We start from the raw sequence: 115,343 nt of genomic DNA on the forward strand, positions 1-115,343 counted from the left end.
CGTGCGCGAGCAGGGCGCGGTCCCGGCCACGATCGCGGTCCTGGACGGCTCGGCCGTCGTCGGGCTGACCGACGCGGAGCTGCAACGCGTGTGCGACCCGGTGAACAACCTGGTCAAGCTGTCCCGGCGGGACCTGGGCCCGGCGTTCGCGCTGGGTGTGGCCGGTGCGACCACGGTCGCGAGCACCGCGGCGATCGCACACGCCGCGGGCATCGGCATGTTCGGCACGGGCGGCCTCGGCGGCGTGCACCGGGGCGCACGGGACTCCTGGGACGTCTCCGCGGACCTCGCGGTGCTGGCGGAGACACCGGTGGCGGTGGTGTGCTCCGGCGTGAAGTCGATCTTGGACATCCCGGCCACCCTGGAGCTGCTGGAGACCAGCTCGGTTCCGGTGCTCGGTTACGGAACGGACCGGTTCCCCGCCTTCTACCTGCGCGATTCCGGGCTGGACGTGCCGTGGCGGGTGGACAGCGCCAAGGACGCCGCCGCCGCGATCGACACCCACCGCGCGCACGTGCCCGGCCGCGCGGGCGTGCTGCTGGTGAACCCGATCCCGGTCGAGCACGAGATGGACCGCAACCTGCACGACCGCCTGCTCGCGGGCGGCCTGGCGAAGCTGGAGCGCGAGGACATCCGCGGCAAGGACGTCACGCCCGCGCTGCTGGAGTACTTCCACACCGCGAGCGAGGGCGTCAGCCTCACCGCCAACACCGAACTCGTGAAGTCCAACGTGCGCGTCGCCTCGGAGGTCGCCGTCGCGCTGGCGGACCGGGCATGAGACCGCGGGTGCTCGTCGTCGGCGACGCCGGGCTCGACGTGGTCGCCCGGCACCACGGGCCAGTGGTGCACGGCGGTGACGTGCGGGCCACGGTCACTCTGCAGCCGGGCGGCGCCGGGGCGAACACGTCCGCGTGGCTCGCGCACTGCGGGGCCGAGGTGGTGCTCGTCGGCCGGGTCGGCGCGGACGCGGCCGGGCGGCAGGTGACAGCCGAGCTGAACGCGGTGGGCGTGCGCTGCGCGTTCACCCTGGACCCGGTGGCGAACACGTGCTGCGTCGTGGTGCTCGTCGACGACGAGGGCCAGCGGACGATGCTGCCCGACCGCGGCGCCAACGCGCGGCTGTCGCCCGACGACCTCGACCCCGCGCTGCTCGCCGAAGTGGATCACCTGCACCTGTCCGGCTACGTGCTGCTCGACCCGTCGTCGCGGGCGGCGGGCCTGGCCGCGCTGCGCGTCGCCCGCGAGGCGGGGAAGACCACGTCGGTCGACCCCCAGGCGGCCGCGCTGATCGTCGCGGGCGGTGTTGAGTCCTTTGTGGACGACATCCGCGGGGTGGACCTGTTGCTGCCCAACACAGAAGAGCTCGTGGCGCTCACCGGTTCGAAGGAGCCGGAGGCGGCGCGCGAGCTGCTCGGCGTCGTCGGCGCGGTCGCGGTGACCGCCGGGGGCGGCGGGGCGTCGTGGGTGGACGCGGAGCGGGTCGTCTCGGTGGAGTCGCCGCGCGTGGAGTGCGTGGACTCCACCGGGGCCGGAGACGCCTTCGACGCGGGCCTGCTCAACGGCTGGCTCTCCGGACTCCCACCCGAGGAGTTCCTGCTCTCCGGCGTCCGCGCGGGAGCCACCGCCGTGCAGCACATCGGCGCCCAACCGCTCCGCCCCTGACGCGCGGTGGTCGGGGTGTCTTCAAGTACGCCCCGCCCCCTCCCCAGAGGTCTTAAACCGCCCCCAACCTCAGCGGGGTTGGGTGCGGTTAAAGACCTTCGCAAGGGGGGTCGGGGGGACTTGAAGACGCCCCAACCGACGCTGGGAGCGAGGTCAGCCGTCGATGACGGGGTGCTCGCGGGACTCGATGCGTCGGGTCGTCGACGGCGCCTGGTAGCGGTTGGCCTCCTCGGCCTTGCGCGGCGGGCGGTCGTTGGCGATGAGCACGGCCATCCACGGCAGCGGCACGGAGATCGCCACGAAGGCGAGCGCCAGCCACCACGTCTGGTAGAACACCCCGGCCAGGATCAGGCACGGGATGCGCATGGACATCATCAGCAGGTACCTGCGCTTGCGCGCGGCGAACTGATCTTCGTACGACGGAGCGGCCTCGGTGATCAGGACCGGGGTGTCGTCCCGTTGGGAACCGTTCACGTCCCACCTCCACACCCCATACTTCCACCGTCGGAGTGCGGTGAACACAACGAGGGGTCGTGATGGTCGCCTTGGATCGCCTCGTCGACGTGCTCGGCGGAGTCGGAGCGGTGTTGTGCGCGGCGCCCCGGGGCCGGGACGTCGACCTGCGCGGGGTCGCGCTGCACGACCCCACCGAGGAGTACCCCACCGCGCCCAGTGACGTGCTGCTCGGTTTGGGTACGAAAACCGTCGCGGCGGCGGTGCGGCTGATCGGCACGACCAACGCCGCGGTGCTCGTGCTGCACGGCCGCCAGCCGCTGGACGAGCGGATCTCCGCCGCCGCGCGCAAGGCCGGGGTCGCGGTACTGCTGGTGGACCCCGAGGTGCCGTGGAGCCACCTCGCGGGCGTCGTGCACACCCTCGTGCTCGGCGGGACCTCGGCGAGCCGTGAACATCCCGGCGACCTGTTCGCGGTGGCCGACGCGATCGCGGCGGTGGTCGGCGGGCCGGTGACGATCGAGGACCAGCAGTCGCGCGTGCTGGCGTACTCCGGCCGCCAGGAAGCGGTTGACGCGGCGCGGGTGCAGACGATCCTCGGCCGCAGGGTTCCGCCCGACGTCCTCAAAGCCCTGGAGGAACGGGGTGTGTTCAAGCACCTCTCGGTCTCCGATGAGCCGCTTGTGGTGCCGTCGCTGATCCCCAGCCTCGGCGCCCGGCTGGTCGTGGCGATCCGCGCCGGGCGCGAGCTGCTGGGGTCGGTGTGGGTGGAGGCGGAGCCGCCGATCTCGCCGCAGCGCTTGGCGGGGTTGGTGGACGGCGCCCGGACCGCGGCGCTGCACCTGCTGCGGGCGCGGGCCAGCTCCGACCTGGAGCGGCGCGGGGAGAGCGATCTGGTGCTGCGCCTGGTGGAGGGCGATGCCGACGCCCCCGCGGTGCTCGCCCGCCTCGGCCTGCCCACGACCGGGCTGCGGGTGATCGCGCTGCGCGCCGACGCCGGGGACGCCGAGCACGGGGCCGCCTTGCTGGCGTTCGAGCGCGCCACGGCCGGGTTCGGCTGGTCCCGTCCTGGCCGGAGTGCGTTGCTGGGCAACGTTCTCTACACCGTGCTGCCCTGTGGCGAGAACACCGATACGGCGCGGGATTGGGTGCGCGCGCTGTCCACGGAGCTGCCGTCCGAGGTCGTGCTGCACGCGGGCATCGGCGGTGCGGCAACGACCGCGGAGCTGCCTTCGAGTCGTCACGAAGCCGATGAATGCCTTGCGGTGTCAGCGGTTCTGCCATCGGCAGGCACCACGGTCTCCTACGACGAGGCGTGGTCGCAGGTGCTGTTGCTGCGCTTGGCCGCGGTGGCGGAGTCGGGGCGCCTGCCGTCGCGCGGCCCGGTCGCGGAACTGCTGCGGCAGGACGAGGAGAACGGCACCGCCTACGCGGAGACGCTGCGCGCGTGGCTGGCCGCCCAGGGTGATGTGCGGGCGGCGGCGCAGCGCCTCGCCGTGCACCCGAACACCCTGCGCTACCGGCTCCGCAAGATCGAACAGCTGACCCCGGTGCGGCTGGACGACCCCGAGCAGCGGCTCGCGCTGGCCATCGCGCTGACCGCGACGACGTTGTTCTGAGCGAACAAACCGGTCCGCGATATTTGTCCGGAACTGCCAGTGCCTTCGGTGTTTTCCCAGCTCATAGTTCCTCACATCGGACAACACGTGAGGGAGGCCACCGTGACCGCAGCTGGACAGCCGCGCACCGCCGTCGTCGTCGGCGGGGGCATCGTCGGCCTCTCCGTCGCCTGGTTCCTCCAGGAGCACGGCGTCGAGGTGACCGTGGTCGAGCGGGCCGAGATCGGCGCGGGCGCGTCGTGGGGCAACGCGGGCTGGATCTCCCCCGGCCTGGCGATCCCGCTGCCGGAGCCGAGCGTGCTCCGCTACGGCTTCCGCTCGCTGATGGACCCGGACGCGCCGCTGTACGTGCCGACCAAGCCGGACCCGAAGCTGTGGGCGTTCCTCACCCGCTTCGCCGCGCACTGCACGATGCCCCAGTGGCGCAAGGCGATGCGGCACTACCTGCCGGTCAACGCGGGCGCGCTGGACGCCTTCGACCTGCTCACCAGCAACGGTGTCTCCGCCAAGACGATCGACGCCCCGATCATGGCCGCCTTCGAGCGCGCCGAGCAGGCCGCCGACCTCCGGCACGAGCTGGAGCTGATCAACCAGGCGGGCCAGGAGATCAAGTTCACCGAGCTCTCCGGCGCCGAGGTGCGCAAGGCGGTGCCGCAGGTCAGCGGCAACGTGGAGCTGGCGCTGCGGCTGGACGGCCAGCGCTACATCGACCCGGGCGCCTTCACCCAGGCGCTGGCCGACGCGGTGCGCGAGCGCGGGGCTGAGATCCGCACCGGCTTCACCGCCCGCACCCTGCGCCACGGCCCGAAGGGCGTCACCGTGGAGGCGTTCGCCGGTGACCCCGTGCACGCCGACACCGTGGTGCTGGCCACCGGTTCCTGGCTGGACGAGCTGGCCAGGCCGCTCGGCGTGAAGATGCCGGTGCGCGCGGGCCGCGGCTACTCCTTCAGCGTGCCGGTGGCCGAGGACGTGCCGTGCCCGGTGTACTTCCCGGCCGTGCGCGTGGCGTGCACGCCGTACCAGGGGCGGCTGCGGGTGGCCGGGACCATGGAGTTCCGCCACGCCGACGCCCCGCTGGACCCGCGCCGGGTGACCTCGATCGTCAACTCCGCGCGCAAGCTGCTCACCGGCGTCGACTGGACCGAGCGCGCGGAGACCTGGGTCGGCCCGCGCCCGGTCACCCCGGACGGCCTGCCGCTGATCGGTGAGACCAAGGTGCCCGGCGTGTACGTCGCGGGTGGGCACGGCATGTGGGGCGTGACCCTGGGCCCGCTGACCGGTCAGCTGCTCGCCGAGCAGATGGTGACCGGCAAGGCCCCGGCCGCGCTGCACCCCTTCGACCCGCACCGAGGTGGCCTTCGCAACCTCGTGCGTCGTTCGGCCTGACGGCAGGGGTCAGACCGAACGGAGCGAGGTGACCGGCGGGTTCGCCGGTCACCTCTTCCGTCTCGTCACCCCGGGGGCGCTGCCTTCCCCCGGGGTGACGTTTTTCGCACCCGGGTCAGGGGCCGGTGAGCAGGCGGTCGACGGAGACGGTGACCGGAGTTCCGCCGCGCAGAGCGATCGTGACCTCGCGGGTGCTCAGGTCGGCGACGAAGGAGCACAGGGTGGCCGACTGGTCGCCGGGCACCGGGTCGCGGTAGACCCCGCGCGGCGTCGGCCGGGTGAGGACGTCGAGGAACCACTCCGCGTCGGGATCGGTCTTCGGCAGCGGAAGTCGGGTGAGTGCCTGAGCCCTGGCCACGCTCGACGCGCTGGCCCGGTCCGGCTGCTCGGTCAGGTACCTCAGGTGGTTGGTGTGCCAGGCCCACGGTTTGGTGGCGTCCGGCTCGTGCATCGCGATGTCGCCGCTGCCGCTCTCCACCTGGAGCAGCCGCCCGGTCTCCAGATCGCCCACGTTGTAGGCGAAACCACCCGCGCTCGGGTTCCGGCCCAGGAAGCGCACCACGTCCTCGACCCCGCGCACGCCGTGCAGGGCGCGGGCGACGAAGTGCCTGCCGATCCCGGGCTTCGGCCGCACCAGCGGGATGTGGTCGAGCCCCAGCACCATGCCGAGACCGGTCACCACGAACGCGTTGCCTGGCAGGAAACCCGGGTACCACAGGGCGGTGACGGCGGGCTCGTCCTCCAGGAGCAGGGTGAGCAGCACCAACTGCTCCTCCTGGCCCGCGGCGCCGTCCTCGTTGTGGGCGAGCACCGAACGCCGCCCCCGCCACAGCACGTCCGAGCACCCCGCGGTGATGACCTCGTTGGGCACATCACCGCGCAGGTTGGCCAATAAGAGGGTGCGCAGCGGTATGTCCGCGCCCTTGGCCAGCTCGGTCAGCTCCGCGTACTCCCGTGGCGTTCCGCGCTCGGTCAGCCGGATGAGCTCGCTCAGCTCCTGGGCCCCCGCCCTGGTCGCCTCGTAGCGGCGCATCCCGGCCAGTTCGGCCATGCCGAGCACGAGCGCCCGCACCCGATCCGCGAACTCCGCGCCCAGCGCCCTGAAGGCCGCATGCCGTTCGCCTCGCACCACCACCCACGGCATGCCGCCCAGCTCGTGGTGGTCGATCCGCACCGTCATGCGTGTTGCCCCCTCGTGTCGGTTGAGCCCCGTCTCCCCTGTCGTCGCGGAGGGCTCCGTTGTAACCATGAAAAGATCGGCGGAATGAGAGCTGTGGTGACCCGGGTCACTCGGGCACGCGTGACGGTAGGCGATGAGGTGGTCGGCGCGATCGACGAGCCGGGACTGCTGGTGCTACTGGGAGTCACGCACACCGACGGTGCGCGACAGGCGGCGACCATGGCGCGCAAGCTGTTCGAGCTGAGGATTCTGCGTGACGAGCAGTCGTGCGCGACCACCGGGGCGCCACTGCTGGTGGTGAGTCAGTTCACGCTCTACGGCGACACGCGCAAAGGCCGCCGTCCTTCGTGGACCGCGGCCGCGCGTCCGGAACACGCGGAACCCTTGGTACAGGCCGTAACTGAGGATCTTCTCAGCCGCGGCGCGCGCGTGGCGACCGGGCGTTTCCGCGCCGCCATGGCCGTGGAGAGCGTGAATGACGGCCCGTTCACCGTCACGGTCGAGGTCTGAGCGCGTCCTGAGAAAGGCGCGACGTTCTCTCAGACAATCCTCAGGGTCGGCTGGGCAACCGCGTGACTCCATGTGACGTCTTGCTAATTGTGAGACACGGGAACGAAAACGAGTTCGTGCTCGTTCTGAAAGTGTCCAGCCGAGACAGCGCGGATACCCCAGGGGGGACCCGACCTGCCGAGGCTCGCCGCGCAAGGGAGCGCAGGCGCTGCGTCACGCCGCGCAGTGCACAACGGCGTTTCACGCCAGCAGCCACCGACCGGGGAGGAAGCCCGATGACCGTCCCGCAGACCGTAACCGAACTGAACGCGCCCGCCGAGATCGACCTCGACGCGCAGGGACCGGCAGCCGACCTGGTCCGGGTCTACCTCAACGGTATCGGCAAGACCGCGCTGCTCACCGCCGCCGACGAGGTCGAGCTGGCCAAGCGGATCGAGGCGGGCGTCTTCGCCCAGAACCTGCTGGAGACCGCGAAGTCCCTTGCGCCGCAGCGCAAGGCGGACCTCAAGGCGCTCGTCCGGGACGGCCACCGCGCCAAGAACCACCTGCTGGAGGCCAACCTCCGCCTGGTGGTCTCGCTGGCCAAGCGCTACACCGGCCGCGGCATGCCGCTGCTGGACCTCATCCAGGAGGGCAACCTCGGGCTGATCCGCGCGGTGGAGAAGTTCGACTACACCAAGGGTTTCAAGTTCTCCACCTACGCCACGTGGTGGATCCGCCAGGCGATCACCAGGGGCATGGCGGACCAGGGCCGCACCATCCGGCTCCCGGTCCACCTGGTGGAGCAGGTGAACAAGCTCGCCAGGATCAAGCGCGACCTGCACCAGCAGCTCGGCCGGGAGGCCACGCACGAGGAGCTGGCCGCCGAGTCCGGCCTGCCGGAGGGCAAGATCTCCGACCTGCTCGACCACGCGCGCGACCCGGTGAGCCTGGACATGCCGGTGGGCACCGAGGAGGACGCCCCGCTCGGCGACTTCATCGAGGACTCCGAGGCCACCGACGCGGAGAGCGCGGTCATCTCCACGCTGCTGCAGGCCGACCTGCGCCGCGTTCTGTCCACTTTGGACGATCGCGAGCAGCACGTGATCCGGTTGCGCTACGGCCTCGACGACGGTCAGCCCAAGACCCTGGACCAGATCGGCAGGCTGTTCGGCCTGTCCCGGGAGCGGGTCCGGCAGATCGAGCGCGAGGTCATGTCGAAGCTGCGCCAGGGCGAGCGCGCCGAGAAGCTGCGCGCGTACGCCAGCTAGCCCCTCTCTTCCGCCACCTCATCGCCGACCGGGTAGGGCAGTCTTCAAGTACCCCCAACCCCGGTCCCCGCGACCGCCAACCGCCCCCAACCCGGCCCGCACGCCGAGGTTGGTGGCGGTTGGCGACGGTATTGGTGGGGGTCGGAGGTACTTGAAGACGCACCAACTCCACCCCAACGGCAGCGTTGACGTGTGATGTGAATCACGGCAAAGTCAACGATTGCCCCGACGGCAAGCTCAGCGGACGAACGCGCTGCGGTTCGGGCGTTCGCACACCCCGGGAGGTCGGACCCGTCGGGGGCGGGTCCGGCCTTCCGACTCGGCGACGCGTGCTCGCAAAAAGCGCTCACCCGCGTCGGTCGTGATGACTTCGGGGAGCGACTCCCCCGAGCCCCCTACGGTGCGAACTCCTCTCGAACCAGCCTGGTCGCGGTTCGGTGATGACCGGCGTTCGGTCGGTTTCGTGCTCTTGGTGGTCCTGCTCGGCACCTCAGCCGAGGAGGCGGGTGGTCAGGCGGGTGATGGTGATGGGGCTCAGGCCGTGCTCGTCCAGCCAGCCGCGGGCGCCGTCGGGATGTGCGTCCAAGCGGTCGAGGACCGCCTCCATGGCGCGGGCCGGGGCCTCGAAGAGATGCCTGATGGGCTCGAAGTCCACGCCCTCGGGCAGCAGCACGCCGCCGGTCATCCGCGCGATGACGCGCTCCATGTTGGCCTGCGTGCGCACGTAGTCCGCGACGATCGCCTCGCGGGTCACGCCGACCGCAGACAGGGCGAGCGCGACGGCCACGCCGGTGCGGTCCTTGCCGGCGGCGCAGTGCACGAGCGCCGGACCGTCTGCCACCGCCACCAGCCGCAGCACCTCGACGAACTCGGCCGACGACGCCTTGAGCATGCCGACGTAGACCGCCGCGAGGTCCTTGTCCGCGGGCGCGGCCGGGGTCGAGGGCTCGTTCAGCTCCGCGACGACCGCTTCGAGCAGCGGGATGCGGCGGACGACGGTGTCCGGTCCGGCAAGGGGGTGCGCGGCGCCGGAATGCTCCGCGGTAGCCCTGAGATCGATCACCAGAGCCGGTGGCCAGCTCGGCAGGTCCGGGCCCCTGTCGCCCTCGTGCGGCGCGTCGGAGCGGTAGAGCACGCCCGCTCGCGTGGTGCGTCCGTCCGCAGTCGGCAGACCACCCACGTCCCTGGCGTTCGCCAGCTCAGTCATCCACTCACCCTTTCCCGCTGGAGGCGCGGACGATCAGCTTCGCAGGGACGCGCGCCCGGCGCGGGCGCTCCCCGTGCTGATCCATGACAGCAGCGACCGGCCCGCCAGCTCCCCCGCACTTCGCCCGGCGAAGCGAGCGCGAACGGTTTCGAGGTCGCCGCAATCGCCGCCCGCGACCACACGCGTGCGCAGGACTATGCGCGAAAGCACGGAATTGCCAAGGCGCACAAGGACTACGCGGCATTGGTCGAGGACGGTTCGCTCGACCCGGTGTACATCGCACGGCCGCCCTCCGCGCACGCCGAGTGGTCCATCGCCGCACTGCGCGCAGGCCGGAACGTGTTGGTGGAGAAGCCTTTCGCCGCCAACACGGACCAAGTTGAAGCGATGGTGGCCGCGGCCGGGGACCCGTGTGCTGATCGACCTCGTCGCGGGGCTCGGCACGATCCACACCATCGAGGCCGTGTCGAACGTGCCGATCCCCGACCGCACCGACATCCGACACCTGATCCGCACGCTGACCGGTACCGAGCCGGATGTGGTGCGGGCTGAGGCGGTTCAGGAGGTGCCCGGCGTGGATCTTGCCATGGCGGCAACACTCACCCTGCCGAGTGGAACGACCGAAGTCCGGTGCTCGATGGCGGCGGGACCGGAGATCACCCTGACCGTCGTCGGCGAGCGCGGGCGGCTGCGCGTCACCAACCCGACGATGCCCCACGCAGGTGCGCTGATCAGGCTCAACGGCGCCGATCCGGAGCCGGTGGACCGGCTGCCGACGACCTTCGACCGCCAGCTCGCCGCCTTCGCCGAAACCGTGCGCGGGGGCGCCGCTTCGGTCACCGGCGGGGCCGACGCCGTGGCCAACATGCGGGTCATCGACCGGATCTACCAGGTCAGCGGGATGGCACCGCGAGGCTGAGAAGGATCACACCCCGGTCACGACGGGGCTGTCGGCCCGTAGAGGTAACGTCCCTCGCGTACCCGAAGCGCGCAAGGGAGCACGCCCACGTGAGCGCCACCGTGACCGCCACCACCACGACCGAGTTCCAGTACACCGACCTGCTGCCACTGGGGCCGGACAACACGGAGTACCGCCTGCTGACCAGCGAGGGCGTCCGTGTCGTCGAGGCTGCGGGCAGGCGGTTCCTGGAGATCGCGCCCGAGGCGCTGACCCTGCTCGCCCGCGAGGCGATCAAGGACATCCAGCACCTGCTGCGGCCGACCCACCTGGCCCAGCTGCGCGCGATCGTGGACGACCCCGAAGCCAGCGGCAACGACCGCTTCGTCGCGATGGACCTGCTGCGCAACGCCTGCATCTCCGCGGGCGGGGTGCTGCCGATGTGCCAGGACACCGGCACCGCGATCGTGATGGGCAAGCGCACCGAGAGCGTGCTCACCGGTGGCGCGGACGAGAAGGCCCTGTCCAAGGGCATCTTCGACGCCTACCAGGAGCTCAACCTGCGGTACTCGCAGCTGGCCCCGGTGACCTTCTGGGACGAACGCAACACCGGGACGAACCTGCCCGCGCAGATCGAGCTGTTCAGCAAGCCCGGAACCGACCCGTACTACGAGTTCCTGTTCATGGCCAAGGGCGGCGGCAGCGCCAACAAGACCTTCCTCTACCAGGAGACGAAGGCGCTGCTGAACCCCTCACGGCTGGCCAAGTTCCTCGACGAGAAGCTGCGCGGCCTGGGCACGGCCGCGTGTCCGCCGTACCACCTGGCGATCGTCGTCGGCGGAACCTCGGCCGAGTACAACCTGAAGGTCGCCAAGCTGGCGTCCGCGCGCTACCTGGACACGCTGCCCACCGAGGGCTCGGCGACCGGGCACGCCTTCCGCGACGTCGACCTCGAACAGCAGGTCCTGGAGATGACCAGGCAGTTCGGCATCGGCGCGCAGTTCGGCGGCAAGTACTTCTGCCACGACGTGCGGGTGATCCGGCTGCCGAGGCACGGCGCGTCCTGCCCGGTGGGTGTCGCGGTGTCCTGCTCCGCCGACCGTCAGGCAAAAGCCAAGATCACCCCGGACGGCGTCTTCTTGGAGCAGCTGGAGCGCGACCCCGCGCGGTTCCTGCCCGAGGTGGCGGGCGAGCAGCTTTCCGACGAGGTCGTGCGCATCGACCTCACGCGGCCGATGAGCGAGATCCGCGCGACCCTGTCCGCGTTGCCGGTGAAAACCCGCCTTTCGCTCACCGGGCCGCTGGTCGTTGCGCGCGACATCGCGCACGCGAAAATCAAGGAACGCCTCGACGCGGGCGAGGAAATGCCGCAGTACCTGCGTGATCACCCCGTTTACTACGCCGGTCCGGCCAAGACGCCGGAGGGCTACGCGTCCGGTTCGTTCGGGCCCACCACCGCCGGGCGGATGGACTCCTACGTCGAGCAGTTCCAGGCCGCGGGCGGCTCGCTGGTGATGCTGGCCAAGGGCAACCGATCCCAGCAGGTCACCGACGCATGCCGGTCGCACGGTGGCTTCTACCTGGGCTCCATCGGCGGTCCGGCCGCGCGGCTGGCCCAGGACTGCATCCGCAAGGTCGAGGTCCTGGAGTACCCGGAGCTCGGCATGGAAGCCGTCTGGAAGATCGAGGTGGAGGACTTCCCCGCGTTCATCGTCGTCGACGACAAGGGCGAGGACTTCTTCGCGGGCACCTCGCAGCCGACGCTGCAGATCTCCTTTCGAAAATAGGACTTTGAGGAGGCGGGTTGAGCGAGAGCGCTGATACTGATCAGCATGAGTGCTCGACCTGTTTCGTCCTGGCTGAGCTTTCCCTGGTTGCCAGGAGAAGCGGTGTTGTTGCACCACCGGCGAGTCAGTGTCCTGCCGCTGATCAGGTTCACCCTGCTGGGGATCATCGCGCTGGTGGGCGCCTTCGCCGAGCCGCGCGTCCTCGGCGTGGAGCCGCCGCGGTGGGTGCTGCCCGCGGTCGCGGTGGCGCTCGCGGTCCTGTCGGTGCTCGGCCGCCGCAACGGCCGGGTGCCCGAAGGGGTGACGTGGGCGGTCCGGGACGGGCGCCGGGTCGGCCTGCTGGCCACCGGCTACCCGGTGCCGGGCGATCCCAGGATCGGTTCGCTGACCTGGTTCGGCCCGGAGATGACCGCCGTGCTCAGCGGATCGCGCGCCCGGCCGGTCAGCGAGACGGCCGTCCGGCTGCTGCGCTGCACCGGCCGCGACGCCGAGGAGGAGCAGTTCCTGGCGCTCGCCCAGGCGCACCCCGCCGAGCTGGTGCTGGCCGATCGGGACGGCGCCGGGCAGGTGCTCGCGCCGCGGATCGGGCTCAGCGGCGGGATCACCCGGTTCAGCCGGGGTGGGCAGCGGGTCCTGAGCTGGTTCTCCGACTCCTCGCCGCAGTGGACGGGCGGGCGGATCACCCTGGAGGACGTGCGCACCATCGCCGCCACCGGGATCGCCCCCGGGCACCGGCTGGAGGAGCTGCTCGGCGGCTTCGCCGCGCCGGTGGAGACCGACGAGCGGCTGGGGCTGGGCTACCCGCGCTGCTGGCCGTCCAGAGTGGACGGACACCCGGACCTGGAGCCCTCGGTGCGGGTCAGCTCACTGCGCGCGGACCTGGCGTTGCAGGTGGAGCTGGACGAGAAGCGCGCGGCCGACGACCCGGAGGAGCAGGTGCGGGTCGAGCACTGGACGCGGCGCTGGCAGGACCGGCTGGACTCGATCGCCTACGAACGAGGACTGGACCGGGTGCCGCCCGCCGAGGTGTCCACGACGCGGCGGGAACTCTCGGACTCGGCGGCGGTGGCCGTGCGGCTGCTGGCGTCGGAGACCGATGTGAGCCCGGTTCCCTTGCGCCCCAAGCTGGTCACGATCGGCGTGCCGGAGCAGCCGTCCACGGTGGCCGTGCTGCGGCCCTCGTCGGCGCGGCACTGGCGGCTGCTGGACAACGCGCTGCTGGTGCTGACCGGAGCGCTACTCGTTGTCGCGGGCTCGGCAATCCTGCCCTGATCCGGTTCCACCACGGCAAAACAGGCGACGGATCGGGGCCACACGGCAATACTCCACGCCATGAGGGCACTGCTCGGCGCGTCGGCGGTGTGCGCGGTACTCGCGTACTTCACCCGCCGCAAGGGAATCACACCTTGAGACGACAGTTGGTTGGCACGTCACGACAACCGCGTCGGCCGCGATACGGAGCCGAGTGCGGCGGAATGGCCTCCACTGTCCACTGTGGCCAGAGCCGCGCTGCTGCTGCGCGCTTCCGGCACGGACGCGCTGGTCAACGCCCTGACGGTGCTGATCGTCATGGGCGCGCTGACCGCGCTGTTCGGCCGGTGAACGAGGTGCGGAGGGCGGCGCTTCCGGCCCCTGCTGCCATCGGCGCCGCCCTCAACGCGGGATTACCTCTTCTCGACCTTCTGCTCGACCGACACCGTGCGCTCGCCAAGCGGCTTGGTCAGCTTGACCTCGACCGGTGGGTAGCGCATGTCCATCGTGCAAGCCTGGGGTTTGGCCGGAACCTTCTCGGTCAGCACCAGTTTGATGCTCTTGTCCGTCTGCTCGACGGCCTCACCGGTGACCTTGCTGCACCCGCCCTCGCGGCCGTAGGTGCCCAGCGTGGCACCGTTGTCCTTCGTCCAGACCAGGCGCTTGTAGCCGTCCATGTCCTGGCTGGCCGGGTCCAGCTGCTTGTCCGGGACCGCGGTGCCGCCCTCGGGCGGCTTCGGGATGGCGATGTTCGGGTCGGACGTCGGCTGACCGGGCGTACTGGACGCGGGCGGGTTGTTCGACGGCTGGCCGCCGAAGCCCACCTCCGAGCCACACGCCGCCATGGCGAGCAACAGCGCTCCGGTGCCGACTACGGTTGCTATGCGTCTCATGCCCTAGAGACGGAAGCTCCCCGGCCCCGGGTTGCTCGGAACCGACATTCATTGAAATGCCAAGGAAAGCTGAACCGGGCGGGTGGTCGTGTGACCACTGTGGATAATGCCCGGCAGCGCAGGTGCCCTTCCCCCGGAGGACAGTGATGACCGGCGCAGCAGAGGCAGACCTCCCGCGCCAGCAGGGCGTGGTCAGCGTGGACCAGCTCGACCCGGAACGGTGCTGGGCGGTCCGCCCGCCCGAGCGGATGCTGCGGGTGCCGATCGGTTTCGACGGCACCGGCGTCCCGGTGACCCTGGACCTCAACCCCAGCCACCACGGCGGCAACGGGCCGCACGCGCTGCTGGTCGGCGCGGCGGGAGCGGGCAAGACGGAGCTGCTGCGCTCGCTGGTGCTCGGCCTGGCCGTGCACCACCACCCCGCGCAGCTGGAGCTGCTGCTCGTCGACCACCTCGGCGGCACGTTCCGCGGGCTGGAACGGCTGCCGCAGGTGCTCGGCGTCGTCGGCCAGTACCCGCCGCACCCCGCGCGCTTCGACATCGACCCGAGCCTGTTCGCCAGGCTGGGCCGGTTCCTGCACTGGCTGGCCGACGAGCGCCTGGGCTGGATGGGGGCGCTGGGCGCGCGCAGCATGGAGGAGTACAACCAGGCCCGCAAGGCCGCCCAGCAGCAGCCGATGCGGCCGATGGTGATCGCCGTCGACCACTACGACGTGCTGGTGGGCCAGTCACTGGAGGTGCGCGACGCGCTGCTGCGGCTGGCCGAGCAGGGCGAGGCGCTGGGCATGCACCTGCTGGTCTCCGGCGAACGGCTGGACCCCGGGGCGCTCGGCGGCCTGGAGCGCAGCCTGTCCTGCCGGATCGTGCTCGGCGCGGGTTCCCCGGCCGAATCGCGGATGCTGCTGGGCACCGAGGACGCCTACGGCCTGCCGCCCGGTGCTGGCTTCCTGACCGGCCCGGTGGGCGGGACCGTGCTGTTCCAGGCCCCTGACCAGGCCGGACTCGTGCAGCCGGTGGCCGACCGGGTGGCTTCCTGGGCCCCGCCCCGGCCGAGGGCGCTGTGGCCGCCGCCGTTGCGGCCGATGCCGCTGGCCGAGGTGCTGGGCTGGCTGTCCATCGACCCGGAGCGCGGGCTGTCCACCGACCAGTGGCAGCCGGGGCGGATGACCGTGCCGCTGGGCAGGCTGGACCACCACGTCAGCGGTCCGGACGGGGAGCTGCCCCGGCTGGAGCTGGACCTGGGCCGCGGCGGCGGGCACGTCGCCGTCTGCGGGCGGCCGGGCTCGGGCGGCACCACCGCGCTGCTGACCCTGCTGACCACGCTCGCGGTCACCCACACCCCGCGCGAGGCCGGGTTCTACTGCCTGGACTTCGACGACAGCGGCAGGCCCGGCCTGGCCGAACTGGACGGGCTGCCGCACACCGCGACCGTGTCCGGGCCCGCCGATCCCGGCCAGGTGCGCCGGGTGCTCGGCGAGCTGACCAGGATCGCCCGCGCCCGCACCGAGCTGTGCCGGGCGAACGGGGTGAGCTCGCCGACCGGGTTCCGGCAGCTGCTGGACGCCTCCGAGCCCGGCCCGCTGCCCCGCGAGGTCTTCCTGGTGGTCGACAACCTGCCGCGGCTGCTGCGCGAGCACCCGGGGGCCGAGGCGGCGTTGCTGGAGATCGCCGCGCGGGGGCCGCTGGTCGGCGTGCACCTGGTGATCACCACCGACCGCTGGGCAGCCCTGCCGCCGCAGCTGGTCGAGCTGGTGCCGACCCGCCTGGAGCTGCGCCTCGCGGAACCGCAGAGCTCCCTGGTGGAGGCGCGGTTGGCCGAGCAGGTCCCGCTGGACGTGCCGGGCCGGGGCATCCTGCTCGACCCCAGGCCGGACGGGGCGGCGGGGGTGCCGAGGCACTTCCAGCTGGCCGCGCCGGTGCTGCCGAGGACGGCGACGCCCGCCGAGGTGTCCGCGCTGATCACCCAGTTCGGCACCGGGATGGGCGTGCCGAGGCTGGAGCCGATGCCCACGATGGTGCGCCCGGAGCAGCTGCCGCCCGCGCCGGGCTCGGCGTTCCCGATCGGCGTGGACGAGGCGCTGGCCCCGGTCTCGCTTGACCCGTTCGGCACGGCGCACATGCTGATCTACGGCGAGCCGGGCAGCGGGCGGACCAACCTGTTGCGCCTGCTCCTGACGGGCATCGCGGAGAACTGCGATCCCGGGGCGGCGCGGATCGTGCTGACCGACCACCGCGGCGGGCTGGCCGACCTGCCGACGCGGCTGGGCAACCACCTGGCGGGCTTCGCGCCCAATCCGGAGTCGCTGCAGCCGATCGTCGAGGACCTGTGCACCGCGATGAGCGCCCGGCTGGCCGCCGCCGACGCCGCGGCGGCCGAGGGCACCGGGCAGGGCTGGGCCGGACCGGAGATCTTCCTGATCGTCGACGACTACGACCACCTCAGCGGCCCGACGCACGATCCCCTGCTGCCCCTGCTGCCGCTGCTGCCCGCGGGCGGGCGGATCGGCCTGCACGTGGTGCTCGCGCGGTCCACCGCCGGGGCGGCCAAGGCGCACTCCGGCCCGATCCTCATGGCCGTGCGCGCCGCGGGGGCGACCGGGGTGCTGCTGTCCGGCGACCCGCAGGAGGGACCGCTGTTCGGTCCGGTCGCGCCGAGCCCGCTGCCGCCCGGCCGTGCGGTGCTGGTCGGCCCGGACGGCAGCTCGACGCTGGTGCAGACGACGTGTCACACCGACGCGGTCTGGCAACCGCCGCTCGCGGAGGAGGACGCACTGCGATGAACCCCGAAACCGTGCCCATGGCCGACCCCGCGGGCGCTCCTCAGCACTGGGAGCCCGCCGCCGAGGCGCCCCCCGCCGCCCCGGACCTGCTGCGCCTGCTCGGCGTACCGGGGATCGAGGCGCTGCACCCGCAGCCCGCGTGGCCGCCGCGCCCCTACGACCGCAGGCTGCGCGCGCCGATCGGGCTCGACCCGGCCGGGGCGCCGGTGGTGCTGGACCTCAAGCAGGTGGAGGCCGGGGGTTTCGGCCCGCACGGCCTGATCGTCGGTGCCGACGGCAGCGGCCGCGACGAGCTGCTGCGCGACGTGCTGCTCGGGTTGGCGCTGACGCACCCGCCGGAGGCGGTGAACTTCGTGCTGCTCGGGCACCGGGACGCGCCGGAGCTGGAGGAGGTGGCCGGGCTGCCGCACGTGCTCGGCACGGCGCTGGACCTGGCGCACTGCCCGCGCCAGCGGCGCCGGATGACCGAGCAGCTGCAGGGCGAGGTGGACCGCAGGCACCAGCTCCAGCTCGACGGCGGGCACCCGAGGTTCCTGGAGTACCAGGAGGCGATCCAGTCCGGGGACAACCTGCCGCAGCTGCCCGCGATCGTCTGCGCGGTCGCGGGCTACGACGTGCTCGCGGCGGACCCGGCGCTGCGGGAGACCCTGCTGTGGGCGGCCAAGGCCGGTCCGCGCGGCGGGCTGCACCTGCTGCTGACCACCAACGAGATCGACACCGAGCAGTTCCGCGGTCTCTACAGCCACCTGGCGTGGCGGATCGCGTTGCGCACCAACGACGAGGAGACCTCGCGGATCGCGCTGGGCACCCCGGACGCGGCGCGGCTGCCGGTCCAGAACCCCGGCACCGGTTTCCTGCGCACCGGGATGACCGGGATGACCGAGTTCCAGGCGGTCACCAGCGGGAGCTCGGCCTCGCGGCTGGTCAGGACGCTGGCCGGGTGGAGCCCGCCGCCGCCGACCGCGTGGCTGCCCGCGCCGGCCCCGCACGACCTGGACACCGTGCTGTACCCGCTGGTGATCACCGACGACGGGCGGCTGCTGGCCAAGCACACGCACTTCTCCCCGCAGGAGCGGTTGTCCACGCCGATCGGCGTGCTCGACGACCCGGGGGCGCTCGCGCACTACTCGCTGCTGTTCGACTTCGCCGGGCCGCACGGGCACCTGGCCGCCTACGGCCAGCCGGGTTCGGGCACCTCGACGGCGCTGTGCACGCTGCTGGCCTCGCTGGCGCTGCGGCACCCGGCCGACCAGGTCGGCTGCCTGCTGGTGGACCTCGACCCCGGGGGCCGTCCGCTGAGCGCGCTGCGCGAGCTGGGCAACGTCCTGGGCAGCGCGGGCGCCGACGAGCCCGAGCAGATCACCGAGCTGGTGTACCGGGCAGGGCAGGTGGTCCGCTCGCGGGAGGCGCTGTTCTCCTCGCTGGGCATCGAGTCGATCGAGGTGCTGCGGCAGCGCAGGCTGCACGGTGAGCCGCTGGACGAATGGCCGTCGGACGTGTTCCTGCTCATCGACGGCTGGCCCCGGCTGCGCGAGCGGTTCCCGGACCTGGTGCCGCTGGTGGAGCACCTGGTCGACTCCGGGCCGCTCTACGGCGTGCACCTGGCGCTGGCCACCGACAGCTGGCAGGCGATCGACCGGCAGATGCGGTCCAAGCTGGGCACGACGCTGGAGCTGCACGAGGCGGGCCGGGGTGTCGAGGCGGGCGGCCACGACATCCAGGTGGCCCGGCCGCGCATCCAGGGCTGCCCGGACCTGCCGACGCTCGCGGCGACCCTGGCGCGGTTCAGCGCGGTCTCCCCGCAGCCCGCTCCCGTGCTCGAAGAGCCGGTCGCCGAGGTGCTGCCCGAGCCCGAGCCAGAGCCGGAAACCCGCGGACCGGAAATCGTTGCGCCGCAAGCACCTCCGCCTCCGCCGCAGAGCACGGTGACCTGGGACCCGGTGGCCAACCCGCACTTCGCGGTGTTCGGCGAGGCGGGCCCCGAACGGACCGGGCTGCTGCGCGCGCTGATGCGCGAGGTCACGCAGCGGCACCCGGCCACGCAGAGCAAGGTGCTGCTCTTCGACTACCGCAGCGAGCTGCGCGACGCCGCGGAGGAGCTGGGCGACCACCTGGTGGGCTACGCCGACGACCCGGAGACGGGCGCGGAGATGCTGCGCGACCTGCACGCCTTGCTGCGCAACAGGTTGCCGCCGGTGGAGGTGCCCGCCGAGGCGGTGCGCGACCGCAACTGGTGGAACGGGCCCGACCTGTACCTGGTCGTCGACGACTACGACGGCGTCAGCGCGGGTCCGATCGGCCTGTCCTGGCTGAGCCCGTTGCTGCCGATCGCCGACGACCTCGGCTTCCACCTGCTGCTCTCGTGCGCGCCGCGGGTGCCGGAGGACCTCGCCGACGATCCGCTGCTGGACCGGCTGTGCGCGCTGTACACGCCGCGCGAGGGCTGATCAGCCCGCCACGCTGAGCGGGCTCCGGGTCTCGGGCGGTAGCACCTTCGCCGCCTGGGCCCGGAGCCACAGCCCCAGCACCACCAGCGCGACGAACTCGCTGACCTCGAAGGCGATCCACGACGGCGCTCGGTAGGCGTCGGGGAGGATCTCCGCCAGCCGGACGGACTTCTCGAACGCCAACAACCCGCAGATCACGGCGACGGCCCGCAACCACGCGACGGGGGCTCGCCACAGCCTCCGGTAGTGCGCAACCAGGTACGCCACCGCGGCGAGCGGCACGTACACGTGGAAGCCCAGCCACATCGTCCAGCTGAGGCTCACGAACGCCGCGACGAAGCCGACCAGCGCCACGAGCCACCACCGCGCCCTGACGGGCGGCGTATCGGAGTGGAACGCGACCAGGGCGCACAGCAGCATGAACGCCTCGACCACGTAGCTGGCCAGCAAGGACCCGGGCGGGCTGCTCAGGCTCGCCACGACGTCGACCGTGGACACCGTCAGCAACAGCAGCGACAGGAGCGCGCCCACCTTCGCCACCCGACGAGCGCCGAGGAGCAGTGCCAGGAACGTCAGCACCGTGGTGCCGTCCATGGCCGCAGTCAGCACCGACCGCAGGTCCCACGGTGGCTGGATGGGGCCGGTGACACCATCGATGGTGACGTAGTGGATGTAGTAGAGCTCCGGGACGACCCGGGACAGCCAGTGGTTCAGCGAGGACGCCACACCGAGCAGCAGGCCGATCAGCGCGACCAGCCGGACGACCTGCCCCTTGACCAACGCTCGCGGGCTGCCCGTGCGGCCGGGCCAGCGGGTGCGGACGGACAACGCCAGGAGGCTGCCGAACTCGCCCCAGCCCGGCCAGCCGAAGTCGTGCCGCACGTCCGCGTCGGGGTCCCGGTTCACGTCCTCAAGGAAGGCCGAGACCATCTCCTCTTCGCGCTCGGCCCGGTACCACCGCGGCAGGACCCGCAGCATCCTGCGGTAACGCAGCTCCAACAGGGTCATGCCGGTCCTCCCTCGAAGCCCCACGCCCGCAGCCGGGACGCGGCGGCCCGCGCGTTGCTCTCCAGCCGCGAGATCTCGGCGTGCAGCGCCCGCGCGCCCTCGTTCGTCAGCCGGTAGTACCGCCGCAACCGGCCCTGGTGCACCTCGTCCCGGTCGTGTTCGACCAGGCCCGACGCCACCAGCCGGTCCAGCACGCCGTACAGCGTTCCCACCCGCAACCGGACGCGCTCCTCGGTCAGCTCCCCCACCGCGCGCACGATCGCGTAGCCGTGCAGGGTCTCCTCCGCCAGCACGGTCAACACCAGGAATGTCTGTTCGTTCATCGCCTCGGACGCCACACCGCCACTATATATCGCTCTCCGATATATACCAACGTCGAGCACGGAGAAGGCCCGTCCGCCGAGTTCGGGGGCTCGGCGGACGGGCCTTCAGCCGGGGTGGGTCGGACGGTCTTCAAGTACCCCCGACCCCCGTCCCAGCGGTCTCAAACCGCCCCCAACCTCGGGGTTCGATGCGGTTTGAGATGCCCGGGGCGGGGGTTCGCAGGACTTGAAGACGTCCCAACCTCGCGCGCTCAGAGGGAGCTGAGCGCCTCGCGGATCGCGGTGAGGCGGGCCGGGGAGGCAAGGCCCGCGTGGTAGACGTGCAGCTCGTCCACGCCCGCCGCCAGGTAGCGCTCGAACTCGGTGCGGAGGGCGTCGGCGTCGACCGGACGGGGCGGGAGGGTCAGGACGTAGGCGGCCAGCCCTCGATCGGGACCCGCGAGGGCGCGCGCGGCCTCAATGCCCGGGACGCTCGCCTCCGGCCCTGGCCAGCAGGTCACCACCACGGTGTCGATGTCCTCGTTGATCACGGGGGCGACGGTGGCGAACGGGCCCGCGGCCCACGGGTCGGCGTTGCCGTGCACGGAGATCGCCGCTCCGGGGGCCAGCGAACGGATCTCCTTGACCAGCAACGATCTCAGGTCGGCCGCGATACCCGTGCGCACATCGCGGAGCCGCTCTGCGAGACCCCCGAGAGCGTCCTCCACCGAGGAAGGCACAGGACCATCCACAGTCGACTTGACGGCCGCGCGGAGCCGGTCGGCGTCGAGGTCGGCCTTGGCGTAGCGCGCGAGGCAGCCGGAGCAGAAGCACAGCGACAGCAGCTGCTGGTGCACCTTTCCCCAGTCCGCGCCGTCGGTCTTCTCATGGTGGCCACCGTGGAAGAAACCCAAGGGCCCACAGGCTTCGAGGATGACGCCCTCCGGCTCGCCGAGCGTGACGATCTCGCGAACCAAAGTCGAACAGTACTCGAGAACGTCCTCATTGGACGGACACAAAGCGTAGGGGTACAGATCTCCGAAAGCGTTGCGCACCACGAGATCCGGGTTCGCCGAGCCCAAGTGGGTGGAGTGCGTCAGCACAGTCCACGCATGCACGGGCAGCCCCACCGAACGCAGGGAGGCCCTTGCCGCACCGAAGGAATCACCAGGCGCCCAGCTCGGTGCGGGCGGAACCAGGCGCCCCTGCCACTCCGAAGGCCGGATAGGCACATAGCAGGCGGCGTGGGCCGCGTTGACCATGCGGTGCTGAGGGTGGAACGGAGTCGCGGCCCGTGTTGTGTGGTAGGAGGCGGCGAGGGCCACCGCATCCACACCGAGGCTCGCGATGCGTTCTGCGGCAGCCGGATCGCCTACGACGTCCCAGGTGTAGGCGTAGGGAATCTTGGTCACCAACGCGGTCGCTTCCTCTCATAGCCCGGCTCGAACCGCTGCATGTACCCGGTGTCATCGCGCTGCCGGATACCGCAGTTCACGTAGTTCTCGTGCAACCGCGCCAGCTTGTCACGGTCCAGCTCGACCCCGAGACCCGGCGTCGTCGGCACCGGAATCGCTCCGTCTACAAAGGACAGCACGCCGGGCACCACCACGTCGTCGGACGCGTTCCACGGGTAGTGCGTGTCGCAGGCGTAGCCCAGGTTCGGCGTGGCTGCGGCCAGGTGGGTCATCGCGGCGAGGCTGATGCCGAGGTGGGAGTTGGAGTGCATGGACAGGCCGATGCCGAAGGTGCGGCAGATCGCGGCCAGCTCGCGCGAGCGGTTCAGCCCGCCCCAGTAGTGGTGGTCGGACAGGATGACCTGCACCGCGCCCAGCTCCACCGACTCCGCCAGGTGCTCGAACGCGACGACGCACATGTTGGTGGCCAACGGGATGTCCACCTTCGCCGCGACCTCCGCCATGCCGGGGATGCTCGGCGTCGGGTCCTCGAAGTACTCCAGGACCCCGGCCAGCTCCCCCGCTACGCGCACGGACGTCTCCGGGGACCAGGCCGCGTTCGGGTCGATGCGGAGCGGGTGGTCCGGGAAAGCCTCCCGCAGCGCGTGCACGGCAGCGATCTCCTGCTCCGGCGGGAAGACGCCGCCCTTGAGCTTGATCGAACCGAAGCCGTACTCGTCGATCATCTTCCGCGCCTGCGCGACGATGCCGTCCGGGGTGACCGCCTCGCCCCACTCGTCGCCCGGCGACCCGGGATGTCCTGCCCACTTGTAGAAAAGGTAAGCGCTGTAAGGAACTTCTGCTCGGACGGCGCCGCCCAGCAGGTCGCTCACCGGGCGCCCGAGGACCTTGCCCTGGACGTCCAGGCACGCCACCTCGAACGGCGAGAACACGCGGTCGATCGTGCCCTCGGCGGTGATCTGCCCGGTGAGACCGTGCTTGTCCGAGTTGCTCGCGCCGCCGAGCACGGTGGAAACCTTGGCGCGCAAGGCGTTCGTCGCGAACACGTCGAGCCCGGCGAGCTGCGGCGCAACCGCGTTCAGCAGGTCGAGGTGGCCCTGGTCGCCGTAGCTCTCGCCGAGCCCGGAGACGCCGTCCTCGGTGATCACCTCGATGATGCTGCGCAGCGCCCACGGTTCGTGCACGCCCGCCGAGTTCAGCAGCGGCGGGTCCGCGAACGCGATCGGCGTGATGACGACCTCGCGGATCTTCACAGCAGCTCCAGGCCCTTGGCGATGATCCGGTCCAGCTCGCGCACGTGCTCCGGTGACGGGTCCACCAGCGGCGCGCGCACCGAACCGACTTCGAGGCCGCGCAAGCGAACTCCGGCCTTGACCAACGAGACCGCGTAGCCGGGCACGGTGTCGCGTAGCTCCACCAAGGGGCGGAAGAACTCGCTGAGGAAAGTGTTGACCTGCGCGGTGTTGCCGGTGGTGACCGCCTCGTAGAAGGCCAGCGAAATCTCTGGGGCGAAACAGAAAACCGCCGAGGAGTACAGCTCCACACCGATACCCCGGTAGGCGGGCACGGTCATCTCCGCGGTGGGCAGACCGTTGAAGAACTGGAAAGGCTTGTGCACGGCTTTGCGGACCGCGAGCACGATGCGCTGCATCTGGTCCAGGTCGCCGAGCCCGTCCTTGAAGCCGACCACGGTGGGCAGGTTCGCCGCCCGCACCGCGCTCTCCGGCGTGAACACCGCGTTGTTGCGCTGGTAGACGATCAGCGGGAGGTCCGACGCGGACGCGACCTGCTCGACGTAGTCGATCAGCCCGTCCGGCGGGGAGCCCACGAGGTAGGGCGGCAGCAGCAGGATGCCGTCTGCACCCGCGCGCTGGGCGATCGCGGCGTACCGGCGGGCCAGCGGCAGCGGACCGCCCGCGCCCGCGAAGACCGGCGCTTTCCCAGCGGTGGCCTCGACCGCGACGCGGACGACGCGCTCGTACTCCTCGGGCTCCAGCGCGTGGAACTCGCCGGTGCCGCAGGCCGCGAAGACGCCGCCGGGTCCCGCGTCCACCCCGTGCTTCACGTGCTCGGCCAGCACCCCCTCGGCCAGCTCGCCGGTCCCGGTGAACGGCGTCACCGGGAAGAACAGCACTCCATCCAGCTGCATGTGAGACCTCACGCGATTCATCCCTTCACCGCACCGGAGGTGATGCCGCGAAGGAAGGATTTCTGAAGGGACAGGTACACCAGCAGGCTCGGCACCAGAGCGAGCAACGCGCCCGCGAGCACGACTCCGGGGCCGACCTGGTCGTCGGAGCGCAGCGAGGCGAGCGCCACGGTGAGCGTGTAGTCGGCCGGTTCGGTGGCCACGATCAGCGGGAGCAGGTACTGGTCCCAGATCATGGTGAAGCCGAACACCGCGACGACGCCGAGGGCCGGGCGGCACAGCGGGACGACGATCTGCGCGAAGATCCGCAGCTCGCCCGCACCGTCCACTTTGGCCGCTTCCTCCAGCTCGGCCGGGATCTCCTTCATGAACTCGGTCATCACGAAGATGGAGAAACCCCAGGCGCCCAAGGGAAGGATCACGCCGAGCAGGGTCCCCTTGAGACCGAGCTGGCCGATCGTCAGCGACAGCGGGATCGCGATGACCTCCTCGGGGAGCATCATCGTGGTGAGCACCGCGAGCATCACCAGCGCCTGCGCGCGGAACTTCTTGCGCGCCAAGGCGTACGCGGCGAACACGCTCACCGACACCTGGAGCAGCAGCCCGCCGCCCGCGATCACCAGTGAGTTGACGAGGTAGCCCCAGATCCCGCGCTCGCCAGCCACCTCGAAGTTGATCGTCGAGGGGTTGTTCGGCAGCAGCGACAGCTTCGTGGGGTCCGGGCTGTGGTCGAACGCGCCGGAGAACACGGTGATCAGCGGCCCGCAGAAGACAAGCAGCGCGGCGACGCACATGGCTGCCCGGCCCACCATGCCCACGCGGCTCGGTCCCCAGCCGAGGGCCGTGTCGCAGTGCCGGGCGACTCCCGCACTCACATGGCCTCCTTGCGCCTGCGGTAGTACTGCACGAGCAGTGTCAGCAACAGGGTCACCAGGAACAGCACCACCGAACCCGCCGACGCGACGCCGAGCTCGTTGCGCTCGAACCCCAGGGAGAACACCCGGGTCATCCACACGTCCGTCGAACCCGCGGGGCCGCCGCCGGTGAGCACGTAGACCTCGGTGAACACCCGCAGGCCACGAATCGCAGCCAGGGTGAGGAGAATCGTGATCACCGGGCGCAGCGCGGGAAGCGTGACGTGGCGCAGCCGTTGCAGCGTCGTGGCTCCGTCGATCGCGGAGGACTCGTAGAGCTGGCGGTCGATCCCGGCCAACCCGGCCAGGATGATCACCATGTCGTAGGGGGCGCCCTTCCAGACGCCGACGCCCATCACTGACCAGAGCGCGGTGTCCGGGCTGTCCAGGAACGGTTGCGCCCCAATGCCGAACCAGCTCAGCACCGAGTTCAGGAAGCCCTCGTCGGCCGGGAAGTACAGCAGCCGCCAGATCTCGCCGACCACCGCGGTCGCCGCCACCACGGGCAGGAACACCGCGGAGCGCACGAACCACAGGGACCTCGCGCTGCCTTCGAGCAGCAGCGCCAACGCGAAGCCGAGGACCATCGCGCCCGCGGTCTGCCCGAAGGCCAGGACCAGCGTGCGGCCCAACGCGGACTGGAACCGCTCGTCGGTCAGCACGGTGACGTAGTTGTCCAGCCCCACCCACAGGTCACCGAGGAACGGGCGGACGTTGAACAGGCTCAGCCGGATGCCCTCGGCCATCGGGATGTACTTGAACAGCAAGAAGATCAGCAGCGCCGGGGCCAGGAACAGCCACGGGGCAAGGGGTCCCGTGAGGCGGCGACGGTGCCGCCGCCTCACGGGGTGGAGCCCAACGGCACCGCCGCCACTAGCCGTCGGGTCCACGTCCTTGGTGGCCAGGGTGGTCACTTCGCGATCCCCTGGGCCTTCAGTTCCTTGTTCAGGTTCGCGGCGAGCTTGCCCAGCTCGGCGCGGACATCGGTGCCGCAGCGGGCGAAGAGCGCGTTCAGCGTCTCCGCGGTCTGCTGGCGGAACGGCTGGAAGTTCGGCACATTCGGGAACGGGCGGGCGCTGTCGGCGTAGACCTTGGCGACCGTGTTCCACCTCGGGTCGCTGTACACCGCGCTCACGTCGACCTTGGAGTTGACCGGAAGGCGCACGACCGGACGCGGAACTCCTTGCATACCAGCCTTCTGCGCGTCCGGCGAGACCATGAACTCGGCGAGCTTCTTCTGGTCGGAGGGCCGCGCGGACCCGGCCATCAAGTACATGTTCTCACCCTCGCCGAGCACCGTGGAACCGTTGGGCCCCTTGGGCGATGCGATGACCTCGTACCTGTCCTTGCCGGGCGCCTTGTCGAAGCGGCCCATCATGTAGGGCCCGGTCAGGTAGATCCCGGCCTTGCCCTGTTCGAAGAACGTGTGCGCGTCGTTGGTGATCGTGGTGAGCGCTCCGGGCTGGACAATCTTGGTATCGCAGAACATCCCGCGAAGCCACTCCACCGCGGAAACCGTTCCGGGCGAGTCCACCGCGACGCGGTACTTCCCGCCCTCTTCGGCCAGGATGTCCCCACCCGCTTGCCAGATATAGGAAGCAGCCCACCATGCGAGGTAGCCGCGATCGGTGGAGCCGGGCACGAGCATGCCGTAGGTGTCGCTCTGCCCGTTGCCGTCCGGGTCCCCGGTGGTGAACGCCTTCGCCAGGTCGACGAGCTCGGCCCACGTGGTCGGCACCGGCTTGCCCAGCTTCTCGCGCCAGTCCTTGCGGATGAAGGTGGCCTGCGCCTGCGTGGAGACCGGGACGGCGTAGTACCTGCCGTCCGCGCCCTTCGCGTTGTTCCAGGCGCGCTCGACCAGGTCCGCACCGCCCGCGAACCCGGCCCGGTCGATCTCGCCGACCATGCCCTGGGACTGGTAGACGCCGAGCGCGCTGACGTCGGTGATCACCAGGTCCGGCAGGTCCTTCGAGGCGGCCCGCTCCTGCATGCGCTTGTCGAAGTCGTTGTAGACCGGCTTGTAGTCGATCTTGATGCCGGTCTTGGCGGTGAAGTCCGAGAAGATCTTCTCGTAGACCTTCGCGGTGTCTTCAAGACTGCGAGTCCAGACCTCCAGCGGGGCGTTCGGATCGCCCTGAGACGCGCTCGTCCCGCACCCCGTGGCGAGGAGGGCCACCGCGGCCAGGACGGCCGCGCTATGCCGGACTCCGGACATCAGCCCCTCCTTGGAAGTTCACATTTCTGAACGTCAGTCGTACTTGTGAACGAACATGAGGGACTGTAAGAATCGGCTCCACGCGCTGTCAAGAGGTCGGCGCGCCGGGAATCGAGGAGGCGTCGTGAGCGAAGCGGTCACGGGAACCACCAGCCGCCCCGCCGCGGTGAAGTCGGCCGACCGCACGGTCGAACTGCTGGAGGTGCTTGCCTCCTTCGATCGCAGGATGACGCTGACCGAGCTGCACCGCGAGCTGAGCTATCCCAAGTCCAGCCTGTACATGCTGTTGCAGACCCTGGTGGCGCGGGGCTGGATCGAGGTCGACCCGGATCGCGGCACCTACGGCATCGGCGTCCGCGCGCTGCTCGTCGGAACGTCCTATTTGGACCACGACCCCGTTGTGCGCACGGCGATCCGGCTGATGGAGCAGATCCGGCTGGAGATCAACGAGACGGTCCACCTCGCCCGGCTGGACGGCCCGAACGTGGTCTACCTGGCCAGCCGCGAGTCCGAGCACCACCTGCGCGTGGTCTCCCGCGTCGGGCGCAGGTTGCCCGCCTTCAGCACCGCGCTCGGCAAAGCGGTGCTGTCCACGCGTCCGCCGGAAGAGCTGGAGTCCTTGCTGCCCAAGGACATGGAGCCACTCACGGCGAACACCGTGACCGACCCGGACGCGTTGCGGACGCAGCTGGCCGAGTTCCGCTCGCTGGGTTATGCCTTCGAGCGCGAGGAGAACACCCCCGGACTGTGCTGCTTCGCCGTGGCGCTGCCCTACCGCAGCCCGGTGACCGACGCGCTCAGCTGCTCGGTTCCCGTGGCCCGCCTCGACGACGAGCACGAGCACCAGGTCATCTCCGCCCTGCTCGGCGCCGCCCGCACGCTGAGCGAACTGCTCCGCCAGCCCGGTCTCACCAGTCTCTAGGAAGGTTTTCTCCCTGTGTCAGAACGGATTCTGCTCACCGGAGCCGCCGGTGGGGTCGGCACCCTGATGCGCCCCAGGCTGGGCAAGCCCGGTCGTGTGCTGCGCCTGCTGGACATCGCCGAGATCACCGCCGGTGACTCGGAGGAGGTCATCCGCGCCTCGGTGACCGACATGGACGCGATGGAACGCGCCTGCGCGGGTGTGGACGCGGTCCTGCACCTCGGCGGGCACAGCCTTGAGGCGTCGTGGAAAGACGTCCTCGACGTCAACATCAACGGCACCTACACCGTCTTCGAGGCGGCGCGCAGGCAGGGCGTGCGGCGGGTGATCTTCGCGAGCTCCAACCACGCCGTCGGTTTCGTGCCGCGCTCCGCGGGCGAGGTCGGCGACTACGCGTTCCCGCGCCCGGACACCAATTACGGCGTCGGCAAGGTCGCGGGCGAGGCGATCGGTTCGCACTACGCCGACCGCTACGGCATGGACGTGATCAGCGTCCGCATCGGTTCGTGCTTCGAGAAGCCGCGCGACACCAGGATGCTGTCCACCTGGATGTCCCCCGACGACGGCGCCCGGTTGTTCGAGGCGTGCCTGTCCACGCCGAACCCGGGCTACCGCGTGGTGTGGGGCGTCTCGGACAACACCCGCGGCTGGTTCAGCCTGGCCGAGGCGAAGGCGATCGGGTACCTGCCGCAGGACGACTCCGAGGTCTTCGCGGCGGAGTTGATCGCCGAGCACGGGGAACCACGGTTGGACGAGGACCCGCACCGCTTCGTCGGCGGCGCGTGGTGCGGGCCGGACATGGACACGGCACGGAAGGAGGCGGGTCAGTGAGCGTCCAAGGCTACGAACCCCGCACTGGCAAGGCTTTCGGCGACCCGATTCCGTTCACTTCGGACGGTGGCGTCGGCGAGATCGTCGGTGCGGCGGCGCGCGCGTTCCCGGCGTGGTCCGGGCTCGCCTCCGCCGAGCGCGGCGCCGTGCTGGAGCGGCTGGCCGACGCGCTCGACGCCGAGTCGGAGGTGCTGATCGCCACCGCCGACACCGAGACCGCCCTGGGCGTTCCCCGGCTGACCACCGAACTGAAGCGCACGACGAATCAGCTGCGACTGTTCGCCGGTGTGCTCACCGAGGGCAGCTACCGCGAGGCCACGATCGACTCGCCGAACCCCGGCATCATTCCGCCGCGCCCCGACCTGCGCCGCATCCTGCAGCCGCTCGGCGTCGTCGCGGTGTTCTCGGCGAGCAACTTCCCGTTCGCGTTCTCCGTCGCGGGCGGCGACACCGCGTCAGCGCTGGCGGCGGGCTGTTCCGTTGTGGTGAAAGCACATTCCGCGCACCCGCAGACTTCGCGGGAGACCGCGCGCGTGGTCGCTTCCGTGCTGCCGGAAGGTGTCTTCGGCATCGTCTACGGCGCTGAGGCGGGTCGCGTCCTCGTGCAGCACCCTTCGGTGAAGGCGGTGGGCTTCACCGGTTCCACCGCAGGCGGGCGGGCGCTGTTCGACCTCGCTCAGGGCCGCCCGGAGCCGATCCCGTTCTACGGCGAGCTGGGCAGCGTGAACCCGGTTGTCGTGCTCCCCTCGGCGGCCGCGAACCGTTCCGCCGAGCTGGCAGAGGGTTTCGCGCAGTCCCTGACCATGGGGGTCGGGCAGTTCTGCACCAACCCGGGCTTGCTGTTCGCTCCTTCGTCCATTGTGGACTCGCTGGCCGCCGAGATCGGTGACACGGGCGGTGGCGCGATGCTGACCGAGCGCATGCGCGACTCCTACCAGTCCACTGTGGACAGTCTGTCCGCGCACTCGTCGGTGCGTCTCGTCGCGAGCGGCTTGGGCCCGGACGAGGGCTGGGGTGTCACGCCGCGGCTGTACCAGGTCTCGCTCAAGGACTTCGTCGCCGACAAGGAGAAGCTGACCGAGGAGTGCTTCGGCCCGGCGGGAATCGTTGTCACCTATGACGATCCCGCTGAGCTGATCGATGTGCTGAGCACCCTGGAAGGCAGCCTGACGGCCACCGTGCACGCCGACCCGGACGACCACGCCGCCGCCGCGTTGGTGCTCGACGAGATCCGGCGCTTCGCGGGGCGCCTGGTGTTCAACGGCTGGCCGACCGGGGTCGCGGTGAGCTGGGCGATGCACCACGGCGGCCCCTGGCCCGCGACCACGTCCCCGCTGCACACGTCGGTGGGCGCCACCGCCATCCGCCGCTGGCTGGCCCCCGTGACCTACCAGTCGTGGCCCGACGCCCTCCTCCCCCCGGAGCTCCAGGACGCCAACCCGCTCAACATCCCCCGCCGCGAGGACGGCGTCCTGGTAATCCCGTAACCCCAGTCCCAGCCGGGTTCTCCCGTCTTCAAGTACACCCCACCCCCTCCCCCGCCGTCTTTAACCGCCCCCAACCCCCACCAGGGTGTGGTGCTGTTTGAGACGTTCTGGGAGGGGGTGCGTGGTACTTGAAGACGGGCCTACCTCCGCTGGGAGGGGAGATGCGGGAAATGCGGTGCGGGGTGGGGGCGGGCCAAGTACGTTGTGGCGCATGGCGATTACGACGATTCCCGGTCAGCAGGCGGACATCCGCCTTTGGACCCGTGCCGAGGACGTCGAACCCATCGCCATGCGCCAGCTGCACAACATCGCGGCTCTGCCCTGGGTGGTGAAGCACGTCGCGGTGATGCCGGACGTGCACTACGGCAAGGGCGCAACGGTGGGTTCGGTCATCGCGATGCGAGACGCTGTCTCGCCCGCGGCTGTCGGTGTGGACATCGGCTGCGGCATGTCCGCGGTCCGCACATCGCTGCGCGCGGCCGACCTGCCCGACGACCTGCGACGGCTGCGCACCGGTATCGAGAAGGCGGTCCCGGTCGGCTTCGGCATGCACCGCGGCGACGTCGCGTTCCGCGCCGGTGACGCCGACAACGACAAGGCGGGCTGGGACCGCTTCTGGGCGCGCTTCGAGGACCTCACGCCCGCCGTGCGGGGCCAGTCGGAGCGTGCGCTGATGCAGATGGGCAGCCTCGGTGGCGGCAACCACTTCATCGAGGTCTGCCTCGACGAGGAGGGCGCGGTCTGGCTGATGCTGCACTCCGGTTCGCGCGGGATCGGCAACATCCTGGCCCAGCACCACATGGAGGTCGCGCGCGGTCTCCAGCACAACCAGGCGCTGCCCGACCCCGACCTCGCGGTGTTCCTCGCGCACACCCCGCAGATGAAGGCCTACCGGCACGACCTGTACTGGGCGCAGGAGTACGCGCGCCGGAACCGGGCCGTGATGATGCGGCTCGTCTACGACGTGGTGCGCAAGCAGTTCCCGCGGGTGAAGTTCGACGAGGCGATCAGCTGTCACCACAACTACGTCGCCGAGGAGACCCATTTCGGCGAGGAGGTCCTGGTGACCCGCAAGGGCGCGATCCGGGCCGGACACGGCGACCTGGGCATCATCCCGGGCTCGATGGGGACGGGGTCCTACATCGTGCGCGGGCTGGGCAACCCGGAGTCGTTCTGCTCCGCCTCGCACGGCGCGGGCCGTCGGATGTCGCGGAACGCGGCGCGCAAGCGCTTCACCGCGGAGGACCTGGCCGAGCAGACGCGGGGCGTGGAGTGCCGCAAGGACTCCGGCGTGGTCGACGAGATCCCGGGCGCCTACAAGAACATCAACGAGGTGATCGCGAACCAGAAGGACCTGGTCGAGGTCGTCGCGAAGCTGCGCCAGGTGGTCTGCGTCAAGGGCTAGGTCGTATCTCGCAGGTCCGTGTTCGCGATAGCCGGGCCGAGCCCGCCCCTGGCTGCGTCGGCGGAAAGCCCACGTACAACACCGGTACGCGGTCTTCCCGCCGTCTTGCCAGGAACGACCTCGATCCCGACTCTCATCGAACGAGACCTGCGAGACACGCCCTAGACACAGCAAGGGCGCCCCGGTGGTCCGGGGCGCCCTTGGTCGTGTTCAGGCTTCGAGCGCGGGGGCGTTGATGGCCTCGACCACGCGGTCCTGTTCGGCGCTGCGCGGGTGCCACCAGCCGGAGCAGCCGTTGATGCAGGGATGACGCATCTCGCGGAGTTCGTAGCTTCCGGAAACCGGGACCGGCTGCGTCCAGACGATGTCTCCGGTTCCGTCGCACAGACGGCAGTCCGTGCCGTGGAGCTCACCCGGGGATCTCGCCAAGTCCACCGCATCTCCCACATGTCGCGTAGTCATCCTCGGGGATGACACCCGCGCCCAGGCAGGCCGGGCACGTTCGCATCCTGGGACCGTCGTTCATGGTGTCACTCCCTTGTCACGGATGCCAGGCCGGGCGGTCAACCGGAGTCACCCGGTTGGTGGTCGACCTGGCTGGGCCGAAAAGCCGTACCCCAAGCACATAGCGCACCCGACCGGGTGGTGGGCGCGGAGACGCGTGCCCAGACCGGCAATCACCTGATCACCGGGGCAACACCCGACGAACGGCGGTGCCCCGACCGGGGCACCGCCGTCCCGAGTTGATCACCTTAGCGGGTGATCTTGCGCAGCCCGATGATCTGCAGCACCGCCAACGCGCCGACGACCACGGCCTGGAAGACGACGTAGAAAACGCCCCAGTCGGTCAGCGGGAACCAGCCGCTGAACGCGACCGCCAGGCTGTCCACCGACCAGACCAGGTTCACCAGCGCCACGCTCCACACGGCTTTCGGATTGATCGTGGCCCGCGTTCCGACGAACCACACGGCGATCCCGACAGCGAGCAGGAAAGCCCCGACAGGGGTCAGCACACCGGCGGGCAGGCCGAGCAGCGGACCGATAAGGCCCGCGGCGAGCAGATATGCGGCACCGTTCGCCCCGGTACCCACCCCGTCGATCTTCAGAACGACGCGAAGGAAAGCGTCCTTGCGGGTGTTGGTGATGGTGCTCATGTATCCGTCCTCCTGGCTTCAGCGTCTGTTGCCGAGAGCCAAGTTAGGTCGGAAACCACTGCCAACAGCAGGCGTCGCACTGCCATCCACTGCCAGTTTCAGTCGCTCACCTGGGAGTTCGCTGGCGCAGCCCGGCCGCGACGAGTTTCGCGGCCGCGTTCTGCCAGTTGTAGAGCGTCCGCTCGGGAACCGTTCGGGAGAACCACTGCAAGGCGCGCTTGGTGGTGTCGTCGAGCTTGTCGTTGCGGTCGCGGCGGCTGTACGGGCGCAGTCCGAGGACGTACGGGAAATAAAGCGCGTTGTAGTAGCGCCACTCGTCGCTGGTGCCGAACTCCCCCTCGCTCGGCTTGAGCTGAAGAATCCCGTTCAACAACAGCCTCTTCAGCTCGTTGGCGCGTTCCAGGGGCTGATCCGGAAGATTCCGCTCGACGAGACCTTCGGTGATGCTCGGCAACATGGTGAGCGGACTGCTCACCAGGCGACCGAGATCTCCGTAATTGCCGAGCGCCCGCCGCGTGAGTTTCGCGAACTCCGCGTCGTCGAGCCCGTCGAGCACCGGATCATTCGCGCGACGCGGCAAAGCCTCCCCGGCTTCACGGAGTTCCGCCCGCGCCCGACGCAGTTCTGGCGCGTCGGCGAAAGCCACCCGATCGAGCACCGATTGCAGGGGGTTGGCGAGCACTTGAACGCTGATCGCGGCGGCGACGCTGCCGAGCAGCAACGCGGTCAACGGCAGGGTCGCTCCGGAGGACAACGCCATCGCCAGCCCGACCTGGCCGCCGAAGACGACGGCGATCGCCGCGGCGGTGAGCACCGACCGGCCCATGTCCGCGCGGATCGCCTGCCCCTCGTCGAAGGCGTCGAACACGGCGATGCCCAGGCCGAGCAGCACCAGGTCCACGCCCATCCCCGTGACCACGACCCACGACGGCAGGAAGGACGTCGGCAGCACCACCAGGACGGCGGAGAGCACCAGGAGCATGCTCACGACGAGCAGGGCCGTCCGGACGGGCGCGGGCCGGAGCCGGGCGCGGTGCCTGACGAGCAGTCCGAGGCTGACCACCAAGGGCAGCAACACATCCACGGCGCGGAGCAGGCGCGCCCACTCGGAGTCGATCACTAGTGGCACGAGCACGAGGAGGCCCAGCGGCACGAGCCAGATCCGCCACCACCGGTGGTACTTCTCCGGCAGCAGCGCCACCGCGACCCCGCTCCATGCGAGCGGCGGTACGCAGACGAACACCCCTTGGACTTCGCGCAGCACGTCTTGGGACTGCGCGTGCGGCAGGAGCGCCTCGACGGCGAGCGCCGCGGCGTAGGCGAGCAGGCCGACCCCGGCGCGGACCAACGTGGGCTTCTTGGGGTCCCGGGCGATCAGGTACAACCCGAGCCACCAGGCCACTCCGAACGCGACAACGCTCACCACGCCCCCAGCCTGCCACCCCGCCCCCGCCGACGTACCCAATGCGGCATTCGTTACGTCTGGCGAAACAAATGCCACATTGGGTACGTCTCCGCGGCGTGGGTGGTGAGTGGGGATCCACCCACGCCGTCTCTCGTCTTGCCCTCCACCACCTCGCCACGCCACGCTTGAAACGGGGGGTCCCCCGGCGCGGGCGAAAGCCACCCTCGCCCGCGCGTTCCGAAGTGAGCCCGGGGTCGAGCTGAATGCTCACAGCGGTGGGGATCGGCGCATGGCGAGTTCGTAGCGCGCGGGGTCGCTGGGCAGCGGCACGCGGTCGCCGGTGAACGAGAAACCCAAGCGGACGTAGAAGCGGACGGCCGCGGTGTTGTCCTCGGCGACCCACATCGTCATCGGGGATGGCGCTGCCCACGCGAGGACGGCCTCGACCACGGCGGCGGCGAGGCCGGTGCCGCGCGCGGACGGGGCGGCCCAGACGGAGACCAGCTCGCGGGAGGACGTGCCGGACGCCAGGGCCGACAGGGCGCCGGACGAGTAGCCCAGGTAGGTCACGCCGCGGGAAAGCCGGCCACGCCACTGGGTTTCGGTGAACGGCTCCTCGCGGGCCAGGGTGGAGCCGAACGCGTACGGCGCCTCGGCCAGTGCGGCCAGGCGGACGTCGCGGTACTGCTCCCACTCCTCGGAGCCGGCGCGGCGGATGTCCACGACGGCACGGTAGGGCTCAGCCGGGGTCCTGCAAACCGAGTTCTATCGAGTCGACCTCGGCGGCGATGGTCGCGTCGACGAGGCTGTCCAGCAACGCCTCGCAGTCGCGGTCCTCGGTGCCGAAGTCGGGCAGCAACTCCGACCAGATCTCCTCGCTGTTCCAGAACACCGAGGACACCTCGTCGACGGTGTTGAGGTAGCGCAGTCTGCGGTCGGTCTCCGGGAGGCGGGCGAGGAAGTCGGCGAACTCGGCGACGGCGTCGGGCACGGCCAGCTCGACGGGACCGGTACCGAGGACGCATTCCTTGAGGCGGGCGAGGAAGTCGGCGGTGAAGGCCATCTGATCACCCCATCCGGCGCGCGGATCTCGCCCAAGGGTAAGCCCCGCGCGGCGCACGCGGGGCCTCGCCGTGCCGAACCGTGATCAACTCTCCTGGAGGACGACCTGGATCTCCAGGAAGATCTGCACCTTGTCGCCGACCACGACGCCGCCGCCGTCCATCGGCATGGCGATGTCGATGCCGAAGTCGTCGCGGCTGATGGTCGCGGTCGCGGAGAACCCGGCGCGGGTACCGCCGTAGGCGTCCGGGCCGAAGCCGTTGAGCTCCAGCGTCAACGGGACCTCGCGGGTCACACCGTGCAGCGTCAGCTCGCCGGAGACCACGAAGTCGTCGCCGTCGGCGCGCAGGCCGGTGGAGCGGTAGGTCATCGTCGGGAACGTCTCGACGTCGAAGAAGTCCTTCGAGCGGATGTGCGCGTCGCGCTGCTCGTTGCTGGTGTTGATCGAGGTGAGGTCGATCTCGGCGGTGACGGTGGAGTCCAGCGGGTTCGCCGCGGTGACCAGCGAGCCGGAGAACTCGGTGAACCGGCCGCGGACCTTGCTCACCATCATGTGCCGGACGCTGAACTCGACGCTGGAGTGCACCGGGTCAACGGCCCAGGTGCCAGCGACGTAACCGGGGATCTGGAGTGCGGTGCCCATGGCGTCGTCCCTCTCATAGTTGAACTCTCAACAACAGACCCTAGCCCACTTTGATTGAGAGTTCAACCATGGGCGGTAGGATGGGCGCCATGAGTGACACGCGGTGGCTGGACGCCGACGAACAGGGCACGTGGCGGGCGCTGGTCTCCGTGCTGGGCCGGCTCAACGAGCAGCTCGACCGGCAGCTCCAGCGCGACACCGGAATCCCGCTGACCTACTACGAGATCCTGGTCCGGCTCTCCGAGACCCCCGGCCGCGAGCTGCGGATGAGCGAGCTGGCCGAGCAGTCGGAGTACTCGCGCAGCAGGCTCTCGCACGCGGTGTCGAAGCTGGAGAAGCTCGGCTGGGTGCGCCGGAAGTCGTGCCCGACGGACAAGCGGGGTCAGCTGGCCGAGCTGACCGACGAGGGGATGGCGAGCCTGGTGACCGCCGCGCCCGGACACGTCTCCGAGGTCCGCAAGCTCGTCTTCGACCCGCTGAGCCGGCGCGAGGTGGAGCTGCTCGGCGAGATCTGCGGCAAGCTCCGCGACTCCTGGGAGGATTCGGCCTGCCCAGAAGCCACCACCCCATAGGGAACAAAAAGAAGATTTCTATAAGCGCTGCGTGACCGCTATCCGGGCTCCCGTTAGGCCGTTCGGCGGCGGTGACGTGGACCACCTGGTGCAACTATCCGGCCTCCTCCATCGTCTTGATCACGGGCCTTGAACAGGCCCGACACGACGAGAAGGAGCTCTCCATGTCTTCCAGCCTTCGCCGCGGCCTGGTGTCCGCAGCGGCCGTCGCCACCGCCTGTGGCGCCGCGCTGACCCTGGCCGCGCCCGCCCAGGCCGCCCCGATCGGGGCGGCGCAGTGCGGCGCGAAGGACCTGAACGTCACCGCCCGTTACAACGACGCGGGCATGGGCAAGGCGTACTGGCGGGTCGAGTTCGCCTCCAACGGCGCCACCTGCACCCTCCAGGGCACCCCCACCGACCTGCTGTTCGCCGACGCCAAGGGCCGGGCGCTGAACCTGGCCCAGGAGACCGGCGCCCCGGAGGCGGGCGAGGCCGTGACCGTCGCGCCCGGCGAGCCCGCGCACGTGCTGGTCCGCACCCGCCTGGAGGGCGAGCGCCTGCCCGCCACCAAGCTGCTGCTGACCCTGCCGAACAGCGAGGACCGCGTGGAGACCGCGTGGCCCGAGGCGATCGCCGGTCCGGTGGGCGTCACCGAGGTCCGCACCGGCGAGTGATCCTCAGCGCAGGCGACGCGGTCCCGTGTCGCCGCGCGAGGGCGGCGGCCCCAGGGTGATCCTGGCGCTGCTGACGAACGCGCCCCCGGCCGAGGCCAGCACGGGCTCCAGCGACAGCGATCGCACCTCGGGCAGGTCCTCGGCCAGGGTCGCCACCCGCAACACCAAGTCCTGCAAGGCTTTCAGGTCAACGGGCTCGGTGCCCCGGTAGCCGGTGAGCAGCGGGGACGCCTTCGGGGCGAGCACGATGTCGGCGATGTCCACGTCGGTCAGCGGGACCGCGCGGTAGGCGCGGTCGCCGAGCAGGTCGTTCACCACCCCGGAGAGCCCGAAGGACACCAGCGTGCCGAAGGACGGGTCGTCCTGGAGCCCGATCACGCAGGACACCCCGCGCGGCGCCATCCGTTGCACGTACACGTCGTCCAGGCCGGACGACTCGTGCAGCGCCGAGTACCCGCCGCGCACGGAGGCCGGGCCGTCGAGGTCGAGCCGGACGCCGACGAGGTCGGAGCGGTGCCGCATCGGCTCGCTTGTCGTCTTCAGCACCACCGGATAGCCCAGCTCGTCCGCGGCGGCGACCGCGGAGTGGATGTCGGAGACGAGCTTGTACGGCACGATGGAGATGTCGTAGCAGTACAGCAGACGCAGTGTCTCCGCGTCGGTGAGCACGCGTTCTTCCGCGTCTCCCAACCAGCCCTCCACGAGCAGCCGGGCCTGGTCGGTGGCGATTCCCTTGGGGCGCACCACACTTCCCTGCGGTGAGCGGCGCCAGTGGCCGTACCGAGCCGCGCGGGCGAGCGCGAGCGCGGCGCGTTCGGGGCTCGGGTAGGACGGGATCGAGCCGCGACCCCCGTCGACCGCCAGTTCGGCGGGAATGCCTTCCACGGCGAGGAAAGTCGTCACGATCGGCTTGTCGACGCCCGCGACCGCTTCGCGCAGCGCCCTGGCGTAGGCGGTGCCGGGAACGGCGACGGGCGGGACGAACACCACGATGAGAGCGTCCACATCGGAGCGTCGCACCGCCTCGCCGATGGCGGCGGCGAAGATCTCCGGCTCGGCACCGGGGCCGACGTCCACCGGATCGCCGGACAGTTCGAGGCCGTTGGCCAGCGCGGCGTCGGCGGCCAGCATGCCCAGCGCCGAGGAGTTGCCGACCACGACCACCCGCTGACCGCGCGGAAGTGGTTGGTACTCAAGCAGGAGCGCGGTGTCGAAGAGCTGGGCCAGTGACTCGACCCTGATCACGCCCGCCTGTTCGAACAGGGCCTGCACGCTGGTCTCGTCCACGCTGACCGAGGTGGCGGCGAGCCCGGGCCGGACCGCGTGCCGCCCCGACTTCACCACGACGATCGGCTTGATCCGGCCCAGCCTGCGCGCCACGCGGGCGAACTTGCGCGGGTTGCCGAAGGACTCCAGGTAGAGCAGCACCACGTCGGTGGACGGGTCGGTCTCCCAGTACTGGAGCAGGTCGTTGCCGGAGACGTCCGCGCGGTTGCCCGCGGAGACGAAGGTGGACAGGCCGAGGCCGCGGTCGGTGGCGGCGGCGAGGATGGCCGTGCCCAGCGCGCCGGACTGGCAGAAGAACCCGGTGCGGCCCCGGTCCGGCGGGCGCGGCGCGAGGGTCGCGTTCATCCGCACCGCGGGATCGGTGTTGATCACGCCGAGCGCGTTGGGGCCGACGACGCGCATGCCGTGCGCGCGGGCCTCCGTCGCCAGGCGGCGTTGCAGCTCCGCGCCTTTCGGCCCGGTCTCGGCGAACCCGGAGCTGACGATCACCAGCGCCTTGACGCCCTTGGCGAGGCAGTCGTCGAGCACGCCCTCGACCGAGGCGGAGGGCACCGCGACCACGGCCAGGTCGACGTCGTCGGGGATGTCGAGCACCGACGCGTAGGCACGGACACCGCTGACCGAGCGGTACTCCGCGTTGACCGGGTAGACCGGTCCGGCGAAGTCGGCGTAGAGCAGGTTGCGCAGCGCCGCGTGGCCGATCTTGGCGCGGTCGGTGGACGCGCCGATCACCGCGATGGAGCGCGGGTGCAGCACGTTGTGCATGCTGCGCGCCTCGGCGGCCTGCTCGCGGGCGTGCGCGACCTCGATGGAGCGCTCGGTCGGGTCGATGGCGAACTCCAGGTGCAGCACGCCTTCCTCGATCTCCCGGGAGATCGAGTAGCCGGCGTCGCGGAACACCCGGACCATCTGGCCGTTCTCGGCGAGGACCTCGGCGACGAACCCGCGCAGCCCGGTCTCCTTGGCCGCGGCGGCGAGGTGTTCGAGCAGGATCGAGCCGAGGCCGCGGCCCTGGTGGGCGTCCTCGACGACGAAGGCGACCTCGGCGACGTAGCGGCCGGGCAACCGGTCGAAGCGGCCGACCGCGACGATGTCGTCGCCGAGCTGGGCGACCAGCGCGACCCGGTCGTGGTGGTCGACGGTGGTGAAGCGTTCGAGGTCGCGCGGGGGGATGCGCGGGTAGGGGCCGAAGTAGCGCAGGTACCGGGTGCGCTCGCTCATCCTGCCGTGGAAGGCCAGCAGTTCCTCGGCGTCCGACGGCACGATCGGGCGCAGCCGCACGGTGCCGCCGTCGGTGAGCACCACATCGGCTTCCCAGTGGCGGGGGAAGTCGTAGGGGTCCGCGGTCTTGGTGTCCACTGTGGACTCTCCTGGTCAGTCGCGCGGATCGTCGGGGTCCAGCCCGATCAGGGGGAAGATCGCGCGCCGGGTGGCCACGATCGCGTTGTCGAGCTGTGTCTCGGCCGTGCCGTCCCAGGGCTCGAACGCCGGGTCGCCGCCGTCGGAGAGCGTGGTCGGCAACGTGGTGTTCGGCGCGATGGGGGCGGTGTGGGCCATCCATCCTGCGGGAATCGTGGTGTCGGGGTCCAGGTCGCGGTCGATCACCGTAGCGAGCAGATGCGTCCACGAGCGCGGAACCACTCGGAAGAGCGAATACCCGCCTCCGCCCAACGCGAGCCACTTGCCGCCCGAATGGCGTTGCGCCAGCTCACGGAGCCGCTGGTAGATCGCGCGGTGGCCATCGACGGTGAGCGAGAGGTCGGCGAGCGGGTCCTCGCGGTGGGTGTCGGCGCCGCACTGCGTAACCAGAATCTGGGGCCGGAACTCCGCGAGCGCGGCGGGCACCACGGCGTTGAAGGCCCGCAGCCACCCCGAGTCCTTGGTGCCCGGCGGGAGCGCGAGGTTGATCGAGGTGCCCTCCGCCCCGCCCGTGCCGAGCTCGCGGGGGTAGCCGGTACCGGGCCACAGCGTCATCGGGTGCTGGTGCACGGAGATCGTCAGCACCCGCGGGTCGCCGTAGAAGGACGCCTGCACGCCGTCTCCGTGGTGCACGTCGACGTCGAGGTAGGCGATCCGCTCGAACCCGTTCTCCAGCAACCAGGCGATGGCCACCGAACAGTCGTTGTAGACGCAGAACCCGGCCGCGTGCGAGGCCATCGCGTGGTGCAGGCCGCCGCCGATATTGATCGCGCGATCGGCCGCGCCGGAGGCGATTCGCTCGGCAGCCACCAGCGAACCGCCCGCCACCAGCGCCGACGCTTCGTGCATGCGGTCGAAGACCGGGTTGTCCGCGGTGCCGAGGCCGTGCCCGACGTCCCAGCCGGAGTACGGCGCGGCCTGCACCGCGGCCAGGTAGCTCGGATCGTGCACCAGTTCCAGCTCGGCGTCGGTCGCCGATCGCGGCTCGACCAGCTCGACGCCGTCGAGCACGCCCAGCTCGGTGGCCAGCCGCATGGTGAGGTCGAGGCGGATCGGGTTCAGCGGGTGGTCCCCGCCCAGGTCGTACCCGAGGAAACTCTCGTCCCACACCACCGCGACGCGCTCACCCATGCACGGCAAACTACTCCCGGCTGAACCGAATGGCGAAGCCGCCGCCGCGCGCTACGGGCTGCGCCAAAACATCGCGAGCGGTGACCGCCCTCGTGCTCGCCGCGATCGTGCGATCCGCTGTGTCGGAATAGATCTCGGCTTTCCAGCGCCCAGGCCCGAGGAAGCGCAGCGGAACGTCCATGGTGCGCGCGGCACTGGCGCTGATCCCGCCGACGAACCACTCGTTCCCATGCCGCCTGGCCAGGACGGCGTGGTCGCCGGGGTCGCCGGAGAGCAGCTCGGTGCGGTCCCACACCGTCGGCACCGTGCGCAGGAACCGTTCTGCCAGAGGAATTTTCGCGTAATTGGTGATCTTGTCGGCGAAGTTCTGGATACCGGACTCGAAGACCACCGCGAGCGCGAGTTCGGCGGCGTCGCTGTTGTCCCGCACCGCGCTGAAGGTCACCGGCGTGAAGTCCATCGACCCGGCGAGGTTCCTGGTGAACGGCAGGGTCGTGTAGTGCGCCAACGGGAACGGCTTGCGGTCCGGTTTGGGCTTGATGCCCTCCGCTCCGCGCACGCCTTCCAAGGTCATCACGTGCGGCCAGGTGCGCTCGATGCCGCGCGGGATCGTCGCGCCGTGGAAGTTCACCAGCAGCTTGTTGCGCGCGGTCGCTTCGAGGATGGCGTCGTAGAACCGCATCCGCTCCTGGCTGTCGGAGTCCATAAAGTCGATCTTGAGACCGGCCGCGCCCCATTCGCGCCACAGCGGGAGCTTGGCCCGCCGTTCCTCGTCGGTGTCCACGTCGGTCCAGCGCACCCACAGCTGCACGCCGACCTTGCGCGCCTTGCCATAGCCGATCAGCTCCTGCACCTGGCCGGGCTGCCAGTTGATCCACCCGGAGTCCACCAGGATGTACTCCCAGCCTTGCTTGGCCGCGTAGTCCGCGTACTTCTTCTGGAGTTCGAGGTTGCCGGTGCCGTCGCCCCACCACGACCACGCCGATACTCCCGGCTTGATCCACGACGTGTCCGCGATCCGTGATGGCTCAGCGAGATCCGTGCCCAGGTCGCTGGCCACCACCGTTGCCAGGTCTCCGGTGATCAGCGTGCGCCACGGGCTGGTGAAGGGCGCCGTGGTCACCGATCCGCCCGCGTCCGGGAATGTGACCTTGAAGCGGCGGTCGGCATCCAGGGTCAGCCGTGTCGCGCCGTAAGCACCGCTCATGTTCGACTCGGAGACCAGCATCCAGGTGTCGTCGACCTTGAACAGCGACGGATAGCCGTAGGGCCCGGCTTGTGCGTCAGCGACGGTGGAGTGCCGGTGGATGGACTCGTAGTCGCTGCGGTTGTTGTAGGGCAACAGGATCGCGCGCGCCCCGGTGGGCACGGCGTACTCCGACGCTTCGCCGGTGATCGTGACCGGCCCGGTTCCCGGGAGCACGTAGCGGTAGCCGAGGCCGTCTGCGGAGACTCGGACGACCAGGTCGAGGCGCTGCCCGGCCTTGGTGAAGCGGAGCGTGGTCTCAGCGGCGTCGGCGTGGTGCTCGCGCTGGCGCCCAGTGACGGTCTTGTAGTGCTCGGTGATCCGATGTCTTGCCTCGCCCTCGAAGACCAGGCCGCTGGTCAGGTCCGCTGTGGAAGTGCGGAGCCCGAGCGCGGACGGCTGGAGCACCACCGTGCGGCCGTGGCTGACCGACAGGGACAAACGGCCTTGGTCGAGGATGATGGTTGCGGCGACACCGTTTCCATTCGGCGAGGTAAGAAGCCATTTCGTCGGGGCGGCTTGGGCCGGTGCCGCGATCAGCACCGACGCGAGCGACGCGGTGGCCAGCGGGGTCAGGACGCGCCTCATGGGCTCTCCAGGTGAGCGTGAGCGCGGCGGTCACCCGAGTGAACAACAGCGAGCTCCGGTCGGCAATCCTCCGATGTATGGAATCACCGCTTCACGATCAGCGGATAACCGACCGCGACGAGCAGGGACAGCATCGGCATCGGGTGGCCGAACACGCCGAACCCGACCCCGAAGTCGATCACCGGAACGGCCAGGGAGAGGCCGTACATCCACGCCGGGCCCGCGGGCAGCTTGCCCGGTGGCGTCCACGGGGTGCGCCCGCTCGGCTTGGCCACCGACAGCCACGCCTGGAACGCGATGGCGGAGAACATCAGCACGGTCGCGACGACGTTGATCCCCGCCACGGTCGGCACGAGCACGAAGACGCCGAACGCCAGCTGCACCACGGTGATCACGAACTTGACCAACACCCACCAGTGCCGGAAGTACCCCCACTGCGTCAGCGCCGACAGCATGAAGCCGGTGAACGCGGAGGCATTGGCCAGGTGGGCGAGGACCTGCTTGTCCAGCAGGTGGGCCATGGCGTCCGCGCTGTCCCGCATGCCGGGGACGTCCGTGCTCAGCCCGAACGTGAACAGGGCGAAGAGCACGAGCGCCAGGCTCATCCAGCCGACCGAGGTGATGACGTGCAGCCAGACGAGCAGCTGGCGGGATCGTTTCGGCACCGCGGTTCCCCTTCGTAGACGACCCGGCCGCCGTCCAGCTCGACGACGCGGTCGAAGCGCTCCAGCCGGGTTTCATGCGTCACGACGACCGTGATCCGGCCTCGCCGCGCGGCGAGCACCGCGTCCAGCACGGCGTCGGCGAGTTCCTGGTCAAGTCCCTCGGTCGGCTCGTCCAGCAACAGCACCGGCGCGTCGGCCAGCAGGGCGCGAGCGAGCAGCAGGCGCTGCCGCTGTCCGCCGGAGAGCCCGTGACCGCCTTCTCCCACAACGGTTTCCAGGCCGTCCGGCAGCTCGTCGACGACGTCTCGCAGCGCGGCTTGCCGGAGTGCTTCGTGGAGCTGCGGTTCGGTCGCGTCCGGCTTGGCCAGCATGAGGTTGGCTCGGACCGAGGTCCGGAAGAGATGCGCGTCATGCGTAAGCGCCCGCGCTTCCGGATGTTCCTCGGCGAGGGTCGCGAGGAGCGTGGTCTTGCCCGCGCCGCTGGCTCCGATCACGGCCGTGGCGCCCGGTGCGAGCGTTGCGCGCACGTGTCGATTCTGTCCTTTGTGGACTTTCGCGTGGGGATGGTGTTGCTGCGCCGCGTCGACCAACGGCATGACTAGTTCGAAGGCTGCGAGGGTGGTGAACGCCAGCACGGCCGCGCTGATCTCGTTGTCTGTCGTTGAAAGTGCGGCTGCCGCGGTGAGTCCTTGGAGGAGTACGGCCGTCGCTTTGGCGATGCTGTCGATTTGTGCCGCACGTCGTTCCAGGCGATGCACGGCTTTGGTTTGCTGATCAGCTTTGGCCAGCGCCGCATCGGTGGCCCCGGCTGCGGCGAGCTCCCGTGCTCCGTCGACGAGATCGAGGCATCGGGCGATCAGTTCCGCGTGCGCGTCGGCCTTCCGCTTGCTCATGCGACGCGCTGCGAGTGCCGTTGCTCCGGGGATTGCTGTTGCGGCGATGGCGATTCCGGCCGCCACGACGGCTCCGGCTTCCGGTTGGACGAGGATGCACACCGTGATCGCCGCAGCAGCGGAGATGAGTGCGATCGTGACGGGAAACCGCACGCGCAGCAGGCGGTCCTGCGTGCTGTCGACGTCGGACACCATGCGCTTCAACGCATCGGCGTCACTGTCATCTTGGTGCACAAGGGACTCATATACTTCGACGCGGCGGTCAGCGACCTCGCGGAGTGCCACGTCGTGGCCGGTCAACCGCTCTGCATAGCGGAACACCCCGCGGAATATCGCGAAGCCCCGTACTGCCACGATTGCCAGTCCCAGAGCGGAGATCGGCGGTTGCTCGGCGGCGCGTGTGATCAACCAAGCCGCGGCCACCACGAGCCCCACGCCGCAGATCTCCCCTGCCACACCGGCGGCCACGGTCAGGCTCTTCATGTCCGCCCCTGGCTCAGGTAAACCGTCCGAGTCGCTAGCGCGCGGAGTGCCGGACGATGCGCGACGAGGATCGCCGTGCGGTCGCTGAGCAGGTTGGCGGCGCCGTCGACGATCGCGGACTCGCTGCGGGGATCAAGGCGCGCGGTGGGCTCGTCGAGCAGAACCACCGGTGCGTCACGGAGATAGGCCCTGGCCAACGCGATCCTCTGGCGCTGACCGGAGGACAGGCCGGTGCCGCGCTCGCCAAGGACCTTGTCGTAGTCGTCGATGAACTCGTCGGCGTTGGCCGCGCGGGCCGCTTCTTGGAGGGCGTTGTCGTCGATCTCCGGCAGGCCGAGGCGGAGGTTGTCGGCGATGCTCGTCGCGAACAGGTGCGGGCTCTGCGGTACCCAGGCCAGTTCGCGGCGCCAGCGGTCGAGGTCCAGGTCCGCGAGGTCGACGCCGTTCACCAGGACTCGGCCGCTGTCAGGTGCTACGAAGCCCAGGATCACGTGCAGCAGCGTGCTTTTCCCCGCTCCGCTCGGTCCGGCTACGGCGACGCGCTCGCCCGGTTCGATCACCAGGGACACGTGGTCCAGCGCGGGGCGGCTGCGGCCGGGATAGGTGAGGGTGACGTTCTCCAAGCGAATCTCGCCCAGCACCGCGGTTTTCCCAGTGCGACGCGGTTGTGGCTCGGCCAGGACGCGTTCGGCCTGCGCCAGCACGGCTTTTCCCTCGGCAGCCGCGTGGAAGCGAGTTCCCAAGGCGCGCAAAGGAAGGAAAGCTTCCGGAGTCAGCAGGAGAACGACAAGCGCCGTCTCCAACTCCATGCCGCCTTCGAGCAGGCGAAGGCCCACGGGCACCGCGACGAGGGCGACCGCCAGCGAGCACACAAGCTCCAGCACCAGGCCAGAAAGGAACGCGACGCGCAGCGCGCGCACGGTGAGGCGACGGTGCGTCTCGGCCATCGTGCGGATGACACCCGCTTGGTGCTCGGTGCGCCGGAAGGTCCGGAGAGTGGGCAGGCCGACCATCACATCGCGGAAGTGGCCGCCGAGGTGGTTCAGCATCTCCCACTGCCGTTCGGTGACATCGCGCGTCCGCAGGCCGATCAACGCGCCGAACACCGGGATGAGCGGCAGCGTGACCAACACGATCACCATCGACGTCAGGTCCGCGGAACCGAGGCGCACCAACATGATCAGCGGAATGACCGCTGCGGCGGTGATCTGCGGGACATAGCCGCCGAAGTACGGGTCCAGCGCGTCCAGGCCCTTGGTCAGCAGCGTCGCGAACTCTCCGCCCGATGGCCGGGAATGCGCGCGTCGAGCCAGCTTCACGCGCAGATCCGCCTTGATCCTGGCCGCACCGCGTTGGTTGTGCAGCGCGTACGCCCAACTCACCAAGGCGCGTCCGGCAACCGCCACGCACAGCCATGGCAGCACCGCCGGGTCAAGTCCCGCGATCGCCCGCGCGAGGAACTCAGCTTGGAGAACGATCAGGATTCCTTGTGCGACAAGGAGAAGCACGCGGATCACAGGTACATCGGCCTTTCCACGCGATGGCGGAACAGGCGCCACAGCCAGACCTGCGCGAGCACGAGCACCGGCGTGATCACGGTCAGCACGGGGACGAGGAGCCTGAGCGTGGCGGGATCTGCCGCCGAATCGACAAGGGGAAGGCGGAACCCGATCGCGAGGCACAGCAAGGTCATCACCGCCGCTGTCAACAAGAACGCGCGGAACTCGGTCAGTGGCCCCGACAGCCATGCCGCGCGCTCCCGCAACGGCCCGGACAGCCGCAGCGCGGCGAAAGCCAGGCCGTGCACCGCGAAGAGCAACGCTATGGCGACACCGATGATCGGGTTCGCGGTTCCGACGAGCAGGCTGGAGAACACCCATCCCCAGGCGAGCGCTGCCGTCCAGCTGCCGAGGGTGATCGCGGTGTCGCAGAGACCTTGCCAAGTCCGTCGTTCGATCTGGTGCCGCATCCACAGCCCGGCGTCGCGGGCCACCCACCCGAGCAGCAGTGCGACCACCGCGGGAAACTGGTCGGTGAGCAGTTTCCCTTCCAGGTCGGGGAATGCCCCGACGAGCACGCCCGCGGTGGCGACGAGCCAGACCTCGTTGCCGAGGAAGACGGGCGCGATCCCGGTGATCACCAGGCGGCGCTCCGCCGGGGTGCGGCCGAGGAACGGCAGCAGCATGCCGAGACCGATGTCCGCGCCGCCCAGGACGAAGTAGCCGATGGCGAAGAAGGCCAGCAGTCCGGCCGCGACGAGTTCCATGGTGCTGCGCTCCTAGTAGGTCGCCGTGGGCAACGGGGCTGGGTGGTACTCGGCGGCAGGCCGACCGAGCGCGACCGCGTCCGGTCCGCGCTTCGCTTGGCGGGCGAGAAGAATCGTGTTGATCACGATTAACAGTCCAAAGAGGACGGTGAAGGCGATGAGTGACGCGCGCATCTCGCCCGCCGACACCGGGGACACGGCGTCGGAGGTGCGCAGCAAGCCGTAGACCACCCAGGGCTGGCGGCCGACCTCGCGGTAGATCCAGCCGGAGATCATCGCGATGAACGGCAGCGGGATCGCCAGCACCAACGTCAAGTGCCACAACCGGAATCGCCGCACCACGCGCTTGGAGAAGGCCATCAGCACGCTGAACCAACCGAGGTTGAACAGGATGCCGAAGGTGATCAGCATGACCAGTCCGCCCGCTCGCGCCCAGTCCGCTGGAGGCAGGTAGTCGCCGGGGCCGAACCGCTCGACCAGCTCGGCGTTCACCTGTGCGAGCTGGCCCGTGTTTCCGCCGAGCAGCTTCGGTTTCATCGGCTGCGTCGTGGCGAGTTCGCCTAGCTGAATGCCACCGGTGATCGCCGACGCCAGAAGTGCGGGCGCGCCGGTGAACACACCGATGCGCAGAGAGCCGGTGAAGAACTCGGTGTCCCGGGTGCGGCGCAGCAGGTGGTAGGCGCTGACCCCGGCGAGGAAGAAGCCCGCGGTCACCAGCGCCCCGGTCAGCACGTGCCAGAACGCCATGATCGTGTTGGGGTTGCCGAGCACCGCCCCCACGTCGGTCAGGCGCAGCGAGTCGCCGACGACCTCGTAGCCGACGGGGTTCTGGAGGAAACCGTTGGACACCAGGATCCAGTACGCCGAGGCGTAGGCGGTCAGCGTCACGACCCAGATCGCGGCGAGGTGCGCCCAGCGGTTGAGGCGGTCCCACCCGAAGATCCACAGGCCCAGGAACGTCGACTCGATGAAGAACGCGACGAGCGTCTCCATCGCCAGCGAGGCCCCGAACACGTTGCCCGCGAAGTGGGTCAGGCCGCTCCAGCTCAGGCCGAACTGGAACTCCATCACCAGGCCGGTGACGATGCCCATGGCGTAGTTGGTGACGTAGAGCTGCCCCCAGAACCGCGTCATCCGCGTGCGCGTCGGCGTGGGGCTGAACGTGGCGCGCGTCTGCAACACGGCCACCACCGTCGCGAGCCCGAGGGTCAGCGCGACGAACAGGAAGTGCGCGCCCGCGGTCAGTGCGAACTGGAGGCGGGCCAGATCCAGTGTCTCCACGCGGTAAATCGTGCTGCGGAAACGACTTCCGGTCGTCCGGCCACGGCGGACACCCGGTCTACCGCGCTGGTTGTCCCCTAGGGGGCTCCCCGTACTACCGGAGTTGCGTCAGCCCAGCCAACCCGGAGTGATCATGCCCGACTCGTAGGCCAGCACCACCAGCTGCGCCCGGTCGCGGACGGCCAGTTTCGTCATGATCCGGCTGACGTGGGTCTTGGCGGTGGCCGGGCTCAGCACCAGGCGCGCGGCGATCTCGTCGTTGGACAGGCCCGCCGCGACCAAGGTCATCACCTCGCGCTCGCGGTCGGTCAGCGCGTCCAGGCGGGGGTTCGGCGCGGGCTTGGCGACCCGCGCGGCGAACTCGGCGATCAACCTGCGCGTCACCGCGGGCGCGAGCAGCGCGTCCCCTCTGGCCACCACGCGCACGCCGTGGATCAGCTCGGTCGGTTCGGTGTCCTTGACCAGGAACCCGCTCGCCCCGGCCCGCAAAGCGCCGTACACGTAGTCGTCCAGGTCGAAGGTGGTCAGGATGATCACCTTGGCGGGCTCCTCGTCGGACTCCGAGGCGACGATGCGGCGCGTGGCTTCGAGGCCGTCCAGCTCCGGCATCCGGATGTCCATCAGCACCACGTCCGGCGCCAGCTCGCGAGTCATCCGCACCGCCGCAGCCCCGTTCGCCGCCTCACCGACCACAGTGATGTCCGGCTCGCCCTCCAGGATCGACCGGAACCCCGCGCGCACCAGGGTCTGGTCATCGGCAAGCAACACCCGGATCATGCGCTCTCCCCTGTCGGAAGCGTTGCGGTGACAAGGAATCCGCCCGTCACGGGCCGCGCGCTGAACTCACCGCCGAGCGTTCGGGCGCGTTCATCCATACCGTGAATGCCGTTGCCCGGTGTCACCAGTCCCCCTGTCAACGGTCCCCCTGTGCCGTCGTCCTCGATCTCCACGCACACAACGTCATCGCCGTAGTGCACCCGCACGGTCGCCACGCGCGCGTTCGCGTGCCGCGCCACGTTGGTCAGGGCCTCCTGCACGATCCGATACGCCGCCAGATCGACCTGCGGTGACACCGGCCGCTCCCCGTCCATCTCCACGCTCACCCGGAGGCCGCTTCCCTCCGCGTGCTCGGCCAGCTCGTCGAGCCGTGCCAATCCGGGTGCGGGCGCGGTCGGCGCCTCTTCGTCGACCTGACGCAGGACGCCGAGTGTGGTGCGCAGTTCGCGGAGCCCTTCCTTGCTGGCCTGCTTGATCGCTTCGAGCGCCTTGGTTGACTGCGCGGGATCTCCACCGTGCAGCGCGGCACTGGCCTGCACGTGGATCATCGACAGGTTGTGGCCGAGCGCGTCGTGCAGTTCCCTTGCGATGCGCAGGCGCTCCTCCGTCGCCCGTCTGCGCGCCTCTTCCTCCCGGGTCCGCTCCGCCTCGGCCGCGCGCTGCTCGGTCGCGGCCAAGTACGCCTGGCGGTTGCGCTTCACCCCGCCGACCGCGATCACCGCGATGAGCCAGCCCACCAGCATGAACAACGCGATGTTGTTGACGTGCCGCGTTGGCGAGCGCAGTTCTCCGTAGCTCACCGCGAGCATTGTCACGACGGCGACAATCACCGACACCGTCACGTACCCCTCGGCGGCCGTCGTGTACAACGCGATCACGAAGGTCACCAGCAACGGACTGCTTGAGGTGGTGGACACGTAGAACACGCCCGACACCACCAACGTCAGCAGCACGACCACCACCGGGTGCCGCCTGCGGAACCACATCGCCGCGCAGCCGATCACCACCAGCACCCAGCCCAGCGGCCCGGGACCGGGGTCGTCCCGGACGACGATCTGCGCTCCCGCCGTTCCGCCGATCACGATCAGCGCGACACCACCGGTGACGGCGATGTCGGCGGCCCGGCCGCGAAGCGGCCAGACGGAGCGTTGTTCGGCCATGGGGCGCAGCATAAGGCGGCGGCTACAACCCGAGCAGGACGTCGAACTGGCTGATCGACAGCACCAGGATCGCGCCGAGCAGCACCGTGCCGAGCGCGGGCGCCACCCGCTGCGACCACCAGTGCTCCCGCGGTCGCTTCACGAAGAAGACGGTGATCGCCAGCGAGGTGACCGTCAGCAGCAGGATCACGCCGAGCGACCCCACGTTGGTCAACCAGGTGAACAGCGTGGTGATCGGGTCCATCCCGGTGAGCGCGAACCCGCCGACCACGAGCAGCGCCAGGCCGCTCTGGGTCAGCGAGCCGACGTGGGGCGAGCCGTGGCGCGGGTGCGTCCCACCCAACGCGCGCGGCAGGGTTCCCTTGCGCCCCATGGCGAGGAAGTACCGCGCCACCACGTTGTGGAAGGACAGCAGGGCGGCGAACAGGCTCGTCACGTAGAAGATCCGGGTCAGGTCGACGAACCACGTGCCGACGCTGAGGTCGGCCAGCACGAAGAACAGCTCCGGCCCGTGCTCCGCCGAGGCACCGATCAGGCCGTCCACCCCGGTGCCCGCCGCGAACGCCCACGCGGTGACGGCGTAGCCGACGCCGATGAACGCGACGGAGATGTAGGTCGCCCGTGCGACGGTGCGCCTCGGGTCGCGGCACTCCTCTCCGTAGATCGCCGCCGACTCGAAGCCGACGAAGCTGCCCATCATGAAGCACAGCGCCGCGCCCGCCGCACCGGTCGCCACCGCGGCCGGGCTCAGCACCTGGGCCGACTCGATCGCGCCACCGCCGAGTTCGGCCACGTCGAAGACGATCACCGCGACCGTCTCCACGACCAGCAGCACCGCGAGCACCCGGGCGTTGAGGTCCACCCGCAGGTAGCCGAGCACCGCGACGAGCGCCATCGCCACCAGGGCGCACCCCCACCACGGCACCGTCCAGCCGAGCTGCGCGGCGAGCAGTCCGGACGCCGCGACCCCGAACAGGCCGTAGAGGCTGACCTGCATCGAGTTGTAGGCGATCAGCGCCACCGTCGCCGCGCCCGTGCCCGCGCGAGCGCCGAGCCCTTCGGCGACGTAGGCGGAGAACGCGCCCGCGTCGACGATGTGCCTGCTCATCGCCGCGTACCCGGCCGAGAACACCGCGAGCACGGCCGCCAGCACCAGGTAGAGCACGGGCAGGCCGAGCACCGCGGTGGCCGCGTACACCTGCGGGACGCCGCCCGCCGCCACGGTGAGCGGGGCGGACGCGGCCACCACGAAGAACACCAGGTCCGCGATGCCGAGCGGACGCCGGTTCGCCTTGTTTTCCTTGCCGGATAAGGGAACCGGAGCACTCACGGGTTCGGCCCGGTGGCCACGGGCCGCTCCGGGTCGGTGCACCAGTGCGACCAGGAGCCCGCGTACAGCGCCGCCGGGCGCTCCTGGCTGGTCAGCCGCGCGACCTCCAGTGCGAGCACCACCGAGGAGGCCGTCACGCCCGAGCCGCAGTACGCGCCCACCGGCTCACCCGGCCGCACGCCCAGCTCGGAGAACCGCTGCGCGAGCTGGCTGGTGGACAGCCACCGGCCGTCCTCGCCCAGGTGCCGGGAGAACGGCGCGTTGCGGGCGCCCGGCACGTGCCCGGCCGCGGGGTCGATGGGCTCGACCTCGCCCCGGTAGCGCTCCGGCGCCCGGGCGTCGAGCAGCGTCCCGGCCGTGGCCAGCTTCGCCGCCTGCTCCGCGTCGAGCACCGGCATGGAGCCGGGCTTGACCACGAAGTCACCCGGAACGGGGACGGTCACCTCGGTGGTGACCGGCCGCTCCTCCGCCGTCCAGGCCGCGAACCCGCCGTCGAGCACCGCGGCACGCCGGTGCCCAGCCCACCGCAGCAGCCACCACGCGCGCGCGGCCACCGAACCGTCACCGGCGTCGTAGGCCACCACGTCGCGGTCTGCGGTGACGCCCGCCGCGCGCAGCACGGTCTGGAGCGCTTCGGGCTCCGGCAGGGGATGCCGTCCACCCGCGCCCGGTTCCGCGGCCAGTTCACGGTCGAGGTCGACGAAGACCGCGCCGGGCAGGTGACCCCGGTCGTAGTCTTCGCGTCCCGGCGGGCCGACGAGGCGCCAGCGGACATCCAGGACGACGGGGCCGGGCTCGGCGGCGTACGCCTCGGCGAGCTGGGCAGCTGTGATCAAGGGCGACACGCGCCCATACTGCACGCTCACCTCGGGTGGGCGCAGCAGCCGCCCACGTTCGATGTCGGCCACTAGGACTAACATCGACGGTGACGAAGGGGAGCGGTGTGAACGACCTCATCGACACGACGGAGATGTACCTCCGCACCATCTACGAACTCGAAGAGGAGGGCGTGGTCCCACTGCGCGCCCGAATCGCCGAACGGCTGGAGCAGAGCGGCCCCACGGTGAGCCAGACGGTCGCCAGGATGGAGCGCGACGGCCTGCTCGTGGTGGCCGGGGACCGGCACCTGGAGCTGACCGAGTCCGGCCGCGCCCGCGCCATCTCGGTGATGCGCAAGCACCGGCTCGCCGAGCGCCTGCTGGTCGACGTCATCGGCCTGGAGTGGGAGCACGTGCACGCCGAGGCGTGCCGCTGGGAGCACGTGATGAGCGAGGCGGTCGAGCGCAAGCTCGTCAAGCTGCTCGGCAACCCCACGACCTCCCCGTACGGCAACCCGATCCCCGGCCTGGACAAGCTCGGGGTCGGCGAGCCCGCCCCGCCCGTGGAGCGCGACCTGCGCAGGCTCAACGACGTGGCCAAGCAGGGCGGCGGCCGGGTGGAGATCTGCCGGATCGCCGAGCACGTGCAGCCGGACCCGGACCTGATGGCCGAGCTGAAGAACGCGGGCGTGGTCCCGGGCAAGGACGTCGAAGTGATCGCCGCGGGCGCGAACAAGCAGCTCACGGTGCGCGGGGAGCACGGCACGGCCGAACTGACCATGGACATCGCCCACGCGGTGCTGGTCCGCGTCCGGTGAGTCAGGCGCACCGCGCGGCCAGGGCCTTCCTGGCGCAGTACGGCCGCGCGCCGCTGGGCGTGTGGTCGGCTCCCGGCAGGGTGAACCTGATCGGCGAGCACACCGACTACAACGACGGTTTCGTGCTGCCGTTCGCCCTGCCGCACCGGATCGCGGTCGCCGCGGCGCCGCGCGCGGACGGCATGCTCGCGGTCACCACGATCTCCGACAACGGCAGGGCGCAGCGCGCCGAACCCGTCGCGGTCGCGGACCTGGAACCCGGCACGGTGACCGGCTGGCCCGCCTACCCCAGCGGAGTGGCGTGGGCACTGCGCCGCCAGGGCTATGACATCACCGCCGCAGGCAGGGACATCGCCGCCGCGGGCAGGGAGATCGCCGCGGGCGGGGCCGACCTGGTCATCGCGGGTGACGTGCCCGCGGGTGCCGGGTTGTCCTCCTCGCACGCGTTGGAGTGCGCGGTGGCGCTGGCGCTGCTCGGCCTCCTCGGGCACGAGCTGGACGCCGGGGGCGCGCCCTCGCGGCAGGAGATCGCGAGGTGGGTGCAGCACTCGGAGAACGACTTCGTGGGCGCGCCGACCGGCCTGCTGGACCAGACGGCGTCGCTGTGCTGCACCAAGGGCAACGTGCTGTTCCTCGACGTGCGCTCCGGCGAGTCGGAGCAGGTGCCCTTCGACGCCGCGGCCGAGGACCTGGCCGTGCTGGTGATCGACACCCGGGCGAACCACTCGCTGGCCGATTCCGCTTACGGCGAGCGGCGCAGCGGGTGCGAGCGCGCCGCGGAACTGCTGGGCGTGCCCGCGCTGCGCGATGTGTCGGTCGACGACCTGCCCTCGGCGCTGGAGCGGCTGCCCGGCGAGCTCGGTCCCCTGGCGCGGCACGTGGTCACGGAGAACGCCAGGGTGCTGGAGACCGTCGCCCTGTTGCGGGCGGGCAAGATGGCGCAGATCGGCCCGCTGCTCACCGCCTCGCACGAGAGCCTGCGCGATGACTACCGGGTCTCCTGCGCGGAGCTGGACGTCGCGGTCGACGCGGCGCTGGCCGGTGGGGCCCTCGGCGCGCGGATGGTCGGCGGCGGTTTCGGTGGTTCGGCCATCGCGCTGACCTCCACCGCGCTCCTCGACGACGTGCGCAGGACGGTGTTCGCGGCCTACGCCGAGCACGCGTTCACCCCGCCTCGGCTGTTCGTCGCGGTGCCCGCCGCGGGCGCCGGCCGGGACGAGGCCGCCGAGGATCGCGAGACAGACCAGAACGAACACCACGCATGACCCAGTGAGGAAGGTAGGAACCAGGTGAAGCTGCTCGTCACGGGCGGGGCCGGCTACGTCGGCAGCGTGAACGCGGCCCGGCTGCTGGAGGCCGGGCACGAGGTGGTCGTGCTCGACGACCTGTCGACGGGGCACGCGGACGCGGTCCCGCACGGCGCGCGCTTCGTCGAGGGCGACGCGGGTGACGCGGGCTCGCTGCTGGCCGAGGGCTTCGACGGGGTGCTGCACTTCGCGGCCAAGTCCCTGGTCGGGGAGTCCATGGAGAACCCGTCCAAGTACTGGCACGGCAACGTGATGACCGCGCTGAACCTGCTGGACGCCATGCGGGACAACGGAACCCCGCGCCTGGTGTTCTCCTCCACCGCCGCCACCTACGGCGAGCCGGAGGAGGTGCCGATCAAGGAGACCGCGCCGACCCGGCCCACCAACACCTACGGCGCCTCGAAGCTGGCGATCGACTTCGCGATCACCTCCTACGCGGCCGCGCACGGCCTGGCCGCGGTGAGCCTGCGCTACTTCAACGTGGCGGGCGCCTACATGAACTACGGCGAGCGGCACGCCGTCGAGACCCACCTGATCCCGATCGTGCTCCAGGTCGCGCTCGGGCAGCGCGAGCAGGTCCAGATGTACGGCGAGGACTGGCCGACCGAGGACGGCACCTGCGTCCGCGACTACGTGCACGTGGTCGACCTCGCCGACGCGCACATGCTGGCGCTGCAGCACGCCGAGCCGGGCAGGCACCGGATCTACAACCTGGGCAGCGGCAGCGGGTTCTCGGTCAAGCAGGTCATCGACACCTGCCGCCAGGTCACCGGGCACCCGATCCCGGCGGTCGTGGCCCCGCGCCGCGCCGGGGACCCCGCCGTGCTGGTCGCCTCCAGCGAGCTGGCGCAGGACGAGCTGGGCTGGAAGCCGCAGCGCACCGACATCGCCAGCATCGTCGGCGACGCGTGGGAGTTCGCCAGCAAGAACGGCTGAGCCGCGGTCGTGGCCCGCCGGTCGTGGCGACTGCCCGCGACCGGCGGTCACGCCGACCCCATCAGTTCGCTGTGCTCCGCGGCCCCGTCCAGCGCGAGTATGGCCAGTTCGTCCGGCGGCATCCCGTGGTCCAGCGCCGTGCGCAGCAGCCGCCCGAGGCGGTGTGAACCGTCCGCCGCCTCCACCACCTCCAGCGCCATGCCGGCCAGCGAGCCGTCGCCCCGGAGATAGCTGGCGTAGGCCAGCAGCACCGCCGGTTCCGCCCGCTCCGGACCGGGCACCGCCCTGGTCAGCGCCAGCCACACGCGTTCGGCCTCATCGGCCAGGTCGCCGAGCACCGTTGCCAGGCACGCGTCCCGGACTCGCCGATCGGCGAGGGCCATCGCCAGTCGTGCCACGTCCTCGTCGGAGAGCCGGAGCGGTTGTTCCGCGGCGGCGGTGATGGTCGCGTGCAGCAGCCGCAGCGCCTCCGCCGGGCCGTCGAAGCCCGGCGGTGTGACGCCTCCGGAGTTGTCCAGCAGCGCGTCGATGAGCGCGGTGCGCCGCTCGAGCGCGTCCGGCGGGTCGGGGTCGAGCACCGCCCGCATCTCCGCGCGGCTGGCGAAGGTGACGTTGCCCGCGAGTGCCGTCGCGGCGGCGATCGGGTTGTCCGCTGGATCGGGCAGGAGGCCGCAGCAGTCCGCCTCGTCGTAGCACCGCCAAGCGGCTCCGTCCACAATGGACTCCGCCCAGACCGCGTGCCGGATCGGGACGCCAGCGCTCCCGAACGCCTCGTCCAGTTCGGCGATCAGTCCGGCGTGCGGCAGCTCCGCGGGCCACGGTCGCGGTTCCGCCGGGCACAGCACCACCGCGATCACCTCGGTGGCGCGGTGCCCGAGCACGGGTGCGAGCAGTTGTGCCGCAACGGCTTGCCGGTCCTGCTCCGCGGGCAGGTCGACCCGCAGTGCCAGGCCGACGCGGACGCTGTCGTCCCGCTCGGCGAGGCAGATCAGGACCAGGGAGTCGGTGGGGTGGAAGCCGATGAGGTGCGGGACGGCGGCGACCAGGTCGGCGACGTCGCGGAGCCGGCTCACCCCGTCCGGGGTCGTGGTGGAAGGCATGGCTCCACTGTCACCGCCACCCCGACCGCCCGGAGCCCTGCCGAGCGAATCTGTGGACAACGGGTACCGATGTGGACAACTCCACGCACGTGGTCGGCCGCCGTTCCGTTTCGTACTCATAGCGGGAAATGGAGCGCTCCCAAACCCCGACATGAGTACGAAACGGGGAAACGGTGGCACAAGGACACGATCGGGTAGAGCTAGGTGATCTCGATCTGCGTGGTCGTCCTGGCGCCGTTCACCGCGACGCCGAGGTCGACCTTGCCGGGCCCGAGCGCGGTGAGCGTGCCGGTGGCCGGGTCGAACGCGGCGCTGTGCGCGGATGTGACGCCCTGGGCCGGGCCGATGTGCAGGTTGGCCGACCCGAACCAGTCCGCGCTGACCGGGTAGGCCACGGAGATCCTGCGCTGGCCCTGCAGGACGGTCGCGCCCGCCGGTGCAGTGGCTCCGGCCGCGAGCCGGGGCGGGGCGGTCAGCTCCAGCCGGTCCACGTGCGCCCTGATCTCCGACCGCACGGGGTCCCGCTGGTCCGCGGGGTCGATGCGGACCATCGTCCAGCCCGTGAAGCCGCCGTCGCCGGGGGGCGCGGCGGGCGCCTTGCCGGAGTTTCCGTTGATGAGGAACGGAACGCCGTCTGTGCGGCCCGCGTGGAACAGCCCCGCGTGCGCTGCGAGCGACACCGCTGCCTTCCCGCTGCGTGCGCGGAAGTCGGCCAGCCACTTCGACAGCAGCGGCCCTTCCAAGGGGTCGGTCAGCTCCGACGAGCCACCGGGCAGCGGATCGTCGACGGGGTGGTGCATCGACACGAGCACGCCACGCACGGACGGATCGGTCGCGGCGGAGTCCAGTGCCTGGCGTAGCAGCTTGATCTGATCGAAGCCGCCCGCGCGCAAGGTGCCGAGCGACGAGTCGAGCAGCACCATCCGCACGCCGCCCTGGTCGACGACGCGGAAGGTGTCACCGAAGGCTTTGCGGAACTCCTCGGTGGTGCCGGGGCCGTAGGTCTCGTGGTTGCCGGGGAGGTAGTACCAGGGCACGCCCTTGCCGACGAGCTCTTCGTCGATCACCTTGCGCGCCAACGCGAAGTCGGCCGCGGTGCCCCTGTCGACCAGGTCGCCGTTGATAAGCAGGACGTCGGGTTTGGCCGCCAGCGCCTCGCGGAAGGTCCGCCGCGCCTGTGCCACCAGAGGTCCTTCGGGGTTGTCGGCCGTGAACTGCGCGTCGCTGACCACCGCGACCCGTAGCGCGCCTGGCTTCCCCGGGAGGTCCCCGTCAGTCACCACGACACGGTCCTTGCGCGAGGCATCGGCGGGCACGGAGATCTGCGGCGCCACGGATGCGGTCAGATCGTCCAACAGGAGTCGGCCTTCGTACTGCCTACTGCCATCGGTCTCCACCACGTAGAGCCGTTGCACGCGCAGTTCGCCTGTAAGCGCCGCAGGCACCTCGGTGTCGAGGTAGCGCCACCCAGTCCAGTCAATCTTCTTGGAGAGGTCGAGGATGGTCGCGGTACCCGTGCTGTCGAGCAGGCTCAACCGCAGCCAAGTCCCCTTGCCGTCACCGTTTACCCACGCGCCCACGCGCTGGGTGCCGGCAGGTAAAGCGATGGGCGTGCGCGCGTTCACGTAGGCGGCCCTGGTCACTGTGGCACCCGTGAGCCGGTAGTCCAAGGCGACCGCGTTTCCGGTCCTGCCCGCCACAGTGGACAGTGATGCACCCACAACCGCAGGGAAGACCGTGGCGTTCCACGGGCCTACAGAGTCCATAGTGGACACACCGGCGTCCTTGGTGCCGATCGTGACGCCGAAGTGCGTGGCGAGGCCGCCCACCTTCACGGTGATCACAGTCCCACCAGTCGGCGCCGCGGCGGACACCGCGAACCCGTCGCCGTCCGGCGTGACGTGCACGACGCGCTGGTCGTAGCTGAGCTGCACATCGCGCGGTTCCACCCACGTGGTGAAGCCCTCCGCGTCCTGGCCCAGCACCCGGAAGCGCCCGTTCGCACCGATGCCGGACAGCGCGACGCGCTCGGTGTCGGTGTCCACGCGCACGGGCTCGCCGAGCACAGTCATGCCCAGCTCACCGCTGGCACGGCCCGAAGACGCAGTCAGCTTCACAGTGCCCGACTTGCCCGCGCGGAACGTGCTCAGCCCCGAAGACGCCTCCAGTTTCCCGGCGTTGGACGGGCTGACCTTCCACCGCGGCGAAGCGTTCACGGGCCCGCCGATCTCGTCGTGGCCCCACGCGCCCACAGTGCGGCTGAGCCCGGCGAGCACGCGGTTCGACTGGTCGCCCAGGGTTCCCGGCTCCACGCGGAAGCCGGTGAGGCGCCCGCTGCCGCTGGAACTGGTCAGGCCGAGCCCGTTGGGCACGATGCGCTGCCCACCGTCCGAAGGCGAGTTGTGCACCGACACAGCGCTATGGCCGGGCAGGCGCGCTACAAGCGTCGACGAGCCCCCACCGTCGAGGTTGAGCGCGTCGTCGGCGCCCAGGGACTTCATGTACTCGCCAAGTTCGCGGTAGGTCATGCCGCGACTGGCGGTCTGCCTGCCGTCAATCGTGACTAGCCACATCTTGCGGCCATCAGCGGAGAAGCCGACCGCAGTGCGGGGGTGGATCGCGGTGTCGGTCTGCGGCAGCACTACGCCGTCGCGCAGCAGCGGCAGATTGCCACCGATGGCCACCTTCAACGGGTCGCCCTGGTGTCGCGGTTGGTAGCGCACATCGACGCGGTCACCGACGCGCAGTGCTTCAAGTGCCCGAGCTCCAGCGTCGATTCCCAGCAACACCACCGTGTTCCCGGCAATCGGACCCGAGCCTGTAGTGGTGCGAAGCACGCTCACGACACCGTCGCGAACCTCGACCTCGCGGATCTGGTTAGCCCCCACAGCGGACCAGGAGCGCGGCTGTGTGCCCCACAGCGATGTGTAGATGCCTACGCCGTTCTTGGCCACGTCCGGCGAGTTGAAGTTGGTGGCAGTAATCGAGGAGCCGTTCGGCAGGGTCGCGCTGGCCTGGAGGAAGACCTCAAGCATGCGGCCGACACCGCTGCCGTTGATGCCGACACCGTGGTTCCAACCGCTGGCGGGCGCGTGCCGTAGGACGCCGTTGTCGATGCCGACGCCTCGCGGAGCGCCGGTCTCGTTGATGTCGAAGAAGTCGCCGTTGACGCCCGCGATGGCACCCGTGCGCGCTGCCTGCTCGGTGAGGACGGTGCGCGCCGCCACTGGGCCAGGGCTGAGGTACTGGGCCTTGAGGCTCGGCTGTGACAGGTCGGCGGTGAGCACGTCGCCCTGGATCCAGCCGGTCGGGCGGAGGCTGCGGAACTCGCTCAGCGCCAGACCGGGCGCGATGGGCCGGTCGGCCCTGCTGACCACGAGGTCCTGCTCGGTGGCCGCGGTGCGCGCGGCGGGGCTCTGCGGGAGCAGTTGGACCGGTCCGTCCACCGAGGACGAACCGGGGCGGCCCTCGACCGGCTCCGGCCCGAGCGCGGCGGGCGGGGCTGCGACGCCCACCCCGGTACCGCCCAGTGTCAGGCCGAGCACGGCGAGGACCGCGGAGACGACAGCGGTGCCGCGGGTGCGCACAACGTCCTCCAGCGACTAGGTGAATAACTCACCGGAAGCACACTGTATGCAGGTGAACCTTGACTATCCACCAGAGGAAGGACGGCTTGCCGCTGGACGGCCGAAAGGCCCCCTTCCGTGGTGGGAGGAGGGCCTTTCGCGAGGTGGTTCAGCGGCCGAACGCCGCCAGGAACGCCTGCTTGCCGCCGAGGGCGGGCAGGACGAGCCGGGTCTGGTTCAGCGTCACCGCGAGGCCCGCGCCGGGCTTCGGCCGCAGCGTGTAGTCGTAGTCGCTGGAGAGCAGGACCAGCCCGAGCTTGTTGCCCGCGGGCAGGACGTAGTCCATCGGCTGCATCTCGACGCTGAGCGAGTACTGCTCGCCCGGCTTCACCGGCTCCGTGCGGTCGGGCCGCGAACGGTTCTGCGGATCGGTCCACCCGCGCGTGATCACCTTCGTGGTGCCGTTGGGGGCGCGGTCGACCAGCACCGCGGTCACGTTCGCCGCGGGGCGGTCGAAGGCGACCTTCAGCTCCGCTTTCACGGTGCCGCTGATGCGCACTGCTTCCTTCGCGGCGGGCGTCGCGTACGACAGCCGGTTGCCAGAGCTGGGCAAGGAGATCAGCTGGTCGGCCTTCTTGCTGGCGTCGTCGGCCAGCTTCTCCACCACGGCGCTGCCGGGAACCGGTGCGGTGGCTTCAAGGCGACCGGTGGACGCACCACCGGGCCACGGGTAGACCGAGACGTCGCTGCTGCCGGGAACGGGCCATTCGGCTTCGTTGACCCAAGTGCCGTTCTCACGCTGAATGGTCGCGCGCGGCTCCGCCTCGACGTTGTTCTGCTGACCGAACAGGTAGCGGGTGTACCAACGGTTGAGCGTCTTCAACCACTCGTCACGGCGCAGGCCCAACGGGTCCGTGTGGCCGGACTGGTGCCACCAGATCTTGTGCGGCACCTTGTTGGCCTTCAACGTGTCGTACCACTGCGCGGCGTGCTTGGTCTTGACGTTCCAGTCCTTCAGCCCGTGCACGACCAGAGTCGCCGCGCGCACCTTGTTGGCGTCGTTGAGGTAGTTGCGCTCATCCCAGAACGGGCTGTAGTCGCCCGTGACGCGGTCCTGCTGGCGCACGATCTCGTCGATCACCGGCTTGCAGATCTCGCGGTCGGAACGGCTGTAGACGTACTCGGCGAGCACGTCCGCGTCCTCGCCCTGGTAACCGCCGGGAGCGACGACCGCACCGTCAGCGCGGTAGTAGTCGTACCAACTGGAGATCGCCGCGATGGGCACGATCGCCTCAAGGCCCTTCACACCGGTGGAAGCCACCGCGTTCGGCAGGGTGCCGTTGTAGGACACGCCCATCATCGCTGTCTTGCCAGTGGTCCATGAAGCCACAGAAGGCTTGTTCGCCGTGTCGCGTGCCGTAGTGCGACCGTTGAGCCAATCCACCACCGAACGCGCACCGACGGTCTCGTTGCGGCCACCGGTCGTCGGGCAGCCCGTGGACTCACCGGTACCGAGCGATTCCGCGTAGACAACGGCGTAACCGCGCTCCAGGAGGTACTTCTCGTAGCTCGACGGGCGAATCACGCCGGGGTTCGGGCCGGAGGTGCCGAGCGCGGCCGCGATGCGCGGGTCCTGGTTCGGGTCAGTGCCCGGACTGTCGCGCCGATCATTCCTGCGCGGCCCGTCCGGCACGTGCAGCTCGACGTCCACGTTGTGGTTCGGCACGTTGTTCCCGCCCGCGTAGTACGGGCTCGGGAGGTAGACCACGGGCACCTTGAGGCCCTCGGTGGTCGCGCGCTGGCGCACTACGTCCGCGCGCACCTCGTCATCCTTGCCGTCCCGGTCGCTGTCGATCGGAACCCGGATGAACACCTTCTCTCGCACGACATCCGCCGGGTTGTAGACCGGCTGCGCCTCACCGTCGACGAACACCGGCTGCTGCGGCGGCGCGGCGGCCAGCGCGTGCGCACCGGTCAGCGGCAACACCACCATCGCGGCCAGCAGGACTGTTCGTGCACGCCTCATCGGCTTCTCCCCTAGAGATTGGGTACTTGCGCACCTTCGCGGCGGGAGACCACGAGGTCAATACTCCAAATGTCCTTCTGAATCCACAGGGCACCGTGAAACACTGATGACGTGAACGAGTTCCTGGCGGGCCTGGTCGCCCATCCGCTGTACGGAGCCGATCACGCGCGGACCGACCTCGCGTGGTGATACGGGCCTGATCGCCCGAACCCACCCATCCTTTTCCTGGAAGGTCTGTTTCCGCATGTCCAACGACATCGCGGCGTTCGTCGCCGCGCTCCCCAAGACCGAACTGCACGTCCACCTCGTCGGCGCCGCCTCCGTGCCGACTGTTCTGGAACTCGCGCGGCGGCACCCCGACGGCGGCGTGCCGACCGATGAAGCGTTGTTGAAGGACTTCTACGTCTTCCGGGACTTCGCGCACTTCCTGGACGTGATCCTCGCGGTGAGCGCGCTGGTGCGCACCGGCGAGGACATCGTGACCCTGGTGACCGGTCTCGCCCGCGACCTCGCGCTGAGCACGGTCCGCTACGCCGAGGTCACCGTGACGCCGCACCTGCACCTGCTGGCCGGGATCGAGCCGGACGAGCTGGCCGAGGCGCTGGAGACCGGCCGCAAACGGGCGTTCGACGAGCACGGCGTGCTGCTGGCCTGGATCTTCGACATCCCCGGCGAGAAGGGTCGCGCCGCCGGGGCCACCACCGTGCGGTGGGCGCTCCGGCACCGTCCACAAGGGACAGTGGCGTTCGGGCTCGGCGGACCGGAGATCGGCGTGGGGCGGGCGCAGTTCGCCTCGATGTTCACCCTCGCCAGGGAGGCGGGGCTGCACAGCGTGCCGCACGCCGGGGAGACCACGGGCCCGGCGACGATCTGGTCCGCCGTGCACGACCTGGGCGCGGAGCGGATCGGCCACGGCATCTCGTCGATCCACGACCCGCGCCTGGTGGAGTACCTGGCGGAGCGGCGGATCGCGCTGGAGGTGTGCCCCACGTCGAACCTGCGCACCCGCGCGGTGCGGGCCATCGGCGAGCACCCGCTGCCGAGGCTGGTCCAGGCCGGAGTGGTCGTCACGCTGAACACCGACGACCCCGGCATGTTCGACACCGACCTCAACCGCGAATACCTGTTGTGCCACACCGAGTTCGGCTTCGGCAGGAACGATCTCGCGGAGCTGGCCCGCAACGGTGTGCGCGCCTCGTTCTGCGGCGAGGACGTGCGGAGGCGACTCCTCGCGGAGATCGACGCGGTGGTCTGACGCGCTGGTCTGACTCGCTGGCGGAGCCCGGTCGCCGAGCGCGACCGGGCTCACGGCGTCAGCGGCGGGGACGGCGGCAGACGTAGGTGATGGCGGGCGGGAGGTTCGCCCAGACCACGCGGGTCAGCAGGACCTCGTCGAAGGTGGCTTCGAGGAGACGGCGGAACCGGCGGGCGTTGTCCATGCCCAGCGCGTGCACGTACGCGAACGTGGTGAACACGCCGTGCGGGTGCAGCGTCTCCGCGACGTGGCCGAGGATCTCGCGCTGGCCCTGCTCGCCGATCAGCGCCCACGGCAGGCCGCTGACCACCGAGTCGACCGCGTCGACGCCGCGGTCGGCGAGGAGTTTGCCCAGCTCGGTGGCGTTGGCGTTGAGGACCTCCATGTGCGGGTAGTTCTCCCGCAGGTGCCCGGCCAGCTCCTCGTCCAGCTCCACCGCCAGGTAGCGGCCGCGCGTGCCGAGGCGGGCCGAGATGCCGTCGCTGACCGCACCGCTGCCCGCGCCCAGCTCGACGACGACCGGGTCGCCGGAGCCGGGGATGACCGAGGCCAGCCGGGCGGCCAGCGCGGGGGAACTGGGCCACACGCCACCGATCAGACTGGGGCGGCGCAGGACGGCCTGGAAGAACACGCGGGACGCGTTGCGAGAGCTCGACACCCCTCCTAGCCTGCCCTGTCGCCCCTGAGAGATGCCAACCACCCTCCTTTAAGGAGCGCTGACCAGCATGTCTTCGATGATCTTCGCGATGGCGGACTTCTCGGTCGCGAGCTTCAAGTAGGCGTGGTCACGGGTCGCCGGGCAGACCCACTCGTTCGCCCCACCGGCACCGATGCGGTTCGAGCCACCGCGCACCTCGGTGAAGTGCTTCGCGCCGCGCACCGCGTAGTACATCGGCAGCACGTCCCACAGCTCACCGTCGACGCCAGCGCCGAAACCGATGCGGAAGGTCTCCGCTAGTGGGGTCGCTCCAGTGATCCGCTTGCCGAAGGACACCGAGAGCTCTCCGCCGCTGAACACCACAGGAGTCGGCCAGTCGTGCACTACGCGCGCGGTCGCCGCCGGGTCGAGCGCGAAGTTGAATTCCGGCTCGGTGGTGCTGCGCGGGTACTGGCCGCCCATCACGATCAGCCGGGAAACCTTCCTGCGCACCAGATCCGCGTCAGTGTTCAACAGGTTGCGCAGGTTCGTCGTGGCGCCCAAGGAGACCACTACGACACTGCGGTCCTTTTGTGTGGCAAGCAGCTTGCGGTAGAGCGCGGTCGCTTCGGGTGCCGCGCTACCGCCTTGTAAGTCATGCGGGAACTTCTTCGCGAGCTGTGGCGCGTAGTTATGCGCGAACTCCTCGCACGTGGAGTTGTCCGTCGGCTTGAGAACACCGATCGGGATGTTCGGGTGCTTGTAGTGCGTGTTGACCACATCCACCGCAGCCGCGCCCGCATCGCCCCGCGTGTCGACCATGACGCCGAGCAGCTTCGCCTCGCCCTTGCTGTGCATGAGGTTGGCCATCGCGAGCGCGGGAACGTCGTCCACCGCGGCACAGATGTCCGTGTCGATGATCAGGGGCACCGGGGCGGGGTGGGCGGCCGGGACGACGAGCGTCGCGGCCACCGCCACCGCGCTGAGGATGGTGAGCACGCGCAGAGACTAAGCGCGGCCGACAACGATCACCAGGTTCGCCGGTCTTCAAGTACCCCACACCCCCCTCTCAGCGGTCGCTAACTGCTACTAACCCCGGGGTTAGTGGCGGTTAGCGACGGTTTCAGGTGGGGTTCGGTGTACTTGAAGACGTCCCAACCACTGGGCGGAGCAGGTTCGTGGACTGCGCGATCAGAGGGCGGCCAGGATCGCGGCGAGCTCCTTGGGAGTCGTGATCATGGGCCAGTGACCCGTGTCGATGTCCACGCGCTTCCACGCGGGCGGAACGAACTGCTGGAACCGGGGCATGCCCGTCGCGACGAGTCCGCGGAAGTCGTCGCACGCAATCACGACGCGCTCGAACGCCTGCTCCTTGTCACTGATCCGCAGCGGTTGCTCGTACGAGCCGTAGGGGTGACCGACCGCCTTGGTGCTCAGGAAGTCGTAGGTGTCCTTATCGATGCCCGCGTCCTGGCTCAGCGCCTCGAAGGACGGGAACGGGAAGCGGTCGTCGACGTTCGGGATCGGGCCGCTGAAGTCCAACATCGACTCACCGTTCTCGAACGGCGCCGAGTCGAGGTAGACCAGCTTCGCCAGCCGCTCGCCCACGCGGTCGGCCACGCCGGTGATCACCATGCCCGCGTAGCTGTGCCCGACCAGCACCACGTCCTCGCGGTCGCCGATCACGGCGGTCACGTCGGCGATGTGCGTCTCCAGGTCGATCGAGGCCGCGTCACCGCCGCCGTCCAGGCCGCTGAGCGTCACCGCGTGCACCTCGTGGCCCTCCGCCCGCAGCAGGTCAGCGACCTCCGCGTAGGCCCAACCACCGATCCAGGCACCGGGAACCAGCACGTAAGTGGTCATCTCGTGTCTCCTCGCTCGTCGTCGTCGGGAGAACCGTAAAATCAAAACCGGACAGAACACGTCCGGATTAAGGTTGTGACCCGTGCCACATCCCACCACCCGGCTCCTGGCCATGCTGGAGCTGCTCCAGGCGCACCACCACCTGCTCGGCCGAGAGCTGGCGGAGCGGCTCGGTGTCGACGAGCGCACGGTCCGCCGCTACGCCAGCAGGCTGGCCGAGTTCGGCGTCCCGGTGGAGGCCGACCGCGGCCGGTACGGCGGTTACCGGCTGCGCCCCGGTTACAAGCTGCCGCCGCTGATGCTGAGCAACGATGAGGCCGTCGCGGTCACCTTGGGGCTCACCGCCTGCAAACGGATCGGTTTGGCGACAACGGAGCCCGCGGTCGACAGTGCCCTCGCGAAGATCCAACGCGTTCTCCCGCCCGCACTGCGCGAACGCACACAAGCAGTCCAAGAAGCGCTGGGATTCACGCTGCTCCCCCGTGAGAGCAAAGCTCCGGACACGGACACGTTGTTGGTCGTAGGCGAAGCCGTGCGCCGTAGGACACGCGTGCACCTCCGCTACCGGTCGTGGCGCGAAGAGGAGTCCGAGCGCGAACTGGACCCCTACGGCGTGGTCTTCCATTCCGGGCGTTGGTACGTCACGGGCCACGATCACCGCCACGGCGAGCTGCGCACGTTCAGGCTCGATCGCGTGCAGTCGGTTTCGTTGCAGGACAAGACGTTCGAGATACCCACGGACTTCAACGCGGTCGAGCACGTCACGCGGTCACTGGCGGGCGTGCTGTACACGTGGGAGGTCGAAGTTGTCGTAGAGGGCCCAGTCGACGCAGTGCGCAAACGCATCCCGCCTACGACAGGAACAGTGGTCGAAGAGCACGGCGTAGTCCTTCTGCGCACGCGCGCGGAGAAGCTGGACGGCATGGCGCGAATGCTCGCGAGCCTGGAATGGCCGTTCGTCATCCGCAAGCCCGTCGAGCTTCGCGCCGCGTTGCTCGACTTCTCCCGCCACCTGGCGAAATTGGCCGAGCGGGCGCCTTAAAAGAACGGCACCATGTGCCCATGTCGAAGACCGCGTCCGCATGCATGATCGTCCGCGCACCCGCGACAAAGGCGTTCCAAGCCTTCGCCGACCCGGCCGTGACCACGCGGTTCTGGTACAGCAAGAGCAGCGGGCCGATGGTCTCGGGCGCGACGCTGCGCTGGGAGTGGGAGACCTACGGCGCGTCGGCCGAGGTCCACGTCAAGGAGGTCGACGAGGGTCGGCTGATCCGGTTCGAGTGGGGCAACTACGAGCAGCCGACCACAGTCGAGCTGAAGTTCACCCCGCGCACGGCGGACGCCACCTTCGTCGAGGTCACCGAAACCGGCTTCACCGGCTCAGATGACGACGCCTTCCAATGGGTCAACGACACCGTCGGTGGCTTCACGACCGCGCTGTGCGCGATGAAGGCCCTACTGGAGCACGGCATCGAACTCAACGCGGTCCCCGACCACCATCCCGTCTAGCGGTCTAGAAGGCGTCCAGCAGCCCTGGACGTGGCCCTGCGAAGGCCGCGTCCAGCAACGCGTCCGTGCGGCCGTCACCGCCGTAGAGCAGGTCATACCGACGCAGCGCCGCCGTGCTCGCTCCGCCGCCGTAGAGCGTCGCGAGCCCGCGGCTGCCGATGACCACCTCGCCGCTGCCTCCTGGCTCCAACGTCGCCGAGCCCGCCGCCACCATCAGGCGGTGCGGTCCCGCGTTCCACGGACACACCTCGTCCACGATCTCCAGGTCCACGGTCGCCCGCAGCTCCGGCCACCCACGCGCCGCGATCGCCGCAGGCGCGTCCACGAGGCGCAGCATCCACGCATCCATCGACGCGCGCTCCAAATGCACGGGCAGCCCCCACACAAGCTCGTCGGGCACGGCCAGGCGCAGCTCCGTCGTAGGCGCCACGGTGCCCCAACTGCCGAACTGCGCAAGCAACGTCGTCAGTGCGCGCTCGGTCAACGTGATCAGGTCGGTGACTACGAGCTTCGCACCGAGGCCGTAGTTGTCCGTGCGCTGCCAGCTCGCATAGCCCTCCGCGCCGTCTGGTCCCTCCACCAACGTCATGCGGTACTCGTCGAGCACTTCGGCTGGAGTCGCCTTGAAGAGCGGCCCACTGCGCTCCATCAGGCCGTTCCCGGCGCGGGCGTAGGCGCGGTAGACCTCTTCCACCACAGGGAAGTCCTCGACCGTCACGGGGCGCACGGTCACACCGGGCGCGAGCCGCACCGACTGCAAGGCCGTTGTGGGAACGCGTTCGTCCACGATCGCGCCGACCTGTTCCCAACCGAGCTTGCGGTAGAGACCCGGCACGCTCGGCATCAACGTGCTGATCACCGCACCACGGTCCCGGGCGGCGCCGAGCAGGTGCTTGAGCAGCTTCTGCGCGACTCCGCCACCGCGGTACTCGGGCGCCACCGCGACGCCCGCGATGCCGCTGGTGGGCACGAGCCGCCCACCGAACCACTGGCCCTGTTCGCGGTCCGCGGCGTCCGCGACGAGGGTGCCCCGTTCGTCGAACACACCCCACCAATTCACGCCCGCGTGGTCCGCGATCGCCGGCAATGTGGCCTTGACCTGGGACAACGACTGGGTTCGACCAAACGCGACCCGGTTGAGCTCGTAGCGGGCGGGCACGTCTTCGTCGGCAAGCGGTCGGATCGTCAGCTCCACGCGCTCATTGTTGTGCAGCGGCACGCACTCCGACCACTAGAAATGACGGCAGCACCGCGAGGAACCGGTCACGCGATCCCCGCTCGGCCTGCTCAGCGAGCCAACCGTCAGCATCCGATGGGGCGATCTGCCGCAGCAGTGGTGCGAGCGCGGCATGATCGGTGTACACCGCCGCTTGGACCTCCACACGTACATCGGTGAAGCCGTTGTCCAGCAACAGCTCCCGGTACTTCAAGCCGCCGTTCGACGTGGACATCCGCTGGGCGTAGGCGCGCAGCAGCGAACGGGTCAGCTCGGGATCGTCGGAGGCCACGGCCCACATGTCGTAGTCCTGGCCGATCAGCGCGATCCGGCCCCGCGGCACGAGCACCCGGCGTGCCTCCGCCAATGCCCGCGACGGCTCGGCGAGCAGGTGGTACAGCCGCTGCGCGCGATAGCAGTCCACAGAGGATGATTCGACCGGCAGGCTCTCCGCGGTCCCCTGGCGAAAATCGCACGAAGGAAACCATTCGCGGGCGAAGGACAACGCATCACCGGCGTCGACCCCGATCGCCCGCGCGCCCAGCGAAGTCAGCTCGGCGACCGCGTGGCCCGTTCCGCACCCCACGTCGAGCACGACCTCATCCGGCTTCACCGCCAGGAGTTCGTGTGAGCGCTCCCTCAGCGCCTTGCCCTGCGGCATGCGCTCGGTCTGGTCCCAAAACGGCGGCTGAGTCACGCCGTCCACTATGCGCGATCAGCATCGACAACGCGGCAGCCAGCACGCTCAAGCACGCGGCGACATACCAAGCCACGGTGTACTCACCGAGCGAATCGCGAACCAGACCCGCCGCCGTCGCCGCGATCGCCGCACCGACCTGGTGTGAGGCGAAGACCCAACCGAAGACAACGGCACCATCCGCGCCGAAATGCTCACGGCACAGCGCCACGGTCGGCGGCACCGTAGCCACCCAGTCCAAGCCGTAGAAGATGATGAACACCAACATGCTCGGGTGCGCGGTCGCGTCGAACAGGCTGGGCAGGATCGCCAACGACACACCCCGCAGCCCGTAGTAGATCCCGAGCAGCACACGCGAGTCGATCCGGTCCGTCAGCCAACCGGAGAACACTGTGCCCGCGATGTCGAAGATGCCCACGAGCGCGAGCAGGCCCGCCGCAGCCGTACTAGGCATGCCGTGGTCGTGCGCAGCGGGAATGAAGTGCGTACCCACCAAGCCGTTCGTAGTCATCCCACAGATCGCGAAACCACCCGCGAGGTACCAGAACGCCTTAGTGCGAGCTGCGGAGAACAGTGCACGAACAGCCCGCCGAGCCGCCCCTTTTACGGGCGCGGGCGGTGCCGATACGGGACCTGGAGCGCCGTAGGCGGTCAAACCGACCTCGCCGGGGTGATCGCGCAACAGCCACAACACGAGCGGAACCACCGCCAGCGCCGCGAAGGCCACGGTAAGCGAGGCGAACCGCCACGTGCCCTGCTCCACGATCAGCGCGAGCAGCGGAAGAAACACCAACTGCCCGGCAGCGCCACCCGCGGTGAGCACTCCGGTCACGATGCCGCGGTGCTTGACGAACCACCGGTTGGTCACGGTCGCCACGAACGCCAACGCCATCGATCCCGTGCCGAGGCCGACGAAGACACCCCAGAACAGGATGAGCTGCCAGGACTGCGCCATGAACACCGTGAGGCCGCTGCCCGCGGCGACGAGAAGCAGCGCCCAAGCCACGACCTGCCGGATGCCGAAGCGGTCCATCAGCGCGGCGGCGAACGGTGACGTCAGGCCGTAGAGCAGCAGGTTGATCGAGACGGCGAGCGAGATCGTGCTCAGCGGCCAGCCGAACTCCTCGTGCAGCGGGTTGATCATCACTCCGGGGGTGGCCCGGAACCCGGCCGCGCCCACCAGCGCGATGAAGGCGATGGCGGCCACGAGCCAGGCGCGATGCGGTCTGTGCTTCACCGGTTGAGCCTCAACCAGCGGTTTCACCGGGACGAGTGGCCTGATGGCCAACCTGTGTCAGGATCGGGCCATGACCGGACCGCACCGCATCGCCGTGCTCGCGCTGGAGGGCTCGGTCGGCTTCGACCTCGGGGTGCCCACGCAGGTCTTCGGCGCCGCGCGGGACGAGGACGGCGAGCCGCTGTACGAGGTGCGCGTCTGCACCCCGGACGGTGGCCCGATCCGCTGCGCCGCGGGCTTCCGGGTCCAGCCCGAGCACGGCCCGGAGGCGCTGGACTGGGCGCAGACCGTGATCACCATCGGGATGCAGCAGGGCAGCCCGGTCAAGGACGGGGCGCTCGACCAGCAGGTGATCGACGTGTTGCGGCGGGCGGCGCGGCACGCTCGGATGATGTCGATCTGCACCGGCGCCTTCGTGCTCGCCGCGGCCGGGCTGCTCGACGGCAGGCCCGCGACGACGCACTGGAGCTACGCGCGCCGGTTCCAACGGCTGTTTCCGAGGGTCCTGCTCGATCCGGACGTCCTTTTCGTCGACGACGGCGACGTGCTGACCTCGGCGGGCGTCGGCGCGGGCCCGGACCTGTGCCTGTACGTCATCCGCCGCGACCACGGCAGCGGGGTGGCGAACCGGGCCGCCCGCCGCTGCGTGATCGCGCCCTGGCGGGACGGCGGCCAGTCGCAGTTCATCGAGCGCCCGCTGCCCGAGCCCGCCGGGGCGGGCACGTCGGCGACCCGCGAGTGGGCGCTGCACCGCCTCGGCGAGCCGCTGACCCTGCGCGAACTGGCCGAACACGCCCGGATGAGCGTGCGCACCTTCACCAGGCGCTTCCGCGAGGAGACCGGGATGAGCCCCGGCCAGTGGCTGGTGCACCAGCGGGTCGAGCACGTGCGGCGGCTGCTGGAGGACACCGACCTGCCGGTGGACCAGATCGCGACTCGGGCCGGTTTCGGCACGGCGGCTTCGCTGCGGCAACACCTTCGTGCCAGGCTCGGGGTCGCGCCGAGCGCGTACCGCAGGACCTTCCGGCCGGCGGGCTGAGAGCAGGAACCCGGCGGCTGCCCCGCTCGTTCACCGGGGGCGGGGCCGAAGGGGGATGGATGTCCACTGTGGACACGAACTGGGACGCACGAGAAGAGAAGCGGGACCAGCGCAGCGAGCGGGTGATCGCGGAGTTCCGCCAGCGCCCCTCGGTGCGCAGGCTGAGCAGGCCGATGATCGAGGGCGGCTCGCGCCGGTTCGAGCTGACCTACGTCCGCGAGGGCAGCCGGGGCGCGACGCCGCTGCTCGTCCTGCCCGGCGGCCCCGGCCTCGCCTCGGTGCTGCCCTACCACCGGCACCGGACGCTGGCCGCCCGCCGCGAGTTCGACGTGGTCATGGTGGAGCACCGCGGGATCGGCCTGTCCCGGCACGACGAGCTCGGCCACGACCTGCCCTTCGGCGCGCTCACCGTGGACGCCGCGGCCGACGACCTCGCCGCCGTGCTCGACGACTGCGACATCGAGCGCGCGGTGGTGCTAGGCAGCTCCTACGGCGCGTACCTCGCGCAGACCTTCGGCGCCAAGCACCCCGAGCGGGTCGCCGGGATGGTCCTGGATTCCACCTACTCCACCGTTTCGGACTTCGCGGTGGCGCGGGACGAAGTGCGCCGGTTGCTGTGGCACGGCCGCGACGCGGCGACCGCGGGCATCGCGGCGAAACTGCGCGAACTGGTGGGCAGCGGCGTGATCCCGGCCGAGGAGACCGGCAGCGTCATCCCCGTCTTCTACGAGCTGGGCGGGCCCGCGCTGGTGGACCGGCTGCTCGACGCGGTGGCCGCGGGCCGGTGGGGGCCGTGGCGGTGGATGCACCGGGTCGCCGACGAGGAGCTGGGCAAGCCGAGCCGGTACGTGCTGGAGCTGGACCTGGTCTCGGCGATGAACTACCGCGAGCTCTACGACCTCGAACCGGACGGCCTCCCGCTGGACCAGGCCGTGGCCTTCGCCAAGCACGCCAAGGGTTTCCCCGCTTTCGAGGGCGAACCGCGCTGCCTGTTGAGCGCACTGGAGGACTTCGACTGGCCGACCGCGGTGCTGACCGCCGAGCGCGACCTGCGGACCGTGCGCCCGGTGGCCGAGCGGACCGCGCGGCTGCTGCCGGACGGGGCGCTCGTGCCGTTCCGGGACATGCCGCACAGCGTGCTCGACAACCATCCGGTCGCCGCGCTGAACGCCGCCCGCGGGGTCGCGCTCGGCCAGCACCACCGCCTGCCCGCGATGGCGCCGAAACTGGCCGCGCTGCCCAGCGGGTCCGCGCGGTCGCTGCTGGGCCTGGGTCTGCGGACCTGGCTGACGGTGGCGCGCCCCTAGGTCATGTCTCAAGCCCGCGTCAGCCGGTTGGCCAGCGTGGACATCGTGTACGTGCCGATGCCCAGCACCACCTCCAGCGCGTTCTGCTTCGTGTAGCCGTGCGCCAGGAACGCGGACAGCGCCTCGTCGTCGACGGCTCCCGAGGTCGCCAGCACCGTGAGGGTGAACTGCCGTACCGCTTCGAGCCGTTCCTCGGGCAGTGTTCGTTGCTCGCGCAGCGCCGCGACCAGCTCCGGATGATCGCCGAGCTTCGCCGCGTGCATCTCGACGCACACGTGGCAGCCGTTGCGCACCGCCACCGTCATGATCACCGTCTCGCGGGCGGTCATGTCCAGCGTCGTGCTCTCGAAGATCCCGCTCAGCTTGAGGAAACCGTCCAGCAGGTGCGGTGACTCGGCGAGCCGGGCGACCGGCACCGGTACGAAGCCGAACTTCGCCCTGGTCGCTTCCATGGCCCGGCGGGACGCGGCGGGCGCGGTGTCGATCGTGTGCTCGGTAAACATGCGGACCCCCGGTAAACTCGACAACGTGGTTGACGAAAAGGTAAACCAGGTTGTCGAGTTGCGCAACCCTCCCGGGTTCGAGCTGCCCCTGCTGCTGTTCGCCGGGTTCCGCTCGATCATCGACCGGCTGCACGCGGAGCTGGCCGCGCAGGGGCACCCCGACGTGCGCCCGGCGTACGGCTTCGCGATGCAGGCGATCGGGGTCGCCGGTGCCACCGCGAGCGAGCTCGGCAGGCGCCTGGGCGTCTCCAAGCAGGCGGCGGGCAAGACGGTGGACCGCCTGGTCGCCCTGGGCTACGCCGAGCGGGCCGACGACGCCGCCGATGCCAGGCGCAAGCTCGTCCGGCTCACCCCGCGCGGCCTCGACTCACTCGCCCGGTCGGCCGCGATCTTCGACGAGCTCCGCGCACACTGGGAGAAATCCCTTGGCGCACAACAACTCCAGCAGGTCGAGTCGGCGCTGCGCACGATGGCCCCGGCCGACGGGTTCCGCCTCGACGCGGCGAGCTGGTTCGGCGCCTAGCGGGGCGCCAGCTCGGTCAGCGCGGCCTCAGCGCGCCGCATCGACTCCGCCGGATCGGCGTCCGGCGAACCGATCTCCGGGTCGAAGTTGAGGTCGGCGAACACCTCGGTCACGCCCTGTTCGGCGAGCACGGCGAGGTCGCCGCGGATCTCGGCGAAGGACCCGGTCAGCGGACGCCGCCCGGCAGCACCTCCGGGGCCCACCATGACCGGCCCGCGGCAGACGAAGCGCAGAGCCGACGCATCGCGCCCCGCGTCGGCTGCCGCCTCGCGGACGAGCGCGATCGAGTCGCCGATGGTGCGCAGATCGGTGCTACTGCTGCTGATCCAGCCGTCCGCGAGCCGCCCGGTGCGACGCAGAGCCGCTTCCGCCTTCGCCCCGAGCAACACCGGCGGATGCGGCCGCTGAACCGGCTTCGGATCCATCCTGGTGCGCGGAACGCGGTAGAACTCGCCTTCGTGCTCGACCTCCTCGTCCGTCCACAGTGCATGGAGAGCGGTGACGAACTCCTCCGCCCGGCGTCCGCGCCCACGCGGGTCGACACCGACCGCCGCGAACTCCTCAGCGGCCCAACCGATGCCGAGCCCCACGTCGAGGCGGCCGCCGGACATGATGTCCACCGTGGTGAGTTGCTTGGCCAGCAACACGGGCGAGAAGAACGGCAGGTTCAGCACGGCGACGCCGAGCCTGATCCGCTCGGTCAGCGCCGCGACGTAGGACAGCGCGACGATCGGGTCCTGCACGGCCCGGTACGGCTCGCCCCAGGACGCGTCCACCGGCGACAGCAGCCGTTGGAACGTCCACAGCGAGTCGTAGCCGAGCTCCTCCGCGCGGCGGGCGACCCGAGCGAGGTTCGGCGGGGTCGCCCACGAGCCGGACACCGGTGCCGCGAAACCGATCTTCACCGGGCCACGATAACCCTCACGTCGCGAAACAGCCGCAGCCCGAGCTCCCCCACTCCATCTTGGCCGTCTTCGCCGCTTCCTCGGCGTCGGCCAACATGCGCAGCCGCTGCTCCCGCGTGATCAGGCGTCCGCGCGCGACCACGGAGTCAACGCGCCGGGTGTTGCGGATGTCGGCGAGCGGGTTCGCTTCCAGGACAACGAGATCCGCGTCCTTGCCCGGCTCGACCGTCCCGGAGTTCCGACCGAACGCCCTTGCGGCGTCCCGAGTTGCCGACTGGAGCGCGGCCATCGGGCTCAACCCGACCTCCACCAACAACTCCAGCTCGTCGTGCAACCCGAAACCCGGGAAGCAGTACGGGTTGTTGGTGTCGGTGCCCGCGAGCACCCCCACACCGGCGGCATGCATCTCGGCCACCAATCGTTTCTGCGCGAGGAAGAACTCCCGTGCCGGTGCGATGGATCTCACCATGCCTTCCCAGTACGTCCGCATCGCCGCCGGGACGTACTTCAGCCGTGGGTCGTCACGAAGGGCCTCGACCGGCGAGGACAGCACCTTGAGCACGTGCAGCGTCGGCACCTGCCACGTGCGGTTGCGGCGGAAATCCGCGTACAACGCCGCCGCCTTGCCCTGGTCGTGGTGGCGCGCCGCGCCTTCTTCCAGCTTCCGCACCGCGTTGTACCAGCCACGCGAGTTCGCCGGATCCACCGGCAACCGCGCGATCCGCTCGCGCAGTTCCGCCTCGTTGGTCGCCGTCGCGGTGAACAGGCCGAAGAGGTGCTCGATCGTGCGCTGCCCGGAATCGCTCGCGTACCGCGCCGCGATCCGGTCCGGCAGGTGTCCCGCGAAGGGAACGCCCCGGCCGCGGCATTCATCGGCGATCGCGGCGTAGGTGGTTTCGTCGAGGTACTGGTAGATCTTGACGAACTCCGCACCGCCCGCCACCGCGGCGCGCACGGCCGCCCTGGCCTCGGCCGCCGTGCGGACCTGGGTCGCCCCGGCCTCGGCCTGCAACGAGTGCGGACCGTCAATGATGTTGCTGGACAACAGGATTCGCGGCCCGGCCAGCTCGCCGCGGTCGATTCGACGCCGGAACTCGTGCACATACGGGAAGCTCCACATGTCCCGCACACCGGTGACCCCGTTGGCCAGGAACAGCGGCGGGAAGATCCGGTCCCACGGCATGTGGTGCACGTGGGCGTCCCACAGCCCGGGGATCACGAACTTCCCGCGCACGTCGACCACGCGACAGCCGCGCGGGGCCTGCCGCTGTCCTACCGAGACGATGCGGTCCCCGTCCAGCACGATCGTCGCTGGCCGGGGCGCCGCTCCGGTCCCGTCGACGAGGACCCCGTTGACGAGCGCGGTCCGCTCCTCCGCGGCGGAGTCACCCGCCGTCAGCGCGAGCCCGAGCATGCCGAGGAACCGTCTGCGTGAAGCCGTCACGCCCTCGAAGTTACCGAATCACGCGCTGTGCGGTTCGGCCGTGAAGACTCAACCCTGGGAGATGTAGGCCTGGAGCTGTTCGCCGTGCTCCTCCAGCTGCGAGATCCGGCTCTTCACCACGTCACCGATGCTGACGATGCCGACGAGCACGCCGTCGCTGAGCACCGGGACGTGCCGGATGCGCCGTTCGGTCATCTGCACGGTGAGGGTGTCGACGGACTCCTCCGGCCCGCAGGTGAACACCTTGCTGGTCATGATCGCCGAGACCGGCCCGTCCAGCACGCCCGCCCCGTGCTCGTTCACCCGGCGCACGACATCGCGCTCGGAGACGATCCCGGCGAGCCCGCCCTCGCCGTCGACGACGACCAGCGCGCCGACGTTGTGCTCGGCCAGCGCCGCGAGCAGCGCGGTCACCGACCTCTGCTGTTGGATGGTGGCCACGGCTGAACCCTTGCCGCGCAACACGTCCGCGATCCTCATGGGAGTCTCCGTTCCTCGTCGGAGCGGTGCCTACCCTCCGGCACGCTAGCGACTGGGCCCCGCACCGCGATAGCCCGAATGTTCGGGTTCACCCACTTCGCCGGTGTTCACGCCACCTGGGACGAAGGGGCGTCGTAGGTGTTGCAGGCGGCGGTCGAACGCTTGCGGAACCCGTCTGTCCCCCAGCGCACCTGGTTGGGGATCTTGCCGTGGGTGTCGTCGGCGACGGTGTCGTTGAAGGAGCGGACAGCGGCGTCGGCGAGCTGCCTGGTGACCGTGCCGCGCCCGGCCGCGGCGGCGATGAACAGGCCGGAGAAGCAGTTGGCCTGCAGCTCCTGGCGGCGGATGAGCTCCAGGCCCGCCGGGCTCTTCTCGCCCGCCTTGCGCACCGCCATGCCGTTGGCCAGCGCGATCCCGCTGAGCAGCTGCACGTGGTGCCCGTACTCGTGCCCGAGCAGGTTCAGGTGCCCGGCCCGGTGCGACTCGACGGCGTCGAGCACGGTCGCCCTCGGCACGTAGATCGTCCGGTCCGCGCCGCAGTAGAACGCGGTCGCCTCGTCGCCCGCGGGCGCGGGGCCGCAGCCGGTGGTCGGGTTGTCCTCGATGTTCAGCTCCGGCGAGCCGAACGGCAGGTTGGCCTGGTCGAGCGCGGGCCGCCAGGCGTCGTCCATGCAGGTGATCATGGCCTTGTAGTAGGCCCGCAGCTGCTCGGCCGCCCGGCCGAACTTCGGCAGCCCGCAGGTGATCTCGCGCAGCCCGATCCCGTTGGCCAGCAACGGGTTGTCGCCCGTCTTCAGCGCGGGCCGCACCACCGGGCGCTCGGTCGTGGTCGCCACCGGCGGGGCTGCCTCGACCGCGACCCCGCGCACCACCCCGGCCTCCGGCTCGAACACCAGCACCGCGGCGAACACCACCGCTGCCGCCAGCCCCGCGACCGCCTCGCGCACTCCCATCGGGCCAGCATAGGGTTTACCGGGTACCGCCCTGGGTGGGTCGATCAGCGATCTCGTCGTTGAGCCTGCGGAACCGGCGGTAGTCGCCGGGGCTGACGAACATCGGCGGGACGCGCAGCAGGAACCACGCCAGGACGAGGTCGGCCTGCCCGTAGGTGGTCCACTCCCCGCCGAAGCGGGTGAACAGCAGCATCCGCCAGCGGACCCGCTCCCGGAACAGGTCGACCTCGGCCTCGGTGAAACCCCAGTACCGGAGGTTGCCCTCGATCCGCTCCTTGACCTCGTCGTAGTCGCGGTCCAGGAAGGGTTCGAGCAGGTGCCCCCACACGTCGGGCCGGTGCACCAGCGTCACCCCGGCCGCCCACAGCCGCTCGGCCAGCTCCTCGCTCTGCTCGGCGGCGAGGAAGATCGTCCGGCCGTCCCGTAACCGCAGCTCCGGCGGGGTCGCGGACGGATCGGCGTCGCGGATGTCGGACCACGCGACGAAGTCGCCGACGTAGCTCGCCTCGGCGCAACCGGCCTTCCAGCGCAGCCGCATGCCGTCCGGTTCGAAGCAGACGGGACCGGAGACGGGGAGATAGGCGAACACGAAGGCCAGTATTACCACTTACAGACAGGGATAAGCGTGATTTCGGCCCCGGGCGGCCCACTCGGCACCCATCCGGCTCACGGCCATGGTCCAAGATCCACCGGACACGGCGCCCGACCGGCGAGTTGTGCGGCACGTTCCTGGACCGAGCCGGTCAGCTCCACGCCCTCGGGCAGGCGCCCGGCCAGGAACACCTGTAGGTGCGAGCACAGGTGCTCCGGCCAGTCCGCGGTGCGGTAGCCCAGGTCGAGGTCGGCGGTGTGCACCTCCAGCTCGCGCCAGTACGCCAGCACGGTCCCGGCCAGGTCGCCCTGCCGGTAGCTCACCGGCCGCGCCCAGTCCGCCTCGCCGACCGTGCCCCACACCCGCTCCAGTTCCTCGGTCGCCGCGACGAGCCCGCGCACGGCTTCCTCGGCAGGGCGGGTGGCTCCGGCTTCGATCGCGGCCGCGCGTCCGGTGGCTCCGCCGTCGTAGACCTCGATCGTGCGGCCGGCCAGCGCGTATTCGGCCTGCCTGGTGAACGCGGCGGCCAGGTTCGCCAGGTGCACCACCACGTGCAGCCGCGACCAGCCGGGCAGCGCGGACGGCTCCGCCAGCTCCGATCCGTCCACAAGGGACAGAAGTCGGCGGTGTCCGTTGTGGATCTCGGCCAGTCGTTCGATCACGGCCACAGCAGCTCCTTCGTCCATCCGTCGTCGCCGAGCCGGTAGCTCAGCCTGGTGTGCCGCCGGTCGGGATCTCCTTGCCAGAACTCGACTTCGTCGGCGTGCAGCGTGTAGAGCGTCCAGTCCGGGAACACCAGCCCCGGATCGGCGTCGATCCGCGCACGGGCGTGGTCCACGGCGGGTCCGACCTGCTCCGCGTCCGCCAGGCGCTGCCCCTGCATGCCGAGCAGGGCGACCGCGCGGGCGCTTGGGCTCCTGCCGAGGAAATCGGCCGCGCTGAGGTCGGTGTCGGCCGCGCTCACCGCGCCGCGCACGCGCACCTGCCTACCCAGCGACGACCAGTAGAAGGTCAGCGCCGCCCAAGGGTTCGCGGCCAGCTCCCGGCCTTTGCGCCCCGCCCGGGAGGAGGCGAACTGCCAGCCGTCTCCCTTGAGGTCCTTGAGGATCAGCACCCGCGCCGACGGCCACCCATGTTCGTCCACAGTGGACAAAGTGGCGGCGTGCGGCTCCCGCACACCGGCCTCGACGGCCTCCGTCAGCCAGTCGGCGAACAGGGGCGCGGGCGCGGGTGGCGCGACCGCGGGATCGAAGGACGGCAGCGGTCCGACCAGGGACGGCAGTCCGAGCACGGCAACTCCCTAATGGCTTCTATCGGTATTCCCATTAGGCAAGCTACATGGTTGCAAGCCGAAAAACCATTAGACTGCGGTCGTGGACCAGCTCCTGGACTTCGTGAGCACCATCCGGCACGACGGGCACGGAGGCGTGGCCGACGCACTCTCGACCGAGTGGGTGGCGGAACGCTTCGGCGCTCAGGTGCCGGACGACTCGCTGCCCCGGATCGTCGAGCTGCGCCGCGCGATCCGCTCGCTGTTCGCCCTGGCGGTCCGCCCCGATCCGCCGAGCAAGGCCGACGCGAACCGGCTCATGGACCCGCAGGAGGCCGTGGCAACGCTGAACGCGGCGGCGCGCCCTCGGCTGACGCAGCTCACTTGGCCCGCAAACGGCATGCCGTCCCTGATCGACCGCATGGAGCCAACCGACGTGACCACCACCGTGCTCGCAACGCTCGCGCAGGCAGCGATCCAGTTCCTGACCGGCCCAGAACGCGAGCGCCTACAAGCATGTCCGGCCCCGCGCTGCGTGCTCTACTTCGTCAAGCAGCACCCGCGCCAGGCATGGTGCAAACCCTCATGCGGCAACCGCGCGCGCGTCAGCAAGTACTACAAAACCCATCGCTGACCCCGCGCCCGTAGGACGGTCTTCAAGTACCCCCAACCCCACCCAAAACCGTCTCAAACCGCCCCCAACCCTCCGGGGGTTGGACGCGGTTAACGACCGCTGGGGCGGGGGTTGGCGGTACTTGAAGACGCCAGAACCCCGCTAGTCCCGCGTGCGTGCACCGCCGAGCGCGATGACGAGGCCGATCGAGGCGATCACGACGTTGCGGAAGGCCGCCTCCACGCCGTTCCACTTCGAGGACTGCCACATCTGGAACCACTCGCCGCCGATCGCGATGAACCCGCCGCCGAACAGCAGCACGGCCATCACCCAGCCCACGACGGCCAGCCGCCGCGCGGTCTCCTCGCGACCCCGCCGCAGCCACGCGACGAACGCGGCGACCAGCACCGCCGCGGTCACCGCCTCCCACACGATGATCAGCACGTAGGCGATCGTGACGACGGCGGGACTGGTGATCGCCCGCCACATCACGTCGGGATCGTTGAACGTGGTGTCCATCGCCAGCACGTGCACGACGAACTGCTCGTTCGTGCCGTAGTCGGTCACGTTGCCAAGGACGATCAGCACGAAGTACAGCGCCGTGACACCGGTCAGCGCGGCCAGTGCGACGCGCGCGGTACCGAACCTGCCGATCACGTTCATGTCGTTGTCCCCCTTGGCATCGGCAACATCACCGGCGGTTACGGTACGCCGCCGCGGCCGTTCCCGCTCCCATCATCACCATGATGACCGTGGCCATGGTCCACTTCCGGGCGGGTGTCAGCGAGGTCTGCGCGACCTCCTTCTTCTTGAGGTCGGACACGGGCAGCGGCTTGGACTTCGGCTTCGGCGGCGGGGCGGGCGGCGGCGCCGTGGTGGGTGGCGGCTCCGTCGTGACCGGAGGAGTCGTCGTCGGCGGGGCGGTGGTGGTCGTCGTCGGAGTGGGCCGGGGCGTCGTCGGAGTGGGCTTCGGCGGCGGTGGGGGCGGAGGCGGAGAAGGCGGCGCCGCAAGGCATCCCGCGCCGTCGGCGGCCACCACCCGGGGCCCCTGCGCGACCTCCCGCGTCGCGCCCGAGCCGTCGAGCGAGATGTGGAAGACGCGGCTGGCCCCGTGCGAGTTGTTGTTGAGCGCGTACATGTTCCGCGCGGAGTCGATCACCACGGCGCCGTAGGAGGACCAGCCCGGCAGCTCGGGGTGCGTGGGGAGTTTGGTGACGGCACCGGTGGAAGGGTTGATGCGCACCAGGATTCCGTGCAGCGGTCCGCTGGAGGACACCCCGTAGAGCTGCCCGTCCGCTTCGTTGACCGCGAAGTCGTCGACGCCCTCGACGGGCCAGCTCGGCCGCATCCGGACCGCGCTCAGCACCCCGAGGAAGGTCGGGCTCGACGGGTTGATGTCCAGCGCGTACAGCGTGGAGTCATCGCGCAGGTAGAGCCGGTTCCCGGAGGCCGCGCCCGCGTAGGCGTCGAGGAAACCGCTGTGCGGCAAGCGAACCGGGCCGGTCTTGCGCACCGGGCCGAGGTCGGTGACCCGCCCCTGGTTGTCGATGGTGACCACGTGCGCGATGTGCCGGAACGGCCCGCTCCGGTCCCGCGAGGCGATGCCGTAGGTCAGTCCCTGGGAGCGCGCGAAGCCGATCGCGTTCACCGCGAAGTCCAGCTGCCGCTGGGAAACCGGGTTCCACGAGGGTGACTGGACCCGGAGCAGCGTGGACAGGGACCCGTGCCCCGTCGTCCGCACTTGGTAGGCGGTGCAGACCGGCGGGGCGGCCTCGCCGTCCGGCAGCGGGACGACAGCGACCAGCACCAGGGCCGTTCCGCACACGACAACGATTCGACCCCGCCACCGTAATGGAGCAACGGAATACGACATTCGAGCACCACTTCCGGTATCGCACCGTGTTTTCACCCGGCGCGGACGCCTTCTGTCCCATCTGTTCAGCGACTGTACGGCCCAAGCCCACCGTGATGTAATTCTGCCCCAGAAAGGGGCCGAATTGAATATCTACACCATTGGGTTACTTTGGGTCCTGGGTGCTTCGGCCGTGGCGGCCACCATCGCGGTGGTGCTGCAGACGAAGTTCGGCTGGGACGACGAGCGGAACAACTCCTCGGCGGGCAGCGTGTTCGCCGTGGTCGGCGGCCTGCACGCGGTGCTGACCGCCTTCGTGCTGATCTCCCTGTTCGACGCCTCCGCCAAGGCGCGCACCGACTCCGCCCAGGAGGCCAACGCCCTCGTCGCGGTGCACTGGGCGGGCAGTTCGCTCCCGGAGCCGACGAAAGACCAGGTCAAAGAGCTGGTCAGGACGTATGCCGCCTCGGTGATCAACGAGGAGTGGCCCCGGATGCGCGAGTCCGAGCCGATCGCGGCCACCGGCGCGCAGACCCTGGAACGGCTCAAGACCGTCATCGCCGAGGCGAAGCCCGAGGGCGACTGGCAGGAGAGCAGGCAGGCCGAGGCGGCCAACCAGCTGTGGCAGGTCTACCAGTCCCGCCAGTCCCGGGTGGACGCGGCAGGCAAGGGCGTGAACAGCGTGGTGTGGTTCGCGCTGATCATCGGCGGCATTATGTCGGTTTCATTCCCGTATCTGTTCGGCGGCCCCAACCTGGTCCCGCACGTCATTATCGTGGTGGCCCTGACCGCGACCATCACGCTGCTGCTCTTCGCTATCTCACAGATGGAGAATCCGTACAGCGGCGGTGCTCATGTCAACCCGGACGCATTTCGCGCCGCCGCCGAACGACTCCTCTAGGAAATAGCTCGCCTACCAGCCGGGAAGCGGTTCCCGCGCGGTCAGCCAGCCCTCCGGCACCACCGACCGCGTGGCCACCACCCCACCGACGATGGCCCCCGTCGTATCGACGTCGCCGCCCGCCTCGACGCACGCGGTGATCGCGGCGGCGTAGTCGTCCAGGTGGGTCGCGGCCACCCACAGGGTGAAGGGAACCGTGTCCTGCGCGGTCACCCTGGACCCGTTACCGAGTTGGTACGCCGCCTCGGCCGTAGAGCAACCGAGCAACCCGGCGGCTTTGGCAATTCCCTGTCTCACTTGCCCTTCAGCCGTCTGGTCCAGGACCGCGGCGAGCAGGTCGCGCGCGGTCGTCCGGGGGTCGGCCGCGTGCGCCGCGGCGAGGGCGATCGCGACAGCTCCGGCGATCCCCTCCGGGTGCAGGTGCGTGACCTCGGCGGACAGCGCCGCCTCCCGTGCGGCGCGCGCCGGGTCGTCAGCGAAGTACGCGCCCAGCGGAGCGACCCGCATCGCCGCCCCGTTGCCGCACGACCCCTGGCCGCCGAAGGCTTCCCCGGCGACCGCGCGCCAGGGCTCGCCCTCGCGGATGCGGCGCAGGATCACCACCGCGCCGGGACCGTAGCCGCGATAGGGCTCGCAGCGCTCGGCGAACGCCATCGCCAGCCGATCCTGTTGTACAGAGCCATGATCTCGGAGTTCGGCGGCCAGAGTGCACGCCATCTCGGTGTCGTCGGTCCACGGCCACGGGGGCGGTGGGGTCTTTCCGGCGAGGAGGTCCGGCACCGAGGAGCCGGGGACGAAGAACTGGGCGCCGAGCGCGTCGCCGACGGAGAGCCCGTCAAGTGAGTCGGAAGTGCGTTTCCCTGTGTCGGAGGTAGAAGTCATCGCGGCGGATCATGCCAGGTCCCGCGGTGTTCCGGCAGCAACACCGAGTCGATGTGAGCGACGACGACCGCGCGCGCCCGCTCCGGCGTCATCCGCTCCGGCTCCGTCGCGACCTGCACCGACAGCCCGTCGAAGAGCGCGTGCAGCCGGTCCGTCTCCAAATCGACATCGATCTGTGCGGACGTCATCCCCGCGTCGCGCAATCCCCCGACCAGCCCAGCGAACAGTTCCGAGGTGTCACTCGCAGTCGCGGTGTTGAACGCCCGCGCTTCGGCGTCGACCAGCACCCGAGACAGGAAAGCCACCCACAGCTCCGCGGCGACCCGCGCATCGGAGTCCACCGGTAGCAACCGCTCCACCAGCGCGAACACCAGCGCTCGCGGATCTTCCGGCATCCCCTCCTCGTTCCGCAGCCGTTCCTCCGCTCCGTCGACGGTCATCCGCATGGCGAAGGTCAGCAGCTCGTCCTGGGTGGCGAAGTAGTACTGCACCGAACTCGGCGACCAGCCCGCCTCCCTGGCCACGGCGCGCACCGACGCGGCGCCCAGCCCTTCCCGGCGGACCACGCTCCACACGGCTCTGGCCAGCTCCCGCCTGCGCTGGTCGTGGTCGACGATCTTCGGCACACCCCCACTCTAGCCATCCCGGATTTTTTCTGTACAGTCGTACGAAATCGAGGGGGGACACCATGCATCCGTACTTCCGGGCACTTCTGGGCACCGCGGCCTTCGCGATCGCCCTAGGTGTGGCGGGCGGTAGCGGCACTGGCCACCTGGTCACCGCCCTGCTGTGCGGTGGCATCGCGGTCCCACTGATCATCGTGCTGTGCAGGCAGGTGGACCGCCGACCGCTGTCCGATTTGGACATTCGCTGGTCTGCGCGGTCCTTCAGCCTCGGCTTCCTCGTCACCGCGAGCTCGGCGACGATCACGGTCGGCACCGCGACCGCGCTCGGCTGGCTGCGTTGGGGTCCCGTGGACCTGTTGGCGCTGCTGGGTTTTCTCGGCACCAACGCGGTGATCGCCTTCGCACTGGAGGCACTGCCGGAGGAGCTGGCGTTCCGCGGCTACGTCTTCCAGAACCTGCGCGAGCACCACAAGCAGGGCTGGGCGATGGCGCTCACCACCGCGCTGTTCATGGTCGCGCCTGGTCTGTCCACAGTGGTCGCTTCAGGGATTTCGGCTCTGTTGGGCGGAGATTCGCCCCCGCCGTCAATCGCCCCGGCTGGCGAGGAACCCGTCTCGTACCTGCTGCTGCTCGCCCTGTTCGGCTACACGCTGCTCGTCGCCAGGACCGCGACCGGCTCGCTGTGGACGAACATCGCCCTGCACCTGACCTTCTTGTCCGTCAACAGGATCGTCCTCGGCCGCGCGGATGGCGCACCCGTCGAGATCGTCGCTCCCGAGGCACTGCTCGCCGTCCCGGCCTACCTCGTGCTCACCGTCGCGACCTTCAAGCTCATCACGCGCTACCGCTCGTCGACCACTTCGGCCGCCAGCCTGTGCAGATAGTCCGCGAACCTCTTGCGATCAGCCGGTTCCCAGTGCGCGACCAGGCTGTCGAACCGCTCCTGCTGCCACCTGTGCGAGGCGTCCAGCAACTCCGCCCCCGCGTCGGTCAGCCGCACCGTGACCCGACGCGCGTCGACCGCCGAGGCTTCCCGCGCCACATACCCGGCGGCCACCGCCTCGGTGATCATGCGGCTGGCCACCGACCGGTCCACCCCGAGCTGGTGCGCGACCCCGGCGGTGTCCCCGGTCAAGCTGACCGCCTCCACCACCTGGACATACACCCTCTCGTCCGTATGCCCGGCCACCTCCCCGGCCCACCTGCGCGACCAGAACCGCACCAGCCGGAACAGCTCCGGCCCACCTCGTTTCACCGCCACGCCCACATCCTGCCACTTGTTCCGTGCAAATCACACGGATAGTGTGTGCAATATGCACATATATGTCCTCGTCAACGCCCACTGGCACGGAGCATGGTGCTGGGACCTGACCGCCACCGCGCTCCGCCGCGCGGGCCACACCATCCTCACCCCCGACCGCGCCACCGTCGAGGAGATCCGCGATCTCGTTGTGGCCCAACCCGAACCCGTGATCCTCGTCGGTCACAGCTCTTCCGGCATGCAGATCTCCGCTGTCGCTGAGCTCGCCCCTCAGCACGTGCGCACACTCGTCTACATCGCCGCGTTCTTGCTCCCCAACGGCGTTCTCCCACCCGACGTCATGCGCGACGACACCGAGTCCGTCCTGCGCGACCACCTCGTGCTGGACAACGATCAACTCACCGTGTCCGAGCCCGAGAAGGTGCTCTTCGAGGACTGCTCTCCCGAGGTCGCCTCATGGGCGTCAGCCCACCTCGTCCCCGAACCCGTGATCCCGCTCGGCGGCCCCGAAGTCCTTCTGACAGACCAGAATTTCGGCCGCGTCCCCCGCGTGTACATCGAGTGCCTCAACGACCGCGCGCTCGGCATCACCACCCAGCGCCGCATGCACGCCGCCCTGCCCTGCTCACAGGTCTACAGCCTGCCCAGCGGTCATTCCCCGTTCTTGTCCATGCCCGACCGCCTGGCAGTTTGCTTGTTGGACTTGACGAGCCAACCACGCAGTTGATCGTCATCACTGAGGCTGATCAATCGGACAAGTTCGGCGTTGCCACGATGGTTCGGCGCATGCAGCAGACGCTGTTTCCAGTCGTCCGCGTACTCCCGCAGGGCATCGATCATCTCCGCGACCGCCTCGCCGAACGACTCGCCGTCAACAGCCACGGGCACCCCTGGGATGGAGATGGACCAGCCGCCGGTCTCGCACACCGCCAGCACTCGCAACGGTAGCCGGTCAGGCTCCGGGCTCGGCTCGAAGATCACATCAATCCCCGCTCGGCGATCCAGGTGCCGAACTCCGCTCCGGTCATCGGCAGACGCATTCCGGTGTCACGAAGCGCGTCCACCAGGCTTCCCGCGCCCACCACCGTTTGCTTGCCGTTCCGGCAAGCCCTGGCGAGCAGCCACACCGTGCCGTGAACTTCCAACCCGTACTTCCGCGCGACTCGCGTGGCGGCCTGGTCGTCGGTGACCGCCATTCCCTTCAGCAGTTCGGCCGCCGCGAACACGCTGGCCTCACCCTGGTTTCGATCACCCGCACCGATCCGATCGATGCGCGCGAAGTGGTTGAGGCACATGGCATCCAGGACCAGCGCGGAGGGCGGTGGCGTTGAATCGTCACTCACGGCTCGAAGTCCACGTCCGGCTTGATCGGGAGGTCGTCCGCCACGATCTGCCCGTGCATCAGCTCAACGGCTCGGGCGGTCGTGATGTAGTCCTCATGCCAGGCCACCATGACGGCATGGGCATAGCTCGGTGGAACGCGTACCGAGGACAGGTCGGCCTGCGGCGCCCACCCGACGGCTTCGCGGAGTTCGGCGCGCGTAGGCGCGACGGAACACCACTTGGCCACCTGGCCGACCTCGATCACACCCGCGAACGCCGCTTGCCGCACCGCCAGCGACCACGACGTTCGGAAGACGGCGGCGAGTCTGGTCAGCTCGGACCGTCGATCGGCACCCACCACGTGCTTCGCCACCACTTCCTCCGGCAGCAGCAATTCCGCGGCGAAGGCGTCCACAACGCTTTCCCGATCCGCTCGCGACGCCGAGACCCCCAGATCACTCGAGTACTCGTCGCCGAGCACGAGGTGACCGAGTTCGTGCGCCGCGGTGGTCCGTCTCCGCCCTGGATCGGGCTGTCTGCTGACAACGGCCACCGCGACGTCCTCGTCGACGACCGATGCACCTTCACCGGGCAGGTCCGTGACGAGGACGAACTGCCCTGCCTGCGCGCACACCGACATCAGCGTCTCGATCGGCTCGTTCCGAAGATCGAGATGATCGCGAACCCAGCGTGCGGCCACGCGTGCGTCATGCGCGTTGTGCACTGGTTCCGGGTAGATCAGCAGCGGCTGGAGCGGCAGCACCTCCAGCTTGACCAGCTGACGAACATCGTGGAGCCAGGTGAGGAGGCTGGCGTCGAGCCGATAGGACTGCCGAGCCGCCTCGGTGTCGGTGTCGTCGACCAGTTGCGCGCGCCTGGACAGCACCGGAGGCCATCGCCGCAAGAAATGACTCATGGGAACGCCCAGCGCTGAGGACAGCCTGGCCAGTTCCATCGCGTCGACCCTGCGGTCCCCGGATTCGATCTTCGCCAGCTTCGTGCGTTCGAGACCGATCTTCCCGGCGAGTCCCTCCTGGGACAGACCGGCCGCGAGGCGACACTCGCGCACCCGCCCGCCGATCTCAGACCACCCCACCGACTCCATCGTGCGATTTTCGCACGGACCGGGCGCTACGTCGAGCCAGCCCAAGAGGGCGGGAGCCGACTCGCGTCGACTCCCGCCCTGTGCTGGGAAAACGTCAGCTGCAGCCGGAGGTGGAGCCGCAGCCCTCGCAGACGTAGCAGGACCCGGCGGGCCGCATCTTGGTGCCGCAGGTGAAGCACAGCGGCGCGTCTGCGGCCTTGCCCTGGCGCAGTTCCAGCATCTCCATGGAGCTGCCGACCTTGCCAGCGGGCTCGGACTTGGCCTTCTCCACCTGCGGCGCGGGCTGCGGGGTGGCGTCGACGGTGGTCCGCAGGCTGGTCAGGTCCACATCGGAGCCGTAGCCCTGCTCGACCTGGGCGGCGCGCTCCTCGGCGGTGAAGATGCCGAGCTCGGAGCGCTTGTCCAGCGGCAGGTGGTCCAGGGCGAGCCTGCGGAACAGGTAGTCCAGCACGCTGGTGGCGATCCGCAGGTCCGGGTCGTCGGTCATGCCCGCGGGCTCGAAGCGCTGGTTCATGAACTTCGAGACGTAGAACTCCAGCGGGATGCCGTACTGCAGGCCCACCGAGATCGACATCGAGAACGCGTCCATCACGCCGGACAGGGTCGAGCCCTGCTTGCCGAGCTTGACGAAGATCTCGCCGAGGCCGTCGTCGGGGAAGGACCCCGCGGTCAGGTAGCCCTCGGCGCCGCCGACCGTGAAGGACACGGTCTGGCTGGGGCGCTTCTTCGGCAGGCGCTTGCGCACCGGGCGGTACTCGATGATCGTCTCGGGCTGGGTCTCCCCGGCGGCGCGCGCGGACTTGCCCGCCGACAGCGGCTGGCCGACCTTGCAGTTGTCGCGGTAGATCGCCAGCGCCTTGAGGCCGAGCTTCCAGCCCTCGAAGTAGATCCGCTCGACCTCCTCGACCGTCGCCGACTCCGGCATGTTGACGGTCTTGGAGATCGCGCCGGAGATGAACGGCTGCACCGCGGCCATCATCCGCACGTGCCCGATCGGCGCGATCGAGCGGTCGCCCATCGCGCAGTCGAAGACCTCGTAGTGCTCGGGCTTCAGGCTCGGCGCGTCGACGACGTGGCCGTGCTCGGCGATGTACTCGACGATCGCCTCGACCTGCTCGGCCTGGTAGCCGAGGGACTTCAGCGCGCCGGGCACGGTCTGGTTGACGATCTGCATGGAGCCGCCGCCGACCAGCTTCTTGAACTTGACCAGCGCCAGGTCCGGCTCGATGCCGGTGGTGTCGCAGTCCATCATCAGGCCGATGGTCCCGGTGGGCGCGAGCACGCTGGCCTGCGCGTTGCGCCAGCCGTTGCGGGCGCCGATCTCCAGGCAGTCCTGCCAGGCGATGGTGGCCAGCTTGTGCACGGTGGAGTCGTTCTTGTGCAGCGTGCGCACCAGGTCGTTGGCCGCGGCGTGCTGGCGCATGACCCGGCGGTGCGGGTCGGCGTTGCGGGCGAAGCCCTCGTACGGGCCGACCACCCCGGCCAGCTCGGCGGAGCGCTTGTACGCCGTGCCGGTCATCAGCGAGGTGATCGCCGCCGCGAGCGTCCGGCCGCCGTCGGAGTCGTAGGCGTGGCCGGTGGCCATCAGCAGCGCGCCGAGGTTGGCGTAGCCGATGCCCAGCTGGCGGAACCTGCGCGTGGTGTCGGCGATCGGCTCCGTCGGGAAGTCGGCGAAGCAGATCGAGATGTCCATCGCGGTGATGACGACCTCGACGGCCTTGGCGAAGGTCTCCGCGTCGAAGGTGCCGTCGGGGAGCAGGAACTTCATCAGGTTCAGCGAGGCGAGGTTGCAGCTGGAGTTGTCCAGGTGCATGTACTCGCTGCACGGGTTCGACGCGGTGATCCGGCCCGACTCGGGGCAGGTGTGCCAGGCGTTGATCGTGTCGTCGTACTGGATGCCCGGGTCGGCGCACTCCCACGCGGCCTTGGCCAGCTTGCGGAACAGGCCCTTGGCGTCGGTGGTGGACACCACCTCGCCGTCGGTGCGCGAGCGCAGCCCGAAGGAGTTGCCGTCCTCCACCGCGCGCATGAACTCGTCGGAGACGCGGATGGAGTTGTTGGCGTTCTGGTACTGGACGCTGGTGATGTCCTTGCCGCCGAGGTCCATGTCGAAGCCGCCGTCGCGGAGGATGCGGATCTTCTCCTCCTCGCGCGCCTTGGTCTCGATGAACTCCTCCACGTCGGGGTGGTCGACGTCGAGGATGACCATCTTGGCGGCGCGGCGGGTGGCGCCACCGGACTTGATGGTGCCCGCGGAGGCGTCCGCGCCGCGCATGAAGGAGACGGGGCCGGAGGCGTTGCCGCCGGAGGAGAGCAGCTCGTGCGAGGAGCGGATGCGGGAGAGGTTGACGCCGGCGCCGGAGCCGCCCTTGAAGATCAGACCCTCTTCCTTGTACCAGTTGAGGATCGACTCCATGGTGTCGTCGACGGCCAGGATGAAGCAGGCGGAGACCTGCTGCGGGGAGGGCGTGCCGACGTTGAACCAGACCGGGGAGTTGAAGCTGAACACCTGGTGGAGCAGCATCCAGGTGAGCTCGTGCTCGAAGACCTCCGCGTCGGCGGCGCCCGCGAAGTACCCGTGGTCGACACCCGCCTTCACGTAGGTCAGCACCACGCGGTCGATGAGCTGGCGCAGGCTGTGCTCGCGCTTCTCCGACCCCACGGCGCCGCGGAAGTACTTGCTGGTCACGATGTTGACCGCGTTGACCGACCAGCTCTCGGGGAACTCGACGCCACGCTGCTCGAAGTTCACCGTGCCGTCACGCCAGTTGGTCATCACCACATCGCGGCGTTCCCACTTGACCGAGTCGTAGGGGTGCACTCCCTCGGTGGTGTAGACGCGCTGCACGCGCAGTCCGCCACCCCTGCCCCCTGACGCCGCCGTTGTCCCGCCAGCGCCGACGGTCTCCGTCATGACCTTCCCTCTCTCCTGCTGCTCCACCTGTGCCTGCGCGACCTCGTCCGAGCTCCCCGTCCGGTCCGGTCGTGCCTGCTGCTTGTTGGACGCCGTCCTCGGCGTCGCGGCGGCCCCGCTGTTGTCGGCGCCGCCCTTCTGCTTCCCGCCACGCCGTTTCCCGGCGGCGGGGGCAGCGGTCGCGGTGCCGCGCTTGCGCCGCGGCCTGTCGTCTTCTGACCCCGCGCTCATCCGCTGGTCGCCTCCGCTGCTGTGCCTGCTGTGCCGTCTTCGGAGCCTGCCTGCCGCAGGTCCGCGATCTCCTTCTCGAAGTCCTCCACCGAGCTGAAGGACCGGTACACACTGGCGAAGCGCAGGTAGGCGACCTCGTCCAGCTCCCGGAGGGGGCCGAGGATCGCCAGCCCCACCTCATGACTGGGCACCTCGGCCGCGCCGGTGGAGCGGATCGCCTCCTCCACCCGCTGGGCCAGCTGCTGGAACGCGTCCTCGTCGACCGGACGGCCCTGGCAGGCCCTGCGCACGCCGGTCACGACCTTCTCCCGGCTGAACGGCTCGGTCACGCCGGAGCGCTTGACCACGGCGAGGATGGCCTCCTCGACCGTGGTGAACCTGCGGCTGCACTCGGTGCAGGACCGCCTGCGCCGGATCACCTGGCCTTCATCGACCTCACGCGAGTCGACGACCCGGGAGTCGGAGTGTCGGCAGAACGGGCAACGCACCCGGCTCACCCCTTCCCTCATGCCGCTGGTTCGGCGGCCGCGCGGCGGGTGTCCGGGGTGCGGGCACGGCTGACCGAGCGTGCCGGAAACGACACACTGTGAAAACCGCGTGAACCCAACCTGTGGACTGGCGACACCGACGCAACCACTAGATGTTGGGGTAGAACCTATGCACCGCGTCAGCGAGATGCAACTCGCCTGGCCAGAGCACGGGCGTGAAAGTCACTCTAAATGGGAGTCTTCGTCGCCCGGCAGGAGGAGGTCCCGGGCGTGGCGGCGTGCTACTGCCGGGCCCGGCCGTCCGGTACGCGTAGGGGCTGCCCCGGGTAGACCACGTGGTCGGCCAACTCGTTGAGCTCGACGATGCGATCGATCACCGCACCCGATGGCGAGTCCGGCGCGACACGGCGCGCCAGCTGCCACAACGACTCGCCCGGGTCGACCTCCACCACGGAGACCGCCTCGGGCAGGTCGGGCCCGTCTCCCACGCCGCGCAGCTGGGCCAGCAGCCCGAGCGCGACCACCGCGACCGCCGTGAGCACCAGGGCGCCCACCACCCCGCGCACCCGCGCCGCCGCGCTCCGCCTGCGCACCCGGCAGGCGATGACGGCGTGGGCGGGCGCCGGCACGATCACCGTGCCGCGCCCTGGATGCCCGCGAAGGGGACGCCGGTGAAGCTCGACGACCACCCGGCGAGCGCGCTGCTCGTCCTCGGGCCGGATTTCCGCCTCGGTACGCGTCAGGATCGCCATGACACGCCTCCTCGTCCTACCGTTCGCCTCGGTCGTGCAGTAAGATCGAACAGGCGTTCGATCGAACTGCTGTGCGAATGTCTACCACCCGGGGCCGCGGAAATCGAGCGGAACCGCAGAGGCGACCCGATGGCGTGGCGTTCGAACACCTGTTTGATCTCTCGCGCGGTGACGGCTAGCGTTCACCGGGTGACGCACACCAGCGACCAGGGAGGGCGAGGACGGTGACACGCGAGGGAACCGGCGACCAGGCCGGCTCGTCCGGCGCGACCGGCGAACTCGGAGCGCGGGCCGAGGTCCGCGTCTTCCCCGACCGCGGCGACCAGCTGGTCGCCGACGGGGCAGGCGGCGAGGCCGCCGACGACACCGCCCTCACGCCCCGGCAGCGCCGGGTGCTGGAGGTGATCCGGGACTGGGTGGAGCGCTACGGCTACCCGCCCAGCGTCCGCGAGATCGGCGAGGCGGTCGGCCTGACCTCCACCTCCTCCGTCGCCCACCAGCTGCGGGCCCTGGAGCGCAAGGGCCACCTGCGCCGCGACCCGAACCGGCCGAGGGCCTACGGCGTGCGCTCCCCCGAGCCGGACGCCCAGGCCGAGCAGGCCGCCGACCGCCCGCAGCCCGCCTACGTGCCGGTCGTCGGCCGGATCGCCGCCGGTGGGCCGATCCTGGCCGAGCAGGCCGTCGAGGACGTCTTCCCGCTGCCCAAGGAACTGGTCGGCGAGGGCTCGCTGTTCCTGCTGAAGGTGGTCGGCGACTCCATGGTCGACGCGGCGATCACCGACGGGGACTGGGTGGTCGTGCGCCAGCAGCCCACCGCCGAGAACGGCGACGTGGTCGCGGCGATGATCGACGGCGAGGCCACCGTGAAAACCTTCAAGCGGCGCGACGGCCACGTCTGGCTGCTGCCGCACAACCCCGCCTACGAGCCGATCCTCGGCGACGAGGCGGCGGTGCTCGGCCGCGTCGTGGCGGTGCTGCGCCGCCTGTAGCCAGGGCCCTCAACGCACCCGCCCCGGGGACTCCCTCCCAGCTCCGGGGCGGGTACAACCCTGTCCGGACCCAGGTCCCTTCGGCCTACGGCGAACGCGTGGCCGGGACACACGTTCGGCGGGTGCGCGAGCCCTGCGATCGGCGGTAGTCCGGCTGGAGCGGCCGCACGTACATTCGGAGGCGATGATCACCCAACCAGAGCAACGTATGACGTCCACTCCGGGGTCGAAGCTCGCCGACCTCCCCCAGGTGAGCAGGCTCGCGCCCGAGCTGCGCCGCGACATCGCGGTGGTCAGTACCGTGCTGCCGTTCAAAGTGAACAACTACGTCCTGGACGAGTTGATCGACTGGTCGGCCGCGCCCGACGACCCGATCTTCCGGCTCACCTTCCCGCACCGGGACATGCTGCCGGACTCGATGTACCAGCACGTCGCGGCGATGCTGGACGCAGGAGCCAACCGGACCGAGCTGCGCGCGGCCGTGGAACCGCTGCGCAAGGAGCTCAACCCGCACCCCGGCGACCAGATGGAGAAGAACGTCCCCGGTGACGACGAGGGACAGCTCTCCGGCGTCCAGCACAAGTACCGGGAGACCGCACTGGTCTTCCCGGCCAACGGGCAGACCTGCCACTCCTACTGCGGTTACTGCTTCCGGTGGGCGCAGTTCGTCGGCATCTCCGAGCTCAAGCAGCAGGTGGACCGGCCGGAGCGGGTGTTCGGCTACCTGCGCGCGCACCCGGAGGTCTCCGACGTGCTGCTCACCGGCGGCGACCCGATGATCATGAAGACCCAGCTGCTGGCGCGCTACGTGGAACCGCTGCTGGAGCCCGGGTTCGAGCACGTCCGCAACGTCCGCTTCGGCACCAAGGCCCTGTCGTACTGGCCGTACCGCTTCACCACCGACCCGGACGCCGACGCGCTGCTGCGGTTGTTCGAACGCCTTGTCGCGATGGGAAAGCACGTCGCGGTGATGGCGCACTTCTCGCACCCGCAGGAACTGCGCACCGACGCGGTGCAGGAGGCGATCCGGCGCATCAAGGGCACCGGTGCGGTGATCCGCGCGCAGGCCCCGATCGTCAAGCACGTCAACGACAACGCGGACGCGTGGGCCACGATGTGGCGTGAGCTGGTCCGCGTCGGAGTCGTGCCGTACTACATGTTCGTGGAGCGCGACACCGGCGCGCGGGACTACTTCGCCCTTCCGCTGTACCAGGTCCTGGACATCTACCGCGACGCGATCAGCCAGGTCTCCGGCCTGGAGCGGACCGCGCGCGGACCGGTGATGTCCGCGTCACCCGGCAAGGTGGTGCTCGACGGCACCGCCGAGGTCGGCGGCGAGAAGGTCTTCGTCTGCCGCTTCCTCCAGGCGCGGGACCCGAGCAAGGTGAACCGGCCGTTCTTCGCCGCCTACGACGACCAGGCGCTGTGGTTCGACGACCTCAAGCCCGCATTCGGCAGGCCGGACTTCCTGGACTAGCGGGCCGGACACCGGACATCAACGACGCTGTCCGGTGTCTGCCTGGCAATTCCGCGGCAATCCCGATTCACCCATGACGTGGCCTTTTGTCCCGTTAGCATCGGAACGTGCCTGCGGGGGCGGCAAAGGGGGCGTTGATGGTGGGCGATCGGCACTTCTCCGGTTCGGACAACTACGCGGGGATGTCACTGGAGCAGCTCCGGGACCTGCTCGGCAGCGTTCCGGACAGCGCCGCGGCGCACCTCGCGCGGGACTTCCAGGAACGCGGCAAGGTGGCCGTGCAGCTGGCCGACCGGATGAACAAACTCGCCGACCGGCTCGCGGGCCGTTGGCAGGCGCCTTCGGTGGACAAGGCGAAGAAGGCCGGGGACGGCCTTCGCGGTTACGGCGACACCCAGCAGCAGGCGGCTCAGCAGATCAGCGCCATGCTGGAGCCCGCGGCGACCAAGGCGAACAGCGTTTCGGAGACGGTCAAGACCCTCACGGTCTCCGGCCGCGAGTTCCCCAAGAACACGGCCGGGCTCGGCCCCCAGTCGCTGGCCTTGATCAATGCTGACCACGCCCGCTACGAGCAGCAGAAGGAAGCGAAACGCCGGGAGGCCATCGAGCTGGGCGCCCAGCTCGACAAGCAGGCAGCCGCGATGGACAGCGGAACGCCGCCTTTTCCCACCATCCCAGCCAATTTCTTCGACCCGGGTGGTGAGCCCCCGCCCCGCCCACCGCGCGATCCCATTGGTGGTGGCGGAGGGGCCGGTGGCGGATGGAGTGGTGTACAGGGTGGCCCTGATCCTTCACCCGATCCGGCACCTGTTCCGCAGCCCACGCCCGCTCCGCACCCCAACCGCAGGGGCGATTCCGAGCTGGCGGGTTCGGACAACATCGACACCAAGCGCCCGCTTCCGCCGCCCAACACGGGCTCCGACGGGGACAGCCGTTCCGGGGGTTCCGGTGGCATCGGCGCCGGGGGTGCCGCTCTCGGCGGCATGGCCTTCGGCGCGGGCCCCTCGGGTTACGACTCTCCGCGCAGCACGCCGTCTCCGGGCACCGGTCGACCAGGCACTTCGAGCCCAGCACCACCCGGTGCCGGTGCTCCCCACGCCAACACGGCTGCCCCGCGCGGCGCCGGAGGCGGTTTCCTTCAGCCCGCGCTCGGCGGCACGGGTCAGCGCGCCGAGGACGAGGAGCACCAGCGGAAGTACCCGATCACCGATGATCTGGTCGGCGAGCTCCCCTTGGTGGCCCCGCCGGTGATCGGCGAATACTCCGACGACGAGCGGTGAGGGGACCGATGACCGCCTGGAACGATCAGCCCGCTCCGGACACGCCCTACCAGGACATGCGCGATTCCCTGGACCGCGTCAACGCCCAACTCGGCCAGGGCATCACCTACGACAAGGTCACCGCCGACTGGGTCACCAAAGAACTCACTGACATGATCAACATCGCCGAAGAAGAAGTCCGAAAAGCGGAGCGATTCTACGACGACACACAGAGAATCAATCTGGGGAAGTCACAGGCGGGCCAGGCAATCCGGGCGAAGATCATCGCCCGAGCGTCAGACCAGGAAGGCGGGGCCCTACGCTTCTGGATCGACTACCACAAGGCCCTCATCACCTACCGCGACAAGGTGGCGGCAATGGCGCGGGAATGGGAACGCGCAGACCGGACCAGCGCAGACAACCTTCCAGGAAGCCCTCGATGAACCTCCGCTTTCGCCTCGTCGCCACGCTCATCACGATCGCGGTCGCGACCTCCTGCGCTCCCAACCTCGCAGGGGAGCCGTACCCCGTTCCAACCACGCAGACTCCTCACCCGACAACCACGTCGAACGGTCGAATCACTGCTACCGATGTCTGCAAGCTGATGACACCTGCGGATTTTCCCTATCAAGGGCCCGAGACCAAGCCAGCCGAACTCGACGAAGAGCCTTTCCCTGACTGCGGTTACCAGATGAAGCCATCTCCGGACATCTCCTCGGTACTCACGGTCGGACTCACCTTCCTCCCCGACCGAAAGCTTGAACCCTTCGACTTCGACAACCGCAGGGAAATTACCGTCGATAGAAAACGCGGAGTCCTCGGCCAAGGAAAACTCACCGGGAACTCAGGCCGGTGTGAGCTGATCTTTGAGACGCCCCGCGGTCTGTGGCGGATCATCGTGGTGGACAGTTCGGCGCCTGGGCGGGATGGGTGTGCGACGGCGAAGCACATCGGTGACCGGGTCGCGCCGCGAGTGCCATGAGGGTTCCGGCGGTGGTCTACGAGGTCTGCTGGGAGCGGCTCGGGCTCGGCATGATGCCCTACCCGCTGGTGGTTGTGCAGCACGGCGTGGACGACGAGGGACGAGCCCATGCGAAGGCGTGGGCGGCGGAGTGGCTGGCGCGGCACAGGCTCGGTGACGCGGTGCGGATCGACGACGCCCTGAGCGGAGCCCTGCACGCGATCGCGCACGCGAACAGCGAACTTGCCGTGTTGTACGCGGACCAGGCGGGGCAAACGCGGATCGGGAGCTTCCTGCACGGGCGTGCATGCCTGAGGGCGGTGTGGCGCGGCGACACGATCGACCTGACCTGGCTGGACCGCGACGACCACGCGCGCGGAGTGGTGGAGGCGCTCCCGCAGTGCCGTCCGGGCAGGGGACAGCCGGGGCAGGTGCCCGCCGCGGCATTGGAGCAGGCGGGAACCGCGTGGGCGGACAGAGGGGCGATCACCGCCGCCGAGGACAGCCTGGTGGCGGCGGGAGCCGAGCGGGCTCAGGCGCGGAGGTTCCTGGTCGCGTACTCCGCCACCACCGCGATGGGCCAGGCGACGGCGTTGCGGCCGCAGCCGCACAAGGAGAACAGGGCCATCGCGCGGTCGCCGGTGACGTTCCTCGACACCCCGGACGGGCGGTATTCGATCACCGAGCGCTCGAACTGGTTGACGCTCTCCCCCGTGGACCAGAACCTGCTGGCGACACGCCTCGCCGAGCTGCTGACCGGGCCCTTCAGCTAGCGTTTCGCTTACGGCGGCTGAAGAAGAGCACCACGCCGAGCGCGAGGAGACCGGCCACGGCGAACGCGCCCAACGACGACGACCCGGTCTCCGCGGGCGGCTGCGCCTGGCTAGAGCCGTCAGAGGTCGGAGTGGGATCTGTGCGTTGGTCGCCGCCCTGGCCGCGGGCGAGCTCGACGGCGCCTTCGACCGCGCGGATCGGCTGGTTCTTGCCCTCGGTCCCGGACAGCAGCGACCCGTCGCTGTCGAAAGCGATGGCCTCGCCCTGTTCCTCGTTGGGCAACGACACGCGCACGGGCTTCCGGGCGAGCGCGGCGGCGATGTCGCCGTCCGGCGCGGAGAACAGGTACGCCTCGGTGTAAGTACGAAGCGCCACAACGGTTCCGTCCGCGTTCACGGCTCCGCCGGTGACCAGGATGGAGCCGATCCCGGCGCCGACCGGGCCGCCGGGAGTGCTGGTGGACCGCAGGGAAACCGCGCCGACCTTCTCCAGAGGCGTCGGCCCGGGGGCGGAGAGCTTGCCCGCCGGCCGGTAAACCTTGGCTTCGCCGAACGGTTCTTTGGACACGAGGTACGGCACGTTGTTGCGGTCGAGCAGCAACGCCTCGACGTCGTGCGGGCCGTCCGGGTAGGTCAGCCGGTACAGCGTGGACTTGCCGTTGGGGTTGAGCGCGTGCAGCGCGACGGTCTCGCGCTGCTTGCGGTTGTCCCCGGTGTCGGCGAGCCAGAGCGTGCCGTCCGCGCCCCGCGCCAGGTCCTCGACGTCGAAGGGATCGGTCGAGTTGGTGATGGTGCGCTGCACGGCACAGCTCTTGTTCAGCACGTAGACGGTCAGCCTCGTGCCGCCGTCGTTCATCGCGTACCAGTTCCTGCCGTCGGCGGCCAGGCCGGACAGCTCGCCGATGCGCTTGTCGGCGATGCGGCAGCGCTCCACCGGATCGGCGGAGGCAGGTACGGCGGTGAGGGTCAGCAGCGCAGCGGTGATACCCAGAAGAGCGCGCAGCCGACCCACTCGTTTACCCCCCACATCGGAGAAGACGCATGAAACACCAGTGGGTTCAGTGCCGCACGACGAACTCGTCCAGCGCTCCGGCCAGTGGCGGCAGCACGCGGGCGCGCAGCTCTGTGCCGTCGTCGGTGTGCTTCTCGTCCAGCACGACGCCCTCGGCGTGCACCCTGGCGACCATCTCGCCGCGGGCGTACGGCACGAAGACCTCCAGCTCGACGTCGGTCCTGGGCAGCCGCTCCGCGATCACCGCGCGCAGGTGCTCGATGCCCTCGCCGCTGTGCGCGGAGACGAACACCGCGCCGGGGAACAGGTGGCGCAGCCGGGTCAGGGTGACCTCGTCTGCGGCGTCGATCTTGTTCACCACCAGCAGCTCCGGCGGCATCGGGCTCTCGCGCTCGGCGATGATCTCGTTGAACACCTCGCGCACCGCGGAGACCTGGCGCTCGGGCAGCGGGTCGGACGCGTCCACCACGTGCACCAGCAGGTCGGAGTCGGCGACCTCCTCCAGCGTCGAGCGGAACGCCTCGACCAGCTGGTGCGGCAGGTGCCGGACGAAGCCGACGGTGTCGGTGAGGGTGAAGGTGCGCCCGTCCGGGGTCTCGCTGCGCCGGGTGGTCGGGTCGAGGGTGGCGAACAGCGCGTCCTCGACCAGCGCGCCCGCGCCGGTGACCGCGTTGAGCAGGCTGGACTTGCCCGCGTTGGTGTACCCGGCGATGGCGACGCTGGGCACGTCGTTGGCCCTGCGCATGCCGCGCATGGTCTCGCGGACGGTGCCCATGGCGCGCAGTTCCTTGCGCAGCTTGGCCATCCGCTTGTTGATCCGCCGCCGGTCGGTCTCCAGCTTGGTCTCACCGGGACCACGGGTGCCGATGCCACCACCGGTGCGGCTCATCGCCTGACCCCAGCCGCGCAGCCGGGGCATCATGTAGGACAGCTGGGCCAGCTCGACCTGCGCCTTGCCCTCCCGGGACCGGGCGTGCTGGGCGAAGATGTCCAGGATCAGCGCGGTCCGGTCGATGACCTTGACCTTCAGCTTCTCCTCCAGCTGGCGCAGCTGACCGGGCGAGAGCTCGCCGTCGCAGACCACGGTGTCGCAGCCGGTGGACACCACGACCTCCCGCAGCTCCGCGACCTTGCCGGAGCCGATGTAGGTGGCGGTGTCCGGCTTGTCGCGGCGCTGCACCAGGCCGTCGAGGACCTCCGAGCCCGCCGTCTCGGCCAGCCGGGCCAGTTCGGTCATGGAGGCTTCCGCCTCCTGGGCGTCGCTGCCGGTCCACACGCCGACGAGGACGACGCGTTCCAGCCGCAGCTGCCGGTACTCGACCTCGGTGATGTCCTCGAGTTCGGTGGACAGCCCGGCGACGCGGCGCAACGCGGCGCGGTCGGCCAGTTCCATCTCGCCCGTGGAGACGAAGTCGAGCTCGTCGTCGGGCAGGCTCATGTGTTCACTCATACGCGGTCCAGTCTCCCACGCCCCGCATCCGATTTCCCTAGTCCCGGGCGATTAACCACCCAGCCACCAGGAGTCGGACAGCGTCCCCTCGGCCACCAGGACCGCCGGGCCGGTGAGCGTGCTGGTCTCCTCGCCGATCGACACGCGCACCTGACCACCGGGGATGTTCACCAGGAGTTCGCCACCGTCACGACCGGATCGGTGCAGGAAGGCGGCTACGGCGGCCACGGTCCCGGTCCCGCAGGAACGGGTCTCGCCGACACCGCGCTCGTGGACGCGCATGCGCAGCTCGAAGTCGGACAGCGGGGAGATGAACTCGACGTTCACCCCATGCGGGAACATCACCGGATCGTGGCCCGGCGGCACGGTGAGGTCGAGGTCTGCGATCTCCACGTCGGTCACGCAAACCAGGTGCGGGTTGCCCACATCGACCGCGATGCCGCAGAACGCGCGACCAGCCACCGTGGCGGTGGATTCGCCGACGATGCGCGCGGGGCCCATGTCTACCGAGACCTGCTTGCAGGGTCGAGCATCCAGTCCCGTCACGGAGTCATCTTCTTCAATGACGATCACGGGCTTGTCGCCCGCACGCGTACCGACGAGGAAGCTGCCCGCCTCCGCCAGCTTCTTGTGCACCAGGTAGTTCGCGAAGACGCGGACACCGTTGCCGCACATCTCCGCGATCGAGCCGTCGGCGTTGCGGTAGTCCATGAACCACTCCGCCTCGGTGCCCTCCGGGGCGTCCGCGATGTGTTCGCTGCGCACCACCCGCAGCACGCCGTCCGCGCCGAGGCCCCGGTTGCGGTCGCACAGCGCGCGCACCCGGTCGTCGGTCAGCTCCAGCTTGCCCTCGGCGTCAGCGAGCACCACGAAGTCGTTCTGCGTCCCGTGGCCCTTGGCGAACTCAATACCCACGCTGTCCAGCGTAGTTACCGAGCACCGCCTCCAGCAGGCCGGGCCGCGCGGCGTCCAGCCAGGTGATGCGCTTGTCCCGCCGGAACCACGAGCGCTGGCGCCGGACGAACCGCCTGGTCGCCTGCGCGGTCGCCGCCACGGGGTCCGGGGCCTCCTCCAGGACCTGCTGGTAGCCCAGCGCGCGCGACGCGGTGCGGCCTTCGCGCAGCCCGGCCGCCTCCAGTCGGCGGACCTCCTCCACCAAGCCCGCTTCGAACATCCGCACAACTCGTTCATCGATGCGTTTGTCCAGCTCAGCAGTGTCGCGGTCGAGGCCGATCAGCAGTGCGCCGTAGCGCGGGGGCCCCGGGCGCGGCAGCGTCGCCGAGAACGGGCGGCCGGTCAGCTCGATGACCTCCAGCGCCCGCACGATGCGGCGGCCGTTGGTCGGCAGCACCGCCTCGGCCGCGGCCGGGTCGAGCTGGGAAAGCCGCTGGTAGAGCACGTCCAAGCCCGATTCGGCGGCTTCGGCCTCCAGGCGCGCGCGGACTGAGGGATCGGTGCCCGGGAACTCCAGGTCGTCCAGCACCGCCTGCACGTACAGCCCGGAACCCCCGACCAGGATCGGCACGCGCCCCGCGGCGAGCACCGCCTCGACGTCGGCGCGGGCGTGCCGCTGGTAGGCCGCCACCGACGCGGTCTCGGTGACGTCGAGGACGTCGAGCTGGTGGTGCGGGACCCCGCCGCGCTCCGCCTCGGTGAGCTTGGCGGTGCCGATGTCCATGCCCCGGTACAGCTGCATGGCGTCGGCGTTGACGACCTCACCGCCGAGGCGCAGGGCCAGCGCGACGCCGAGGTCGGACTTCCCGGTGCCGGTCGGCCCGACGACGGCGATCAGCCCGGTCACGCGGCCGGTTCCCAGCGGGCCACGTGGTAGCCGACGCCGTAGGGCGCGCCGGAGTAGTCGACCGCGCCGCGCCAGCTCACCCCGGAGCTCTGCGCGACGCTGGCCAGCACCTGCCACGCCGAGCGGCCGCGCGCGCCCAGTTCGGCGGCCAGGTCGGCGTCGATGTCCATCAGCGCGTCGGCGTCGGCCGCGGCGAGCGCCTCGCGGACCGCCTCGTCGAACTCGGCGGCGCGCGGGTCCGGCTTCCCGGGGGCGCGGTCGCCGTGCCGGGGCGAGGAGTCGCCGAGCACCAGCAGCGCGACCGGCTCCGGCCCGGACAACGCGTCCACCAGTTCGTGGCCGACCAGCCAGCACTGGTCCGGGTCCAGCTCCGGGGTGACCAGCCGGACCCGGACCTCCCCGGCACCGGAGTGCTCGCGCAGCCAGCCCGCGATCAGCGCGGGCAGCGGCAGCAACGGATCGCTGCGGCCCTCGTCCTCGGCCAGCTCGGCGAGGCTGACCGGGACGTCCACCCCGTACCCGGCGAAGCTGCCCCTGGTCGCGGGCTCGATCACGCGCGAGCCCACCTCGTCCACCGCGACCGCCGACCACCTCGGTGTCACCTCGGCCAGCCAGCGGGCGGCGTCCAGGCAGGCCCGGCGCAGGGGCTCGGTCTCCTCGGAGGCACCCGCGACCAGTTGCGGCACGAGCAACGGTGGGTGTGGCAGCACGGCGGCACGAACGATCACGTTCGGGCAGGCTAGTGCCCCCTCACACGTTCGGCCGAACACACCCGGGTGGGCGGTGCAAGGTCATGGGTAGGTCACAACCCGGCCTCGAAGTTCCGACGAGCGCCCTGACCTGTTTCAATCCCCCTTCAGGGATCGCGGGCCACACCGGCCCGGATGCCCCGGTTGCCAGGCCCCGCCGCCATGCGGGGCGCCCGCACGCGGTGCGGGCGGTGAAGGCTAGGAGGAGCCGGCGATGACGGACCAGGAGACGACCCAGGCCGACGGGCAGCAGGGTCGGGCCACTCCGGACACCACGGCCCAGGACACCACGGCCCAGCACAACACGCCCCCGGTCAGCGCGCCCCCGGCGCCCGCCGCCCCGCCCGCCGCCCCGGTGGTGCCTGCCGCGTCGGACCACCCGGAGCGCTGGGGCCGGGTGGACACCGACGGCACGGTCTACGTGCGCACCGCGGACGGCGAGCGGTCGGTCGGGTCGTGGCAGGCGGGTGAGCCCGCCGAGGGTCTCGCGCACTTCGCGCGCAAGTTCGACGACATGCTCACCGAGCTCGGCCTGTTGGAGGCCCGGCTGAGCTCCGGCGCCGGTGACCCCAAGCAGGCGCTCGGCAGCGCCAAGCACCTCAAGGAAGCGCTGGTCGACGCGGCCGTGGTCGGCGATCTGGCCGGGCTGGCCAAGCGGGTCGAGCACGTGATCGCCCGCGCCGGGGTGGCGATGGAGGCGGGCAAGGCGGCCAAGGAGCAGGCCCGCGTCGAGGCGATCGCGCGCAAGCAGGCCCTGGTCGACGAGGCCGAGGGGCTGGCGAACGACTCCACCCAGTGGAAGGCGGCCGGTGACCGGCTGCGCTCCATGCTGGAGGAGTGGAAGTCGGTGCGCGGGGTGGACCGCAAGACCGACGAGCAGCTGTGGCGGCGCTTCGCCAAGGCCAGGGACGCGTTCAACCGCAGGCGCGGCTCGCACTTCGCCGACCTGGACCGGCAGCGGTCCACGGCCAAGCAGCGCAAGCAGGAGATCGTGGAGGAGGCGGAGTCGATCGCCACCTCGACCGAGTGGGGCGAGACCGCCAACCGCTACAAGGAGCTGATGACGGACTGGAAGGCGGCCGGGCGCGCGCCCAAGGACGCCGACGACGCGCTCTGGAAGCGGTTCCGGGCGGCGCAGGACCAGTTCTTCTCGCACCGCTCCGAGGCCTTCAGCGAGCGGGACGCGGAGTTCTCCGCCAACGCCAAGCTCAAGGAGGAGCTGCTGGCCGAGGCGGAGTCGATCGACCCGGCGGCGGGCGGCCTTGAGGCGGCCCGCAACCAGCTCTACAAGATCCAGGAGCGGTGGGACCAGATCGGCAAGGTCCCGCGCGAGCGGGTGCGCGAGCTGGAGGGCAAGCTGCGCTCGATCGAGGAGCGGGTGCGCTCGGCGGCCGACGCCCAGTGGCGGCGCACCGACCCCGAGGCCGAGGCCCGGGTCGCGCAGTTCCGCGAGCGGGTCGAGCAGTTCGAGTCGCAGGCGGCCAAGGCCCGCGCCTCCGGCGACAAGCGCCGCGCGGAGCAGGCCGAGTCGCAGGCCGCGCAGTGGCGCGAGTGGCTGGCCGCGGCCGAGAGCTCGGTCGCCAACCGCTGAGAGAGCTGATGTGCGCCGGAGCCCCCGACCCCCTCGGGGGCTCCGGCCAGGTCAGCAGGACCAGCCCCGCGCGCAGAGGCTCCGCACGACCGAACCGAGCGCCTCCACCGACTTCGGGTCGGCCGTGCGCAGGTCCGGTCGCGGCTCGTTCTCGGGTCTGCGGGCGTACACCACGACCGCGTTGCCGACCCGCGTCGCCGCCCGGAACAGTCCCTGCCCGAGTTCGCCGACGGTGAACGCGCCGGAGAACTTGCTCCGGCTGAAGCCGCCCGCGCCGACCGGGATGTCGACCGCCGGGCCCACCTGACCCGTGCACTCCTCCCCCGCGCGCAGCTCGGCCAGCGCTGTGGCCGCCGTCGCGTCGTCCGGGTAGAGCGCGAGCTGCCAGTGCTCCCGCGTCGTCGAGTAGGAGTCGGCGGCCGGGTAGAAGACGTCGCGCATCTGCACGCGCGCCTGGTCGCTCGGCCGGGGATCGCCCGCCGCGCAGCCGTTGGCGATGTCCCAGGGCCGCATCGCGTTGATGACCTTGCCCTCGTCCTCACGCGGCAGCCGGAACCACGGCGGGATGCGCGTGGGGTTGGCCTTCGCGGTCTTCTCGACGAAGCCGAAGATGTCGTCCTGGACGCCGATCCGCTCTTTCAGGCGTGAGTGGGAGCAGGTCGAGGTGAACACCTTCAGGAGCCCGCCCGGCTCGCACTCCTTCACCCGCCGCCCGTCCCCGCGCTGCACGGCCGTGGCCGAGGAGACCGTGACGAAGGGGTCGCCGACGTCGAAGTCGTGGACCTTGATGTCGGGGAGGAGGAGCAGCTTCACCTCCCAGCGGTACTTGGTGTTCCCGGCCACCGACAACTGCGGCAGCTCGCGCGGCCACGGCGGCAGGGCCTTGATCTGCGGCGAGTCGGCCATCAGCGCCTTGCCGACCGGCTTGCTGGCGATGGCGTCGATCGTGCCGCACAACGAACTCGGCTTCTTCTGGAACTTCTTGCAGAACGCGAGCGCGGCGCGGAACGCCAGGTAGCCCTGTGACCGGAGCATCGCGTGGCCCAAGTGCACGCCCTGCCCCACCGACAGCAGGACGGAACCGCGGAACGGCGTCCCGACCGTGAAGACTCCCGTGACGCTGTCCCTGGCGCTGCCGAGGGCGTACTGCGTCACCAGCCCGCCCATCGAGTGCGCTCCGACGATGACCTGCCTGCCGGATGCCGCCGCGAGGCACTGGATGGCGCGCACCAGCGCGGGCCCGATCCTGGAGTGCGTGACCCACTGGTCGGACACCTCCGAGTAGTCGAAGGTCCACAGGGTCACCGAAGGCAGCTCGCGCAGTCGCTGGTGGAGATCCGCGAGATCGCTTCCGCCCCAATGGTTCCGGCCGCTGAGGATGCCGTGCACGAGCAGCACCGGCCTGCTGCCCGCGAGTGCGGGCTGCGATCCCGGCACCGGCGCGACCTGGTCGCCGCAGGGCTGGTCCGCCGCACCCGCGGCGTGCGCGGGCACCAGCAGCCCGGCCAGCAGGACCAGCGCGAGGAACAGCCGCCTCACAGTTCCTCCTCGAACAGCAGCCGCCACAGGCCGTCCACCCGCTCGAACCCGAGCAGGACCCGGCGGGCGAGCTGCCCCGGCGGCGTCACGGTCGCCGTCGCGCTCGCGAGCGGCGAGGCGTCACCGCTCCACCCGTCCGGGTCAAGCACGATCTTCGTCCCCAGCGGTAGCGGTTCGGTGCGACCGACGAGTTCCAGTGCCTCCGGGCTCACCGCGGACTCGCGTTCGGCGCGATCGGTGGACAGCAGCCGCCGCACGGTCTCGGCCGCCTCCGGTGGCGGTGGCCCGCCCGCGTCGAACTCCTCGGCCGCGGCCGGTCCCGACGGGGTGAGCAGATAGCCTGCGAGACCGCCGAGCAGGGTGGCCAGCACCAGCGCGACGATGACGATCGTCGTGCGGCGTCGGGCGGATGCCATGGTCGACTCCTCGGTCGTGACCTTCCGGTGGTGCCGGGATGGGAACACACTGCGGGCCCGGACGGTGATCATCTGGCTGCTGTCCTGCCGAACGACCACTCCCGTTCAGCGGCCCGAACGCAGGTCAACGCCGTTGCTTCGACGAGGAGAAAGAGCGAGTGAGCGCACCGAAGGCCCCCGGGCTGCCCACGGACCACGCGGAGCTGCGCGAGCGGCTGCTGCGGCTCTACGAGGAGTCGGGCCGCCCGAGCTACAAGGCGATGGACACCGCGGCGCGCACCTACGGCGTCGCGTTGGCCAGGGCGACGCTGTCGGACCTGCGCAACGAGAAGTACCGCGATCGCCGCAACGGCTGGGACGTGGTGAAGGCCGTGGTGGTCGGCTGCCTGCTGTGCCGCGGCGAGACGGACGAGACGGTCTCCGAGGAGCTGGAGCGCTGGCAGGGCTGGTGGCTGCACGTCTCGGTCGAGGCGGGCGAGTTCGTCAACCGCAAGGCCGCCAAGCCCGAACCCGAGTCTGAAACTGAGCCCGAACCCGAACGGAAGCGGAGGTGGCTCGCCAGGCGGTGGCGGGTGCTCGCCGCGTGCACCGCCTGCTTCGCGTTGGGCACGGCCACCGGCGTGGTCGCGGCGACCTGGGAGCAGGGCCCGGACCCCTCGCTGGCGTACGGCCCGTGCGGGGAGTCGCTGGCGCGGTCCGGCAAGCACGGCAGCACGGTGCTGCTCGCGGACACCGGCCCGCACGGCAAGCCGGTGATGGACCGGTTGATCGAGCTGCGCGTCCAGGTGCACCCCGAACACGGCTGGATCGCGTGGGCGCGCCTGGAGAAGTCGGCCAGCGACGTGGACCGGGTGTGGCTGGACTGGAGCTACTTCCGCTCGCCGAACGACCAGTCGGGCTGGCGGCAGTGCGGTGCCCAGCCGATCAGCCAGGGTCGCGAGACCCCGGCGATGCTGATCCGGGACGCCGGGGGCCGGGAGCGCTGGTTCCGTGCCTGCGGCCAGGCGCCGTACTGGGACCGGGCGCCGGATCACTCGGGCACCTTCTGCACCAGCTGGACGCGGCCGAGGACCTAGCTTGAGCTAGCCGCGTTCGCCGTACCGAACCGCGCGGGCGTTCGGCCGGGCGACGCCGAACCGGGTTCCGGTGGCGGGGCGGCTGTGCTGCGCTGCCGATCATGAGACGCGCCACCGCCCTGATCGGGCTGTTCCTGTTCGCGGTCCTGGCGCTGTCCGGGTGCACCCGCTACCGCGCGACCGCGGTGCTCGGCGTCGACGACACCGTCAGCGGATCGGTGATCGTCGCCTATTCGCCGGAGGGGCTCGGCATGGCCCAGGGGTCCGGGCGCGACGTTGTCGCGGAGCTCAAGGAGTTCCTGGAGCGCAACGCCACGAAGGTGAGCAGGGGCAGCGCGACCGTGCGCCCCTACACCGCCGACGGTCACAAGGGCTACGAGACCGTCTTCAGCGGAGTGTCCACATCGGACTTCCTCTCGCTGCTGCGCTACGAGGAGGGCGGGCAGGGGGTCGACTTCTCGCTGACCAGGACGCCGGAGGGCTACGCGTTCTCCGCGAAGGAACAGCCGGACAAGCCGGGACAGATCAGGATCCCGGCGGAGGCGGTGGCCTCGGTGGAGATCGCCTTCTCGATCACCTTCCCCGGGCCGGTGCTGCGCGCCAACGGCGAGGTGTCCGGCTCCACCGTGACCTGGCGGCCGAAGCTGCGGCAGTCGATGACGCTGGAGGCCGTCGGCGCCGCGACGGCTCCGCCCGCGCCCTCGGTCGCCGATCCGCCCGGCAGCACGCCGGACGACACCTCGGCACCGGAGAGCGGCGGTCTGCCGATCGGCATCATCATCGGAGCGCTGTGCGGGCTGCTCATCGCCGCGGCGGCCGTGGTGCTCATCCTGCGACGATTCCGGAACTAGGTCGAAAAGCACGGCCGCGTAGACGATTGATCGGATGTCTGCCCGGGTGGAGCATTGACGCGTCCCGCGCTCCGCTTCTAGCTTCGAACCTCACAGAGGGCCAGCTGCCTGCCGCAACAGCGCGCCCACCGGATACGAGGTGGAGCAGACGTGGGCAACCAGAGATGGGATGTATCGCGGCGCGGAGTGCTGGCGGGCTCGGCGGGAGTGATCGCGGCGAGCGCCCTGAGCGGTGTCGCCGGGACCGCCGCGGCGGCGGAGGCGCGGGGGCCGGACTGGGCGCGGTTCCTGCGCGAACAGGACCTCGTGTGGCGGAAGCTGCCCACGAAGTGGTGGCAGGGGCCGTTCCTGGGGGACGGGCGGCTCGGCTCGATGATCTACCAGGAGCCCGGCCGCAACGCGATCCGGTTCACCACGCAGCACAGCGAGGTGCAGGACTACCGGCCGCGGTTCAACAGCGGCTGGGGCGTGTGCCGCCTGCCGGTCGGCCACCTCACCCTGGAGCCGGTCGGCACGATCACCGGCGTGGACTGGCGGCTGGACCTGCACAACGCCGAACTGGTGGGCACCGTGCGCACGGACAAGGGATCGCTGGCGTTGCGCGCCTACATCCACACCGAGCGCTCCGTGCTGGTCGCCGTCGTCACGCCCTCCGGAGGTGAGCGCGTCCGCTGGGTTTTCCACCCGGAGAAGGCGATCAGCCCCAAGCACACCAAGGAGGACCCGCCCGCCGGGTACGTGGAGAACCCGCCGCCCACCACGAAGACCACCGGTGGGACGAACCTTGTCCTCCAAGGGCTCGTCGCCGGCGGGCAGACCGCGACCGCGTATCGCGTTGCCGGACAGACCCTGTACCTGTCCGTTGCGCACACCCACCCGGGCACCGGTGCGGAGGCGAAGGCCCTCTCCGCGGTGAACCGGGCGAGCGCGCTGCCCGAGCACCAGCTGTTCGCGACGCACCGCGCGTGGTGGAACGCCTACTACCGCAAGAGTTTCGTCTCGATCCCCGACCAACGGCTGCAGAGCTTCCACTGGGCGCAGCTCTACAAGATCGCCTCCGGCACGCGCGCCGACGCGCCGGTGATGGCGACCTGCGGGCCGTGGCTCGAGGACACCGGCTGGCCCGCGACGTGGTGGAACCTCAACGTGCAGCTGGAGTACTGGTTGATCAACGGCTCCAACCACCTGGAGCTGGACGCGATCACCACGACGCTGGACGTGAACCGGCAGCACCTGATCGACAACGTCCGCGCCGAGTACCGCAAGGACTCCGCGGGGGTCGGCCGCAGCACCGACCGCCGCACGGTCAAGGGCAGCGCGGTGGCACGGCCCGGCGACGGCGGGGGCAGCCCGGAGACCGGGAACCTCACGTGGGCGCTGCACAACGTGTGGCTGAGCTACCGGCACTCGATGGACGACCGCGTGCTGCGCGACACGCTCTTTCCCTTGCTGCGCAGGGCGATCAACTACTACCTGCACTTCCTCAAGCCCGGCGCGGACGGCAGGCTGCACCTCGCGGAGACGCATTCGCCGGAGTACGGCAACGCGCCGGACTGCAACTACGACCTCGCGCTGGTCCGCTGGGGCTGCGAGACCTTGCTCGACGCCGACAAACGGCTCGGCACAAGGGATCCGCTGACGTCGAAGTGGCGCCAGGTGCTGCGCGACCTCACGCCGTACCCGGTGGACGACACCGGCTTCATGATCGGCGCGGGGGTGCCGTACGCGAAGTCGCACCGGCACTACTCGCACCTGCTGATGGTGTACCCACTGCACCTGGTGACGCCCGAAACCGCGGAGAACCGCGCGCTGATCGAGAGGTCCATCAAGCACTGGCACAGCCTGACCGGCGCGCACCGTGGTTACAGCTACACCGGGGCCGCGTCGATGCTCGCGCTGCTCGGCGACGGCGACCGCGCGTTGGATTACCTGCTGAAGTTCTTCGATACCAGCACCAGATTCCCGGTCACCGAGAACACGATGTACCGCGAAGGCAGCCCTGTGGTGGAAACGCCGCTCTCGGCTTCACAGTCCATTTTGGACATGTTGTGCCAGAGCTGGGGTGGCGTGATCCGCGTCTTCCCCGCGATCCCCGAGGCGTGGCAGGACGTCGCGGTGGAGAACTTCCTTACCCAGGGCGCTTTTCTGGTCAGCGCGGTTCGCAAGCAGGGGCACACCCACTGGGTCGGCGTCCGCAGCCAGGCCGGACAGCGTTGCCACGTACGGCACGGCATCGGCGGCGAGATCGCGGTGAGCACCCCGGCGGGTGCGCCGATGAGCTGGCGCCAGGTCTCCCCCGGGGTCGTCGAGATCGACCTCGCGCGCGGGGCGACCGCGATCGTGCACCCGAAGGGCCCGCTGCCGGACCTGCGGATCGAGCCGGTGCGGGTCTCCGTGCCCGGCAAGCCGTGGGGCCTGCCCGACTGAGACTCCCGCCGCCGCGGTCATCCCTAGTCGAGGAGAAAACCTTGCGCAGCACAGCAATGGCGGCCGCACTCACCGTTGCCGCCGGTCTCCTGGTCACCCCGCAGGCCATCGCATGGGAGAACGGCCTGGCCCGGACTCCCCTGATGGGCTTCAACAACTGGAACACCACGCACTGCCGGGCCGAGCTCACCGAGAAGATGATCAAGGACACGGCGGACCTCTTCGTCTCGCGAGGGCTGAAGGACGCCGGGTACCGCTACGTCAACATCGACGACTGCTAGGCCGAGCCCACGCGCGACGCCAACGGCAAGCTCGGCTTCCCCGGAGCGCTCGGGCACGAGGACTCCGACGCACAGCAGTTCGCGGACTGGGGCGTGGACTACCTGAAGTACGACAACTGCAACAACCAGGGCGTGGACGCGAAACAGCGCTACACGAAGATGCGCGAGGCGATCAAGAAGACCAGGCGGCCGATGGTCTACTCGATCTGCGAGTGGGGCCAGAACAAGCCGTGGGACTGGGCGCAGGACGTCGGCAACGCCTGGCGCACCACCGGCGACATCAACGACACCTGGGCGAAGATGGTGTCGATCTTCAAGAAGAACCTGCCGCTGGCCGCGCACGCCAAGCCCGGCGCGTGGAACGACCCGGACATGCTGGAGGTCGGCAACGGCGGGATGACGCCGACCGAGTACCGCTCGCACTTCAGCCTCTGGGCGATCATGGCCGCGCCGCTGCTGATCGGCTCGGACCTGCGCAAGGTGAGCGCGGAGAACTTCCAGACCCTGCTCAACACCGACGTCATCGCGGTCAACCAGGACCGCAAAGGCGTGCAGGGCAAGCAGATCAAGGCTTCCGGGGGCCTGTACGTGATCGCGAAACCGTTGGCGGACGGGGATGTCGCGGTGGCGCTGTTCAACGAGAACGCCGACGCGCGCAGGATCAGCACCACGGCGGCGGAGATCGGGCTCAGTGGCGCGGCGCGCTACCGGTTGCGGGACCTGTGGTCCAAGCGCACCACGACGAGCACGGGGGCGATCAGCGCCGACGTCCCCGGGCACGCCACGGTGGTCCTGCGAGTGCGAAAGGGCTGATGAAACCTGTATGTAACCTTTTGTCCAGGAGCTGGGAATCCTTGACACTGCAAAAGGTCAAGTCCTAGCGTCATTACCGTGCAGCGAGGAGTGCGTCTGGTCACGCGGGGTCCCATCGACCTCGTCCGCGTGGCGTCTTCCCTCTGTCGCTGATCCCGCACAGTCGCCCGTCCACCCTCGCCAGACACCAGACGACACGTGGGACCGAATCCATGACGCTGACCGCAGGCCGCCAGAACGCCATCGCGGAGCCAGATCCCCAGTCCGAGCTCGCCGAGCTGCTGCGCACCGGGCCGTTCCCCGCGGCGCTGCGCGCGGCGATCCAGGCGAGCGGGCTGAGCCTGGACCGGGTGCAGTACCGCTTGCGCGCCAAGGGGGCCTCGGTCAGCGTCGCGACGCTGAGCAACTGGCAGTCCGGCCGCCGCCAGCCCGAGGGCGACGCGTCCTTCGCCGTGCTCGCCAACCTGGAGAGCGTGCTCGGGCTGCCGTCGTCCGCCCTGCGCGCGCTGGTCGGCCCGCCCCGCCCGCGCGGCCGGTACGCGCCGAACACGCTCAGCGCGCCCGCCATGGAGGCGATGTGGACGGCCAAGGACCGGCTGACCGCCCTTCTGTCCACAGTGGACACCAGCTCGGACGCGCTGCTCACCCGGCTCAGCCAGCACGACCTGGTCGAGGTGGACTCCTCCGGCGCCCAGCGCCGCGTCCGGGTGCGCCAGGTGCTGCGCGCCGACGCCGACGGGGTGGACCGCTGGGTGGTCGTCTACTCGCCGGGCCATCCCCGGGGCGCCGCCGCCGAACTGGTGCCGCTGCGGCACTGCGCGCTCGGCCGCGGTTCCGTCGACGACACCGGGCTGATGGTGGCCGAACTGCTCTTCGAGGCCCCGCTCGCCCGGGGTGAGACGATCATGATGGAGTACGACCTGGTCAACCCGCCGGGCATGGCGGGCCGCAGCGGTGACGTGTTCACCCGCAAGTTCCGCAGGCCGGTCCGCGATTACCTGATCGAGGTCCAGTTCGCCCCGGCCGCCCCGCCCCGCCGCTGCACCCAGATCAGCGCGCCGCTGGACCAGCCGACGCAGTTCCGCCGCCGGGCGCTCACCGTCAGCCCCGCGGGCGCCGCGCACGCGGTGGCACTCGACTTCGGCCCCGGCACCTTCGGCATCCAGTGGGACCTGTAGGGCTCAGCGGCGCGAGCTGGCGATCTTCACCCACATGACCGCGAGGGCGATCGCCGCCAGTTCCGCGATCACCAGGCCGAATCCCGGGCCCGGACCGGGCACCTTGTTCGACTTGCCGGTCTGCTGCGTCCAGATCGAGAGCATGCCGAGCACCGCCGCCGCGCAGCCGCCCACCGCGCACACCCAGGCCAGCGCCCAGTTGCGCAGCGCCAGGGTCAGCCCCGAGCCGATCACGCCGACTCCGAGCAGGAAGGCGGCGAACAGCACCGGCAGCAGGCCGACCTTGGCCCCGCCGAAGAGCACCTGCCAGCCCACCGCGTCGCCCACCCACGGCAGCACCGAGGTCACGAGCACCACCAGCACCGCGACCGCGATCCGCACCGCGCGCATACCGGGGTCGATCCGACCGGCCACGCGGCGCTCGACCTGGCGCAGCTCCTCGCGGAACTCCTCGAACCCGTTGTCCCGCTCGCTCACCGGACCGCGCACCCGGACTCCGCGGGCGCGGGCGGCGGGGTGCCGAAGCCGGGCAGCCCGAGGCTGACGCCGGAGGTCTCCGGGCGGACCCCGGCCTCCCAGTGGTCGCCCGCCCTGGTGCGCCGGTGCGTCAGCAGGTCACCGTCGGCGTTGAGGTGGTGCGGGGCGCCGTAGGTCACCACGGTCTCCACGATGTCGCCCGGCCGGATCTCCCGGTCCACCGCCGATCCGGTCGGGGTGAAGTGCACCAGCCTGCCGTCCCTGGCGCGGCCGCTCATCCTGCGGGTCTCGGTGTCCTTGCGGCCCTCGCCCTCGGAGACCAGGACCTCCAGCCTGCGGCCGACGAGCTCCTTGTTCTGCTCCCAGGACACCGCCTCCTGGACCTCGATCAGGCGCATGTAGCGCTCCTGCACGACGTCCTTGGGCAGCTGCTCGGCCATCTCCGCGGCGGGCGTTCCCGGCCGCTTGGAGTACTGGAAGGTGAAGGCGCTGGAGAACCGGGACGCGCGCACCACGTCCAGGGTGGCCTGGAAGTCCTCCTCGGTCTCCCCGGGGAAGCCGACGATGATGTCGGTGGTGATCGCCGCGTCCGGCATGGCCGCGCGCACCTTGTCGATGATCGAGAGGTAGCGCTCGCTGCGGTAGGAGCGGCGCATCGCCTTGAGCACGCGGTCCGAACCGGACTGCAGCGGCATGTGCAGCTGGTGGCAGACGTTCGGCGTCTCGGCCATCGCCGCGATCACGTCGTCGGTGAAGTCCTTGGGGTGCGGGGAGGTGAAGCGCACCCGCTCCAGGCCCTCGATCCCGCCGCAGGCGCGCAGGAGCTTGCCGAAGGCGAAGCGGTCGCCGAACTCCACGCCGTAGGAGTTGACGTTCTGCCCGAGCAGCGTCACCTCCAGCACGCCCTCGGCGACCAGGGCCTCGACCTCGGCCAGGATCTCGCCGGGACGGCGGTCCTTCTCCTTGCCGCGCAAGGAGGGGACGATGCAGAAGGTGCAGGTGTTGTTGCAGCCCACCGAGATCGACACCCAGCCGGAGTGCGCGGAGTCGCGGCGCGCGGGCAGCGCGGAGGGGAAGACCTCCAGCGACTCCAGGATCTCCACCTCGGCCCTGGCGTTGTGCCGGGCGCGGTCCAGCAGCGCGGGCAGCGAGCCGATGTTGTGCGTGCCGAAGACCACGTCGACCCAGGGCGCTCGCTTGACGATCTCGCCGCGGTCCTTCTGCGCCAGACAGCCGCCGACCGCGATCTGCATGTCCGGGTGCTCCGACTTGACCGGGCGCAGGT

Annotated in this window: 110 protein-coding genes and 2 pseudogenes (2 of these 112 cut by a window edge); 45 read left to right on the top strand and 67 right to left on the bottom strand. The window is 70.2% G+C overall.

The features are described 5' to 3' along the window. Together NLX83_RS20260 and NLX83_RS20265 are read left to right on the top strand one after the other, a co-directional pair. Positions 1-778: the 3' portion of a pseudouridine-5'-phosphate glycosidase gene (locus tag NLX83_RS20260; protein ID WP_254236645.1), read on the top strand. 143 nt of this gene lie to the left of the window's left edge; the window shows 778 of its 921 coding nt (coding positions 144-921); its start codon lies beyond the left edge, outside the window; it ends in the stop codon at positions 776-778. Next, positions 775-1,662: a carbohydrate kinase family protein gene (locus NLX83_RS20265; protein WP_254236646.1), complete on the top strand. Its 888-nt coding sequence runs from the start codon at positions 775-777 to the stop codon at positions 1,660-1,662. Before NLX83_RS20260 ends, NLX83_RS20265 begins: the two co-directional genes overlap by 4 nt. 153 nt (positions 1,663-1,815) lie before the next feature. On the opposite strand, the gene NLX83_RS20270 is transcribed toward NLX83_RS20265, so the two are convergent. Then, complete coding sequence (locus NLX83_RS20270; protein WP_254236647.1) at positions 1,816-2,136, bottom strand: DUF3099 domain-containing protein; 321 nt, start codon at positions 2,134-2,136, stop codon at positions 1,816-1,818. Between the two features lie 62 nt (positions 2,137-2,198). Here NLX83_RS20270 and NLX83_RS20275 point away from each other — a divergent pair, with 62 nt between their 5' ends. Beyond that, positions 2,199-3,734, top strand: a complete 1,536-nt coding sequence (locus NLX83_RS20275) for a PucR family transcriptional regulator (RefSeq protein ID WP_254236648.1) — start codon at positions 2,199-2,201, stop codon at positions 3,732-3,734. Positions 3,735-3,836: 102 nt separating this feature from the next. Further along, entirely contained in the window at positions 3,837-5,120 is a 1,284-nt protein-coding gene (locus NLX83_RS20280) for an NAD(P)/FAD-dependent oxidoreductase (protein WP_254236649.1), read from the top strand. A 115-nt stretch (positions 5,121-5,235) separates the two neighbouring features. Here the strand turns inward: NLX83_RS20280 and NLX83_RS20285 are convergent, their stop codons facing one another. Beyond that, on the bottom strand, positions 5,236-6,300 hold the full coding sequence (locus tag NLX83_RS20285) for a C45 family autoproteolytic acyltransferase/hydolase (protein WP_254236650.1): 1,065 nt from the start codon (positions 6,298-6,300) through the stop codon (positions 5,236-5,238). Positions 6,301-6,384: 84 nt separating this feature from the next. On the opposite strand from NLX83_RS20285, the gene dtd reads away from it, so the two are divergent. Further along, the gene (dtd, locus tag NLX83_RS20290) at positions 6,385-6,810 is read left to right on the top strand and encodes a D-aminoacyl-tRNA deacylase (RefSeq protein ID WP_254236651.1); all 426 of its coding nucleotides are present in this window, start codon (positions 6,385-6,387) and stop codon (positions 6,808-6,810) included. A gap of 275 nt (positions 6,811-7,085) precedes the next feature. Continuing rightward, on the top strand, positions 7,086-8,060 hold the full coding sequence (locus tag NLX83_RS20295) for a sigma-70 family RNA polymerase sigma factor (protein ID WP_254236652.1): 975 nt from the start codon (positions 7,086-7,088) through the stop codon (positions 8,058-8,060). Between the two features lie 490 nt (positions 8,061-8,550). Here NLX83_RS20295 and NLX83_RS20300 read toward each other — a convergent pair whose 3' ends face one another. Continuing rightward, entirely contained in the window at positions 8,551-9,267 is a 717-nt protein-coding gene (locus NLX83_RS20300; protein WP_254236653.1) for a tyrosine-protein phosphatase, read from the bottom strand. Positions 9,268-9,429: 162 nt separating this feature from the next. Here NLX83_RS20300 and NLX83_RS42270 point away from each other — a divergent pair. The 5 genes and pseudogenes from NLX83_RS42270 to NLX83_RS20325 form a co-directional block, all read left to right on the top strand. Beyond that, positions 9,430-9,609: pseudogene (locus NLX83_RS42270) on the top strand (Gfo/Idh/MocA family oxidoreductase); the annotation flags it as partial. Between the two features lie 70 nt (positions 9,610-9,679). Continuing rightward, positions 9,680-10,186: a hypothetical protein gene (locus NLX83_RS20310; RefSeq protein ID WP_254236655.1), complete on the top strand. Its 507-nt coding sequence runs from the start codon at positions 9,680-9,682 to the stop codon at positions 10,184-10,186. A gap of 89 nt (positions 10,187-10,275) precedes the next feature. Further along, complete coding sequence (locus tag NLX83_RS20315; RefSeq protein WP_374118779.1) at positions 10,276-11,952, top strand: fumarate hydratase; 1,677 nt, start codon at positions 10,276-10,278, stop codon at positions 11,950-11,952. A gap of 45 nt (positions 11,953-11,997) precedes the next feature. Beyond that, entirely contained in the window at positions 11,998-13,224 is a 1,227-nt protein-coding gene (locus tag NLX83_RS20320) for a hypothetical protein (protein ID WP_254236656.1), read from the top strand. 150 nt (positions 13,225-13,374) lie between these two features. Beyond that, positions 13,375-13,554, top strand: coding sequence for a hypothetical protein (locus NLX83_RS20325; protein WP_254236657.1), 180 nt, complete (start codon positions 13,375-13,377; stop codon positions 13,552-13,554). A gap of 62 nt (positions 13,555-13,616) precedes the next feature. Here the strand turns inward: NLX83_RS20325 and NLX83_RS20330 are convergent, their stop codons facing one another. Further along, the gene (locus NLX83_RS20330; RefSeq protein ID WP_254236658.1) at positions 13,617-14,096 is read right to left on the bottom strand and encodes a hypothetical protein; all 480 of its coding nucleotides are present in this window, start codon (positions 14,094-14,096) and stop codon (positions 13,617-13,619) included. Positions 14,097-14,242: 146 nt separating this feature from the next. Between NLX83_RS20330 and eccCb the strand changes: the two genes are divergently transcribed. Further along, a complete protein-coding gene (gene eccCb, locus NLX83_RS20335; protein WP_254236659.1) occupies positions 14,243-16,876 on the top strand; it encodes a type VII secretion protein EccCb in 2,634 nt (877 codons plus the stop codon). Further along, the gene (locus NLX83_RS20340) at positions 16,873-19,323 is read left to right on the top strand and encodes an FtsK/SpoIIIE domain-containing protein (RefSeq protein ID WP_254236660.1); all 2,451 of its coding nucleotides are present in this window, start codon (positions 16,873-16,875) and stop codon (positions 19,321-19,323) included. Before eccCb ends, NLX83_RS20340 begins: the two co-directional genes overlap by 4 nt. On the opposite strand, the gene NLX83_RS20345 is transcribed toward NLX83_RS20340, so the two are convergent. From NLX83_RS20345 to NLX83_RS20380, 8 genes are all read right to left on the bottom strand, one after another. After that, positions 19,324-20,331 carry a hypothetical protein gene (locus NLX83_RS20345; RefSeq protein WP_254236661.1) on the bottom strand — a complete coding sequence of 336 codons (1,008 nt, stop codon included), beginning with the start codon at positions 20,329-20,331 and terminating at the stop codon, positions 19,324-19,326. Beyond that, positions 20,328-20,654 carry a PadR family transcriptional regulator gene (locus NLX83_RS20350; RefSeq protein WP_254236662.1) on the bottom strand — a complete coding sequence of 109 codons (327 nt, stop codon included), beginning with the start codon at positions 20,652-20,654 and terminating at the stop codon, positions 20,328-20,330. Before NLX83_RS20350 ends, NLX83_RS20345 begins: the two co-directional genes overlap by 4 nt. A 251-nt stretch (positions 20,655-20,905) precedes the next feature. After that, positions 20,906-22,045: a hypothetical protein gene (locus NLX83_RS20355; RefSeq protein WP_254236663.1), complete on the bottom strand. Its 1,140-nt coding sequence runs from the start codon at positions 22,043-22,045 to the stop codon at positions 20,906-20,908. Next, the gene (locus NLX83_RS20360; RefSeq protein ID WP_254236664.1) at positions 22,042-23,301 is read right to left on the bottom strand and encodes a glucarate dehydratase family protein; all 1,260 of its coding nucleotides are present in this window, start codon (positions 23,299-23,301) and stop codon (positions 22,042-22,044) included. The genes NLX83_RS20355 and NLX83_RS20360 overlap by 4 nt, the downstream gene beginning before the upstream one ends. Then, positions 23,298-24,197 carry a 5-dehydro-4-deoxyglucarate dehydratase gene (locus tag NLX83_RS20365; RefSeq protein ID WP_254236665.1) on the bottom strand — a complete coding sequence of 300 codons (900 nt, stop codon included), beginning with the start codon at positions 24,195-24,197 and terminating at the stop codon, positions 23,298-23,300. The genes NLX83_RS20360 and NLX83_RS20365 overlap by 4 nt, the downstream gene beginning before the upstream one ends. Positions 24,198-24,214: 17 nt before the next feature. Then, entirely contained in the window at positions 24,215-25,072 is an 858-nt protein-coding gene (locus NLX83_RS20370) for a carbohydrate ABC transporter permease (protein ID WP_254236666.1), read from the bottom strand. Continuing rightward, a complete protein-coding gene (locus tag NLX83_RS20375; protein ID WP_254236667.1) occupies positions 25,069-26,025 on the bottom strand; it encodes a carbohydrate ABC transporter permease in 957 nt (318 codons plus the stop codon). Before NLX83_RS20375 ends, NLX83_RS20370 begins: the two co-directional genes overlap by 4 nt. Then, on the bottom strand, positions 26,022-27,326 hold the full coding sequence (locus tag NLX83_RS20380) for an ABC transporter substrate-binding protein (RefSeq protein ID WP_254236668.1): 1,305 nt from the start codon (positions 27,324-27,326) through the stop codon (positions 26,022-26,024). Before NLX83_RS20380 ends, NLX83_RS20375 begins: the two co-directional genes overlap by 4 nt. A gap of 124 nt (positions 27,327-27,450) precedes the next feature. On the opposite strand from NLX83_RS20380, the gene NLX83_RS20385 reads away from it, so the two are divergent. The 4 genes from NLX83_RS20385 (at position 27,451) to NLX83_RS20400 (ending at position 31,971) form a co-directional block, all read left to right on the top strand. Then, positions 27,451-28,248: an IclR family transcriptional regulator gene (locus tag NLX83_RS20385; RefSeq protein ID WP_254236669.1), complete on the top strand. Its 798-nt coding sequence runs from the start codon at positions 27,451-27,453 to the stop codon at positions 28,246-28,248. Positions 28,249-28,263: 15 nt separating this feature from the next. Further along, on the top strand, positions 28,264-29,079 hold the full coding sequence (locus NLX83_RS20390; protein WP_308209344.1) for an NAD-dependent epimerase/dehydratase family protein: 816 nt from the start codon (positions 28,264-28,266) through the stop codon (positions 29,077-29,079). Next, positions 29,076-30,566 (top strand): aldehyde dehydrogenase (NADP(+)), encoded by a 1,491-nt coding sequence (locus tag NLX83_RS20395; protein WP_254236670.1) that lies wholly within the window; start codon positions 29,076-29,078, stop codon positions 30,564-30,566. The genes NLX83_RS20390 and NLX83_RS20395 overlap by 4 nt, the downstream gene beginning before the upstream one ends. Before the next feature lie 211 nt (positions 30,567-30,777). Then, the gene (locus NLX83_RS20400) at positions 30,778-31,971 is read left to right on the top strand and encodes an RtcB family protein (protein WP_254236671.1); all 1,194 of its coding nucleotides are present in this window, start codon (positions 30,778-30,780) and stop codon (positions 31,969-31,971) included. 210 nt (positions 31,972-32,181) lie between these two features. Here NLX83_RS20400 and NLX83_RS20405 read toward each other — a convergent pair whose 3' ends face one another. The 6 genes from NLX83_RS20405 to NLX83_RS20430 form a co-directional block, all read right to left on the bottom strand. Beyond that, the gene (locus tag NLX83_RS20405) at positions 32,182-32,406 is read right to left on the bottom strand and encodes a hypothetical protein (RefSeq protein ID WP_254236672.1); all 225 of its coding nucleotides are present in this window, start codon (positions 32,404-32,406) and stop codon (positions 32,182-32,184) included. A gap of 317 nt (positions 32,407-32,723) precedes the next feature. After that, entirely contained in the window at positions 32,724-33,125 is a 402-nt protein-coding gene (locus NLX83_RS20410) for a hypothetical protein (RefSeq protein WP_254236673.1), read from the bottom strand. 106 nt (positions 33,126-33,231) lie between these two features. Continuing rightward, positions 33,232-34,551 (bottom strand): hypothetical protein, encoded by a 1,320-nt coding sequence (locus NLX83_RS20415; protein ID WP_254236674.1) that lies wholly within the window; start codon positions 34,549-34,551, stop codon positions 33,232-33,234. A 246-nt stretch (positions 34,552-34,797) separates the two neighbouring features. Then, complete coding sequence (locus NLX83_RS20420) at positions 34,798-35,253, bottom strand: GNAT family N-acetyltransferase (RefSeq protein WP_254236675.1); 456 nt, start codon at positions 35,251-35,253, stop codon at positions 34,798-34,800. A gap of 16 nt (positions 35,254-35,269) precedes the next feature. Continuing rightward, positions 35,270-35,593 (bottom strand): hypothetical protein, encoded by a 324-nt coding sequence (locus tag NLX83_RS20425; protein ID WP_254236676.1) that lies wholly within the window; start codon positions 35,591-35,593, stop codon positions 35,270-35,272. Between the two features lie 84 nt (positions 35,594-35,677). Continuing rightward, positions 35,678-36,235: a YceI family protein gene (locus tag NLX83_RS20430; protein ID WP_254236677.1), complete on the bottom strand. Its 558-nt coding sequence runs from the start codon at positions 36,233-36,235 to the stop codon at positions 35,678-35,680. A gap of 89 nt (positions 36,236-36,324) precedes the next feature. Between NLX83_RS20430 and NLX83_RS20435 the strand changes: the two genes are divergently transcribed. Further along, positions 36,325-36,807, top strand: a complete 483-nt coding sequence (locus NLX83_RS20435; RefSeq protein ID WP_254236678.1) for a MarR family winged helix-turn-helix transcriptional regulator — start codon at positions 36,325-36,327, stop codon at positions 36,805-36,807. A gap of 164 nt (positions 36,808-36,971) precedes the next feature. Continuing rightward, positions 36,972-37,463, top strand: a complete 492-nt coding sequence (locus NLX83_RS20440) for a DUF4232 domain-containing protein (RefSeq protein WP_254236679.1) — start codon at positions 36,972-36,974, stop codon at positions 37,461-37,463. Positions 37,464-37,466: 3 nt separating this feature from the next. Here NLX83_RS20440 and NLX83_RS20445 read toward each other — a convergent pair whose 3' ends face one another. The 12 genes from NLX83_RS20445 to NLX83_RS20500 all read right to left on the bottom strand — a co-directional run bounded on the left by NLX83_RS20445 (position 37,467) and on the right by NLX83_RS20500 (position 52,834). Beyond that, a complete protein-coding gene (locus NLX83_RS20445) occupies positions 37,467-40,109 on the bottom strand; it encodes a bifunctional acetate--CoA ligase family protein/GNAT family N-acetyltransferase (protein WP_254236680.1) in 2,643 nt (880 codons plus the stop codon). Between the two features lie 15 nt (positions 40,110-40,124). Further along, entirely contained in the window at positions 40,125-41,300 is a 1,176-nt protein-coding gene (locus NLX83_RS20450; protein WP_254236681.1) for an acetoin utilization protein AcuC, read from the bottom strand. A 10-nt stretch (positions 41,301-41,310) separates the two neighbouring features. Beyond that, on the bottom strand, positions 41,311-43,134 hold the full coding sequence (locus NLX83_RS20455; protein WP_254236682.1) for a glycoside hydrolase family 97 protein: 1,824 nt from the start codon (positions 43,132-43,134) through the stop codon (positions 41,311-41,313). Between the two features lie 83 nt (positions 43,135-43,217). Beyond that, positions 43,218-43,799, bottom strand: a complete 582-nt coding sequence (locus NLX83_RS20460) for a hypothetical protein (RefSeq protein ID WP_254236683.1) — start codon at positions 43,797-43,799, stop codon at positions 43,218-43,220. Then, positions 43,736-45,175 (bottom strand): amino acid ABC transporter ATP-binding/permease protein, encoded by a 1,440-nt coding sequence (locus tag NLX83_RS20465; protein WP_254236684.1) that lies wholly within the window; start codon positions 45,173-45,175, stop codon positions 43,736-43,738. The genes NLX83_RS20460 and NLX83_RS20465 overlap by 64 nt, the downstream gene beginning before the upstream one ends. Further along, entirely contained in the window at positions 45,172-46,692 is a 1,521-nt protein-coding gene (gene cydD / locus NLX83_RS20470; protein WP_254236685.1) for a thiol reductant ABC exporter subunit CydD, read from the bottom strand. The genes NLX83_RS20465 and cydD overlap by 4 nt, the downstream gene beginning before the upstream one ends. Next, a complete protein-coding gene (locus tag NLX83_RS20475; protein ID WP_254236686.1) occupies positions 46,689-47,441 on the bottom strand; it encodes a cytochrome d ubiquinol oxidase subunit II in 753 nt (250 codons plus the stop codon). Before NLX83_RS20475 ends, cydD begins: the two co-directional genes overlap by 4 nt. 12 nt (positions 47,442-47,453) lie before the next feature. Then, positions 47,454-48,722, bottom strand: a complete 1,269-nt coding sequence (locus NLX83_RS20480; protein WP_254236687.1) for a cytochrome ubiquinol oxidase subunit I — start codon at positions 48,720-48,722, stop codon at positions 47,454-47,456. Positions 48,723-48,830: 108 nt separating this feature from the next. Next, positions 48,831-49,499, bottom strand: a complete 669-nt coding sequence (locus tag NLX83_RS20485; RefSeq protein ID WP_254236688.1) for a response regulator — start codon at positions 49,497-49,499, stop codon at positions 48,831-48,833. Next, positions 49,496-50,659 (bottom strand): sensor histidine kinase, encoded by a 1,164-nt coding sequence (locus NLX83_RS20490; RefSeq protein ID WP_254236689.1) that lies wholly within the window; start codon positions 50,657-50,659, stop codon positions 49,496-49,498. Before NLX83_RS20490 ends, NLX83_RS20485 begins: the two co-directional genes overlap by 4 nt. 22 nt (positions 50,660-50,681) lie before the next feature. After that, complete coding sequence (locus NLX83_RS20495) at positions 50,682-51,989, bottom strand: APC family permease (protein WP_254236690.1); 1,308 nt, start codon at positions 51,987-51,989, stop codon at positions 50,682-50,684. After that, positions 51,986-52,834 (bottom strand): sulfurtransferase, encoded by an 849-nt coding sequence (locus NLX83_RS20500; RefSeq protein WP_254236691.1) that lies wholly within the window; start codon positions 52,832-52,834, stop codon positions 51,986-51,988. The genes NLX83_RS20495 and NLX83_RS20500 overlap by 4 nt, the downstream gene beginning before the upstream one ends. Before the next feature lie 98 nt (positions 52,835-52,932). Between NLX83_RS20500 and NLX83_RS20505 the strand changes: the two genes are divergently transcribed. From NLX83_RS20505 to galE, 3 genes are read left to right on the top strand one after another with little or no spacing between them, the layout of a single operon-like run. Further along, the gene (locus NLX83_RS20505; protein WP_254236692.1) at positions 52,933-53,625 is read left to right on the top strand and encodes a metal-dependent transcriptional regulator; all 693 of its coding nucleotides are present in this window, start codon (positions 52,933-52,935) and stop codon (positions 53,623-53,625) included. After that, a complete protein-coding gene (galK, locus tag NLX83_RS20510) occupies positions 53,622-54,890 on the top strand; it encodes a galactokinase (protein WP_254236693.1) in 1,269 nt (422 codons plus the stop codon). Before NLX83_RS20505 ends, galK begins: the two co-directional genes overlap by 4 nt. 24 nt (positions 54,891-54,914) lie before the next feature. Next, positions 54,915-55,868 (top strand): UDP-glucose 4-epimerase GalE, encoded by a 954-nt coding sequence (gene galE, locus NLX83_RS20515; protein ID WP_254236694.1) that lies wholly within the window; start codon positions 54,915-54,917, stop codon positions 55,866-55,868. 47 nt (positions 55,869-55,915) lie between these two features. Here galE and NLX83_RS20520 read toward each other — a convergent pair whose 3' ends face one another. The 3 genes from NLX83_RS20520 to NLX83_RS20530 form a co-directional block, all read right to left on the bottom strand. Then, entirely contained in the window at positions 55,916-56,968 is a 1,053-nt protein-coding gene (locus NLX83_RS20520; protein ID WP_254236695.1) for a DUF4192 domain-containing protein, read from the bottom strand. Between the two features lie 200 nt (positions 56,969-57,168). Continuing rightward, positions 57,169-60,555 carry a phosphodiester glycosidase family protein gene (locus tag NLX83_RS20525; RefSeq protein ID WP_254236696.1) on the bottom strand — a complete coding sequence of 1,129 codons (3,387 nt, stop codon included), beginning with the start codon at positions 60,553-60,555 and terminating at the stop codon, positions 57,169-57,171. A gap of 148 nt (positions 60,556-60,703) precedes the next feature. Beyond that, a complete protein-coding gene (locus NLX83_RS20530) occupies positions 60,704-62,560 on the bottom strand; it encodes a Xaa-Pro dipeptidyl-peptidase (protein WP_254236697.1) in 1,857 nt (618 codons plus the stop codon). A gap of 244 nt (positions 62,561-62,804) precedes the next feature. Between NLX83_RS20530 and add the strand changes: the two genes are divergently transcribed. After that, complete coding sequence (add, locus tag NLX83_RS20535) at positions 62,805-63,815, top strand: adenosine deaminase (RefSeq protein WP_254236698.1); 1,011 nt, start codon at positions 62,805-62,807, stop codon at positions 63,813-63,815. A 58-nt stretch (positions 63,816-63,873) separates the two neighbouring features. Here add and NLX83_RS20540 read toward each other — a convergent pair whose 3' ends face one another. From NLX83_RS20540 to NLX83_RS20550, 3 genes are all read right to left on the bottom strand, one after another. Beyond that, positions 63,874-64,473 carry a class I SAM-dependent methyltransferase gene (locus NLX83_RS20540; RefSeq protein ID WP_254236699.1) on the bottom strand — a complete coding sequence of 200 codons (600 nt, stop codon included), beginning with the start codon at positions 64,471-64,473 and terminating at the stop codon, positions 63,874-63,876. Between the two features lie 48 nt (positions 64,474-64,521). Beyond that, complete coding sequence (locus NLX83_RS20545) at positions 64,522-65,451, bottom strand: nucleoside hydrolase (RefSeq protein ID WP_254236700.1); 930 nt, start codon at positions 65,449-65,451, stop codon at positions 64,522-64,524. Positions 65,452-65,643: 192 nt separating this feature from the next. Next, positions 65,644-66,315 carry an alpha/beta fold hydrolase gene (locus NLX83_RS20550; protein WP_254236701.1) on the bottom strand — a complete coding sequence of 224 codons (672 nt, stop codon included), beginning with the start codon at positions 66,313-66,315 and terminating at the stop codon, positions 65,644-65,646. Between the two features lie 82 nt (positions 66,316-66,397). Between NLX83_RS20550 and NLX83_RS20555 the strand changes: the two genes are divergently transcribed. Together NLX83_RS20555 and NLX83_RS20560 are read left to right on the top strand one after the other, a co-directional pair. Next, a complete protein-coding gene (locus NLX83_RS20555) occupies positions 66,398-67,357 on the top strand; it encodes a helix-turn-helix transcriptional regulator (protein ID WP_254236702.1) in 960 nt (319 codons plus the stop codon). A gap of 20 nt (positions 67,358-67,377) precedes the next feature. Further along, complete coding sequence (locus NLX83_RS20560) at positions 67,378-67,824, top strand: SRPBCC family protein (protein WP_254236703.1); 447 nt, start codon at positions 67,378-67,380, stop codon at positions 67,822-67,824. Between the two features lie 4 nt (positions 67,825-67,828). On the opposite strand, the gene NLX83_RS20565 is transcribed toward NLX83_RS20560, so the two are convergent. Genes NLX83_RS20565 through NLX83_RS20575 form a run of 3 tightly spaced genes read right to left on the bottom strand, consistent with a single transcriptional unit; the run spans position 67,829 to position 70,974 of the window. Then, positions 67,829-69,019, bottom strand: a complete 1,191-nt coding sequence (locus tag NLX83_RS20565) for a GNAT family N-acetyltransferase (protein ID WP_254236704.1) — start codon at positions 69,017-69,019, stop codon at positions 67,829-67,831. Positions 69,020-69,023: 4 nt separating this feature from the next. After that, entirely contained in the window at positions 69,024-69,653 is a 630-nt protein-coding gene (locus NLX83_RS20570) for a methyltransferase domain-containing protein (RefSeq protein WP_254236705.1), read from the bottom strand. After that, complete coding sequence (locus NLX83_RS20575) at positions 69,640-70,974, bottom strand: MFS transporter (RefSeq protein WP_254236706.1); 1,335 nt, start codon at positions 70,972-70,974, stop codon at positions 69,640-69,642. The genes NLX83_RS20570 and NLX83_RS20575 overlap by 14 nt, the downstream gene beginning before the upstream one ends. 70 nt (positions 70,975-71,044) lie before the next feature. Between NLX83_RS20575 and NLX83_RS20580 the strand changes: the two genes are divergently transcribed. Together NLX83_RS20580 and NLX83_RS20585 are read left to right on the top strand one after the other, a co-directional pair. Next, a complete protein-coding gene (locus NLX83_RS20580) occupies positions 71,045-72,013 on the top strand; it encodes a GlxA family transcriptional regulator (RefSeq protein ID WP_254236707.1) in 969 nt (322 codons plus the stop codon). A gap of 59 nt (positions 72,014-72,072) precedes the next feature. Next, positions 72,073-73,320 (top strand): alpha/beta fold hydrolase, encoded by a 1,248-nt coding sequence (locus NLX83_RS20585; protein WP_254236708.1) that lies wholly within the window; start codon positions 72,073-72,075, stop codon positions 73,318-73,320. Between the two features lie 8 nt (positions 73,321-73,328). Here NLX83_RS20585 and NLX83_RS20590 read toward each other — a convergent pair whose 3' ends face one another. After that, on the bottom strand, positions 73,329-73,823 hold the full coding sequence (locus NLX83_RS20590) for a carboxymuconolactone decarboxylase family protein (RefSeq protein WP_254236709.1): 495 nt from the start codon (positions 73,821-73,823) through the stop codon (positions 73,329-73,331). Here NLX83_RS20590 and NLX83_RS20595 point away from each other — a divergent pair. After that, positions 73,822-74,346 carry a MarR family winged helix-turn-helix transcriptional regulator gene (locus tag NLX83_RS20595; protein WP_254236710.1) on the top strand — a complete coding sequence of 175 codons (525 nt, stop codon included), beginning with the start codon at positions 73,822-73,824 and terminating at the stop codon, positions 74,344-74,346. The two genes, NLX83_RS20590 and NLX83_RS20595, sit on opposite strands and share 2 nt — an antisense overlap. Here NLX83_RS20595 and NLX83_RS20600 read toward each other — a convergent pair. The 7 genes from NLX83_RS20600 to NLX83_RS20630 form a co-directional block, all read right to left on the bottom strand. Beyond that, positions 74,343-75,251: a TIGR03619 family F420-dependent LLM class oxidoreductase gene (locus tag NLX83_RS20600; protein WP_254236711.1), complete on the bottom strand. Its 909-nt coding sequence runs from the start codon at positions 75,249-75,251 to the stop codon at positions 74,343-74,345. The genes NLX83_RS20595 and NLX83_RS20600 overlap by 4 nt on opposite strands. A gap of 16 nt (positions 75,252-75,267) precedes the next feature. Then, entirely contained in the window at positions 75,268-76,695 is a 1,428-nt protein-coding gene (locus NLX83_RS41920; protein WP_254236712.1) for an amidohydrolase family protein, read from the bottom strand. Positions 76,696-76,743: 48 nt separating this feature from the next. Continuing rightward, the gene (locus NLX83_RS20610) at positions 76,744-77,175 is read right to left on the bottom strand and encodes a CBS domain-containing protein (protein ID WP_254236713.1); all 432 of its coding nucleotides are present in this window, start codon (positions 77,173-77,175) and stop codon (positions 76,744-76,746) included. Between the two features lie 107 nt (positions 77,176-77,282). Then, on the bottom strand, positions 77,283-78,128 hold the full coding sequence (locus tag NLX83_RS20615) for a neutral zinc metallopeptidase (RefSeq protein ID WP_254236714.1): 846 nt from the start codon (positions 78,126-78,128) through the stop codon (positions 77,283-77,285). A gap of 16 nt (positions 78,129-78,144) precedes the next feature. Beyond that, entirely contained in the window at positions 78,145-78,717 is a 573-nt protein-coding gene (locus NLX83_RS20620; protein WP_254236715.1) for a hypothetical protein, read from the bottom strand. A 77-nt stretch (positions 78,718-78,794) separates the two neighbouring features. Further along, positions 78,795-79,388, bottom strand: a complete 594-nt coding sequence (locus NLX83_RS20625) for a maleylpyruvate isomerase family mycothiol-dependent enzyme (RefSeq protein WP_254236716.1) — start codon at positions 79,386-79,388, stop codon at positions 78,795-78,797. Continuing rightward, a complete protein-coding gene (locus NLX83_RS20630) occupies positions 79,379-80,011 on the bottom strand; it encodes a pyridoxine/pyridoxamine 5'-phosphate oxidase (RefSeq protein ID WP_254236717.1) in 633 nt (210 codons plus the stop codon). Before NLX83_RS20630 ends, NLX83_RS20625 begins: the two co-directional genes overlap by 10 nt. Positions 80,012-80,093: 82 nt before the next feature. Between NLX83_RS20630 and NLX83_RS20635 the strand changes: the two genes are divergently transcribed. Beyond that, positions 80,094-80,624 (top strand): CGNR zinc finger domain-containing protein, encoded by a 531-nt coding sequence (locus tag NLX83_RS20635; RefSeq protein WP_254236718.1) that lies wholly within the window; start codon positions 80,094-80,096, stop codon positions 80,622-80,624. Between the two features lie 141 nt (positions 80,625-80,765). Here NLX83_RS20635 and NLX83_RS20640 read toward each other — a convergent pair whose 3' ends face one another. Both NLX83_RS20640 and NLX83_RS20645 read right to left on the bottom strand, forming a co-directional pair. Then, positions 80,766-81,266 (bottom strand): DUF2165 domain-containing protein, encoded by a 501-nt coding sequence (locus NLX83_RS20640; RefSeq protein ID WP_254236719.1) that lies wholly within the window; start codon positions 81,264-81,266, stop codon positions 80,766-80,768. 28 nt (positions 81,267-81,294) lie between these two features. Continuing rightward, the gene (locus NLX83_RS20645) at positions 81,295-82,428 is read right to left on the bottom strand and encodes a DUF6923 family protein (protein WP_254236720.1); all 1,134 of its coding nucleotides are present in this window, start codon (positions 82,426-82,428) and stop codon (positions 81,295-81,297) included. Between the two features lie 220 nt (positions 82,429-82,648). Here NLX83_RS20645 and NLX83_RS20650 point away from each other — a divergent pair, with 220 nt between their 5' ends. Further along, a complete protein-coding gene (locus NLX83_RS20650; protein ID WP_254236721.1) occupies positions 82,649-83,356 on the top strand; it encodes a bestrophin-like domain in 708 nt (235 codons plus the stop codon). A 12-nt stretch (positions 83,357-83,368) separates the two neighbouring features. Here NLX83_RS20650 and NLX83_RS20655 read toward each other — a convergent pair whose 3' ends face one another. Continuing rightward, complete coding sequence (locus NLX83_RS20655; protein ID WP_254236722.1) at positions 83,369-84,238, bottom strand: ADP-ribosylglycohydrolase family protein; 870 nt, start codon at positions 84,236-84,238, stop codon at positions 83,369-83,371. Further along, entirely contained in the window at positions 84,235-84,864 is a 630-nt protein-coding gene (locus NLX83_RS20660) for a TetR/AcrR family transcriptional regulator (RefSeq protein WP_254236723.1), read from the bottom strand. The genes NLX83_RS20655 and NLX83_RS20660 overlap by 4 nt, the downstream gene beginning before the upstream one ends. 62 nt (positions 84,865-84,926) lie before the next feature. Here NLX83_RS20660 and NLX83_RS20665 point away from each other — a divergent pair, with 62 nt between their 5' ends. Next, entirely contained in the window at positions 84,927-85,748 is an 822-nt protein-coding gene (locus tag NLX83_RS20665) for a CPBP family intramembrane glutamic endopeptidase (protein WP_254236724.1), read from the top strand. Here NLX83_RS20665 and NLX83_RS20670 read toward each other — a convergent pair. Continuing rightward, entirely contained in the window at positions 85,706-86,125 is a 420-nt protein-coding gene (locus NLX83_RS20670; RefSeq protein ID WP_254236725.1) for a MarR family winged helix-turn-helix transcriptional regulator, read from the bottom strand. The two genes, NLX83_RS20665 and NLX83_RS20670, sit on opposite strands and share 43 nt — an antisense overlap. A 52-nt stretch (positions 86,126-86,177) precedes the next feature. Between NLX83_RS20670 and NLX83_RS20675 the strand changes: the two genes are divergently transcribed. Next, positions 86,178-86,852 (top strand): alpha/beta fold hydrolase, encoded by a 675-nt coding sequence (locus tag NLX83_RS20675; protein ID WP_254236726.1) that lies wholly within the window; start codon positions 86,178-86,180, stop codon positions 86,850-86,852. On the opposite strand, the gene NLX83_RS20680 is transcribed toward NLX83_RS20675, so the two are convergent. From NLX83_RS20680 to NLX83_RS20705, 6 genes are all read right to left on the bottom strand, one after another. Continuing rightward, on the bottom strand, positions 86,777-87,106 hold the full coding sequence (locus NLX83_RS20680) for a hypothetical protein (RefSeq protein WP_254236727.1): 330 nt from the start codon (positions 87,104-87,106) through the stop codon (positions 86,777-86,779). The two genes, NLX83_RS20675 and NLX83_RS20680, sit on opposite strands and share 76 nt — an antisense overlap. Continuing rightward, the gene (locus NLX83_RS20685) at positions 87,103-87,468 is read right to left on the bottom strand and encodes a hypothetical protein (RefSeq protein ID WP_254236728.1); all 366 of its coding nucleotides are present in this window, start codon (positions 87,466-87,468) and stop codon (positions 87,103-87,105) included. Before NLX83_RS20685 ends, NLX83_RS20680 begins: the two co-directional genes overlap by 4 nt. After that, positions 87,465-88,544, bottom strand: a complete 1,080-nt coding sequence (locus NLX83_RS20690; RefSeq protein ID WP_254236729.1) for a helix-turn-helix domain-containing protein — start codon at positions 88,542-88,544, stop codon at positions 87,465-87,467. Before NLX83_RS20690 ends, NLX83_RS20685 begins: the two co-directional genes overlap by 4 nt. A 103-nt stretch (positions 88,545-88,647) precedes the next feature. Continuing rightward, a complete protein-coding gene (locus NLX83_RS20695; protein ID WP_254236952.1) occupies positions 88,648-91,467 on the bottom strand; it encodes a vitamin B12-dependent ribonucleotide reductase in 2,820 nt (939 codons plus the stop codon). A gap of 227 nt (positions 91,468-91,694) precedes the next feature. Continuing rightward, positions 91,695-92,186, bottom strand: coding sequence for a transcriptional regulator NrdR (gene nrdR / locus NLX83_RS20700; protein WP_254236953.1), 492 nt, complete (start codon positions 92,184-92,186; stop codon positions 91,695-91,697). Between the two features lie 281 nt (positions 92,187-92,467). Further along, entirely contained in the window at positions 92,468-92,938 is a 471-nt protein-coding gene (locus NLX83_RS20705; RefSeq protein ID WP_254236730.1) for a LysM peptidoglycan-binding domain-containing protein, read from the bottom strand. Positions 92,939-93,264: 326 nt separating this feature from the next. Between NLX83_RS20705 and lexA the strand changes: the two genes are divergently transcribed. From lexA to NLX83_RS20735, 6 genes are all read left to right on the top strand, one after another. Continuing rightward, entirely contained in the window at positions 93,265-93,927 is a 663-nt protein-coding gene (gene lexA / locus NLX83_RS20710) for a transcriptional repressor LexA (protein WP_254236954.1), read from the top strand. A 184-nt stretch (positions 93,928-94,111) separates the two neighbouring features. Next, complete coding sequence (locus tag NLX83_RS20715) at positions 94,112-95,404, top strand: KamA family radical SAM protein (RefSeq protein WP_254236731.1); 1,293 nt, start codon at positions 94,112-94,114, stop codon at positions 95,402-95,404. Between the two features lie 137 nt (positions 95,405-95,541). Beyond that, positions 95,542-96,684, top strand: coding sequence for a hypothetical protein (locus NLX83_RS20720; RefSeq protein ID WP_254236732.1), 1,143 nt, complete (start codon positions 95,542-95,544; stop codon positions 96,682-96,684). 8 nt (positions 96,685-96,692) lie between these two features. Beyond that, positions 96,693-97,106 (top strand): hypothetical protein, encoded by a 414-nt coding sequence (locus tag NLX83_RS20725; protein ID WP_254236733.1) that lies wholly within the window; start codon positions 96,693-96,695, stop codon positions 97,104-97,106. Further along, positions 97,103-97,645: a DUF3558 family protein gene (locus tag NLX83_RS20730; protein WP_254236734.1), complete on the top strand. Its 543-nt coding sequence runs from the start codon at positions 97,103-97,105 to the stop codon at positions 97,643-97,645. The genes NLX83_RS20725 and NLX83_RS20730 overlap by 4 nt, the downstream gene beginning before the upstream one ends. Continuing rightward, positions 97,642-98,397, top strand: a complete 756-nt coding sequence (locus NLX83_RS20735) for an ESX secretion-associated protein EspG (protein ID WP_254236735.1) — start codon at positions 97,642-97,644, stop codon at positions 98,395-98,397. Before NLX83_RS20730 ends, NLX83_RS20735 begins: the two co-directional genes overlap by 4 nt. Here the strand turns inward: NLX83_RS20735 and NLX83_RS20740 are convergent. Genes NLX83_RS20740 through NLX83_RS20760 form a run of 5 tightly spaced genes read right to left on the bottom strand, consistent with a single transcriptional unit; the run spans position 98,390 to position 103,388 of the window. Continuing rightward, entirely contained in the window at positions 98,390-99,400 is a 1,011-nt protein-coding gene (locus NLX83_RS20740; RefSeq protein WP_374118789.1) for an LPXTG cell wall anchor domain-containing protein, read from the bottom strand. The two genes, NLX83_RS20735 and NLX83_RS20740, sit on opposite strands and share 8 nt — an antisense overlap. Before the next feature lie 55 nt (positions 99,401-99,455). After that, on the bottom strand, positions 99,456-100,859 hold the full coding sequence (gene hflX, locus NLX83_RS20745) for a GTPase HflX (protein ID WP_254236737.1): 1,404 nt from the start codon (positions 100,857-100,859) through the stop codon (positions 99,456-99,458). Between the two features lie 51 nt (positions 100,860-100,910). Beyond that, positions 100,911-101,774 (bottom strand): diaminopimelate epimerase, encoded by an 864-nt coding sequence (gene dapF, locus NLX83_RS20750; protein ID WP_254236738.1) that lies wholly within the window; start codon positions 101,772-101,774, stop codon positions 100,911-100,913. Beyond that, positions 101,764-102,660 (bottom strand): tRNA (adenosine(37)-N6)-dimethylallyltransferase MiaA, encoded by an 897-nt coding sequence (gene miaA, locus NLX83_RS20755; protein WP_254236739.1) that lies wholly within the window; start codon positions 102,658-102,660, stop codon positions 101,764-101,766. The genes dapF and miaA overlap by 11 nt, the downstream gene beginning before the upstream one ends. Beyond that, the gene (locus tag NLX83_RS20760; RefSeq protein WP_254236740.1) at positions 102,657-103,388 is read right to left on the bottom strand and encodes a hypothetical protein; all 732 of its coding nucleotides are present in this window, start codon (positions 103,386-103,388) and stop codon (positions 102,657-102,659) included. The genes miaA and NLX83_RS20760 overlap by 4 nt, the downstream gene beginning before the upstream one ends. A 235-nt stretch (positions 103,389-103,623) precedes the next feature. Between NLX83_RS20760 and NLX83_RS20765 the strand changes: the two genes are divergently transcribed. Beyond that, a complete protein-coding gene (locus NLX83_RS20765; protein WP_254236741.1) occupies positions 103,624-105,000 on the top strand; it encodes a DUF349 domain-containing protein in 1,377 nt (458 codons plus the stop codon). Between the two features lie 51 nt (positions 105,001-105,051). On the opposite strand, the gene NLX83_RS20770 is transcribed toward NLX83_RS20765, so the two are convergent. Together NLX83_RS20770 and NLX83_RS20775 are read right to left on the bottom strand one after the other, a co-directional pair. Then, the gene (locus tag NLX83_RS20770) at positions 105,052-106,539 is read right to left on the bottom strand and encodes an esterase/lipase family protein (protein WP_254236742.1); all 1,488 of its coding nucleotides are present in this window, start codon (positions 106,537-106,539) and stop codon (positions 105,052-105,054) included. Then, on the bottom strand, positions 106,536-106,955 hold the full coding sequence (locus tag NLX83_RS20775; protein WP_254236743.1) for a hypothetical protein: 420 nt from the start codon (positions 106,953-106,955) through the stop codon (positions 106,536-106,538). The genes NLX83_RS20770 and NLX83_RS20775 overlap by 4 nt, the downstream gene beginning before the upstream one ends. A gap of 158 nt (positions 106,956-107,113) precedes the next feature. On the opposite strand from NLX83_RS20775, the gene NLX83_RS20780 reads away from it, so the two are divergent. The 6 genes and pseudogenes from NLX83_RS20780 to NLX83_RS20805 all read left to right on the top strand — a co-directional run bounded on the left by NLX83_RS20780 (position 107,114) and on the right by NLX83_RS20805 (position 113,581). Continuing rightward, on the top strand, positions 107,114-108,031 hold the full coding sequence (locus NLX83_RS20780; RefSeq protein WP_254236744.1) for a hypothetical protein: 918 nt from the start codon (positions 107,114-107,116) through the stop codon (positions 108,029-108,031). Between the two features lie 101 nt (positions 108,032-108,132). After that, on the top strand, positions 108,133-108,882 hold the full coding sequence (locus NLX83_RS20785) for an LppM family (lipo)protein (RefSeq protein ID WP_254236745.1): 750 nt from the start codon (positions 108,133-108,135) through the stop codon (positions 108,880-108,882). Positions 108,883-109,032: 150 nt separating this feature from the next. After that, positions 109,033-111,309: a glycosyl hydrolase family 95 catalytic domain-containing protein gene (locus tag NLX83_RS20790; RefSeq protein WP_254236746.1), complete on the top strand. Its 2,277-nt coding sequence runs from the start codon at positions 109,033-109,035 to the stop codon at positions 111,307-111,309. A gap of 143 nt (positions 111,310-111,452) precedes the next feature. Beyond that, positions 111,453-112,118, top strand: a pseudogene (locus NLX83_RS20795) (glycoside hydrolase family 27 protein); the annotation flags it as partial. Between the two features lie 60 nt (positions 112,119-112,178). Further along, on the top strand, positions 112,179-112,403 hold the full coding sequence (locus tag NLX83_RS20800) for a hypothetical protein (RefSeq protein WP_308209348.1): 225 nt from the start codon (positions 112,179-112,181) through the stop codon (positions 112,401-112,403). A gap of 212 nt (positions 112,404-112,615) precedes the next feature. Beyond that, a complete protein-coding gene (locus NLX83_RS20805; RefSeq protein ID WP_254236747.1) occupies positions 112,616-113,581 on the top strand; it encodes a helix-turn-helix domain-containing protein in 966 nt (321 codons plus the stop codon). A 3-nt stretch (positions 113,582-113,584) separates the two neighbouring features. On the opposite strand, the gene NLX83_RS20810 is transcribed toward NLX83_RS20805, so the two are convergent. Further along, the gene (locus NLX83_RS20810; protein ID WP_254236748.1) at positions 113,585-114,070 is read right to left on the bottom strand and encodes an Rv2732c family membrane protein; all 486 of its coding nucleotides are present in this window, start codon (positions 114,068-114,070) and stop codon (positions 113,585-113,587) included. Beyond that, on the bottom strand, positions 114,055-115,343 hold the 3' portion of the coding sequence (miaB, locus tag NLX83_RS20815) for a tRNA (N6-isopentenyl adenosine(37)-C2)-methylthiotransferase MiaB (protein ID WP_256564194.1). It continues 196 nt past the right edge of the window; 1,289 of the gene's 1,485 nt are visible here — the last part of the coding sequence; its start codon lies beyond the right edge, outside the window; the stop codon is at positions 114,055-114,057. The genes NLX83_RS20810 and miaB overlap by 16 nt, the downstream gene beginning before the upstream one ends.

It is taken from the genome of Allokutzneria sp. A3M-2-11 16, from assembly GCF_024213555.1.
Classification (GTDB): domain Bacteria; phylum Actinomycetota; class Actinomycetes; order Mycobacteriales; family Pseudonocardiaceae; genus Allokutzneria.

Coding starts and splice junctions, on each gene's coding strand:
- dtd (WP_254236651.1), top strand. CDS start 6,385: ATGAGAGCTGTGGTGACCCGGGTCACTCGGGCACGCGTGACGGTAGGC.
- add (WP_254236698.1), top strand. CDS start 62,805: ATGTCCAACGACATCGCGGCGTTCGTCGCCGCGCTCCCCAAGACCGAA.
- NLX83_RS20300 (WP_254236653.1), bottom strand. CDS start 9,267: ATGACTGAGCTGGCGAACGCCAGGGACGTGGGTGGTCTGCCGACTGCG.
- NLX83_RS20665 (WP_254236724.1), top strand. CDS start 84,927: ATGCATCCGTACTTCCGGGCACTTCTGGGCACCGCGGCCTTCGCGATC.
- NLX83_RS20595 (WP_254236710.1), top strand. CDS start 73,822: ATGCGGACCCCCGGTAAACTCGACAACGTGGTTGACGAAAAGGTAAAC.
- NLX83_RS20530 (WP_254236697.1), bottom strand. CDS start 62,560: ATGAGGCGTGCACGAACAGTCCTGCTGGCCGCGATGGTGGTGTTGCCG.
- NLX83_RS20615 (WP_254236714.1), bottom strand. CDS start 78,128: ATGGGAGTGCGCGAGGCGGTCGCGGGGCTGGCGGCAGCGGTGGTGTTC.
- NLX83_RS20320 (WP_254236656.1), top strand. CDS start 11,998: ATGAGTGCTCGACCTGTTTCGTCCTGGCTGAGCTTTCCCTGGTTGCCA.
- NLX83_RS20365 (WP_254236665.1), bottom strand. CDS start 24,197: ATGCAGCTGGATGGAGTGCTGTTCTTCCCGGTGACGCCGTTCACCGGG.
- NLX83_RS20725 (WP_254236733.1), top strand. CDS start 96,693: ATGACCGCCTGGAACGATCAGCCCGCTCCGGACACGCCCTACCAGGAC.
- eccCb (WP_254236659.1), top strand. CDS start 14,243: ATGACCGGCGCAGCAGAGGCAGACCTCCCGCGCCAGCAGGGCGTGGTC.
- NLX83_RS20265 (WP_254236646.1), top strand. CDS start 775: ATGAGACCGCGGGTGCTCGTCGTCGGCGACGCCGGGCTCGACGTGGTC.
- NLX83_RS20560 (WP_254236703.1), top strand. CDS start 67,378: ATGTCGAAGACCGCGTCCGCATGCATGATCGTCCGCGCACCCGCGACA.
- NLX83_RS20590 (WP_254236709.1), bottom strand. CDS start 73,823: ATGTTTACCGAGCACACGATCGACACCGCGCCCGCCGCGTCCCGCCGG.
- NLX83_RS20730 (WP_254236734.1), top strand. CDS start 97,103: ATGAACCTCCGCTTTCGCCTCGTCGCCACGCTCATCACGATCGCGGTC.
- NLX83_RS20295 (WP_254236652.1), top strand. CDS start 7,086: ATGACCGTCCCGCAGACCGTAACCGAACTGAACGCGCCCGCCGAGATC.
- NLX83_RS20520 (WP_254236695.1), bottom strand. CDS start 56,968: ATGCCTTCCACCACGACCCCGGACGGGGTGAGCCGGCTCCGCGACGTC.
- NLX83_RS20610 (WP_254236713.1), bottom strand. CDS start 77,175: ATGAGGATCGCGGACGTGTTGCGCGGCAAGGGTTCAGCCGTGGCCACC.
- NLX83_RS20450 (WP_254236681.1), bottom strand. CDS start 41,300: ATGGGTGAGCGCGTCGCGGTGGTGTGGGACGAGAGTTTCCTCGGGTAC.
- NLX83_RS20735 (WP_254236735.1), top strand. CDS start 97,642: ATGAGGGTTCCGGCGGTGGTCTACGAGGTCTGCTGGGAGCGGCTCGGG.
- NLX83_RS20455 (WP_254236682.1), bottom strand. CDS start 43,134: ATGAGGCGCGTCCTGACCCCGCTGGCCACCGCGTCGCTCGCGTCGGTG.
- NLX83_RS20475 (WP_254236686.1), bottom strand. CDS start 47,441: ATGGAACTCGTCGCGGCCGGACTGCTGGCCTTCTTCGCCATCGGCTAC.
- NLX83_RS20695 (WP_254236952.1), bottom strand. CDS start 91,467: ATGACGGAGACCGTCGGCGCTGGCGGGACAACGGCGGCGTCAGGGGGC.
- NLX83_RS20275 (WP_254236648.1), top strand. CDS start 2,199: ATGGTCGCCTTGGATCGCCTCGTCGACGTGCTCGGCGGAGTCGGAGCG.
- NLX83_RS20430 (WP_254236677.1), bottom strand. CDS start 36,235: ATGGGCACCGCACTCCAGATCCCCGGTTACGTCGCTGGCACCTGGGCC.
- NLX83_RS20340 (WP_254236660.1), top strand. CDS start 16,873: ATGAACCCCGAAACCGTGCCCATGGCCGACCCCGCGGGCGCTCCTCAG.
- NLX83_RS20345 (WP_254236661.1), bottom strand. CDS start 20,331: ATGACCCTGTTGGAGCTGCGTTACCGCAGGATGCTGCGGGTCCTGCCG.
- NLX83_RS20580 (WP_254236707.1), top strand. CDS start 71,045: ATGACCGGACCGCACCGCATCGCCGTGCTCGCGCTGGAGGGCTCGGTC.
- NLX83_RS20490 (WP_254236689.1), bottom strand. CDS start 50,659: ATGGCCGAACAACGCTCCGTCTGGCCGCTTCGCGGCCGGGCCGCCGAC.
- NLX83_RS20425 (WP_254236676.1), bottom strand. CDS start 35,593: ATGGCCTTCACCGCCGACTTCCTCGCCCGCCTCAAGGAATGCGTCCTC.
- hflX (WP_254236737.1), bottom strand. CDS start 100,859: ATGAGTGAACACATGAGCCTGCCCGACGACGAGCTCGACTTCGTCTCC.
- NLX83_RS20585 (WP_254236708.1), top strand. CDS start 72,073: ATGTCCACTGTGGACACGAACTGGGACGCACGAGAAGAGAAGCGGGAC.
- NLX83_RS20285 (WP_254236650.1), bottom strand. CDS start 6,300: ATGACGGTGCGGATCGACCACCACGAGCTGGGCGGCATGCCGTGGGTG.
- NLX83_RS20485 (WP_254236688.1), bottom strand. CDS start 49,499: ATGATCCGGGTGTTGCTTGCCGATGACCAGACCCTGGTGCGCGCGGGG.
- NLX83_RS20380 (WP_254236668.1), bottom strand. CDS start 27,326: ATGTCCGGAGTCCGGCATAGCGCGGCCGTCCTGGCCGCGGTGGCCCTC.
- NLX83_RS20400 (WP_254236671.1), top strand. CDS start 30,778: ATGGCGATTACGACGATTCCCGGTCAGCAGGCGGACATCCGCCTTTGG.
- NLX83_RS20785 (WP_254236745.1), top strand. CDS start 108,133: ATGAGACGCGCCACCGCCCTGATCGGGCTGTTCCTGTTCGCGGTCCTG.
- NLX83_RS20640 (WP_254236719.1), bottom strand. CDS start 81,266: ATGAACGTGATCGGCAGGTTCGGTACCGCGCGCGTCGCACTGGCCGCG.
- NLX83_RS20550 (WP_254236701.1), bottom strand. CDS start 66,315: ATGACCACTTACGTGCTGGTTCCCGGTGCCTGGATCGGTGGTTGGGCC.
- NLX83_RS20705 (WP_254236730.1), bottom strand. CDS start 92,938: ATGGCGATCCTGACGCGTACCGAGGCGGAAATCCGGCCCGAGGACGAG.
- NLX83_RS20805 (WP_254236747.1), top strand. CDS start 112,616: ATGACGCTGACCGCAGGCCGCCAGAACGCCATCGCGGAGCCAGATCCC.
- NLX83_RS20765 (WP_254236741.1), top strand. CDS start 103,624: ATGACGGACCAGGAGACGACCCAGGCCGACGGGCAGCAGGGTCGGGCC.
- NLX83_RS20465 (WP_254236684.1), bottom strand. CDS start 45,175: ATGAAGAGCCTGACCGTGGCCGCCGGTGTGGCAGGGGAGATCTGCGGC.
- NLX83_RS20350 (WP_254236662.1), bottom strand. CDS start 20,654: ATGAACGAACAGACATTCCTGGTGTTGACCGTGCTGGCGGAGGAGACC.
- NLX83_RS20720 (WP_254236732.1), top strand. CDS start 95,542: ATGGTGGGCGATCGGCACTTCTCCGGTTCGGACAACTACGCGGGGATG.
- NLX83_RS20775 (WP_254236743.1), bottom strand. CDS start 106,955: ATGGCATCCGCCCGACGCCGCACGACGATCGTCATCGTCGCGCTGGTG.
- NLX83_RS20435 (WP_254236678.1), top strand. CDS start 36,325: ATGAGTGACACGCGGTGGCTGGACGCCGACGAACAGGGCACGTGGCGG.
- NLX83_RS20410 (WP_254236673.1), bottom strand. CDS start 33,125: ATGAGCACCATCACCAACACCCGCAAGGACGCTTTCCTTCGCGTCGTT.
- NLX83_RS20330 (WP_254236658.1), bottom strand. CDS start 14,096: ATGAGACGCATAGCAACCGTAGTCGGCACCGGAGCGCTGTTGCTCGCC.
- NLX83_RS20655 (WP_254236722.1), bottom strand. CDS start 84,238: ATGACTTCTACCTCCGACACAGGGAAACGCACTTCCGACTCACTTGAC.
- NLX83_RS20440 (WP_254236679.1), top strand. CDS start 36,972: ATGTCTTCCAGCCTTCGCCGCGGCCTGGTGTCCGCAGCGGCCGTCGCC.
- NLX83_RS20715 (WP_254236731.1), top strand. CDS start 94,112: ATGATCACCCAACCAGAGCAACGTATGACGTCCACTCCGGGGTCGAAG.
- NLX83_RS20675 (WP_254236726.1), top strand. CDS start 86,178: ATGCACATATATGTCCTCGTCAACGCCCACTGGCACGGAGCATGGTGC.